General features: G+C 57.8%; 106 protein-coding genes, 1 tRNA gene and 2 pseudogenes (2 of these 109 cut by a window edge). 55 read left to right on the forward strand and 54 right to left on the reverse strand.

What is annotated here, in order from left to right:
• The 5 genes from proB to rplU all read right to left on the reverse strand — a co-directional run.
• Positions 1-172: the start of a glutamate 5-kinase gene (gene proB / locus CU103_RS00580; protein ID WP_106661990.1), read on the reverse strand. Its footprint begins 1025 nt before the window's first position; the window shows 172 of its 1197 coding nt (coding positions 1-172); it begins with the start codon at positions 170-172; its stop codon lies off the left edge, out of view.
• Between the two features lie 26 nt (positions 173-198).
• Complete coding sequence (gene obgE, locus CU103_RS00585; protein ID WP_106661991.1) at positions 199-1233, reverse strand: GTPase ObgE; 1035 nt, start codon at positions 1231-1233, stop codon at positions 199-201.
• A gap of 218 nt (positions 1234-1451) precedes the next feature.
• Complete coding sequence (locus tag CU103_RS00590; RefSeq protein ID WP_106661992.1) at positions 1452-2072, reverse strand: GNAT family N-acetyltransferase; 621 nt, start codon at positions 2070-2072, stop codon at positions 1452-1454.
• A gap of 119 nt (positions 2073-2191) precedes the next feature.
• Complete coding sequence (rpmA, locus tag CU103_RS00595) at positions 2192-2464, reverse strand: 50S ribosomal protein L27 (protein WP_106661993.1); 273 nt, start codon at positions 2462-2464, stop codon at positions 2192-2194.
• 24 nt (positions 2465-2488) lie between these two features.
• Positions 2489-2974: a 50S ribosomal protein L21 gene (gene rplU / locus CU103_RS00600; RefSeq protein ID WP_106662582.1), complete on the reverse strand. Its 486-nt coding sequence runs from the start codon at positions 2972-2974 to the stop codon at positions 2489-2491.
• 349 nt (positions 2975-3323) lie between these two features.
• Here rplU and CU103_RS00605 point away from each other — a divergent pair.
• From CU103_RS00605 to CU103_RS00640, 8 genes are all read left to right on the forward strand, one after another.
• Positions 3324-3413 (forward strand) — tRNA-Ser (locus CU103_RS00605).
• A gap of 328 nt (positions 3414-3741) precedes the next feature.
• Complete coding sequence (locus tag CU103_RS00610) at positions 3742-4221, forward strand: GNAT family N-acetyltransferase (protein WP_106661994.1); 480 nt, start codon at positions 3742-3744, stop codon at positions 4219-4221.
• A gap of 41 nt (positions 4222-4262) precedes the next feature.
• Positions 4263-5288: a glycoside hydrolase family 3 N-terminal domain-containing protein gene (locus CU103_RS00615; protein ID WP_106661995.1), complete on the forward strand. Its 1026-nt coding sequence runs from the start codon at positions 4263-4265 to the stop codon at positions 5286-5288.
• Positions 5289-5311: 23 nt separating this feature from the next.
• On the forward strand, positions 5312-6964 hold the full coding sequence (locus CU103_RS00620) for an ABC transporter substrate-binding protein (RefSeq protein WP_106661996.1): 1653 nt from the start codon (positions 5312-5314) through the stop codon (positions 6962-6964).
• A gap of 53 nt (positions 6965-7017) precedes the next feature.
• Positions 7018-7995: an ABC transporter permease gene (locus CU103_RS00625; RefSeq protein WP_106661997.1), complete on the forward strand. Its 978-nt coding sequence runs from the start codon at positions 7018-7020 to the stop codon at positions 7993-7995.
• Between the two features lie 2 nt (positions 7996-7997).
• A complete protein-coding gene (locus tag CU103_RS00630) occupies positions 7998-8888 on the forward strand; it encodes an ABC transporter permease (protein WP_106661998.1) in 891 nt (296 codons plus the stop codon).
• Positions 8885-9700 (forward strand): ABC transporter ATP-binding protein, encoded by an 816-nt coding sequence (locus CU103_RS00635; RefSeq protein ID WP_106661999.1) that lies wholly within the window; start codon positions 8885-8887, stop codon positions 9698-9700. Before CU103_RS00630 ends, CU103_RS00635 begins: the two co-directional genes overlap by 4 nt.
• Complete coding sequence (locus CU103_RS00640; RefSeq protein ID WP_106662000.1) at positions 9697-10611, forward strand: ABC transporter ATP-binding protein; 915 nt, start codon at positions 9697-9699, stop codon at positions 10609-10611. Before CU103_RS00635 ends, CU103_RS00640 begins: the two co-directional genes overlap by 4 nt.
• Before the next feature lie 68 nt (positions 10612-10679).
• Here CU103_RS00640 and CU103_RS00645 read toward each other — a convergent pair whose 3' ends face one another.
• The 3 genes from CU103_RS00645 to CU103_RS31280 all read right to left on the reverse strand — a co-directional run bounded on the left by CU103_RS00645 (position 10680) and on the right by CU103_RS31280 (position 13061).
• The gene (locus CU103_RS00645; protein ID WP_106662583.1) at positions 10680-11720 is read right to left on the reverse strand and encodes a glutamine synthetase beta-grasp domain-containing protein; all 1041 of its coding nucleotides are present in this window, start codon (positions 11718-11720) and stop codon (positions 10680-10682) included.
• Between the two features lie 436 nt (positions 11721-12156).
• On the reverse strand, positions 12157-12714 hold the full coding sequence (locus CU103_RS00650) for a hypothetical protein (RefSeq protein ID WP_146147737.1): 558 nt from the start codon (positions 12712-12714) through the stop codon (positions 12157-12159).
• 200 nt (positions 12715-12914) lie between these two features.
• Positions 12915-13061 carry a hypothetical protein gene (locus tag CU103_RS31280; protein WP_162707257.1) on the reverse strand — a complete coding sequence of 49 codons (147 nt, stop codon included), beginning with the start codon at positions 13059-13061 and terminating at the stop codon, positions 12915-12917.
• 186 nt (positions 13062-13247) lie between these two features.
• Between CU103_RS31280 and CU103_RS00655 the strand changes: the two genes are divergently transcribed.
• Positions 13248-13565, forward strand: coding sequence for a PepSY domain-containing protein (locus CU103_RS00655; RefSeq protein ID WP_106662002.1), 318 nt, complete (start codon positions 13248-13250; stop codon positions 13563-13565).
• A gap of 53 nt (positions 13566-13618) precedes the next feature.
• On the opposite strand, the gene CU103_RS00660 is transcribed toward CU103_RS00655, so the two are convergent.
• Complete coding sequence (locus tag CU103_RS00660; RefSeq protein ID WP_106662003.1) at positions 13619-13909, reverse strand: DUF6074 family protein; 291 nt, start codon at positions 13907-13909, stop codon at positions 13619-13621.
• Between the two features lie 260 nt (positions 13910-14169).
• On the opposite strand from CU103_RS00660, the gene CU103_RS00665 reads away from it, so the two are divergent.
• The 4 genes and pseudogenes from CU103_RS00665 to CU103_RS00680 all read left to right on the forward strand — a co-directional run bounded on the left by CU103_RS00665 (position 14170) and on the right by CU103_RS00680 (position 18343).
• Positions 14170-14601 (forward strand): hypothetical protein, encoded by a 432-nt coding sequence (locus tag CU103_RS00665; protein WP_106662004.1) that lies wholly within the window; start codon positions 14170-14172, stop codon positions 14599-14601.
• A gap of 74 nt (positions 14602-14675) precedes the next feature.
• Positions 14676-15530: an SDR family NAD(P)-dependent oxidoreductase gene (locus CU103_RS00670; RefSeq protein ID WP_106662005.1), complete on the forward strand. Its 855-nt coding sequence runs from the start codon at positions 14676-14678 to the stop codon at positions 15528-15530.
• Between the two features lie 157 nt (positions 15531-15687).
• Positions 15688-17002: pseudogene (locus tag CU103_RS00675) on the forward strand (MFS transporter).
• A 90-nt stretch (positions 17003-17092) separates the two neighbouring features.
• On the forward strand, positions 17093-18343 hold the full coding sequence (locus CU103_RS00680) for an aminopeptidase (protein WP_162707258.1): 1251 nt from the start codon (positions 17093-17095) through the stop codon (positions 18341-18343).
• 67 nt (positions 18344-18410) lie between these two features.
• Here CU103_RS00680 and CU103_RS00685 read toward each other — a convergent pair whose 3' ends face one another.
• Positions 18411-19514, reverse strand: coding sequence for a saccharopine dehydrogenase family protein (locus tag CU103_RS00685; protein ID WP_106662006.1), 1104 nt, complete (start codon positions 19512-19514; stop codon positions 18411-18413).
• A gap of 119 nt (positions 19515-19633) precedes the next feature.
• On the opposite strand from CU103_RS00685, the gene CU103_RS00690 reads away from it, so the two are divergent.
• From CU103_RS00690 to CU103_RS00705, 4 genes are all read left to right on the forward strand, one after another.
• Entirely contained in the window at positions 19634-20062 is a 429-nt protein-coding gene (locus tag CU103_RS00690; RefSeq protein WP_106662585.1) for an Lrp/AsnC family transcriptional regulator, read from the forward strand.
• Between the two features lie 84 nt (positions 20063-20146).
• Positions 20147-20932 carry an ImuA family protein gene (locus CU103_RS00695; RefSeq protein WP_106662007.1) on the forward strand — a complete coding sequence of 262 codons (786 nt, stop codon included), beginning with the start codon at positions 20147-20149 and terminating at the stop codon, positions 20930-20932.
• A gap of 13 nt (positions 20933-20945) precedes the next feature.
• Complete coding sequence (locus CU103_RS00700) at positions 20946-22391, forward strand: Y-family DNA polymerase (protein ID WP_106662008.1); 1446 nt, start codon at positions 20946-20948, stop codon at positions 22389-22391.
• Positions 22392-22396: 5 nt separating this feature from the next.
• Positions 22397-25645 (forward strand): error-prone DNA polymerase, encoded by a 3249-nt coding sequence (locus CU103_RS00705; protein WP_106662586.1) that lies wholly within the window; start codon positions 22397-22399, stop codon positions 25643-25645.
• Between the two features lie 4 nt (positions 25646-25649).
• Here CU103_RS00705 and CU103_RS00710 read toward each other — a convergent pair whose 3' ends face one another.
• The 4 genes from CU103_RS00710 to CU103_RS00725 form a co-directional block, all read right to left on the reverse strand.
• Complete coding sequence (locus CU103_RS00710; protein ID WP_106662009.1) at positions 25650-25892, reverse strand: DUF768 domain-containing protein; 243 nt, start codon at positions 25890-25892, stop codon at positions 25650-25652.
• Positions 25893-25967: 75 nt separating this feature from the next.
• Positions 25968-26774, reverse strand: coding sequence for a transglutaminase-like domain-containing protein (locus CU103_RS00715; protein ID WP_106662010.1), 807 nt, complete (start codon positions 26772-26774; stop codon positions 25968-25970).
• 103 nt (positions 26775-26877) lie between these two features.
• Complete coding sequence (locus tag CU103_RS00720; protein ID WP_106662011.1) at positions 26878-27069, reverse strand: CsbD family protein; 192 nt, start codon at positions 27067-27069, stop codon at positions 26878-26880.
• A 265-nt stretch (positions 27070-27334) separates the two neighbouring features.
• Positions 27335-29311: an AI-2E family transporter gene (locus CU103_RS00725; protein WP_106662012.1), complete on the reverse strand. Its 1977-nt coding sequence runs from the start codon at positions 29309-29311 to the stop codon at positions 27335-27337.
• 195 nt (positions 29312-29506) lie between these two features.
• On the opposite strand from CU103_RS00725, the gene CU103_RS00730 reads away from it, so the two are divergent.
• The 3 genes from CU103_RS00730 (at position 29507) to CU103_RS00740 (ending at position 30769) form a co-directional block, all read left to right on the forward strand.
• The gene (locus CU103_RS00730; protein WP_106662013.1) at positions 29507-29665 is read left to right on the forward strand and encodes a DUF3309 family protein; all 159 of its coding nucleotides are present in this window, start codon (positions 29507-29509) and stop codon (positions 29663-29665) included.
• A gap of 296 nt (positions 29666-29961) precedes the next feature.
• Positions 29962-30300, forward strand: a complete 339-nt coding sequence (locus tag CU103_RS00735; RefSeq protein ID WP_106662014.1) for an ElaB/YgaM/YqjD family protein — start codon at positions 29962-29964, stop codon at positions 30298-30300.
• Positions 30301-30391: 91 nt separating this feature from the next.
• Entirely contained in the window at positions 30392-30769 is a 378-nt protein-coding gene (locus tag CU103_RS00740; RefSeq protein WP_146147738.1) for a hypothetical protein, read from the forward strand.
• Here CU103_RS00740 and CU103_RS00745 read toward each other — a convergent pair.
• The gene (locus tag CU103_RS00745; RefSeq protein WP_106662016.1) at positions 30749-32269 is read right to left on the reverse strand and encodes a sensor histidine kinase; all 1521 of its coding nucleotides are present in this window, start codon (positions 32267-32269) and stop codon (positions 30749-30751) included. The genes CU103_RS00740 and CU103_RS00745 overlap by 21 nt on opposite strands.
• Positions 32270-32417: 148 nt before the next feature.
• On the opposite strand from CU103_RS00745, the gene CU103_RS00750 reads away from it, so the two are divergent.
• Complete coding sequence (locus CU103_RS00750; protein WP_106662587.1) at positions 32418-32639, forward strand: hypothetical protein; 222 nt, start codon at positions 32418-32420, stop codon at positions 32637-32639.
• A gap of 2 nt (positions 32640-32641) precedes the next feature.
• Here CU103_RS00750 and CU103_RS00755 read toward each other — a convergent pair whose 3' ends face one another.
• On the reverse strand, positions 32642-34039 hold the full coding sequence (locus tag CU103_RS00755; RefSeq protein ID WP_162707259.1) for a sensor histidine kinase: 1398 nt from the start codon (positions 34037-34039) through the stop codon (positions 32642-32644).
• A 176-nt stretch (positions 34040-34215) separates the two neighbouring features.
• Positions 34216-34971 (reverse strand): Crp/Fnr family transcriptional regulator, encoded by a 756-nt coding sequence (locus CU103_RS00760; protein ID WP_106662018.1) that lies wholly within the window; start codon positions 34969-34971, stop codon positions 34216-34218.
• Positions 34972-35112: 141 nt separating this feature from the next.
• On the opposite strand from CU103_RS00760, the gene CU103_RS00765 reads away from it, so the two are divergent.
• Positions 35113-35523, forward strand: a complete 411-nt coding sequence (locus CU103_RS00765) for a response regulator (protein WP_106662019.1) — start codon at positions 35113-35115, stop codon at positions 35521-35523.
• Here the strand turns inward: CU103_RS00765 and CU103_RS00770 are convergent.
• Positions 35506-36057 (reverse strand): RNA polymerase sigma factor, encoded by a 552-nt coding sequence (locus tag CU103_RS00770; protein ID WP_106662020.1) that lies wholly within the window; start codon positions 36055-36057, stop codon positions 35506-35508. The genes CU103_RS00765 and CU103_RS00770 overlap by 18 nt on opposite strands.
• 12 nt (positions 36058-36069) lie before the next feature.
• Positions 36070-36273, reverse strand: a complete 204-nt coding sequence (locus CU103_RS00775; protein WP_106662021.1) for a NepR family anti-sigma factor — start codon at positions 36271-36273, stop codon at positions 36070-36072.
• A gap of 191 nt (positions 36274-36464) precedes the next feature.
• On the opposite strand from CU103_RS00775, the gene CU103_RS00780 reads away from it, so the two are divergent.
• The 3 genes from CU103_RS00780 to CU103_RS00790 all read left to right on the forward strand — a co-directional run bounded on the left by CU103_RS00780 (position 36465) and on the right by CU103_RS00790 (position 39132).
• On the forward strand, positions 36465-37259 hold the full coding sequence (locus CU103_RS00780) for a response regulator (protein WP_106662022.1): 795 nt from the start codon (positions 36465-36467) through the stop codon (positions 37257-37259).
• An 89-nt stretch (positions 37260-37348) separates the two neighbouring features.
• The gene (locus CU103_RS00785) at positions 37349-37513 is read left to right on the forward strand and encodes a DUF1328 domain-containing protein (protein WP_027231091.1); all 165 of its coding nucleotides are present in this window, start codon (positions 37349-37351) and stop codon (positions 37511-37513) included.
• Positions 37514-37641: 128 nt separating this feature from the next.
• Positions 37642-39132, forward strand: coding sequence for an ArnT family glycosyltransferase (locus CU103_RS00790; protein ID WP_146147739.1), 1491 nt, complete (start codon positions 37642-37644; stop codon positions 39130-39132).
• Here the strand turns inward: CU103_RS00790 and CU103_RS00795 are convergent.
• Positions 39074-39793: a glycosyltransferase family 2 protein gene (locus CU103_RS00795; protein WP_106662024.1), complete on the reverse strand. Its 720-nt coding sequence runs from the start codon at positions 39791-39793 to the stop codon at positions 39074-39076. The genes CU103_RS00790 and CU103_RS00795 overlap by 59 nt on opposite strands.
• A gap of 247 nt (positions 39794-40040) precedes the next feature.
• On the opposite strand from CU103_RS00795, the gene CU103_RS00800 reads away from it, so the two are divergent.
• The 4 genes from CU103_RS00800 to CU103_RS00815 all read left to right on the forward strand — a co-directional run bounded on the left by CU103_RS00800 (position 40041) and on the right by CU103_RS00815 (position 44535).
• Complete coding sequence (locus tag CU103_RS00800; RefSeq protein ID WP_425350545.1) at positions 40041-41420, forward strand: murein hydrolase activator EnvC family protein; 1380 nt, start codon at positions 40041-40043, stop codon at positions 41418-41420.
• Positions 41410-42735, forward strand: coding sequence for a S41 family peptidase (locus tag CU103_RS00805; RefSeq protein WP_106662025.1), 1326 nt, complete (start codon positions 41410-41412; stop codon positions 42733-42735). Before CU103_RS00800 ends, CU103_RS00805 begins: the two co-directional genes overlap by 11 nt.
• Positions 42736-42834: 99 nt before the next feature.
• Positions 42835-43977, forward strand: a complete 1143-nt coding sequence (locus CU103_RS00810) for a divergent polysaccharide deacetylase family protein (RefSeq protein WP_245448524.1) — start codon at positions 42835-42837, stop codon at positions 43975-43977.
• A 33-nt stretch (positions 43978-44010) separates the two neighbouring features.
• A complete protein-coding gene (locus tag CU103_RS00815) occupies positions 44011-44535 on the forward strand; it encodes an RNA pyrophosphohydrolase (protein WP_106662026.1) in 525 nt (174 codons plus the stop codon).
• 58 nt (positions 44536-44593) lie between these two features.
• Here CU103_RS00815 and CU103_RS00820 read toward each other — a convergent pair whose 3' ends face one another.
• From CU103_RS00820 to CU103_RS00850, 7 genes are all read right to left on the reverse strand, one after another.
• Positions 44594-45001, reverse strand: a complete 408-nt coding sequence (locus CU103_RS00820) for a F0F1 ATP synthase subunit epsilon (protein WP_106662590.1) — start codon at positions 44999-45001, stop codon at positions 44594-44596.
• Between the two features lie 72 nt (positions 45002-45073).
• Positions 45074-46684 (reverse strand): F0F1 ATP synthase subunit beta, encoded by a 1611-nt coding sequence (atpD, locus tag CU103_RS00825; protein ID WP_106662027.1) that lies wholly within the window; start codon positions 46682-46684, stop codon positions 45074-45076.
• Between the two features lie 18 nt (positions 46685-46702).
• Complete coding sequence (locus tag CU103_RS00830) at positions 46703-47581, reverse strand: F0F1 ATP synthase subunit gamma (protein ID WP_106662028.1); 879 nt, start codon at positions 47579-47581, stop codon at positions 46703-46705.
• Between the two features lie 21 nt (positions 47582-47602).
• A complete protein-coding gene (gene atpA, locus CU103_RS00835; RefSeq protein ID WP_106662029.1) occupies positions 47603-49132 on the reverse strand; it encodes a F0F1 ATP synthase subunit alpha in 1530 nt (509 codons plus the stop codon).
• A complete protein-coding gene (locus tag CU103_RS00840) occupies positions 49132-49692 on the reverse strand; it encodes a F0F1 ATP synthase subunit delta (RefSeq protein ID WP_106662591.1) in 561 nt (186 codons plus the stop codon). Before CU103_RS00840 ends, atpA begins: the two co-directional genes overlap by 1 nt.
• Positions 49693-49939: 247 nt before the next feature.
• On the reverse strand, positions 49940-50329 hold the full coding sequence (locus tag CU103_RS00845) for an AGROH133_08824 family phage infection protein (RefSeq protein ID WP_106662030.1): 390 nt from the start codon (positions 50327-50329) through the stop codon (positions 49940-49942).
• Between the two features lie 149 nt (positions 50330-50478).
• Positions 50479-52662 carry a primosomal protein N' gene (locus CU103_RS00850; protein WP_106662031.1) on the reverse strand — a complete coding sequence of 728 codons (2184 nt, stop codon included), beginning with the start codon at positions 52660-52662 and terminating at the stop codon, positions 50479-50481.
• A 124-nt stretch (positions 52663-52786) separates the two neighbouring features.
• Here CU103_RS00850 and fsa point away from each other — a divergent pair, with 124 nt between their 5' ends.
• Positions 52787-53440 carry a fructose-6-phosphate aldolase gene (gene fsa / locus CU103_RS00855; RefSeq protein ID WP_099997570.1) on the forward strand — a complete coding sequence of 218 codons (654 nt, stop codon included), beginning with the start codon at positions 52787-52789 and terminating at the stop codon, positions 53438-53440.
• A gap of 77 nt (positions 53441-53517) precedes the next feature.
• Here the strand turns inward: fsa and CU103_RS00860 are convergent, their stop codons facing one another.
• The 8 genes from CU103_RS00860 to leuS form a co-directional block, all read right to left on the reverse strand.
• Positions 53518-54528: an isopenicillin N synthase family dioxygenase gene (locus tag CU103_RS00860; protein ID WP_106662032.1), complete on the reverse strand. Its 1011-nt coding sequence runs from the start codon at positions 54526-54528 to the stop codon at positions 53518-53520.
• A gap of 50 nt (positions 54529-54578) precedes the next feature.
• Complete coding sequence (locus tag CU103_RS00865) at positions 54579-55382, reverse strand: ATP-binding cassette domain-containing protein (RefSeq protein WP_106662033.1); 804 nt, start codon at positions 55380-55382, stop codon at positions 54579-54581.
• A gap of 9 nt (positions 55383-55391) precedes the next feature.
• Complete coding sequence (locus CU103_RS00870) at positions 55392-56171, reverse strand: ABC transporter permease subunit (RefSeq protein ID WP_106662034.1); 780 nt, start codon at positions 56169-56171, stop codon at positions 55392-55394.
• Positions 56168-57331 carry an FMNH2-dependent alkanesulfonate monooxygenase gene (gene ssuD, locus CU103_RS00875; RefSeq protein WP_106662035.1) on the reverse strand — a complete coding sequence of 388 codons (1164 nt, stop codon included), beginning with the start codon at positions 57329-57331 and terminating at the stop codon, positions 56168-56170. The genes CU103_RS00870 and ssuD overlap by 4 nt, the downstream gene beginning before the upstream one ends.
• Positions 57332-57353: 22 nt before the next feature.
• A complete protein-coding gene (locus CU103_RS00880) occupies positions 57354-58310 on the reverse strand; it encodes an aliphatic sulfonate ABC transporter substrate-binding protein (RefSeq protein ID WP_106662036.1) in 957 nt (318 codons plus the stop codon).
• Between the two features lie 231 nt (positions 58311-58541).
• Positions 58542-59696: an AAA family ATPase gene (locus tag CU103_RS00885; protein ID WP_106662037.1), complete on the reverse strand. Its 1155-nt coding sequence runs from the start codon at positions 59694-59696 to the stop codon at positions 58542-58544.
• 9 nt (positions 59697-59705) lie between these two features.
• Positions 59706-60281: an LPS assembly lipoprotein LptE gene (gene lptE / locus CU103_RS00890; RefSeq protein ID WP_106662038.1), complete on the reverse strand. Its 576-nt coding sequence runs from the start codon at positions 60279-60281 to the stop codon at positions 59706-59708.
• Positions 60268-62886, reverse strand: a complete 2619-nt coding sequence (leuS, locus tag CU103_RS00895) for a leucine--tRNA ligase (RefSeq protein WP_106662592.1) — start codon at positions 62884-62886, stop codon at positions 60268-60270. Before leuS ends, lptE begins: the two co-directional genes overlap by 14 nt.
• A gap of 137 nt (positions 62887-63023) precedes the next feature.
• Here leuS and CU103_RS00900 point away from each other — a divergent pair, with 137 nt between their 5' ends.
• On the forward strand, positions 63024-63686 hold the full coding sequence (locus tag CU103_RS00900) for a YggS family pyridoxal phosphate-dependent enzyme (RefSeq protein WP_106662039.1): 663 nt from the start codon (positions 63024-63026) through the stop codon (positions 63684-63686).
• Positions 63687-63692: 6 nt separating this feature from the next.
• On the opposite strand, the gene CU103_RS00905 is transcribed toward CU103_RS00900, so the two are convergent.
• Positions 63693-64229 carry a YcbK family protein gene (locus CU103_RS00905; RefSeq protein WP_106662040.1) on the reverse strand — a complete coding sequence of 179 codons (537 nt, stop codon included), beginning with the start codon at positions 64227-64229 and terminating at the stop codon, positions 63693-63695.
• A gap of 295 nt (positions 64230-64524) precedes the next feature.
• On the opposite strand from CU103_RS00905, the gene acs reads away from it, so the two are divergent.
• Positions 64525-66477, forward strand: coding sequence for an acetate--CoA ligase (gene acs / locus CU103_RS00910; protein WP_106662041.1), 1953 nt, complete (start codon positions 64525-64527; stop codon positions 66475-66477).
• Between the two features lie 146 nt (positions 66478-66623).
• Here acs and CU103_RS00915 read toward each other — a convergent pair whose 3' ends face one another.
• Positions 66624-67904, reverse strand: a complete 1281-nt coding sequence (locus tag CU103_RS00915) for an SAM-dependent methyltransferase (RefSeq protein WP_106662042.1) — start codon at positions 67902-67904, stop codon at positions 66624-66626.
• A gap of 464 nt (positions 67905-68368) precedes the next feature.
• On the opposite strand from CU103_RS00915, the gene CU103_RS00925 reads away from it, so the two are divergent.
• Entirely contained in the window at positions 68369-69766 is a 1398-nt protein-coding gene (locus CU103_RS00925) for an MATE family efflux transporter (RefSeq protein ID WP_245448526.1), read from the forward strand.
• Here CU103_RS00925 and CU103_RS00930 read toward each other — a convergent pair.
• Positions 69763-69996 carry a DUF1674 domain-containing protein gene (locus CU103_RS00930; RefSeq protein ID WP_106662044.1) on the reverse strand — a complete coding sequence of 78 codons (234 nt, stop codon included), beginning with the start codon at positions 69994-69996 and terminating at the stop codon, positions 69763-69765. The two genes, CU103_RS00925 and CU103_RS00930, sit on opposite strands and share 4 nt — an antisense overlap.
• Positions 69997-70113: 117 nt before the next feature.
• On the opposite strand from CU103_RS00930, the gene htpX reads away from it, so the two are divergent.
• The 3 genes from htpX to CU103_RS00945 all read left to right on the forward strand — a co-directional run bounded on the left by htpX (position 70114) and on the right by CU103_RS00945 (position 74346).
• Positions 70114-71070: a zinc metalloprotease HtpX gene (gene htpX / locus CU103_RS00935; protein WP_106662045.1), complete on the forward strand. Its 957-nt coding sequence runs from the start codon at positions 70114-70116 to the stop codon at positions 71068-71070.
• On the forward strand, positions 71067-72464 hold the full coding sequence (locus CU103_RS00940; RefSeq protein ID WP_106662594.1) for an RsmB/NOP family class I SAM-dependent RNA methyltransferase: 1398 nt from the start codon (positions 71067-71069) through the stop codon (positions 72462-72464). The genes htpX and CU103_RS00940 overlap by 4 nt, the downstream gene beginning before the upstream one ends.
• Positions 72465-72636: 172 nt before the next feature.
• Positions 72637-74346 (forward strand): heparinase II/III family protein, encoded by a 1710-nt coding sequence (locus CU103_RS00945; RefSeq protein ID WP_106662046.1) that lies wholly within the window; start codon positions 72637-72639, stop codon positions 74344-74346.
• A 306-nt stretch (positions 74347-74652) separates the two neighbouring features.
• On the opposite strand, the pseudogene CU103_RS00950 reads toward CU103_RS00945, so the two are convergent.
• The 4 genes and pseudogenes from CU103_RS00950 to CU103_RS00965 form a co-directional block, all read right to left on the reverse strand.
• Positions 74653-74820, reverse strand: a pseudogene (locus tag CU103_RS00950) (ATP-binding cassette domain-containing protein); the annotation flags it as partial.
• 32 nt (positions 74821-74852) lie between these two features.
• Positions 74853-75851, reverse strand: a complete 999-nt coding sequence (locus tag CU103_RS00955; protein WP_106662047.1) for a rhamnose ABC transporter substrate-binding protein — start codon at positions 75849-75851, stop codon at positions 74853-74855.
• A 52-nt stretch (positions 75852-75903) separates the two neighbouring features.
• Positions 75904-76911, reverse strand: coding sequence for an ABC transporter permease (locus tag CU103_RS00960; protein WP_106662048.1), 1008 nt, complete (start codon positions 76909-76911; stop codon positions 75904-75906).
• A gap of 9 nt (positions 76912-76920) precedes the next feature.
• A complete protein-coding gene (locus tag CU103_RS00965) occupies positions 76921-79458 on the reverse strand; it encodes an ATP-binding cassette domain-containing protein (protein WP_245448528.1) in 2538 nt (845 codons plus the stop codon).
• 311 nt (positions 79459-79769) lie between these two features.
• Between CU103_RS00965 and CU103_RS00970 the strand changes: the two genes are divergently transcribed.
• Together CU103_RS00970 and purH are read left to right on the forward strand one after the other, a co-directional pair.
• Positions 79770-81047, forward strand: coding sequence for an ROK family transcriptional regulator (locus CU103_RS00970; protein ID WP_106662050.1), 1278 nt, complete (start codon positions 79770-79772; stop codon positions 81045-81047).
• Positions 81048-81192: 145 nt separating this feature from the next.
• Positions 81193-82809: a bifunctional phosphoribosylaminoimidazolecarboxamide formyltransferase/IMP cyclohydrolase gene (gene purH, locus CU103_RS00975; RefSeq protein ID WP_106662051.1), complete on the forward strand. Its 1617-nt coding sequence runs from the start codon at positions 81193-81195 to the stop codon at positions 82807-82809.
• On the opposite strand, the gene CU103_RS00980 is transcribed toward purH, so the two are convergent.
• The 5 genes from CU103_RS00980 to CU103_RS01000 form a co-directional block, all read right to left on the reverse strand.
• Complete coding sequence (locus CU103_RS00980) at positions 82799-84160, reverse strand: MFS transporter (RefSeq protein WP_106662052.1); 1362 nt, start codon at positions 84158-84160, stop codon at positions 82799-82801. The genes purH and CU103_RS00980 overlap by 11 nt on opposite strands.
• Before the next feature lie 32 nt (positions 84161-84192).
• Positions 84193-88986, reverse strand: a complete 4794-nt coding sequence (locus CU103_RS00985) for an NAD-glutamate dehydrogenase (RefSeq protein ID WP_106662053.1) — start codon at positions 88984-88986, stop codon at positions 84193-84195.
• Between the two features lie 108 nt (positions 88987-89094).
• A complete protein-coding gene (locus tag CU103_RS00990; protein ID WP_106662054.1) occupies positions 89095-89727 on the reverse strand; it encodes a TPM domain-containing protein in 633 nt (210 codons plus the stop codon).
• 3 nt (positions 89728-89730) lie between these two features.
• Positions 89731-90483, reverse strand: coding sequence for a TPM domain-containing protein (locus CU103_RS00995; RefSeq protein ID WP_245448568.1), 753 nt, complete (start codon positions 90481-90483; stop codon positions 89731-89733).
• A 111-nt stretch (positions 90484-90594) separates the two neighbouring features.
• On the reverse strand, positions 90595-91209 hold the full coding sequence (locus CU103_RS01000; protein ID WP_106662055.1) for a LemA family protein: 615 nt from the start codon (positions 91207-91209) through the stop codon (positions 90595-90597).
• Positions 91210-91347: 138 nt separating this feature from the next.
• On the opposite strand from CU103_RS01000, the gene CU103_RS01005 reads away from it, so the two are divergent.
• From CU103_RS01005 to CU103_RS01020, 4 genes are read left to right on the forward strand one after another with little or no spacing between them, the layout of a single operon-like run.
• A complete protein-coding gene (locus CU103_RS01005; protein WP_106662056.1) occupies positions 91348-91596 on the forward strand; it encodes a hypothetical protein in 249 nt (82 codons plus the stop codon).
• Positions 91597-91628: 32 nt separating this feature from the next.
• The gene (gene pdxY / locus CU103_RS01010; protein WP_106662057.1) at positions 91629-92513 is read left to right on the forward strand and encodes a pyridoxal kinase PdxY; all 885 of its coding nucleotides are present in this window, start codon (positions 91629-91631) and stop codon (positions 92511-92513) included.
• A 57-nt stretch (positions 92514-92570) separates the two neighbouring features.
• Positions 92571-93239, forward strand: a complete 669-nt coding sequence (locus CU103_RS01015; protein ID WP_106662058.1) for a carbonic anhydrase — start codon at positions 92571-92573, stop codon at positions 93237-93239.
• A gap of 11 nt (positions 93240-93250) precedes the next feature.
• Positions 93251-93661: a hypothetical protein gene (locus tag CU103_RS01020; RefSeq protein WP_106662059.1), complete on the forward strand. Its 411-nt coding sequence runs from the start codon at positions 93251-93253 to the stop codon at positions 93659-93661.
• Between the two features lie 54 nt (positions 93662-93715).
• Here the strand turns inward: CU103_RS01020 and CU103_RS01025 are convergent, their stop codons facing one another.
• Positions 93716-94537 (reverse strand): lytic murein transglycosylase, encoded by an 822-nt coding sequence (locus CU103_RS01025; protein WP_106662060.1) that lies wholly within the window; start codon positions 94535-94537, stop codon positions 93716-93718.
• 546 nt (positions 94538-95083) lie between these two features.
• Here CU103_RS01025 and ffh point away from each other — a divergent pair.
• The 4 genes from ffh to CU103_RS01045 all read left to right on the forward strand — a co-directional run bounded on the left by ffh (position 95084) and on the right by CU103_RS01045 (position 99186).
• Positions 95084-96658, forward strand: coding sequence for a signal recognition particle protein (ffh, locus tag CU103_RS01030; protein WP_106662061.1), 1575 nt, complete (start codon positions 95084-95086; stop codon positions 96656-96658).
• A 2-nt stretch (positions 96659-96660) separates the two neighbouring features.
• Positions 96661-96966: a chorismate mutase gene (locus tag CU103_RS01035; RefSeq protein ID WP_106662062.1), complete on the forward strand. Its 306-nt coding sequence runs from the start codon at positions 96661-96663 to the stop codon at positions 96964-96966.
• A gap of 18 nt (positions 96967-96984) precedes the next feature.
• Positions 96985-97425, forward strand: coding sequence for a 30S ribosomal protein S16 (gene rpsP, locus CU103_RS01040; RefSeq protein WP_106662063.1), 441 nt, complete (start codon positions 96985-96987; stop codon positions 97423-97425).
• 183 nt (positions 97426-97608) lie between these two features.
• Positions 97609-99186, forward strand: a complete 1578-nt coding sequence (locus CU103_RS01045; protein WP_106662064.1) for an alkaline phosphatase D family protein — start codon at positions 97609-97611, stop codon at positions 99184-99186.
• Positions 99187-99215: 29 nt separating this feature from the next.
• On the opposite strand, the gene CU103_RS01050 is transcribed toward CU103_RS01045, so the two are convergent.
• Positions 99216-99827: a TetR/AcrR family transcriptional regulator gene (locus CU103_RS01050; protein WP_106662065.1), complete on the reverse strand. Its 612-nt coding sequence runs from the start codon at positions 99825-99827 to the stop codon at positions 99216-99218.
• A 100-nt stretch (positions 99828-99927) separates the two neighbouring features.
• Here CU103_RS01050 and CU103_RS01055 point away from each other — a divergent pair, with 100 nt between their 5' ends.
• Positions 99928-100668: an SDR family oxidoreductase gene (locus CU103_RS01055; RefSeq protein WP_106662066.1), complete on the forward strand. Its 741-nt coding sequence runs from the start codon at positions 99928-99930 to the stop codon at positions 100666-100668.
• 32 nt (positions 100669-100700) lie between these two features.
• Here the strand turns inward: CU103_RS01055 and CU103_RS01060 are convergent, their stop codons facing one another.
• A complete protein-coding gene (locus tag CU103_RS01060; protein WP_106662067.1) occupies positions 100701-101090 on the reverse strand; it encodes a DUF983 domain-containing protein in 390 nt (129 codons plus the stop codon).
• Between the two features lie 190 nt (positions 101091-101280).
• On the opposite strand from CU103_RS01060, the gene CU103_RS01065 reads away from it, so the two are divergent.
• Positions 101281-102660: an aminotransferase-like domain-containing protein gene (locus tag CU103_RS01065; RefSeq protein ID WP_106662068.1), complete on the forward strand. Its 1380-nt coding sequence runs from the start codon at positions 101281-101283 to the stop codon at positions 102658-102660.
• Here CU103_RS01065 and CU103_RS32450 read toward each other — a convergent pair.
• Together CU103_RS32450 and CU103_RS01075 are read right to left on the reverse strand one after the other, a co-directional pair.
• Entirely contained in the window at positions 102657-103226 is a 570-nt protein-coding gene (locus tag CU103_RS32450; protein ID WP_280954571.1) for a methylated-DNA--[protein]-cysteine S-methyltransferase, read from the reverse strand. The genes CU103_RS01065 and CU103_RS32450 overlap by 4 nt on opposite strands.
• A 62-nt stretch (positions 103227-103288) precedes the next feature.
• The gene (locus CU103_RS01075) at positions 103289-104056 is read right to left on the reverse strand and encodes a DeoR/GlpR family DNA-binding transcription regulator (RefSeq protein ID WP_106662070.1); all 768 of its coding nucleotides are present in this window, start codon (positions 104054-104056) and stop codon (positions 103289-103291) included.
• A 329-nt stretch (positions 104057-104385) separates the two neighbouring features.
• Here CU103_RS01075 and CU103_RS01080 point away from each other — a divergent pair, with 329 nt between their 5' ends.
• The 6 genes from CU103_RS01080 (at position 104386) to ppa (ending at position 112805) form a co-directional block, all read left to right on the forward strand.
• A complete protein-coding gene (locus CU103_RS01080; RefSeq protein WP_106662071.1) occupies positions 104386-105285 on the forward strand; it encodes a phosphotransferase in 900 nt (299 codons plus the stop codon).
• Positions 105282-107723, forward strand: coding sequence for a GcvT family protein (locus tag CU103_RS01085; RefSeq protein WP_106662072.1), 2442 nt, complete (start codon positions 105282-105284; stop codon positions 107721-107723). The genes CU103_RS01080 and CU103_RS01085 overlap by 4 nt, the downstream gene beginning before the upstream one ends.
• A 395-nt stretch (positions 107724-108118) precedes the next feature.
• The gene (mgtE, locus tag CU103_RS01090) at positions 108119-109504 is read left to right on the forward strand and encodes a magnesium transporter (protein WP_106662073.1); all 1386 of its coding nucleotides are present in this window, start codon (positions 108119-108121) and stop codon (positions 109502-109504) included.
• A 135-nt stretch (positions 109505-109639) separates the two neighbouring features.
• On the forward strand, positions 109640-111469 hold the full coding sequence (gene typA, locus CU103_RS01095; RefSeq protein WP_106662074.1) for a translational GTPase TypA: 1830 nt from the start codon (positions 109640-109642) through the stop codon (positions 111467-111469).
• Positions 111470-111571: 102 nt separating this feature from the next.
• A complete protein-coding gene (locus CU103_RS01100; protein ID WP_106662075.1) occupies positions 111572-112078 on the forward strand; it encodes a GNAT family N-acetyltransferase in 507 nt (168 codons plus the stop codon).
• A gap of 190 nt (positions 112079-112268) precedes the next feature.
• Positions 112269-112805, forward strand: a complete 537-nt coding sequence (ppa, locus tag CU103_RS01105) for an inorganic diphosphatase (RefSeq protein ID WP_106662076.1) — start codon at positions 112269-112271, stop codon at positions 112803-112805.
• Between the two features lie 4 nt (positions 112806-112809).
• On the opposite strand, the gene CU103_RS01110 is transcribed toward ppa, so the two are convergent.
• A complete protein-coding gene (locus tag CU103_RS01110; RefSeq protein WP_106662077.1) occupies positions 112810-113124 on the reverse strand; it encodes a DUF167 family protein in 315 nt (104 codons plus the stop codon).
• Between the two features lie 12 nt (positions 113125-113136).
• Positions 113137-113427 carry a YggT family protein gene (locus CU103_RS01115; RefSeq protein WP_100000936.1) on the reverse strand — a complete coding sequence of 97 codons (291 nt, stop codon included), beginning with the start codon at positions 113425-113427 and terminating at the stop codon, positions 113137-113139.
• Between the two features lie 256 nt (positions 113428-113683).
• On the opposite strand from CU103_RS01115, the gene aqpZ reads away from it, so the two are divergent.
• Positions 113684-113942: the beginning of an aquaporin Z gene (gene aqpZ / locus CU103_RS01120; RefSeq protein WP_106662078.1), read on the forward strand. It continues 464 nt past the right edge of the window; only the first 259 of its 723 coding nucleotides appear in the window; the start codon lies at positions 113684-113686; its stop codon lies off the right edge, out of view.

The following is a 113942-nucleotide window of genomic DNA, read 5'->3' on the forward strand; positions in this document are numbered from 1 at the left end:
CAATGTCAGCACCAAGGCTTTCGAGCCATTCGCGCTTCAGGCCGCTGGCACGATCGACAAGCAGCGCCGATCCGATCTTAACAACGATCCGGCGATAGTTGGAAAGCTTCGGCAACGGAAGTTGCTTTGCCTCGTCTTGCGCTTCCTGGATCTGTGCGGATATCACGGACATTGCATCACTCGATATATTACCATCGCTCAATATTTGAATCGTGTATCGACCTCGGCAGGCGCTTCGGTTTCACGCGATTCCAGAATGATCGCCGACAGGGCTCGCAGCACCTGCTCGACACCTTCCCGGCTGACGGCCGACAAGAGCATCGGCTCGCGCCCCGCAGCCTTTTTCAGGGCTGACGCCTTCTTCTTGCGCGATGCAGCGTCCAGCGTGTCAATCTGGCTCAGCGCCACTATTTCCAGCTTGTCCGCAAGCCCGTGACCATAGGCTTCGAGTTCGGTACGCACAGTCTTATAAGCTTCAGCGACGTTATCTTCCTGCGCCGATACCAAGTGCAAAAGCACGCGAGTCCGCTCAACATGGCCAAGGAAGCGGTCGCCAATACCGACGCCCTCATGCGCACCTTCGATCAGGCCCGGAATATCGGCAATGACAAATTCGCGGGCATCGATGCGCGCAACACCGAGATTGGGATGCAGCGTCGTAAATGGATAGTCGGCGATTTTAGGCTTGGCGGCTGTAACGCTGGCGAGGAAAGTCGATTTGCCCGCATTAGGCTTGCCGAGAAGCCCGGCATCGGCGATCAGCTTCAACCGCAGCCAGAGATTGCGTTCCTCACCCTCAAGTCCCGGATTGGCGCGGCGCGGCGCCTGGTTCGTCGATGTCTTGAAATGCAGATTGCCGAAACCGCCGTTACCGCCCTTGGCGAGGCGATAGCGTTGGCCGACGACGGTAAAATCGGCAATCAGTGTTTCATTGTCATCTTCGAAAATCTGCGTGCCGACGGGCACTTTCAGCACGACATCGGCACCTTTACCGCCGGTCATGTTGCGGCCCATGCCATGCATGCCGGTCTTGGCCTTGAAATGCTGCTGGTAGCGATAGTCGATCAGCGTGTTCAGACCATCGACCGCTTCCGCCCATACATCGCCGCCGCGGCCGCCATCGCCGCCATCGGGACCACCGAATTCCAGAAATTTTTCACGGCGGAACGACACCGAGCCGGCACCACCGTCACCGGAGCGGATATAGACTTTCGCCTGGTCGAGAAATTTCATGCAAGTTCAGTCCTTTTTGATATTCCGAGGCATTACAGGAAAATCCCGGAGAAGAAAACTGGCCGCCGCAATGTTGGAGACCTTTGAGAATTCACCCTGATGAGTCAGCCGGTGTGGCTTTCGAGAACCGGAGCGGAGCGGACATATTGGTCCGTGAGCACCGGAAGCGCAAAAAACCGCACCAGATGGCCATCAGGGTAGAGAAATCAAACGGTCTCCTATGACGTCCAGCTGCGAAGGCCGATCCACGTACGCCGGTCGAGCATGTAGCGTTCGACTGGCACATTGCCCGCGACCAGCGAATCCATCATGCCGGTGTTGGCATACTGGAATCCGCTCTTATAGATCACCCGGCGTGAGGCGATGTTCGATACGCGGCAGGAAGCATGCAGCTTTTCCACCTGCGTTGCCCGGAACACCAGATCAACCAGCGCATGCGCTGCTTCTGTCGCATACCCCCTGCCCCAATAGAGCTCACCGAGCCAGTAACCGATCTCGAGCTCATCCTTGCCGGAGCTGCCATATTCATCTTTGTTACGACGGTAGTTGATACCGCAACAGCCAATGAAAGTGCCCGTTTGCGCAAGCGTAATGGCGTAGACGCATTTGCCGATCTCGCCCGCATTGGCGCGACGAACAAAATCCACCGCATGTTCCTTCGTGTAGGGGTGCGGCATGCGGGAAAGCATTTCGGCCACGTGAAGGTTATCGGCGAGACGGGCAATTGCATCCACATCCTCGTTACGTGGCGCGCGCAAAACGAGGCGTTCCGTAACGAGAACCGGACAGTCTATCAGATCCAGCCGTTCTTCATCGTCTTCCAGTATTTCAGCAACCATTTGTCGTTCCTCCAGATACGAAAGGGGAGATGGGTGGTAATCCCATCTCCCCTTTGATCTTTTGGCTTGGTTGCCATACACCGGGTCCGATGGGACGCCGGTGCTTCAAGCAGGACCGGCTATTCTGCTGCTTCGGCGATCGGGTTGACGATCGACACGTAGCTACGGCCGTTGGCTTTGGTGCGGAAGGAAACAACGCCTGCTTCAAGTGCAAACAATGTGTGATCCTTGCCCAGGCCAACGTTGACGCCGGGATGCCATTTGGTGCCGCGTTGACGCACGAGGATGTTGCCGGCAAGGACGCGCTCGCCACCAAACTTCTTCACGCCAAGGCGCTTCGATTCGGAATCACGACCGTTACGTGACGAACCACCAGCTTTTTTATGTGCCATCGGATTGCTCCTTTAAACTTGTTCTTACTCGCCCTTAGCGGGCTTCTCGGCCTTGGCAGCAGCCTTTTTCGGCGCTGCCTTTGCCTTAGGGGCGGCTTTCGTCTCGGTTACCGTTGCGTCCGCAACAGCAGCTTCTGCCTTCGGAGCAGCTTCCTTCTTGGCCGGCTTTTCAGCGGCCTTCTTGGAAGGCTTCGCGCCACCGGTGAGAATCTCCGAGATACGGATCGTCGTCAATTCCTGACGATGACCACGCGTACGCTTGGAATTCTGGCGGCGACGCTTCTTGAAGGCGATAACCTTGCGTGCACGGCCCTGTTCAACGACTTCGGCTGTTACCAGAGCGCCGCTTACAACAGGAGAACCGATCGTTGCGTCCGCTCCGACGCCGACCATCAGAACTTCGGCGAATTCAACGATATCACCAGCATTGCCGGTAACTTTCTCGACCTTCAGAAGGTCATTGGCGGCAACGCGATACTGCTTACCACCGGTCTTGATGACTGCGAACATTTTTTCCCTTTCGGAGTTCGGTTCGGTTTTGTGCCGTTTTGCGGCAATAACCGTCTTTTTGTCAGTCGTGACAGATTGATCGAAAGGCGCCTTGACCCATAAGAATAAAGGCACCCGAATTCAAAAACAAACGGCGCGGAGAATCCCCCACGCCAGTCGTTGCGCGCTTATAAGATCAGCTTTGTTAGAGAGTCAAGAAATTTAACGCAAAATTGCTCTTGTATCCTGAAGCTTTGCCCGCTATCTAGCACGCCGCACGCTCAAGCCAAGCCCCTCGGGGCATCGCGGCACCGGCAGGGCACAATTGTCCTCGCCAATACACGGGGTCTTCACAATCGATCCTGCATGCGGAGAGGTGGCTGAGTGGTTGAAAGCACCGCACTCGAAATGCGGCATGGGGGCAACTCCATCGGGGGTTCAAATCCCTCCCTCTCCGCCATCGTTCCTGCCAGCTGCACGGCCTTGCCGGCATTGTAGCCAACAGCAATATCCGCACTCAACTCACGAGCTCGAATAGACCCGTCGGTGACTGTTCGACCGAACATGTAGTTTGCGTCTCCGATCGAGCCAGCGCCACACATCATCATTTCGATGAGATGCCGCACAATCGCGCCATGGCGTAATTCGCCTCCAGATGTAAGCCCACAAACTCTCCCCCACTCATCGGTGGCGAATAAAACGATTGACAAGCACAAGCAAAAATCCAAATCTATTACATTAATAGGGGATATATTCCATAATATTGGAATCCGACTGAGGAGAGTCGTTTGGCAGATTTGCTTGTAAGCCTGTATTCAGACCACCTGTCCCGTCTGGAACAACGGACCCGCGCCAGCAATGTCGTGATGCGGCCGGCCCTGCCTCCTGAAATGCAACTGGTCGTTGATTGGGTTCGCGATAACTTCAGCACCAACTGGGCCAGCGAAGTCTCCGTCGCCATAACACGCCAGCCGTCCGCATGCCTTGTTGCCATCGATGACGGTAACCTCGTCGGGTTCGCCTGCTACGACACCACGGCGCGCGGCTTTTTCGGGCCGACAGGTGTTCATCCGGACAGTCGCGGCAAGGGCGTGGGCTTAGCGCTCTTTTCCGCAGCGCTGCAGGCCATGAAATCCATGGGCTATGCCTACGCGATCATTGGGGATGCCGGTCCTGTCGATTTTTACGTCAACGCCGTTGGTGCCATGACAATCCCTGCCGAGGGCAAGGGAATTTATCAAGGCATGCTGCGGGCAAAGAAAACCTAACCTCTGCCCCACCGCAACATAGTCCCTAGGGAGTGAACATAGTGTCCAGACAATCGCCTCTTGCCCTGTTTGTCGGCATCCCCAACCCGACATTGTCCCTGGATGAGATTGCCTTGTTTCGGGAAACCAATCCGCTCGGTCTCTTCGTTGGCCGCCGCAATCTGCGCAATCCAGACCAGGCAAAGGCTTTGATCGCGAGTTTCCGCGAGGCGGTTGGCCGCGACGATGCCCCGGTCTTTACCGATCAGGAAGGCGGCCGCGTCCAGCATCTCGATGCGGGACCCTGGCCCTTGTTCCGCAGCTTCGACGAATTCGCAGAACTGGCGCGCCATGATCTTGCCCTCGCGAAACGGGCATTGCGCCTTTCTTCGCGCGCCATGGGAACGATGATGAGCGAGCTTGGCCTCACCAGCGGCTGTTCGCCGGTACTCGATCTGGTTTTTCCAACCACGAGCGCAGTCATCGGTGCACGATCATTCGGCCCCGACCCCGAACTCGTGGCGACGCTGGGGCGCGAAGTTGTCGAGGGACTGCTCGAAACCGGAAACATGCCGATCATGAAACATATTCCCGGCCATGGCAGGGCAACGCTTGATTCGCACAAGGAACGCCCGGTGGTCGATGCCAGCAGGGAGACGCTGCTCGCCACGGATTTCAAGCCGTTCGTTGATCTCAAGGGCACGCCATGGGCCATGGTCGCCCATGTGGTCTATTCGGCCTACGACAAGGAACGACCCGCCTCAGTATCGCCCGTCCTGCATGACGTGATTCGCAACGATCTTGGCTATGACGGCGTGCTTGTTTCCGATTGCATCTTCATGAACGCGCTTGAGGGCACGATGCCTGAACGGGTGAAGCAGGTGCTGGATGCCGGTTACGACATTGCCCTGCACAGCCACGGCGATCTTGCCGACAGCGAGGCGGCCGCAAAGGCTGCCCGTCCGTTGAGCGAAGCAGCGTCAAGGCGAATCGATGCTGCAAAAACCCGTCTCGGATCACAAAAGGTGAACGTGGCGCAGGTTCATGCCGAAGTCGAAAACATGTTTGCCAATGCATTTGTAAGCTAAGTCGAAAAACCAGGGGAATAACTATGTTCAAAAACCGTTTGCTTGCCGCCGCATCCGCATTTGTACTGCTTTCAAGCCCTGCCTTGGCGCAGACCGTACTGACCGCCAATATCGAGCCCGCGACGACATGGGTGAGAAACTTCAACCCGTTCAATCAGACATCGGCGCGCCAGAGCACGCTCGATTTCATTTATGAGCCGCTTGTCATCTTCAATCGTTTTGACAACAACAAGCCGAATTTTCGCCTGGCGGAAAGCTTCAAGCTGGCGGACGACCTCAAGAGCATTGAATTCAAGCTGAGGCCAGACCTCAAATGGTCCGATGGCAAGCCGCTGACAGCGGCCGATGTCAAATTCACCTACGAGTACCTCAAGAAATTCCCGGCGCTCGATTTCGTCAGCATCTGGAAGTTCATTGACGGCGTCGAGGCTGTCGATGCACAGACCGTGCGCTTCACGCTGGTCAACCCGAGTTCCCTTGCGGCTGATCAGCTGGTCCAGGTACCGATCATTCCAGAACATGTCTGGAAGGACATTGCCGATCCCGTTACCTTTGCCAACGAGATCCCGGTCGGCAGCGGCCCGCTGACGGAAATTCCGCGTTTCACCGGTCAGACATACGATCAATGCCGCAACCCGAATTACTGGGACACCGCTGAACTCAAAATCGATTGCCTGCGCTTTCCGCAGCTTGCCGACAACAATCAGATCCTGACCGCGACCGCCGACGGTACGCTCGACTGGGGTGTTTCATTCATTCCCGATGTCGAGAACACCTACGTCGCCAAGGACAAGGAGCATTTCCACTTCTGGTACACGCCAAGCAGCATGGTGGCGTTCCTCTTCAATCTGGAAACGGCCAACGAGGCCAACCGCAAGGCGTTCAATGACATCAGATTCCGCCAGGCGGTCAGTATGTCGCTTGATCGCAAAGCCATGGTTGATGTTGCAGGCTATGGCTATCCGACGCTCAACGAGGACCCATCCGGTCTTGGCGAACTTTACAAACCCTGGTCCGATCCCTCGGTCATCGAGGCATTTGGCAAGTTCGGCAAACATGACACCGAGGCGGCAAAGGAATTGCTCGATGAGGCGGGTTATGTCGACAAGGATGGCGATGGCCTGCGCGATAATCCCGACGGCAGCAAGATATCGTTCTCCGTCATCGTGCCCAGTGCTTGGACGGATTGGATCGATACCGTACAAATCGCCATCGAAGGCATGCAGGAAGCCGGTCTTGATGCCAAGATCGCCACACCGGAAGAGGCCGTCTGGACGGGCAACCTGATCAACGGCACGTTCGACATGGCCATCAACAGCCTCCCTGCTGCCGCTTCGCCCTACTATCCCTATCAGCGTGCGTTCAACGAGACCGACAAGGGAAAGACGCGTTTTACCGCGCAACGCTGGTTCAATCCGGACCTTGCGAAACTGCTGGTTGATTTTACCCGGACGGCCGATCCCGCCGCCCGGAAAGAGGTAATGAACAAGGCCCAGCGCATCGTGGCCGAAAACCTGCCCATGTTTCCCGTCTACAACAATCCCAACTGGTATCAATACAACACCAAACGCTTCAGCGGGTGGTCGACGCCCGATAACCCGTTCGTCAACCCGTCCATCACGCGCAACAATCCAGCGCGTCTGCTTCACCTCCTGGCATTGAAGCCGGCAAACTAATCCACGGGGCGCAGGGGCGATCGATCGCCCCTGCGCCATGATGGGAGAAGCATATGGTTTTCTTGCTCCGCCGCCTCGGATTCTACCTGGCAGCTTTTGTGGCGGCCGCCACAATCAATTTCTTCTTGCCGCGCCTGATGCCAGGTGATCCGATCCAGATCATGTTTTCTAGCACCGGCACCGAACTGTCGGCGGAAAATCTTGCGTCCTTGAAACTGACCTTCGGCTTTGTCGACGGTCCCCTGTGGCAGCAATACCTGACCTATCTGCAGAGCATCTTTACCGGCGATCTCGGTCGCTCGATCAAATATTTCCCCCTGCCCGTCACCTCGGTTCTTGGCCACGCGCTGATCTGGACGGTCGGCCTCATGGGCACGGCGACAATCATCAGCTTCACTCTCGGCACATTCCTCGGTGTCCTCGCCGCATGGTGGCGCGGCGGGATATTCGACGTGGTGGTTTCCGTCGGCGCCATTTTCGCGACCTCTGTCCCGGCAGTGGTCACCTCGCTTATCGTATTGTTCTTCTTCGGTTTTACGCTCGGCTGGTTTCCGACCGGCTACGCCGCCGACCCGGCACTCGATCCATCGTTTTCGTTGACCTATATCGGCAGCCTGCTCTACCATGGCATCCTGCCGATGCTGACGCTCTGCACCGTGCTCACGGGCGGCTTTGCGGTCACCATGCGCAACAACATGATCAACCTTCTCGGCGAGGATTATATCGTCATGGCGCGGGCCAAAGGGCTGTCCGACAGCCATGTCATGATCTGGTATGCTGCGCGCAATGCCCTGCTGCCAACGGTCAGCAGCCTTGCCATCGCCATTGGCACAGTCCTTGGCGGCTCGCTCGTTACGGAAGTCGTCTACAACTATCCGGGCCTTGGCAATATTCTCTATCAGGCCATCCTCGCCCGCGACTATCCGGTAATACAAGGACAGCTTTTGATCATGACCGTCGCGATGCTTGTCGCCAATTTCATCGTCGATGTCAGCTATGTGCTGCTCGATCCGCGCCTGCGGGGGGCATGACAATGCGTATTCTTCTCTCCGGTCTCGTCCGCAATCGCAAGGCCCTCATCGGCATGATCATCATTGCGGCCATCGTACTCGTTGCACTCGCAGCGCCGCTTCTGACCGAATACAATCCGGCGGCCCGCGTCGGCCGCCCACATCAGCCGCCATCGGCGGACCATTGGCTCGGGACAACTCGCATCGGCCAGGACGTCTTCTCGCGCCTCGTCCATGGCGCGCGCACGTCGCTTACCGTTGGATTCGGGGCGGGACTGCTGATAACGGCGCTTGGCACGGCGCTTGGCATTATTGCCGGTTATCGCGGCGGCAAGACCGATGAAGTGATCAGTTTTTTCACGAACATGGTGCTGGTGGTACCGAACCTGCCCCTGCTCCTGGTTCTTGCCGCTTTCATCGGACAGGCCAGCCCGCTGGTCATCGCCATCATCCTTGGCTTTACTTCATGGGCCTGGGGCGCGCGCGTCACTCGTGCCGAAACCCTCTCGGTCAAGCACAAGGACTTCGTCAAGTCAGCGGAAATGATGGGCGAGCCGCGCTGGCGCATCATGGCCTTCGAAATCTTTCCCAATCTCATTTCCATCGTCGGCATCAATTTCATCGGCAGCGTGATCTTTGCCATCATCACCGAGGCAACGCTGGAATTCCTCGGCCTCGGCGATCCAAAAACCGTGTCCTGGGGCATGATGCTCTACAATGCACAAAAAGCGTCGGCCCTGTCGGTCGGCGCATGGTGGGATATTCTCACCCCGTGCTTTGCCCTCGCCCTTCTGGGTGTCGGGCTTTCGCTGCTGAATTTCGCGGTTGACGAGATTGCCAATCCGCGCCTGCGGACGGGCAATCGTCTGAGCCGCTGGACCGCATTGATCCGTTCGGGAGAAGGCCGCCTGTGACCCAGCCATTGCTTTCCATACGAAATCTGACCATCGACTACATCGGCGAAACAACCGATTTTCGCGCGGTCGATGACGTGAGTTTCGACGTCGCCCACGGCGAGATTTTCGGTCTTGCCGGCGAATCCGGTTGCGGCAAGAGCACGATCGCCTTTGCCATCAGCCGCCTGCACAGACCTCCGGCTTTGATCCGGAGCGGCCGGATCCTGCTAGAGGGCCGCGACGTACTCGATCTCGATCCGCGGGAGCTGCGCCACTTTCGGTGGCGCGAAGTGGCCATGGTTTTCCAGAGCGCCATGAATTCGCTTAATCCGGTGCTGCGCATCGAAGCGCAGTTCTACGACGTGCTGCACACGCATCAGGGGATGAACCGCAAGCAGGCGCGGGAACGGACAGCCGAGATGCTGCGTCTCGTCGACATCCAGCCAGACCGCATGAGGGACTATCCGCATCAGTTCTCGGGCGGCATGCGCCAGCGCATAGTCATCGCGATCTGTCTCGCGCTCAATCCGAAGATTGTCGTGATGGACGAGCCCACGACGGCGCTTGACGTTGTCGTCCAGCGCGAAATTCTCCAGCGCATCAACGAGCTGCGCAAGACGTTCGGTTTCTCGGTGCTGTTCATCACGCACGACCTCGGCCTGATGGTTCAGGTTTGCGATCGCATCGGCATCATGCTGGCAGGCAAGCTCGTCGAACAGAACACCGCCCAGAAAATCTACGGCGCACCGCAACACGACTACACAAGGAACCTGTGGGCCTCGTTCCCGTCATTGCACGGGGCCAGAGTGACGGAGATCGCAGCCACATGACTGATCCGTGCAATGCCATATTGGCGCTCGACCGTATTTCAAAAACCTTTGGCCGTGCCCCTTTCGCGGTAAAGGCAGCGCAATCCGTGTCGTTTGCGCTGCATCCCGGCCGTACATTGGCGCTGGTCGGAGAATCGGGAAGCGGCAAGACGACCTGCGCGCGTCTCGTCATGCGGGAATATACGCCGAGCGAGGGGCGGCTGCTGTTCAAGGGCAAGCCGGTAGAAACCGGTGACGCCCGGGCGCTTGCGGCATACCGGCGTTCCGTGCAGATGATCTTCCAGGATCCATTCTCTTCGCTCAATCCGGCACACACGATCGCCTATCACCTGCGCCGCCCGTTGCAACTGCACCGGCGCGATCTGAAAGGACGCCAGATCGATGAGGCCGTCGCGGACCTACTGACGAAAGTCCAGCTCGACCCGGCGCTCGTGGCCCCCAAGCACCCGCACGAACTCTCTGGAGGGCAACGGCAGCGGGTGAATATTGCGCGAACGCTAGCGGTCGGCGCCGAGGTCATCGTGGCCGACGAGCCGACATCCATGCTGGACGTATCGGTTCGGCTGGGCGTGCTCAACCTTCTCAACGAGATGAAGCGGGATATGAAGCTCGCGCTGCTTTACATCACCCACGACATCGCAACGGCCCGCTATGTCGCCGAAGACATCATCGTCATGTATGCCGGCCAGATTGTCGAATGGGGCAACGTCAACAAGGTAATCGACAACCCGCAGCATCCCTATACGCGCCTGCTTCTGTCAGCAGTGCCGGATCCGGAAATTCGCTTCGACGATCCGAGGGCGCAATTGAAGAACGCAACCGTCGGGGAAGTCCGCCGCCTCTCCGCAATCCCGCAGGAACGCATTGTAGCAATCGAATCTGATCATTTTGTCCGGCAGATTGCGGCGTAGTGCTTCCTGCTTGAGCGCATCAGAGCCGGAACACGTGGTTTCCGGCTCCGTCGGCTGGCTGGGTATGGCTAAGCGGCGACCGAAACCCTGCTTTCCGTCGGGACGGACGCAATCGTTTTCAAAATCTGCGAAGCGATCTGGTAGGGGTCACCCTGCGAATTTGGACGACGGTCTTCGAGATAGCCGCGATAACCGCTATTTACGAAACTGTGCGGAACGCGGATCGATGCACCACGGTCAGCAACACCATAGCTGAAGGTGTGAATCGATTGGGTTTCGTGCTTGCCGGTCAGGCGCAAATGGTTGTCTGGTCCATAGACCGCAATATGATCGGCTCGTGCCGCTTCAAAAGCGCTCATAAGCGCCTCGAAGTATTCCTTGCCACCCGTCTCACGCATGTAGGCGGTGGAGAAATTGGCATGCATACCGGAGCCGTTCCAATCGGTATCTCCGAGCGGCTTGCAGTGATATTCAACGTCTATGCCGTATTTTTCCGTCAGGCGCTGCATCAGATAGCGCGCGATCCACATTTCGTCAGCGGCCTTCCTGGAGCCCTTGCCGAAAATCTGGAATTCCCATTGCCCCTTTGCCACTTCGGCATTGATGCCCTCGTGATTGATTCCGGCGGCGAGACAGATGTCCAGATGTTCTTCCACGATCTTGCGGGCAACGTCACCTACATTGCTATAGCCAACACCCGTGTAGTAGGGGCCCTGCGGAGCAGGATAGCCGGCGTCTGGAAAGCCCAGCGGGCGACCATTCTTGTAGAAGAAATATTCCTGTTCGAAGCCGAACCAAGCGCCATCATCGTCAAGAATAGTTGCACGCTTGTTCGATGGATGCGGAGTCTTGCCGTCCGGCATCATGACTTCGCACATCACCAGGACACCATTCTTGCGTTCACTGTCCGGGTAAACCGCGACAGGTTTCAAGACGCAGTCTGAGCTTCTACCCTCGGCCTGCATTGTGGAGCTTCCGTCAAATCCCCACAACGGAAGTTGCTCAAGCAGGGGAAAACTGTCGAATTCCTTAATTTGGGTTTTTCCGCGAAGATTTGGTACCGGAGTGTACCCATCAAGCCAAATGTACTCGAGCTTGTATTTTGTCATTTCAAACCTTCCATATTTTTGATGATCAAGGCGACGGCCAATTTGGAGAGAAGCATTTATTATGCCAATTGCCTTCGAAAACGGCGCGATTCTGCATCCGACGTCGACGCGAACCTGGTTTTTTTCGTACAAACGGTCAAAATGCTGCCTCGAAAGCCTCAAATGGGGCCCGGGATCGAATTCCGAACCTGGAGGAAGCTTGGCGCACAATAATTCTCCGATGCGAGAACGGCCAATAGAGTTATGGGCTTTCCGGCGCTCCAAAACCGGGTGATTAAATAGTCAGCACAATGACCGTTGTTTGGGCATGCGTGACTAACGGAAGAGTTTCCGCTCAAATGTAACCGGTTGAATTCGTGATCTGGCAAAGCGATGAAACGCAGCCTGCCCGCCGCTTCTCAATCAGCAAAAGCCTGCTTCAGGATTGCGCCGTGCCTCAGCGCGGTGGAGGTGCTTTTAGGCCATCGATCGTCGCGGCCACCAATTCTTCGGTCGTTTTGTACTTGTCGACATCCAGGACCGTGCAGCCGCCCTCGATAACGAGCTGCAACGTCTTTTGATCGAACAACAGCGTGCGTTCGAGGAATCTGGAGATCATTGCGCGGCTTTGTTCGCTCGCGGTGGTGAATCCACTTCCTTCGTAAATCCGGGATCGCAAGGTCTCAGGGCCGGCCGTGAGCCAGACGGCCCCCACTTCTTTCATGTGGTGACCGCTGGTAATGAAGGGCCATAGGGCCGATCCTTCGAGCACTAATTTTCGCGAACCTTCATCCTTTACGGTCGACCGTACAAATTCTGCGATAACTGGGGACATCTTACGGTGATGCAGGATGACGGATTCCAGAAGTTCATTGGCCTTCAAGCTCAGGTAATGTTCCGCGTCGTGGTCTGAAACTTTACCGGTCGTCTTCCGCCATGGCCTCCCTGGGTGCCTGGCTAGACTGTCGGTTGAAACACACCTCCAGCCAAGTTTCTCTGCGAGCGCCTGCGCCAACGCGGATTTTCCAATATTTGACGCGCCACCGATCAGAACGACCCTGAGATTGGGGGCGATACGCTTGTTCAATGATCCGCCCCCCTTACTGAGCGTCACAAAAACACATTCCTACGCTGCAGACGATCATTCACGATTTCATGACAACCGCAAGCCGTCATGGAAGAAGCGCCACTTCATATCGCCATTAGTACAACTCTTCACTGGCGCATGGGTGCGTCATTGGAAAGGCTCTTTTGCACCTCTTTCTTGACGGAACCCGCGATTTCCGGGCAGGCCGCGAGCAACGAATCGGCCGTAAGCGCGACAGTGGAAATTGCGGTTATGAACGTTGTAAAGGCTGTCATCCCTGACATCCTCTCTGTTCACTCAGGAACGGGTGACCCCCGACGGCGCAAATGTTCCTGCCTTAAAAAAGCCGGATGCAGACAGCTTTTAGAAGCGGCCGACGGGTTCCGCGGAACCCGTCGGCATATTGAACGTTGAGTAAATTGAATGGGCGGAACATTCGAATTTGGATAAGGAAAATAGTCATGTTGAAAAAACTGCTGATCATTGGAGCAACTGCTCTGGTCGCCGTAACTTCCGCGCCGCAGGCATTTGCGCAATCCATCGAGATCGGACCTGATGGTGTGCGGCTGCGGGAACCTTACCAGGAACGTGTCTATCGGCGTGCCCCTGAAATTAGCGAACGCGAAGCTGTTCGCATTGCAAGGAGCGAAGGTCTTCGTGACGTAGACGACGTTAGACGGACGAGATCGAGATTTGTCGTGGAAGGCATAGATCGCCGAGGCGATGATATACGTGTGGACATCGATCGCCGCACGGGCGACGTGATCGCCGTGCGATAGTTCCGAGATTCACGAGAAAAAGCCCGGCACTTGGGTGGCGGGCTTCTTCTGCCCTAGTAGCTTGAAGTTTCCTCGGCGGTGTCGTTCAGGTCGTATAGGCGTGAAAGCTCCAGCTCGACTGCGGTAAAGAAGGCTCCGACCTGCTCATCCTGCTCATCTTCGGGTACACCGATCTTGGCCAAATGCCTGAATAAAGATTCGGCGGCCTGGTTGCGGTAGGCCTCCGCTTGCCGGTCAGTTGTCTTGTCCATGATCTTTGCCGCGACATCGCGAATCTTGGCTGCCCTCTTTGTCAGGGGGAACACTATAATCTGGCATGGTATTGGGGATTCAGGTTCGAACATGCTCGTTTTCTTCCCAGTCCGGCGACGACTCACCTAGCGGTTGATTCGCCCGACGATACCGGGAATTGTCCTAACAATTTGTTTCAGCTTACTTTTGGCTCGCGTTGCAGTGGTCTGCGTCTTGGTTACGTAACGGCCACACCCAATTCGCCGCCGAACAGATTGTGTGTAACGTGACCATAATATTGCCGGTTACGGTACGCATCCCTATCACGATGAGGTAAAGTGATTCGCATTCGTTACGGCGCAGACAAGCAGATATGGCACTCAGCAACGCAGAGAGGCAGAGGCGGCACCGCGAACGGCAGAAGCAAAAACTCGCCGCGGCCGCACCCAATATTGCCGCCCAGTACGAGAACGTCGGTTCTGATCTTCGCGAGAAGCTTTATGCCCTCATTGAAGCGGAGAATACCCGCAGAGAACGTTATGCAACGTTGACACCAGTGCAGCACACGGATTTTCGCCGGGTAATTCTTGACATTGCCCTCAATGAAAATCGCTCTGGCATCGCCGAAACGGCGCTCATGGTCCTGTTGCAAGCACTGTGTATGGGGGAAAGCTCCGAAAAGGAAATTCTTGAAGCCCGCCGCCAGAAGGAAGCATTGGCCGTTAAGAAAACCGAAAATCGCGATATGAGGGAACAGGTGACGCCCCTCGCCGCCCATTATGTGCGTGTTCCGAATTTCGGCTGAGGCTCCCTCCCGTCGTTTGATAGCTTGACGAGACTCTCCCAAACACTACGGCAAACATGAGGACGAACCCTAAGATGCACCCCGCCTTTTCCCCATCCAATGTCGCGGTCATCACCGGAGGCGCATCCGGTATTGGCCTTGCCGCAGCCAAGCGCTTTGCAGCCATGGGGTTGAAGGTCGCGATAGCCGATCTTGGCGGCGACAAACTCGACGGGGCCAAGGCGGCGGTCGCTAAGCAGACCGATCCGGAAAACGTCATCGCCGTCGCGACGGATGTAACGAACGTCGACCATCTGCAGCACCTGCAGCAGACGATCGAGCAAGAATTTGGCGATGTTGACATTCTGATGAACAACGCTGGCATTCAGCCAGGCAGCAGCATCTTCAACCCGGACGGCTGGACGCGGATTATCGACGTAAACCTGTTTGGTATCATCCGCGGCAGTCAGGTGTTCGGCCCGAAAATGATTCTCCGGCAAAAGCCTGGGCTCATTATCAACACTGGCTCCAAACAGGGTATCACGACCCCACCCGGCGATCCTGCTTACAATGTCTCGAAGGCCGGAGTGAAAACCTTTACTGAAGCCCTGCAGCACGAGTTACGCAACACCAAAAATTGTCACGTAACGGCCCATCTTTTCATTCCGGGCTTCGTTTATACACCGCTGACCGCTGGTGACCGCACTGAGAAGCCCGCGGGCGCCTGGACCCCGGAAGAAACTGTCGATTTCATGCTGGACCATGTGTCGGCCGGAGATTTCTACATCCTCTGTCCCGACAATGATGTTGCCCGCGATCTTGACGAACGGCGTATTCTTTGGGCAGCCAAGGATATCATCCAGAATCGCCCTCCTCTGTCGCGCTGGCATCCCGATTATCAAAGCGAATTCGCTGATTTCCTCAAGCGACGTGACGAGGGTCAGGAATGAACCCGCCAAATTTGTCGCTCGCGACACGCATTGAAATCGTGTTCAGGCTGACCTAGTAGTCCCTGTCACCTTCAGGAAGGCCCCGTTCAAGGCCTGCCCCATCACGCTGCTGCAAGCCTCACATTGGCCAGCCGATAGCTTCAGACTGGAGTTTTTTATGACCGATATAGCCACCTCAGTGTCAGTCGCCGCCGCGCCCGACACGAGAACCAGATTGAAATCAATTATCGGCGGTTCCGCCGGCAATCTGGTGGAATGGTATGACTGGTATGTCTACGCCGCCTTCACGCTTTATTTCGCCCCCGTCTTTTTCCCCTCTGGCAACCAGACAGCCGAACTCTTGAGCGCTGCGGCCGTTTTCGCTGTTGGCTTTCTCATGCGCCCGATCGGCGCCTGGTTCATGGGCATCTATGCCGATCGCAAGGGTCGCAAGGCGGGCCTCACGCTTTCTGTAACGCTGATATGCCTTGGCTCGCTGCTGATCGCCGTCACTCCCGGCTACAATTCGATCGGTCTGCTTGCGCCCGCGGCCCTGGTTTTCGCCCGGCTTCTGCAGGGCATCAGCGTCGGCGGCGAATATGGCGCGAGCGCAACGTACCTCAGCGAAATGGCCGGTAAGAATCGCCGCGGTTTTTATTCGAGTTTCCAGTACGTGACACTGATTTCCGGCCAGCTAATCGCCCTTGCGGTGCTTCTCGTCCTGCAGCGCATCCTCACCCCCGAGCAATTGGGCGAAATGGGGCTGGCGTATTCCTTTCGCCATTGGCGGTTTCCTGGCGATTGCGGTTTTCTATATCCGTCGCGGGCTGGCCGAAACCCAGTCCTTTCACAATACCAAAGGTGATGACAAGCCAAAATCCAGCGGTTTTGCTCTGTTCAGGCACTATCCCAAGGAGGCCTTCACGGTACTGGCGCTGACATCGGGCGGCACATTGGCGTTTTATGCCTATACGACCTATCTCCAGAAGTTTCTGGTGAACACGTCCGGCTTCAGCAAGGAATCGGCGAGCGAAATAACCGCGCTGGCACTTCTGATCTTTATGCTGTGCCAGCCACTGGCGGGCGCCCTGTCCGACCGGATCGGCCGCAAACCGCTGATGGTAGGATTCGGCATTCTGGGCGTTCTGTTCACCTATCTCATCTTCTCAACGCTTGCGACGACGACGAGCCCCTACGTGGCCTTTGCCTTGTCGCTCGCAGGTCTCCTGATTGTCACAGGCTACACATCGATTAACGCAGTGGTAAAGGCCGAGCTCTTTCCGGCTCACATCCGTGCGCTCGGAGTTGCACTTCCTTACGCCCTAGCCAATACGATCTTCGGAGGCACCGCCGAATGGGTAGCGCTGAAATTCAAACAGGTCGGCCATGAGAGCTGGTTCTTCTGGTACGTAACGATCATGATCGGACTGTCGCTTATCGTTTATGTCCGTATGCGCGACACACGCGATCACAGCCTTATTCACGAGGACTGATCGAATGAATATCCGGACCATCGGCTTGATATGGCCGATGGTCCGGCTCTATGCTGCGCCATCGTTTCATTGACCAGCATGGATTTTCCAATGACTTCATCCCCACGAATCCCCTCCGTCGATCCCGTCAAACTCGATCGCCTTGCAGAGGTCGCGGTCAAGATTGGCCTGCAGCTGCAACCTGGACAAGACCTTCTCATCACCGCCCCGCTTGCGGCACTGCCGCTGGTGCGCCGGATCACAGAACACGCCTACAAAGCCGGCGCGGGCCTCGTGACTTCCCTGTACAGTGATGAAGAAGCAACCGTGATGCGCTATCGCAACGCGCCTGATGACAGTTTCGACCGCTCCGTCGGCTGGCTCTACGAGGGTATGGCCAAGGCTTTCTCCGCTAATACGGCCCGACTCGCCGTTGCTGGCGACAATCCGATGCTGCTTGCTTCGGAGGACCCCGAAAAGGTTTCTCGCGCCAACAAGGCGCAGTCGAAAGCCTATCAACCTGCGCTAGAGAAAATCGCCGGTTTTGACATCAACTGGAATATCGTTTCGTATCCGAATCCATCCTGGGCGAAGCAGGTGTTTCCCGATCAGGAACCGGAAGTTGCCGTCACCATGCTGGCCGACGCGATCTTTGCTGCCTCGCGTGTGGATATCGACGATCCGGTTAGCGCTTGGCAAGAGCACAATGCAGCCTTGCGCAAGCGGACAGAATGGTTGAACGCACGGACATTCTCGGCCCTGCATTTCACGGGGCCAGGTACGGATCTCACCGTCGGCCTTGCGGATGAACATGAATGGCACGGCGGCGCTTCCGTCGCCAAGAACGGTATCACCTGCAACCCGAACATCCCGACCGAAGAAGTTTTTACGACGCCGCACGCTCTGCGCGTCGATGGCCATGTGTCCAGCACCAAGCCGCTCTCGCACCAGGGCACATTGATAGAGAACATCAAGGTGCGTTTCGAGGACGGCAAGATCGTCGAGGCAAAGGCGACGCGCGGTGAGGAAGTGTTCAACAAGGTCCTCGGCACGGATGAAGGTGCTCGGCGTCTCGGGGAAGTTGCGCTTGTCCCGCATTCGTCGCCGATTTCGGCCTCGGGTCTCTTGTTCTTCAACACATTGTTCGATGAGAACGCAGCCAGTCATATCGCGCTCGGCCAGTGCTATTCGAAGTGCTTCATCAATGGTGGCGAGCTTTCGCCCGGTGAAGTCGCGGCGCGCGGCGGCAACAGGAGCCTCATTCACATCGACTGGATGATTGGCTCCGGGGAAATCGACGTCGATGGCATCAACAAGGACGGTTCGCCGGTTCCGGTAATGCGCAAGGGCGAATGGGTCTAAGTTACTATTCAAAGCATAATAAATCGCCACCGCAGAAGCGGTGGCGATTGGTCATTTCGGCCGATTGTCAGGCGACGAGACGTCCTGCTGATTCTGCCTGGGCGTAGGCTTTACCAAAGCGATTGGCGAGGAACGCGTCGAGGGCGATATCTTCCTGCTTGATGAAGCCCTGCTGCGGCAGGTCGCCCTTTGCCAGCATGTCGAGCACGGCACAGATGGCCGATGCAGTGGTGATCTGGATGCCGCTATAGAGTTGCGCGCCAATATGGCCGCTATAGACCTTGTTTGCATAGGTTTCCTGCAGCAGGCGGCCCTTCTTGCGGCCACTGACCGTAACAAAAATCACGACAACGTCCTGCAAGGTCGATGGCAAAGCGTTTTCCAGAATATCCTTGAACACATCGCGGCGGTCACGCAGGCCAAGATCGTTCAGTAGGGCTTTCATGATGGCGGCATGGCCTGGATAGCGGATAGTGCGATAGTTGAGCGTGCGCACCTTGCCGAGCAATGTTTCGCACAATGTTCCAAGGCCGCCGGACGTATTGAATGCCTCATAGGTCACGCCGTCGAGCGAGAATTCCTCGCGTTCCTCCAGCGGCGGCACTTCGGTCAATTCCCCGTCGACGATGGCTTCGCAGGGCTCGCAATATTCGTTGATGACGCCGTCCGTCGACCAGGTCAGATTGTAGTTGAGTGCATTCGATGGATATTGCGGCAGTGCGCCGACGCGCATGCGGACGCTTTCGAGCGTATCGAAGCGCTTGGCCAGATCGTTGGCGACGATCGAGATGAAACCTGGCGCCAGACCGCACTGGGGGATGAAGGCAGTCTTTGCCGTAGCCGAAAGCTGCTTGACGATGCGTGTGCTCGCCACATCTTCGGTTAGATCGAGATAGTGCACGCCGGACTTGGCGGCTGCTTCGGCGATACGGGTGGTCAGATGAAAAGGCGCAGCACTGAGCACGGCAAACTTGCCGTCGAGAACCTGTTCAAGCGCGCCAGCTTCTGCGATTTCGACCTGTCTTGTCGCAACAACAGAAGAAATTTCAAGCGCCTCGAGCTGACTTTGTGCCCGGTCCACGACGGTGACGTGATAATCTCCGGTGTTCGCAAGAAGATTGGCAATCGTCCCGCCGATTTTTCCTGCCCCTACAACAACGATCTCTTTCATGTGATTCCCCTGGAAATAAAACTTATATGAAATTCGCAGATTGTTTCGGCGAAATGAAGCATATAGACTGACGATATAACGCCCTAAATTTAACTAATATGCCGAATGGACTTGTCACAATGCTGACGGAAGCCGATCATTCCCTGCTTTCCCTGCTTCGCGAGAACGCCAGAGCGTCGACAGCAGACCTCGCGCGCAAACTTGGCCTGTCGCGTACTACCGTGCAAAGCCGCATCGAGCGGCTGGAAAAACGTGGCATGATCCGGGGATATAGCGTTCAGCTATCGCCGGAGTATGAACAGAACCTGGTCAAGGCACATGTACTGGTGACCGCCTTGCCGAAATTGGCAACCAAGGTTGAAGCGGCTTTGCGGAAAATCGCCTGGGTCCGGACCTTGCATTCGATCAGTGGCCAGTTCGACATGATCGTCATCGTCGAAGCGCCATCCATCCAGGAATTAGACAAATTGCTTGATGAGATCGGCGCACTGGAAGGGGTCGAGCGCACCATGTCGTCGATTATCCTCTCCACCCGCATCAACCGCTAAAAGTTTGAGCCTTGAGTATGCTTGACTCTTACCTCCATTGGATTCCATAATAGAACATATCATGAACATTAAAGGGATACCGTGGTGACAACCGTCGATCTTGCGGCGTTGAGGCGCGACATTGCGTCTCTCAGTGAGCAGAATGTGCTAGCGGCGCATCGCTCCGCCTTTGATTTCGGAAACGATGCCATTGACCACGTCTTCCGTGATGGCCTGCAGCGCGGCGGCGTGCATGAAATCTTTGCTGATGAAGCGGGCGATGCTGGCGCTGCAACGGGATTTGTTATTGCCCTTGCCCTGCGCGCCTCCGCTGATCAAAGCCCCATTGTATGGGTTGAAGAAGATTTTACCGCACAGGAACATGGTTTCCCCTACGCACCTGGTTTGCAGAATATCGGCCTTGATCCGCGGCGTCTCATCATCGTGCGTTGCGCATCACCGCAGGATGTTTTGAAAACCGCCTCGGACAGTCTCGGCATTCGTGGCACTGGCGCCGTCATCATTGCCCCATGGAGCAATCCGAAGTGCCTGGATCTTACTGCATCACGAAAATTGCTGCTGACAGCGCAGCAGACAGATGTTCCCGCCTTTCTTCTGCGGCTCGGCGCCAGCCCAAGTGAAAATGCAGCGATCACGCGCTGGCTGATCCGCGCCGCGCCCTCACAATCGAGTGGCGCCAATGCACCGGGATATCCGGCATTCGACGCCACACTCATTCGTAACCGGCAAGGCATGACAGGCCATTGGACCCTGCAATGGGAGAGTGATGATCATGTTTTCAGACAGATCCAACCGGTTTCTGGCACTGTGGTTTCCACATCTGCCCACCGACCGCCTCAAACGCGAAAATCCTGGGCGCGGCCATACTGACCAGCACCTGATCGTGGTGGACAAACTCGCCAACACACTGCGGCTGACCGCTGTCGATGAAAGAGCCTCCAAGGCAGGTCTCTACAAGGGCATGGCTCTGACCGATGCGCGCGCGCAATTTGAGCACCTGGATATCGCCTTTGCTTCGCCCCGCAAGGATGCAGCGCTTCTGGATAGCATTGCCGACTGGTGCGATCGCTATACTCCCCTTGTCGCGATTGATGAGCCGCATGGCATCATTCTCGACATGACCGGCTGTATCCATCTTTTTGGTGATGAAATTTCTCTTTTAAAGGATATGCACAAGCGGCTTCATCAGCGTGGCATGATTGTTCGCAGCGCGCTTGCTACCAGCGCGGCAGCAGCAAGAGCACTCGCCCGTTATTCGCCAGGCGGCATTTTCAGCGAGAATGATCAAGAGCCTGGATTATTCGCCTTGCCGCTTCACAGCCTCGAGATTGAGGAAAGTCATCTGGCAGGACTCAAACGCGCGGGCTTGCGAAGTGTGGGTGATGTGGTGATTCTACCGCGTGCTGCTCTCACTGCTCGCTTCGGCGCACGACTGGTGAATCGTCTCGATGCACTGTTCGGCAGGGCCAGCGAACCAATCTCCCCCCGTCGTATCGTACCGTTTTGTATGGTTGAGCGGCGTCTGGCAGAACCGCTTATCGTCATGGATGCCGTCGAACAGATACTTCTTTCCTTGAGCGAGGAACTCTTCCGGTGTCTGCAGCAGCGAGTCGAAGGAGCACGCGAGGTCGAAGCAAGTTTCTTCCGCGCCGACGGTAACGTGCGCCGTATCAGCATTCAGACCGGACGTCCCATAACCGGGACGAAGACCCTCCTGCGATTGCTGAAGGAGCGACTCTCCACACTCAGCGATCCGCTCGATGCCGGTTATGGTTTTGACATTCTCCGGCTTGCCGCAGTTCGGACCGAGCGAAGTCAAGCCATTCAAAAAAGTCTCGACAACCGGGCGCAGGAAACAGAAGAAATCAACACCCTTGTCGACCGGCTATCCATACGGCTTGGCAACGCCCGTGTTCTTCGCGCTGTTCCTGCCGACACGCACATTCCCGAACGCGCCGTTTCGCTTGAACCCGCTGTAAAGGCAAAACAGAACTCACCGCTCGAATGGGTGGCGGATCATCACTTGGCAAACCCACCGGAGCGTCCCATCAGGCTATTTGAGCCACCCGAGCGGATCGATGCAATCTTTGAACTCCCCGACGCGGCACCAGCGCAGTTTGTCTGGCGCCGGGTTCGGCACACCATCGTTCTTGCCGAAGGGCCGGAGCGTATAGCGCCAGAATGGTGGCGCGAACATGCGGGCGCACTGACTAGGGATTATTACCGGCTGGAGGACAGTTCCGGGAAACGCTTCTGGGTGTTCCGTGAAGGATTGCATGAGCGGGGCAACCCAAACCCGCGTTGGTATCTGCATGGGCTTTTTGCGTGATTGCGATGCCGGATTACACTGAACTTGCTGTCACCAGTAATTTTTCCTTTCTTGAAGGCGCATCCCAGCCGCAAGAACTGGTGCAAACGGCTGCCCTTCTTGGTCTCAGCGGTATCGGCATCGCTGATCGCAACACTCTTGCAGGCGTTGTGCGGGCCTATACGGCGCATAAGGAGCTCAATGAAAGAGCCGGAATAAGGTTGAATCTCTTCATTGGGTGCAGGCTTGTCTTTATTGACGATACGCCAGACCTGCTGGTCTATCCGCGCGACCGCGCTGCCTATGGCCAGCTGTGCCGTCTTTTGAGCGAAGGGAAGACGCGTGCCGCCATCAAGGGCGAATGTCATCTAATATTCGAGGATTTCCTGTTTCGTGCCAAAGATTTTCAGATTGCAGTTATGGCACCTGCCAATGCAGATAAAAATCTTGCTTCGTTCCTCAAGAAACTTTCTCTCGCAGCACCGGGAGCTGTCTGGCTTGGCCTCGCCATGCCGCATAGGGGGGCAGACAGGCGCCACGGCGAACGATTGGCCCGCCTTGCTGCAGGTGCCAATGTTCCTCTCCTTGCCCTCAATGATGTGCTCTATCATACGCCGGCCCGACGGCCGCTTCAGGATGTGCTGACCTGCATCCGCGAGCACGTCACTATCGATACGGCCGGGCGCAGGCTGGAAAAGAATGCGGAACGGCATTTGAAATCACCCGATGAAATGGGGCGTCTCTTCAGGCATTTTCCCGCCGCAGTTCTGGAAACGGCGCGTTTCGTTGAGCCGATCCATTTTTCTCTCGACCAGCTGAAATATGACTATCCAGATGAGCCGGTGCCTCCCGGAAAGACGCCCCAACAGCATCTGATTGATGAGACATGGAAAGGTGCTGCAAAACGCTACCCGGAAGGCATCCCGGATAAGGTCGGCGAACTTCTAAAAAAAGAACTCGCACTGATCGAAACGCTGCAATATGCACCATATTTCCTTACGGTCTATGACATTGTTATCTTTGCCCGCTCGCAGAATATCCTGTGCCAGGGGCGAGGTTCGTCAGCCAACTCCGCTGTCTGCTATTGCCTCGGGATTACCGCTGTTGATCCCAGCAAAAGCAACCTGCTTTTTGAGCGCTTTCTCTCCGCTGAGCGCAAGGAACCACCTGATATCGATGTCGATTTCGAGCACGAACGGCGCGAAGAGGTGATGCAATGGGTCTATAGGCGCTATGGGCGTGAGCGTGCAGCCATTGTGGCTACTGTTATCAGCTACCGTCCCCGGAGCGCTATCCGCGATGTGGGCAAGGCTTTGGGACTGACCGAGGATGTCACTGCTGCACTTGCCAATACAGTCTGGGGCAGTTGGGGAACGACTGTAGAAAAGCAGGAGGTGCGTCAGGCAGGGCTGGATCCCGAGAATGTCATGATACGACGTGCCGTCAGACTGGCGACCGAATTGATAGGCTTTCCCCGGCATTTGTCCCAGCATGTCGGCGGTTTTGTCCTGACCCAGCAGCGGCTCGACGAAACCGTTCCCATAGGTCCGGCAGCAATGGCAGATCGGTCCTTCATCGAATGGGACAAGGATGACATCGACGCACTTCGCATCATGAAGGTGGATGTTCTGGCGCTCGGCATGCTGACCTGCATCCGCAAAGCCTTTGATCTCATCCACTTCCACGGAGGTGAACGCTACGAACTGGCGACAGTCAAACAGGATGACCCGCGAGTTTACGACATGCTTTGCAAGGCAGATTCTCTTGGGGTGTTTCAAGTGGAAAGCCGGGCTCAAATGAATATGTTGCCCCGTCTGAGGCCAAGGGAATTCTACGATCTGGTGATCGAGGTCGCCATTGTGCGTCCTGGCCCGATTCAGGGCGATATGGTCCATCCCTATTTGAGGCGGCGATCCGGCAAGGAGCCGGTCCATTATCCTTCACCCTCCCCTGAACATGGCGACAAGGATGAATTGAAAAATGTCCTCGGGCGAACACTGGGCGTGCCGCTGTTTCAGGAACAGGCCATGCGCATCGCCATTGATGCCGCTCGTTTCACGCCCGATGAAGCCAATCAGTTGCGACGAGCCATGGCTACTTTCCGTCGTGTTGGCACGATCAATCAGATGGAGCAAAAAATGGTGGAGGGGATGGTTCGCCGGGGGTATGAGCGGAGCTTTGCCGAGAATTGTTTCAACCAGATCAAGGGCTTCGGCGAGTATGGGTTCCCTGAAAGCCATGCGGCAAGCTTCGCCATCCTTGTCTACATTTCTTCCTGGATCAAATGCCACCATCCGGCGGCCTTCGCGGCGGCATTGCTGAATTCGCAGCCCATGGGTTTCTACGCTCCGGCGCAGATCATTCGTGATGCACGAGAACATGGTGTCGAGGTGCGGCCCGTAGACATCAATTTCAGCGAATGGGACAACACACTGGAACGCGTCCATCCTGCAAAGCTTGCTTTACGTCTCGGTTTTCGTCAGGTCGAGGGGTTTTCAAAAGTCTGGGCAGAGGAAATTTGTGCCAGACGTGATCGCCCTTATACCGCTATTGAAGAATTGCGCCGCCTGACAAGGCTTGGAAGGCGAGCCTTTGTCCTTCTCGCGGATTCCGATGCGTTCCAATCGCTCGATATCGGCCGCCGCGAAGCACTTTGGGCGGTTCGGCGTTTTCCCGACAATGAAACCCTTCCGCTTTTCCAGGTTGCGGAAACCAATGAACTGGCAAAGGAAGCCGAGACCAGATTGCCGCAGATGAAAATGTCCGAGCACGTGGTGGCCGACTATGAATCGACACGCCTTTCACTCAAGGGCCATCCCATGCAGTTCCTTCGCAAGATGTTGATCGCGGAAAATGTATCCACCTGCAGGCAGGCAAACAGCTTGGGGAATAACCGGCGGGTAAAGCTTGCCGGCGTGATCACGGTTCGTCAGAGACCTGGTAGTGCCAAGGGCGTCGTCTTCATGACTATCGAAGACGAAACAGGCATCGCCAACATAGTGGTCTGGTCAAAGCTGCTGGAAAGATATCGAAAGGAAGTCATGGGATCACGCCTGATCCTGATCGAAGGTACGGTTCAAAGCGCCGAAAATGTCGTGCACATCGTGGCCAGAAAGCTTGTTGACCGCACAGGTGATCTTTCCCGACTGTCAGAACAGCATCCCACTTTGCCGTTAGCTCGCAGCGACGAAGTCGCTCATCCCGTTGCGGATGAGCCGAGAGGCACTCATCCTCGCAAGGTGCGTATTCTACCGAAATCACGGGATTTTCATTGAAGTCTCAAGCCTGCTTGCTCTCCTTGGCCAGCGCCGCTCTGTCAATCGCTGTGATCATGCAGATTTCGAGATCGCCCAGACCGTCTTTGATTTCGGATATCGAAATACCTGCTGCTTCCGCATCTGCTGCACACTTCGCAGCCAGTTGTTTTGGCCGCCGGTCATGATGTGCCATATCCGCCGGACGGCTGGCGTCCACATGGGTAGAGATCCAATTGTTGACGAAGTCGATCGCTCTTTGGCTCATATTTTCCTCCTTGGCCTAGCCAATCTCTCCCGGACGAAACTATCGGAAGCGAAGAAGGTTGCGAAAATCGCCTGATCAGACAGCCTCTCTGGCCCAAACCTTGAAATTCGTCAGAAGATTTGGACCAAATATATTTGTCAGAGGCACGTCCGCCGCGTCGCGCCCATGCGCAACCTTGATCCGGCCTATACGCGGCTGGTTGTTGCGTGGATCGAAGGTGTGCCATTGACCACCGAGATAAACCTCCATCCATGCGCAAAAGTCCATTTCCGCGTGCGGCAAGGGTATGCCGATATCGGTAATATATCCAGTACAATAGCGTGTTGGGATATTCAGGCATCGGCAAAAAGCCACCGCGAGATGGGTGAAATCGCGGCATACGCCACGCCCTTCGAAATATCCCGACGATGCGGTGCGCGTTGGATTGGAATGTTCGTAGCCAAAGACGATATGGTTGTGCACGAAGTCGCATACTGCCTGGACACGCTGCCAACCTTCGGGAACATTGCCGAACAATCGCCATGCTTCCTCGCTCAGCAAATCGGTTTCGCAATAGCGGCTGCCCATGAGGTAAACGAGAGTTTCGTGGGGCAAGTCCTGCACACGGTGCTGAACAGCCTCCAGCGCGACAGGATCGGGTAGACCACTGTCAACCACAACCGCATTTGTCGAACAGGTGAAGATACCAGGCGCAGCGAGAATGCGATTGCACCAATTCCCAAACTGGTCATGATATCCGTCGACGCTGGAGCCAAATGTGGCGTGGAATATTTCAACACCCTCCAAATCCGCAAACCGTGAATGATGCACGTTCAAAATGGCAACCAGAGGTGTCTCCTGCGCAAACTCGAAAGTCAGTTCACACCCCACATTGATCCTCATAGATCGTTCCTTCTTGAAACTGAAAAAGTGAGCACGACAGACTATTGGACAAAAAGCAACCGGTCCGAGACGGACCGGTTAAGTTTGGACAGTGTCAAAGGGATCAGGCCCTATCGACAACCTTTTTCACAGCATCCTTGGCCTTGCCTTTGGCCTGCTGTGCTTCACCTTTGATTTCCTGCATTTTGCCTTTGGCCTGCATGTTCTTCGAACCGGTCATTTTACCTGCGGCCTGCTTGATGGTACCGGCAGCCTTATTTGCGGCGCCGGAAACTTTGTCACTTGTACTTCCCATGGGCTAAACTCCTCGAATGCTTCGATGGTACCCGGTCTAAACGACCCTCACGACCTTTGGTTCCACCAAGCCAGTCTCTCGCATCATGTTGAAATAACATAGTTTTTAGCAAAAAAAATTCAAAGCGACCCGGTACCCACGGGGGAACAGGCACCGGGTCTTGTATGCCGATCAACGCTCGATCAGCCTCAGGGAAACGTGACAGACTCCGCTTGGTTCCGCCAAAAAAGAATGCTCATCCAACATGCAGAAATCGATGATGCTCCTATTCGCAGATCTGCCCGACCGCAGTCTCGATCGATGTGGAAAAATGGCAGTTGCGGGTTGATCCGACGATCTTTTCACCATCTACTTTTTCACCATCTTCCGACCAGAAACCAACGATGATCTTGATACGCCCGTTGCGCCGTCTGAGGCGCCGCACCAGATAGCGGGCATGGGCCACGGAGGATGTATTGAGATAGCTCACATAGATCGCACTGACGCCAGTAAGATCGAGTTTGCCGATATTGACCGCTTCAAGCTCATCATGGGTAATATCGCGGACATCAACATCCCGGCGCTCAAGAATGTCGCCGACGACAACCGCCGCAGCATCGTCGAGGTCACCGCGCCCTCCAGCTGAAATAACGGCTTTCGGTTCTTCTGCTTTGCGCTTGCTGCTCTCGGCTGCACTCTTTTTGACTTTTTCTTCAGGGTCGCCTTCTTCTTCGTCCTCAATATCGCGATGATCGGACAGGTTCTCGACCAGCAGGATCATGCTTTGCGCGACGCGGCGAAGGCGCGGTGTATCGAGCACGCCTCTTCCCCTGTCATATTCGGCCAAAGACAGCGCTGGAATGGCAACAGAGGCGTAATAGTCCAAGACTGTTGATGATTGCAGGTATTCCTCCGCTTTCTCAGTCGCTTCATCCGGATCACCTGACAAGAGCCGTTGATACAGCTGTTGGGGCGGCAGCAATACCGGTTCGTTGCCGAGCAAAACATCCAGAAACTCGAACTTTGGCACATGCCGCCCAAGGACAACGAGACAGACTGTCAGCGGCGTTGAAAGAATGAGGCCAATAGGTCCCCAAATCCAGGTCCAGACGATCGCAGCCATCAATATGGCCACGGGTGAAAGGCCAGTCTTTGAGCCGTAAAGCAGCGGTTCCATGATGTTGTTGCTGATCAGTTCTAGAACGATGAAAAGCGCCACGGTCCAGAGCAGAAGCATCCAGCCGGGATCGACCGCAAGCGATAAGACCACTGGGAAAAATGCTGCGATAATCGGTCCAATGTAGGGCACGAAGCGCAGCACGATCGCCAGCATGCCCCACAGCATGGGGTTGGGTATGCCAATGAACCAAAGTCCAATCCCGATCGGCACGCCGAAGCTGATATTGATGATCAGTTGCATCAGGAGATACTGACCGACGCGTTTTCCCGCATCGTGCAGCGCTGTCGTGGTGCGGTGTATATCGCTTGCCCCAACCAGCCTGATGAAACGGTCGCGCAAATCTTCCCGCCGCATCAACATGAAGATGACGACGACTATGACGATGCCGATCGTCGCCAGTGGCTGGATCAGTGGTCCCGCGAATGTCTGCAGGATGCTCAGCGGATCGGGTGGCGGAGACCGAATCTCGACAGGGACGGGCTTGTTCGGGTCCTGCTCGCGCAGGGGAGGCGCTGGCTTCCTTTGCGATTCAACATTCTGTGGAGGTTGTCGCTGCGGGTTCGGGTCCTTGCTAGCGCCGTCATCGATGTTGAATCGCTCGACCTCATCGGAGCGGCCGATCTCCTCGCTAAGCCGCTTGAACATGCGCGCGCCCCGGTCGAAAATGCTGTTCCCGGATTGGGCGTCCTTGATGGTGCGGATCTTCGTCTCGATGTTGTATTGATAGCTCGGCAGATTCTGCGCCAGCACGGTAAGCTGGCTGATCACGATACTGACAAAAATGAAAATAACCAGGAACGCCATCACAACCACGCTGATAACGGCCACACCTTTCGGCACGCCGGAGCGATGGAGCCGGGTGACCAACGGTGAAAGGGCGAAAGTTAGCAGCAGAGCCAGGGCCAGGGGTACGAAGACCTCCCGCGCAAAATAGAGCGCCGTGACAATCGCAATTGCCACGACGACTGGGGGGAACTGGGTACCACTGCTCGCATCCGCCGCAGGCTGCGGATAGACTGAGGACTTCTGGGTTACCCGCTCGACAGCACGCGGCAGCTTCCCTCCGACATTCTCAGAAGGCATGAAAATCCCCCGCTATGAAACCCATGGAAATCCATCTCCGTTGAAACCCGCGACAGGAACGAAGTCGGCTCAGTTTGGTTGCATGGGGTCGGCATGTCCGTGTTGTGCCTGGCAGGCGTCCCGGCGCACTGCTGGAACCAAATTTCATTTCGCGTGTTTCGCCACAGTGGATTTTCTCACGAGAGGGAGGAAATAATGCCCATTACAACAATACTGATCATTATTCTCATTCTGGCGTTGATCGGTACTTTCCCGACTTGGCCGCATGCCAGAAATTGGGGCTACGGTCCTTCTGGTCTGCTCGGCGTCGTACTGGTGATCTTTCTGATACTGCTGCTGATGGGTCGTATCTGATAAGTGTTTCTACAAACCCGACAACTTTCGGGATCGATGTGAAAAAGGAGTTTTCTAAGATGATGCGTGGTGTTTTGCTTTGGCTCATCGGTTTGCCGCTTCCGATTATTCTTATTCTGTGGCTGCTCGGCTATCTGTCTTGAGGGTCGTGCCCAAACCTGCAGCGCCGGCCTCTAGCCGGCGTCTGAATAAAATCGTCCGATCGCAAACTTGCGACTGCCTGCATTGCATGGAACAAATGGTCGGAATCCGCGTTTCGCAACCGTATATCCCTGTTTTATCAAGGAGTTCTTCCCATGGCCACTGTCTCTTCGAAAGTTCGCAAGGCAGTCGATGATGCGACTGACAATAACCCTGATTTGCAAGCGCAAGTTGCTGCATTGAAGGAAGACATTGCGAATATTGCAGCGACCCTCGCCAAAATCGGCAAGAATTCCGCGAAGGACGCAACGCGCAGTGCGGCAAGTTCCTATGAAGCGGCAAAAGTACGGGGCGAAGAAACCTTCGAAGACATCCGCTCGCAGGCGCGTGAGCTTGAAGACCAGCTAGTGGAGACCGTTCGAGAAAATCCATTGACCACGCTGGCGGTCGCTGCCGGGGTTGGTTTTCTCCTGGCCCTGATCGCCCGTCGCTGACATGCTGAAACTATTGACCCCCCTTCTTACCAGCCTGGCGGCCGGCGAAGTTGGCTTGGCTGTCAGCCGGGCCAAACGCAGCGCGATTTTCATGACCGCGATTGCCATTTTGGCAGCGATCGGCACGATTTTTTTGCTGCTCGCGGCTTACATCGTTCTTGCTGAGCGATACGGAGAAATGCACTCGGCTCTCATTCTGGCGGGCTGTGCATTTGGATTGGCAATTACCATCTATATCATCATGAAGATTTCTGACGCCGCTGCCCGGAAGCGTCAGCGTGAACGCGCAAAAATCGACACCTCGGCACTTCTGACCATAGCCGCTTTGGCGGCGGCGCCTGCGGTACTGCGTTCAAGGGGTCTGCTCATGCTGGCAGTACCGGTCATCGCGTTTAGTGGCCTTTCCCTGCTGACAAAAAAGAAAAAGCGCCGCCCGGTGGATGACTCGTCATCGGGCGACGGTATTTGAGGTGTCCCCTATCGGCATGGAGATCAACGCTTCCAGGCCGGTTTCAGGATAGCTCAATCTAACGCTGCTCGACAGCACCTTGTCCAGACTGCGCTCGATCAATCGTTCGCCGAGCCCCCGGGCATCCGGCGGCAGCACCTTGGGTCCATTGGCCTCGATCCAGTGGATAACGACGCGCGACGCGTTGAGACCAGCTTCCACCTGCCAGGACACGCGCACGCGGCCACCGGCAACGGAAAGTGCGCCATGCCGCGCCGCATTCGTAGCGAGTTCATGCAATGCAATGCCGAGCCCCAGAGCGTGATCCGGCGGCAGCACCATATCTTCTCCAGTAAGCTCGATTTGCTTCGGATCATGGATGGCATAAGGCTCTACCTGTCTGGCGATCAGGTCGATCAGACTGATCCCGCTCCATTCCCGATCAGAAAGCAGAGTGTGAGCCTCAGAGATGGCGCGTAAACGCCCCGAGAACGCCTCCATGAACTCGGCCGGATCTGACGAGCGGTTCAGCGTCTGCCTGGCCAGCGACTGCAACATTGCCAGTGTGTTTTTGACCCGGTGATTTAGCTCCCGCAAAAGGAGGCGGGTCTTTTCCGCCGCATTCTTTGTTTCGGTGATATCTATGTTCACACCGACGGCCACGATCGGCTTTCCCGCGGCATCCCGCTCGAAAATGCGCCCGCGACCAAGCAGCCATTGGCCGGACGAAGCAGCGCGGAATTCCCCCACATAGTCCTGATTTTGCACAAGAGCCCGAGTGAACGCGGATTTCATCGCCGGAAAATCGTCGGGATGCATTGCCCGGAACACATCTTCGCCGTTGACCGGATGGTCTGGACTTAAGCCGAGCATGGTATAGGCCATGCGGTTGCCTGTGAATTTGCCGGTTCGCAAATCCCAGACCCAACTGCCGACATTGCCAACCTCTAGAGCCATGGCGCCTTGGTCTTCGTCACGGTGCAGCGTCGCGATCGAATTTGCTCCGAGGCGAGCATCGCGTTTGAGCTCAATCAGAGCCGCCGCGAGACTTGCGAGCTGCAAAAGCTGGCTCTGATCTGCTTGGCCGAATTCGGTCCTCGGTTCGTTAGACATCACGCTCAAGGTGCCGACGCACATGTCTGAAACGTAAATCGGCGCCACAGCAACGAACCGCAGGTTCGGGGTGTGGGCAACAGCATCGATTTCAGCAAAGCGCACGTCTTCGCCGGCGTTTAGGACCACCAGACAATTCTTCTCAGGGCCGGCAAGTGCGCTCGCTTCGATGACCCATATGTTCAACGCGCCAGATTCCCCGGCATGAGACAGGATCTGGCTGCGTCGCTCGTCCACCAACGAGATTTGTGCAATCTGACTGCCCGACATCGAAAGTGCGAGTTTTGCCAGATTGTCCAGGTCGCGGTCCCCTTGAACGTCAAGCAATTTCAGGGTCGAAAGAACGTCATGGCGAGACGGCTCCGCTAGAAATACCAAGGCACCTTGGGGAATATCGTTCGATCTCATGACCACCTGACGTCTCTTCGTGAGCCGTCCTTACTCCGACCGTTTACATGTCTTCGGTCATCAACGCGACCACTTGTGCATTGTTCCTTGCCGGGAACATTTAATCGCCAGCCACGTTTCCCCTCTGCGATAGATGGAGAACGATGACATGCTCGAAGCAAACGACATTCTTGCCGATTCCGGGCTGAGCAGAGCGGAGAAGATTGCCAAACTGGAAGAACTGTTGAGCGAAGCGCGTGGCTTGCAGCGGGCAGCGACAGAGGGCGGCATGGATCCGGATGATGGCGTGACGAGAAACCTGCGCGATATTGAATTGGCGCTCGACCGATTGAACGCCGAGCATTCCACATCCGGCGCAGCAACACTCTGAAATCATCCTTCGGCATCTTGTTCCAATGATTGCTGCGGCTTTACCTCAGACAAGGAGGGGAAATCGACTGTCACGATTGTACCGCCTTCGCCATTGGCAGCGTACTTAACCGAACCACCAAACTGATGGCAAAGCTGATTGACGATCACCGTTCCCAGGCCTGCGCCGCTAGGTTTGCGCGGTTTCTTTTGAAGCCCAACTCCGGTGTCGGCGATCTTGAGCTTCAGTACTCCATTTTCTCCCGGCGCCAGGTTTATATGGATTTGCCCTGATCTTTTGCCGGGAAAAGCGTGTTTAATGGCATTCATCGTCAGCTCGCCAATGATGATGCCGAGTGTTGTCGCGTCACGAGAGCTGAGTTCTATCGGCGCCAGATCCGACTGGATGTCAATCTTGCGGTCATGCGCATTGGATTCCTTGATATCGGCGATGACGTCCGGCAAATATTCGTCTGTCCGGACGGTCTCGTGATCCTTTCCCAGCCGAAGCCGCCTGTGGGCGGAGGATATCATCTGGATCCGATCACGGGCAGCTCCTAGCGCCGCCCGGGTTTCTTCCGAGGAGCCGTCCCGCATCTGAATGCCGAGCAGAGAAGAAACCGTGGCCAGTGAATTTCCAATGCGGTGATCCGAATCCTGCAATAATGTTTCGACACGCTCTCTTTCCCTTGTCGCGACAAGCATCGCCTTTTCCAGTTCCGACGTGCGGTCCCGCACCATCTCCTCGAGTACCGACTTTTCCGACAGAAGGACGGATTGACCCTCCGCGAGCCTGCGCACATAGCGCCTGGTGCGGCTCGCAAGAATGTAAGCGAGAATGAGCGCACCCCCGAGAGAGGAGACCGATGCTATCGTGAGCCAGCTTCTCATACTGTTCATAGCGATGTTTCGGTCGACCAGCCGGCGATCCTCTTCGCCGAGAAAACTGTTCACGGTCTTATTGATTTCATCCAGCTGACCGATACCAAATGTGGGTCCGAGAGAGGCCAGCGCATCAGCACGCTTACCGCTGAGGGCAAGCGCAATCGCCGCTTCGACCGCTGCCTGTTTTTCCTTTGCCAGATCATGAATTCGGGTTGCCATGGCCTGTTGCCGGGCATTGCCCTTCGTCATTTCCCCTAGAGTATTGAGACTCTCGGTGAGCCTTGCCGTTGCGTTTTTATAGAGATCGAGGAAGCCCGTATCTTGGGTCAGTAGAAATCCACGTTGATTGCTATGGGCTTCGTTCAAAAGGGCAAGTGAACTATACGCCTGCTCGCGCACCCGGTAAGTCGCGATGACATCATCAATCTGGTTGTTGAAACTGCGCGCCAAAATGATCGTCGAAGCGGCCGATCCAATAATCAGGCCAAGCGAAAGGATGATCGCCAGGCCCCGCAACGGCCGTTGCGAGAGGTTCATTTGAATTCTCTGCCACCACAGCAAATCATCATTCTCCATCTTGCCAAGAAAATCTCCTTCAATTGCATCCTTTAACTGCCCGCAAGCTGGGTTCAGGACCGGAAACGGTTACGCCTCTACTCGCATCTTCTTGCCGTTTCAGGCGCCATGGTTGTTCCTGTGAACAGGTCCTGCCCTCAGATATATGGTCGGGGCGTAGCAGGCAAACCCTGCCATTTCGACATTTCCAGAAGCACATTTTCATCAAGAACTTCACACCCGCGGTCAAGCCAGCGCAGGGCGCCGCGGACGGAAAGCTTCTTCAGTGTCTTGTTGGTGTGGACGATGGACAGGCCGAGTGTATCAGCAACATGTTGTTGTTTAAGCGGTATTATCAACTTGTTGGTCTTGACCATCCCTACCGATTTGGCGCGCTGGAAAAGGAAAGCGAACAGATAGGCCGCTCGCTCCATTGCAGTGCGCCTGCCCACGCTCAACAGTATTTCATCCAGCATCTGCTCCTCGCGTGAGGCAATCCAGGTTATGTCATAGGCGAGATTGGGAAAGCTGCGGAATAGATTTGGCAGCTTGTCGCGTTGGAACACACAAAGGATCATCGGTGACAGCGCCTCAATTGAATGCGCCATCTCCTTCATAATGGATCCCTGCAGACCGATCAGGTCCCCCGGCAAAACGTAGTTCAGGATTTGCCGGCGGCCGTCTTCCAGCGTCTTGTAGCGAAAGCCCCAACCGGAGAGCACCGTAAACAGATGCGCACTGTTGGCGCCTTCCACAAGAACTGTGGTTCCGGCGTCCGCAACGAGTTCCCCCGTTTTGAACTCGGAAAGGAAAGACACTTCTTCCTTTTCATGCGGCTGCAGGTGCGGAAAGCCCTGTAGCGGACATTTAGCACAGGGATACTGCCGTGCCGCCGATGCTGTCGTGGGTTTCATTGGGCCGCTCAGTTCTGGATCACAGCGCACGCTATCATGTCGCCTGTGATTTGCCGTAAGTTTCTTTGCAATTGGTATGTCTTAGTTAAATGACACGTCCTGGTCGGTCTGCGCATAAAAACTTTTTAAGGAGCAGATGACATGGGATTGATCGGCATGCGGCTTCTGGTTCTGGAGGATGAATATCTGATAGGGTTGGAACTCGAGCGCATAGCGGAAGAATGCGGCGCACGTTCCGTTCATCTGGTATCGGCCGTTGACGAGTTGCTTGGCTGGATTGACAGCGATGCCGTGTGTGACATTGCCATCCTTGAGGTCCAGGCCCGCGGCCTGTCGTCGCTGGAGGCAGCCTTCCTGTTGCAGCAAAGCGGAATCCCGATTGTCTTTACCACGGCCTATGACCAGCAACTATCCGGAATTACCGGCTTTCCCGGCGTTCCAGTCGTCGAAAAGCCTTACGGGAAAACCCAGATCCTGCAGGCGGTCCGCTTGGCACTCGGCGCCAATCAATTTGCGCCCAAGCAAAATGGCCCCTCAGGCGAACTTGTTTGATGTTACCTGCGTGGCAATCGAATCTGGACCATAGTCCACTTCCCCCTCGACTTCGAGCAGTTCCTGCAATCGCGTCCGCGCACGGCTAACACGACTCTTGATGGTTCCGACAGCGCACGAGCAAATTTCGGCAGCCTCTTCGTAGGAAAAGCCCGAGGCTCCGACGAGAATAATCGCTTCACGCTGGTCATCAGGGAGCTTTTCAAGCGCTTTGCGAAAATCTTGCAGGTCAAGGGAGCCATATTGCGCGGGATGGACAGATAGTTGTTCGGTGAAAATGCCATCTGAATCCTGGACCTCGCGTCCGCGCTTGCGCATTTGGCTATAGAATTCATTCCTAAGGATCGTGAATAGCCATGCCTTGATATTGGTGCCAGGTTCAAATGAATCCTGCTTTGCCCATGCCTTCATGATCGTGTCCTGCACGAGATCATCGGCTCTGTCGGGGTTACCAATCAGCGAGACGGCAAATGCCCTGAGCTTGGGCAGCGACGCGATCAGGTCTCTTTTGAAATCAGTCGATTCATGTACCATTCAGCGGCCTGTTTATTTGGACATATGCGCATGGTTGCGTTCAGCCTCATCGAGCTTTTCAAGTAGATCCAGAAAACGAGCCGGGATTTCCTCCTCCTGTACCGATGCATAGAGAGCACGCAATTTCAGACCAATTTCTGTCTCAGCGTTTTTGATATCGCGGCGACGGACCCGCGCCTTTTCAGGCGCGTCAGAGGGATTGTTTTTTGCGTTCATTATAAAATCTTTGCTGGTGGTTCGTCGCGGCGTTGGTCATAAGGCACATTAATGAGCACAATACTTGATCCAACGAAAAGTTCCGTTGCGGGGAACTTTTTTTTTACGAATGTGTTTCTGGTCGTAACTCATTTATTATTGGCTCCAATACCTACCTTCAATGACCACCGGAGAACAGGGAACCCCTCATAATGTCATTATCCACCCGGATAGCCCCGCATCTACCCTACCTTCGCCGTTTTGCCCGCGCCATTACCGGTTCTCAATCTTCCGGCGATGCTTATGTGGCGGCAACACTGGAAATCCTCATAGCCGATGTCTCACTATTCCCTGAAACGCCATCGGATCGGGTCAGCCTTTACAAGCTGCTGATCAAACATTTCAACTCAGTCAATGTTCGCCCGCTGGAATTGCAGTCGGAGTATGGCTGGGAAAAACATGCGGCCGCGAACCTGACCGTCATCGCGCCGAAAGCCCGTCAGGCTTTTTTGCTGGTCAGCCTCGAAGGTTTCAGCCAAGCCGAAACGATGGAGATTCTCGAAGTCACGGAAACTGAGCTATATGCGCTGCTCGATGAGGCATCGGTCGGAATTTCCAAACAGATTGCTACCGATATTCTGATCATTGAGGACGAACCTCTGATCGCGATGGACATCGAGCATATGGTTGAGAGCCTCGGCCATCGCGTTGTCGGCATTGCGCGCACCCGCGACGAGGCATTGAGCCTCTATTCTGCGACCCGTCCGAGTATGATCCTGGCTGATATTCAGTTGGCCGACGGAAGCTCCGGTATTGATGCGGTGAACAATATTCTTAGTCTGGATGCGGTCCCCGTGATCTTCATCACGGCGTTCCCCGAGCGGTTGCTGACGGGCGAGCGGCCGGAACCAACGTTTCTCGTGACGAAGCCCTTCAATCCAGACATGGTGAAGGCTCTTATCACACAGGCTTTGTTCTTCAAGGAGAGCAGCAAGGCAAAAGTATGAAACAATAACATTCATGCATCTTCTTCGTTAGCCCGGGAACCAAACCGCGTTACATCCGTTTCGAATCCGACAAGACAGGGAGATGATAAATGCTTTATTACGCTGTAATTTTTCTGATCATTGCACTCGTCGCAGGTGCGTTGGGATTTGGCGGTATTGCCGGGGCGTCCGCAGGTATCGCTCAGATCATATTCTACGTGTTCTTGGCGCTGTTGCTGATATCTCTCATTGCCAGCATCATACGACGCGCATAACCGCACCCCACAAGATCCAAACCGCCGGCCCCACGCCGGCGGTTTTCCTTTGAGCGGTGCAGTTGGGATTGCGGCCCGTGATGCTTTCGTTGTAGGTCACACGTACAACGACAAACCTGGGGCCCAAGGTGTTCTGGCGAAACTTCAGCATTACCTCACTTGATGGCCCGATGATCAATTGGACCGGCCTTGCCCGAAGGGTACCGGCCGCAATTGTCATCTATTGCACGATCCTTATTATCCTGCGCCTGTGGCTTTCGCGATTCATGGAAATCGACGAAGCGCAATTCGTCGGCGAAGTCGGGTTGGCCTGGAACTACGGAAACTCTCATCCACCGCTCTATAACTGGCTGGTTCGGACGGCGCTGGAACTGACCCGGTGGAATTGGGTTTTGGCCGTAGCGCTTGTCCGGATTTCTTTGCTTGGTCTTTATCATTGGCTCTGTTTTGACACGGCCCGGCGGCTGGCCGGCGATCGTGCCGGTATTCTGGCCTTGGCGGCATCCGCATTCCTGCCGCAAATTGTCTGGATGTCGATTCAAACCACGGCGCACACAATCCTGGTCATTGCCGCCTCGATTGGCGTCATTCATGCTTTTTCGCTTCTGCGTTCTGGCCGGGATAAAAGCGCTTTTGTCTGGCTTGGCGTCTGGGCCGCAACCGGCGCGTTGGCGAAATACAACTTCTTCATTTTTCTCATTAGTTTCCTTGTTGCGGCGGCAATCACTCCAGCTATTCGCCGCCAGTTATTCCGGCGGCAATTGTGGATTTCGATTTTCATCTTTGCGGCCGCCTTCGCCCCAGTCCTGATTGCCTCCCTTAACGCCCCGTTGGCAGCAACCGCTGGCAGGATGGTCAAGCTCAGTCACCCGATTGGCTATCTGCAATCCTTCGATCTCCCCCATCTTGGAATTGATGGGCTTGTCAGCCTTATGATCTCGACCTTCCTGTGGGCAGGATTCGCCGTCATCACCTTTCTTATTGGCCGTACACGTGACCATCCGCGCCCCGAGCCCGATGGCGACGCCGACGTACGCAAACTTCTGCTTCGTACCGTACTTATCGGGCTTGCGGCCTTTGCAACACTTGTAGTGGCCGCAGACTACCATTCGGTTGCCGAACGTTACATGGCGCCTATCCTGGCGCCCACGGCGATCCTGCTGGCGCTATACCTGCCGCAGGTGCTCGGCGCACGCAACCTGCTCGCGATTGCCGGCAGCCTTTATGTCCTGGCGCCCATCGCGATGACAGGCATCGCGCTTTTTGGCACTGAACGGTTCAACTTTCCCTTCGATGCTGTTGCCCAGGCCATTCACGCCCAGAATCCCGCGCCTGCGCGGATTGTTTCGAATCGCGCCGACGATGCGGGCAACGTCGCCGTACTCCTTCATTGGCCGCCGGAACGGGATGGGAAAGCCGGGGACATCGTGCTTGTTTGGCAGGGTGACGATGCAACCGCTGAGAATATCCGCGCGCATCTGCCCGAAGATGCGAAGCCAATCGGATCAGTTACGCGCGTCACCGCCCCAATAAGGAATTACAGCGGCAAGCTGAGAACCTTCAATTTCCAGCGCTATTCATCTCAACTACCGATACCGGATCAGAGTGACGGCGGATAAGCCAGAAGACACCGACTGTATCCAGAAACGCAACTGCCGCCCGGTCGAAGAAACCGTATTTGGACACACCTGCCAGGCGTGGGCGATCTTCAACACTTACTTCAATGACCTGCAGCCCGGCCCGCCGTAACAGCGCGGGCAGAAAACGGTGCATGTTGTCGAAATAGGGCAAATTCTTTGCAGCCTCGGACGGCAGAACTTTGAACCCGCACGCCGTATCCCTGCAATCATCGTTCAGCATGCGCTTGCGTATGAAATTGGCAAATTTCGACGTAAGCAGTTTGACAAAGCCGTCATTGCGCCGCTTCCTTACACCTGCAAAAAGGACAGATTGTGAGCTGTGTATGCGCGGCCACAGTCGCGCAATGTCCGTGGGATCATTTTGTCCGTCGCCGTCCAGCGTGGCTATCCATTGTCCTTTTGCGGCCTGAAACCCGGTCACAAGCGCCCGTGATTTACCGGTGCGTTTCGCGTGGCGCAGCACACGGATATGATTGCCAGCCCTCAACGCCTCCTCGGCCGATCCATCAATCGAACCATCGTCGACGACGATGATTTCATAGGCTGGTCCGGATATCAGCGCTGAATTGATTTCCTCAACCAGCCTGCCAATATTTCCGGATTCATTGTGGACGGGAATTACAATTGTCAGATCGGTCATGTTGAAACCATTGTGAACCGGTGAATCATTTGCAGATGGCCGCGTTTCCGGTGAACATTCACTTATATCGGAAGAGGACAGGTGGACAGAGATATTTCATGCCACCAAGAGCATTGCGCCGTAATTCCGCCATGCCCGTTGCTACTAAAAGGGAGCGCTTTCGACACGGTTGGTTTATGGTTAATACTTCATTAGTCGAAGTCTCTCTAAAGTCGGGATCAAACCATACTTGTGCACCGGTCCGGTAATGAATTTTGAGGCATCAAAGATAGTTTTGAGTTCACGCAGGCGTGCATTGTCATATGTCGTCCTCCCTATTGTACTCGCCTGTGCGCTTCCCGCCCATGCCCAGCAACCGATGCAGGAAACTCCACAGCCGCCAGCGCAAGCAGAGCCGGAATCACTGGATGCCAAGCGAGTACAGACGGTCAGGGAACTCCAGGAACTAACTGGTCAGTTGTCCCTTTCATCTGAGCGCGTTGCTGCTCTCGACAATGAGATTGCCGCACTGAAAAAGGACCAGACGACCATTACCGCGGCCCTTATCCAGTCCGCGAAAACCGAGAAGAAGCTGAGCGAAGATATTGCGGCGTTCGGTGAAAAACTGACTGACCTGCGCGGGCAGGAAGATGGAATCAAGATTTCGCTGAAGGAGCGGCGTGGCGCGCTGGCGGAAGTTCTGGCAGCGCTGCAACGGATGGGCTTGAATCCGCCGCCGGCCTTGCTCGTACGTCCGGACGATGCCTTGGCCTCTGTCCGCAGCGCGGTCCTTCTTGGCGCCGTTGTTCCCGAAATGCGCCAGCAGACGGAAAACCTCATTTCGGATCTTAAGGATTTGAGCAGGGTCAAGACGTCGATCTCGGAAGAACAGACCCGTCTGATTGCCGCAGTTACAAGCCAGACCGAGGAGAAGAAGCGCCTTGATCTCCTTCTGAAGGAAAAGCAAAACCTGCAAACAACGTCTGAAGAGACGCGTCAAGCGGAGCAGGTGAGGGCCGAAGATCTGGCCAGACGCGCCACTTCGCTGCGCGACCTCATTGCCTCCATGGAAAGGGACATTCAGGAGGTCAAGAAAGCTGCCGACGCTGCCAGCGCGCAGGAACAGCAGAAGCTGGCAGCCAGCCAGCGGCGCGCCGACGATTTTGCCTCCAATCAGAACCGGCTTTCGGCGCAAGTCAATTTTGCCTCATTGAAAGGTCATCTATCTGCGCCAGCTGCAGGCAAGCTCGTGAAGCATTATGGCGATGCGGACGGATTAGGCGGCACCGCCCAGGGTGATACGCTGGAAACACCGGCGGGTGCGACAATAACGTCGCCGATGGACGCCGTTGTCCTTTATGCTGGCGCATTCCGGTCCTATGGACAGCTCTTGATCCTGGACGCAGGGAATGGATATCATGTTGTCTTGGCGGGAATGAAAAAAATCAATGTCTCCCAAAATCAGTTCGTTTTGGCGGGAGAGCCGGTTGGTGTGATGAACGAGCAACTTATTGCCAGTACCGCACCTGTTCCGATGGGAAATGGAGCTCCAATGCTTTACATTGAGTTCCGAAAGGATACAAAACCTGTTAATCCCGCCCCATGGTGGGCGGCTCGGCTTGCTGGAAGGACCGCAAATGATACGTAGGTTAACGCTTCTCATGGCTGGAGCGCTGATGGGTGCGACGGCAATGGTCGTTGTTCAGGGTGCTCTGCCCACGACCACCGCAGAAGCTGCGGGTACCGAAACCTATAAACAGCTATCAATTTTTGGTGATATTTTCGAGCGCGTCCGCGCGCAATATGTCACGCCGCCGGATGACAAGAAGCTGGTCGAGAGCGCCATCAATGGCATGCTGACCTCGCTTGATCCGCATTCATCCTACATGAATGCCGAACAGGCACAGGATATGCGGGTCCAGACCAAGGGCGAATTTGGCGGCCTCGGCATCGAAGTCACCATGGAAAACGAACTGGTCAAAGTTATCGCACCGATCGAAGATACTCCGGCATCCAAAGCGGGTGTTCTGGCCGGCGATTACATTTCGCAGATCGACGGCACCGAGGTTCGCGGCATGACCCTGACCGACGCCGTCGACAAGATGCGCGGCGAGGTCAATACGCCAATCGAACTGACCCTTATTCGCCAAGGCGCTGACAAGCCGATCAAGCTGACAATCGTCCGCGATGTGGTCAAGGTGAAAGCCGTCAAATACCGTGTCGAAAATGATGTTGGCTATGTCCGCGTGATTTCCTTCACCGAACAGACTTTCGACGATCTGCAGAAGGCGATCAAGGACATCCAGAGCAAGGTGCCGGCAGACAAGCTCAAGGGCTTCGTCCTTGATCTGCGTCTCAACCCGGGCGGTCTGCTTGACCAGGCAGTCGCTGTCTCGGATGCCTTCCTCGACAAGGGTGAGGTTGTTTCGACGCGCGGTCGTGACCCGCAGGACATCACTCGCTTTGACGCCCGCGCGGGCGATCTGATCAACGGCAAGCCGCTGATCGTACTGATCAATGGTGGTTCAGCAAGTGCTTCGGAAATTGTTGCAGGTGCCTTGCAGGATCATCGCCGTGGAACGGTTCTCGGCACAAGATCCTTCGGCAAGGGTTCCGTGCAGACGATCATTCCGCTCGGCGAGAACGGCGCGCTGCGCCTGACAACGGCGCTCTATTATACGCCGGCTGGCAAGTCCATTCAGGGCAAGGGTATCGTGCCCGATATCGCTGTGGACCAGCCTTTGCCTGACGCGCTCAAGGGACAGGATATCACCCGCGGCGAATCCGATCTCAAGGGTCATATCAAAGGCGCGATGGAGGATGCCGAAGGTTCGGGCTCCATAGCCTATGTACCGCCGGAGCCGAAAGACGATCTGCAGCTTATCCAGGCGTTGAAGCTTCTGCGCGGCGAACAAGCCAATGCAGCCTTCCCGGCAGACCCCAAGAAGGGCGTGCCCAACTGACATGCGCGAGGGGATCAGACTTTTTCATTTTAGTCTGATCCCCTTGGCTTATCAGCTTGCCAATCCTTTATCCGTCTTTCCCCGCATCGGCGATAACGCGTGAATTTTGATATCAACCGCCCGCTGGGACAAAACAGCAGACGGCCCGGCCATACCGGGAAACCGGCGGCTAGCCGCTGGCTCCTGCCTTCCGCGGTCATCCTCGGCGTGGTCGGTGTGGCCGCACTCATCGCTTTTACCAGCCACCAGGGTTTTCGCCGCCCTCCCCCTACGGCGCCGAAGGAGCAGGTCACCGAAGTTCCTCGGGCAAGAGCTAATGCCGAATCCGGATCCGGACCAGCAGGTGATACTGGCGCCATGCCTGGAAACATCACCGCTCCCCAAGGCGGACCCAAGATCATCATTGTCGGCGACCCAACCAAACGCACACAGGATCCCCGCACGGCACATCTTCCAGAGCAGGATATGCTCGAGCAGAGCCCACAAGGACCGCTGCCGGTCGTCGCGCCGGATGGCCGTCGCCCGCTCGACGTCTACGCGCGGCCCTGGTCCGGTGCGCGCGGTGCCCGCGTCGCCATCGTCATAGGCGGGCTCGGCCTGTCCCAGACGGGTTCGCAACAGGCTATTCGGGTTCTTCCGGCGGAGATAACACTGGCGTTCTCACCGGAGGGCAACAGTCTTGGCCGCTGGATGCAAACGGCACGGCAGGACGGCCATGAAATTCTCATGCAGGTTCCACTGGAGCCATACGACTATCCACGTGTCAATCCAGGCCGAAACACGCTGACAGTCGATGCACCGCCGGCATCAACGTTGGAAAATCTGCACAAGGCCATGGGGCGCATTACGAACTATACGGGCGTTATGAATTACATGGGAGCCCGTTTCACTGCCGATGCCAAGGCGATGACGCCGGTTATTCAGGATCTCGCCAAACGCGGCCTGCTTTATCTCGATGACGGCAGCTCCGCGCGGAGCCAGGCCGATGCGATTGCTGCCCAGCAAGGAACTCCATTTGCCGCCGCTGATGTACTGATCGATGCTACACAGGACCGCGGCTCCATACTGAAGAAGCTCGACGAATTGGAACGTATCGCACGCGCCAAGGGCACGGCGATAGCGACAGGGTCCGCCTTCGAGATCACCGTCGACGCCGTCACCTCCTGGGCCAACGAGGCCAAGGCCAGAGGCATCGAGATTGTACCCATCTCAGCCCTTGTCCGCGATCCGGAAAAGGGCTAGCACCAGCACGGCAAGCGTCCACGGAGCGCCGACATGAACAAGAAGACAAAGCCAGCCGATCCGCAGTCCCTGCCCTATCGTCCCTGCGTTGGCATCATGGTGCTCAACAAGGCGGGTCTCGTCTGGGTTGGCCATCGCATAATCATTCAGAATGATGAAATGGACGGAGCATCGCAGCTCTGGCAGATGCCGCAAGGCGGTATCGACAAAGGTGAAGATCCGGAGCCGGCCGCGCTGCGCGAACTCTATGAGGAAACGGGCATGAGGACCGTGTCCTTGCTCGCGGAGGCTCCTAACTGGATCAATTACGATTTGCCCGCGAATCTCGTTGGGATCGCACTCAAGGGCAAGTATCGCGGCCAGACACAGAAATGGTTCGCCTATCGCTTCGAAGGCGATGAAAGCGAAATCGCAATCAACCCTCCCCCCGGTGGCCACACGGCGGAGTTCGACCGCTGGGCCTGGAAGCCGATGGACTCGCTGCCCGAACTGATCGTGCCGTTCAAGCGTCAGGTCTACGAAGAGGTGGTTGCCGCGTTCCGTCAATTAGCCGACTGAATATCACCACAAAAAAGCGGACCAGAAGGCCCGCTTTTTAGCGTAAAATGCTATCGCTTCAAACGGCTTTGATAGCCTCTTCAAGCGTTGTCAGCTGGCCAAGAAGGTCTTCGGCTTTAGCCCGCTCCTCGCGGGTTGTTGCATCTTCGAAGTCTTCCTTGGCATCCTGAATGCGGCGCTGCAGTTCATCAGCTTTTATATCGGTGACGTGCACTGCCGACTCTGCGAGCAGTGTGCAGCCGTCTGGTGTCACGTCGACAAAACCGCCGAACACCACATAGCTGTCCGGCTTGCCATCGGCTGTCTTCACCGTGACGACACCCGGCTTCACAGTTGCCATCAGAGGCGCATGGTGCGCCATGACCGTCATGTAGCCTTCCGTACCCGGAACCACGACTTCAATGACCTGTTCCGAAAGGAGCAGGCGCTCTGGCGACACGAGTTCGAACTGGAAGGCTTCTGCCATGATATTCACTCAATCCTCAAGGTCTTGACCAAGGTGGGCATGGCGGGCCGTGGCCCGCTTGCCCTCTTAAGATCAGGCAGCTTCCGCTGCCAGACGCTGTGCCTTCTCAATCGCCTCGTCGATCGAGCCGACCATATAGAACGCTGCTTCCGGCAGGTGATCGTAGTCACCGTTGCAAAGACCCTTGAAGCCCTTGATGGTGTCCGCGAGATCAACCAGCTTGCCCGGCGAACCGGTGAAGATTTCCGCAACGAAGAACGGCTGCGACAGGAAGCGTTCAATCTTGCGGGCGCGGGCGACCGCAATCTTGTCTTCTTCCGAAAGCTCGTCCATGCCGAGGATGGCGATGATGTCCTGAAGCGACTTGTAGCGCTGCAGGATCGATTGAACCTGACGGGCAGTCTGGTAGTGTTCGTCACCAACGATCAGCGGATCGAGCATGCGCGATGTCGAGTCGAGCGGATCCACAGCCGGATAAATACCCTTTTCAGAGATCGCGCGATTGAGAACCGTCGTCGCGTCAAGATGCGCAAAGGAAGTCGCGGGTGCCGGATCGGTCAAATCGTCGGCGGGCACGTAAATTGCCTGAACCGAAGTGATCGAACCCTTGTGTGTCGTGGTGATGCGTTCCTGCATCTGACCCATGTCGGTAGCCAGCGTCGGCTGGTAACCCACGGCGGACGGGATACGTCCAAGCAGAGCGGACACTTCGGAACCGGCCTGCGTGAAGCGGAAGATGTTATCCACGAAGAACAGAACGTCCTGGCCCTGATCGCGGAAATGCTCGGCAACAGTCAGACCCGACAGAGCAACGCGGGCACGTGCCCCCGGCGGCTCGTTCATCTGACCATAGACGAGAGCAGCCTTGGAGCCTTCGCCGCCGCCTGCCTTGTTCACGCCCGATTCGATCATTTCGTGATAAAGGTCGTTGCCTTCACGGGTACGTTCACCCACACCGGCGAATACCGAGTAACCGCCATGCGCCTTGGCGACGTTGTTGATCAGTTCCATGATGAGAACCGTCTTGCCGACGCCTGCACCGCCGAAGAGACCGATCTTGCCGCCGCGAGCATAAGGTGCGAGCAGATCGACAACCTTGATGCCCGTAACGAGGATCTGTGCTTCAGTCGACTGTTCGACGTATTCCGGAGCTGGCTGATGGATGCCGCGAGTCAGCTTGGTGTTGATCGGACCAGCTTCGTCAACTGGCTCACCGATAACGTTCATGATGCGGCCGAGGGTTTCCTCACCGACCGGAACCATGATGGGCGAACCCGTGTCATAGACGACCTGACCGCGAACGAGACCTTCGGTCGAGTCCATGGCGATCGTGCGTACAGTGTTTTCGCCCAGATGCTGCGCCACTTCGAGAACGAGGCGGTTGCCAAGATTGTCGGTTTCCAGCGCGTTCAGGATCTGCGGAAGCACACCACCGTCGAACGAAACGTCGACAACGGCGCCAATGACCTGGCTCACACGACCGGCAACACCGGTTGCCTTGAGAGCGGTCTTCGGCGTAGCGGCTTTTGCTGCCGGAGCCTTGGTCGCTGCCTTTGGTGCGGCTGCCTTCGCTGCTGGCTTGGCAGCGGCTTCCGCCTTGACGGCTGCCGTCTTGGCGGCCGCTGCCTTCGGTGCAGCTGCCTTGGCGGCTGCGGGTGTTTTCGGGGTCGCTGCTTTTGCCATCGATCCTTACCTTCGCGATTAGAGCGCTTCCGCGCCCGAAATGATTTCAATCAGTTCTTTGGTGATCTGGGCTTGACGCTGGCGGTTGTACGACATTGTCAGCTTGTTGATCATGTCACCGGCATTGCGGGTTGCGTTGTCCATGGCAGACATGCGCGCGCCCTGTTCCGATGCCGCGTTTTCAAGGAGAGCGCGGAAAACCTGGACGGAAATATTGCGCGGGATCAGATCGCCGAGAATGGCTGCCGGATCCGGCTCATATTCATAAACTGCATCGCCTGCACTTTCAGGCTCGGCATCGCCGATGGAGCTGGCGGGAATCAGCTGCTGGGCAGTGGGGATTTGGGCGATTACCGACTTGAATTCCGAATAGAACAGCGTGGCAACGTCGAACGCTCCCTCGTTGTAAAGCCCGATGATCTTGTGCCCGATCTCGTCGGCGTTGACGAAGCCAACCTGCTTGACTTCACGAAGGTTGACGTGGTCGATTATATTCTTGCCGAGGTCGCGGCGCAGAATATCCGCGCCCTTCTTGCCGACAGTGATGATCTTGACTGTCTTGCCGTCCGCAACCAGCCTGCGCGCGTGATCACGGGCCAAACGCGCGATCTGCGCGTTGAAGCCACCGCAAAGGCCGCGTTCGGAGGTGCAGACGATGAGCAGGTGCACATCATCCTTGCCGGTTCCGCTCATCAGCACCGGCGCATCATCGCCATCGACATTGGAAGCAATGTTCGCCAGAACCGCAGCCATGCGCTGCGAATAGGGGCGAGCGGCTTCCGCAGCTTCCTGCGCACGACGCAGCTTCGCCGCGGCGACCATCTGCATCGCCTTGGTGATCTTCTGCGTCGCCTTGACCGAGGCGATCCGGTTTCTCAGATCCTTTAACGAAGGCATCCGTTCATCCCGTCAGTGGAGTTAAGCGAAAGACTTGGCAAAGGCGTCTACTGCAGCCTTAAGCTTGCCCTTGATGTCGTCGCTAAGCTGCTTTTCCTTGGCGATCGCGTCGAGAACGTCCTTGTTCTCGGTGCGAAGCCACGTGAGCAGGCCCTGCTCGAACTTGCTGACCTGATTGACGGCAAGCCTGTCGAGATAGCCATTGACGCCGGCATAAATCACCGCGACTTGCTCTTCCGTCTTCAGCGGCGAGAACTGCGGCTGCTTCAGGAGTTCCGTCAGACGCGCGCCGCGATTGAGCAGGCGCTGGGTCGACGCATCAAGGTCCGAACCGAACTGTGCGAAGGCCGCCATTTCACGGTACTGCGCCAGCTCGCCCTTGATCGAACCAGCAACCTGTTTCATCGCCTTGACCTGCGCGGCGGAACCGACGCGGGAAACCGACAGACCAACATTCACCGCCGGGCGGATACCCTGGTAGAAAAGATTGGTTTCGAGGAAGATCTGGCCATCCGTGATCGAGATCACGTTCGTCGGAATATAGGCCGACACGTCATTTGCCTGGGTTTCAATGACGGGCAGCGCGGTCAGTGAACCGGCACCATTATCGTCGTTGAGCTTGGCAGAGCGTTCGAGCAGGCGGGAATGCAGATAGAAAACGTCGCCCGGATAAGCTTCACGGCCTGGCGGGCGGCGCAGCAGCAGCGACATCTGGCGATAAGCCACGGCTTGCTTGGACAAATCGTCATAGCCGATCAGCGCATGCATGCCATTGTCGCGGAAATATTCACCCATCGTGCAACCGGCGAACGGTGCGAGATACTGCATCGGAGCAGGATCCGAAGCCGTTGCGGCAACGATGATCGAATATTCGAGAGCGCCGCGCTCTTCGAGAATTTTGACGAACTGCGCAACTGTCGAACGCTTCTGGCCGATAGCGACATAGACGCAATACAGCTTTTCGCTTTCGTTTCCAGCATCGTGAGCCGGCTTCTGATTAAGGAAAGTATCCAGAATGATCGCGGTTTTGCCGGTCTGACGGTCGCCGATAACCAGCTCGCGCTGTCCGCGGCCCACGGGGATCAGGGCGTCGATCGCCTTGAGGCCGGTTGACATCGGCTCATGCACCGATTTGCGCGGGATGATGCCGGGCGCCTTGACGTCAACGCGCGAGCGCTGCGCTGCCTTGATCGGGCCCTTGCCATCGATCGGATTGCCGAGTGCGTCAACAACGCGGCCGAGCAGCTCCTTGCCGACGGGTACGTCGACGATGGCGCCAGTCCGCTTGACGGTGTCGCCTTCCTTGATGTCACGGTCCGAACCGAAAATAACGACACCAACATTGTCGCTTTCCAGATTCAGGGCCATGCCACGGGTACCACCCGGGAATTCGACCATTTCACCGGCCTGGACATTGTCCAGACCATATACACGAGCGATACCGTCACCGACGGACAGAACCTGACCGACTTCGGAGACTTCTGCCTCCTGGCCGAAATTCTTGATTTGCTCTTTCAGGATTGCGGAAATTTCCGCGGCGCGGATGTCCATCAGCCGACCTCTTTCAGTGCAAGCTTAAGCGAAGAAAGTTTTGTGCGAAGTGAAGTGTCGATCTGGCGGGACCCCAACTTGACGATGAGACCTCCAAGGATCGACGGATCAACGGTGACATTGATTGTCACGTCCTTGCCGGCGACGCCTTTCAGCGTGGCCTTCAATTCTGTTTGCTGCGCAGCCGTCAAGGCATGCGCAGAAGTAACATCTGCCGCAACCTCACCGCGATGTTCCGCGGCGATCTGGCGGAATGACTGGATCATGGCGGGCACCGCGAACAGGCGGCGGTTTTGCGCGACAACACGCAGGAAATTGCCGACAAGACCGCCGATCTTGGCTTTGTTGAGGATGGCGGAGATTGCCTTGACCTGATCATCGGACGAGAAAACCGGACTGGCGATCAGCCGCTTCAAATCGGCGCTGCCATTGACGAGAGCCTCGAACGCGCCGAGATTCTTTTCAACCTCGGCAAGCGACTTCGCTTCCAGCGCGAGATCGAATAACGAACCCGCATAACGCTGGGCAACACCGGATATGAGCGACGAAGTTTCTGCCACGAACGACAAGCTCTCTGCGTTGGAGCCAAAAATCAGGAAACCGGAAGGAATTTTTCGGTCAAATCTTTGGCATTATTGATTTTTTTACCGCCTTGGACACAACCCGAGAGCCGTCTCCGACGAGATTTGATTGCCGTCTAGCATAGGAAGACAGGACTCGCAACACGCGAATCCGCTAAAACAGGCGGCAGAATCGCCGCAGCTCTGGATAATTATGACTAAGGGATTCCAGTAATGCCGAATTGGCCTAGGCGACAAAGCCGAATGCAAACAGCAACGGACCGGCGGCGAGCGCCAGCTCTACAATGACCCATATCCAATTGTAGAGGGTGTTGCCGCGATCCGACATCATCGAAATCAGGCGTCCGAACACCGTGAAGCCCCAGGAGACGCCAAGTGCGATCCACATGAACGGCTGCGCGAAAACGAGGGCGCTGAGACCGAGCCCGAGATAAAACCCGGCAAATGTTCCGCGGATTTCAGATAGAGCTTCAGGCCGTTCCGGCTTGGTCTGCAATCGTAAAACCCTCAAGGCAGCACGCGGTGCAAAAAACAGGATCAGTCCGAACACTACGGTAGTCGCCGCAGACAACCACGCCATCCATTCGCCGGTGGTCGCCGGCCAATAAAGTTCCATTTCTTATCCCCTCTTTTAGCCGCCGACCCAAAAATTGGTCATGGGGTGGCGAAATGGTGGTTTTCGAGCACCGGAGCGGAGCGTACTTTTGGGTACGCACCGGAGCAGAACAACGCCATTTGCAGCCGCCATGACGAATCTTGGTGGTTTTATAGGAAGCTTTGCGGATCAATATCAACCTGCACGCGCACCGACCCCCGTTCTTTTGGTCCCGCGCCCAGCATGGCGCGGATGAAACCCTGGAGATCCGCCTTGCGCGTACCATGGATCAACAACCGGAAGCGATGACGCCCGCGGACAAGCGCCAGTGGTGCCTCGGCAGGCCCCAAAACACTGATCTGCGGCGAAGCAGGCGCGGCGCGGCGCAAGGCGCGCGCATGATTCTCCGCCTCTGGGCGCGTTGCCGCCGAGATGATCAATGATCCCAACCGTCCGAATGGCGGAAGACCCGACCGCTCGCGCTCTTCGATCTCGCGTTGATAAAAGGCCTGCGCATCACCGGAAATGATCGCTCGCATCACCGGATGGTCCGGCTGGTAGGTCTGCAACAGCCCGACGCTCTTCTTGCCCGTACGCCCTGCACGCCCCGTTACCTGGCTGAGCAATTGGAACGTTCGCTCGGCGGCACGCGGATCGCCATTGGCAAGGCCGAGATCCGCATCGACAACTCCGACCAGCGTCATGTTGGGGAAATTGTGCCCCTTGGCGACAAGTTGCGTGCCGATGATGATATCCGCTTCGCCGCGTGCAATCGCATCGAGCTCGAGCCGGAGCCGCTTGACCCCCATCAGATCCGATGACAGCACAATGATCCGCGCATCGGGAAACGTCTTCTCCACCTCTTCGGCGATGCGCTCCACCCCCGGCCCGCAGGCAACCAGATGATCGAGCGTACCGCATGACGGACAGGCTTCCGGCCGCGCCTCGTGATGCCCGCATTGATGGCAGACGAGCTGGCCGCGGAAACGATGTTCTACCAGCCAGCTTGAACAGTCCGGACACTGGAACCGGTGGCCGCAAACGCGGCACAGCGTCAGTGGCGCATAGCCACGGCGATTGAGGAACAGCAGCGATTGTTCCTGGCGCTGCAGTGTCTGGTTGATCGCCTCAACCAGTGCGGGCGACAGGAAGCCGCCGGGGCGCGGCGGCGAGCGGCGCATGTCGATCGATTTCAGATCGGGCATTGCCGCTTCGGCATAGCGCCCCGTCAGCCGGATGCGTGTATAGCGCCCCTGGTTCGCATTGACCTGGCTCTCGATCGAGGGCGTCGCGGAGGCAAGCACCACTGGAAAATTGCCGATATGTCCGCGCACGACGGCCATATCGCGCGCGTTGTAAAAAACGCGGTCTTCCTGCTTGTATGCAGGATCATGCTCTTCATCGACCACGATAAGGCCAAGGTCCTGGAACGGCAGGAACAGCGCCGAACGTGCCCCTGCAACAACCCTGACCTGGCCTTCCATCACCTGCCGCCACACCCGCTCGCGTGTCCGCGGCGCAAGGTCGGAATGCCACTCCGCCGGCTTCGAACCGAACCGGTCATGAAACCTGTCGAGAAATTGCTGGGTCAGCGCAATTTCAGGCAGCAGAATCAGGACCTGTTTGCCCTTTTCGATGGCCCGAGCGACCGCTTCGAAATAGACTTCCGTCTTGCCGGACCCGGTAACGCCATCGAGCAGCGAGACGGAAAATCCGCCGGCCGCGACTGCCTCAACAAGCTGCGCCGCCGCTGCGGCCTGATCTCCGGACAAAGCCGCTTTCGCATAGTTGACATCCGGCGCGGCAACGACCGGGCGCGCCGGGATCATTACCTGCTCGAACACACCTTGTGCGGAGAGCCCGTCGATCACCGTTGCCGAAACGCCCGCCGCATGGGCAAGTCCGGTCCGCGTCCACGCCATGCCGTCTTCAGCAAGCTCCAGCACACGGGCACGCGCGCTGGTCATCCGGTCGGGCTCTCTGCCTGAAAACCGCAAGCCCGGTACCGGCGGCTCAGGGTTGAAGGCAGCAGGGACACGCAGCACCATGCGCGCGACCATCCCCGGCGGCGAAATCGTATAGTCGGCCGCCCAGCGCATGAAACGCATCATGCCATCATCGACCGGCGGGCAATCGAAAAGTTCGGAAATTGGCCGCAGCTTCTTGGCGTCGATCGAGTCCGTCGAACCCTCTGTAACGATGCCCGCTACCTCGCGTGGTCCGAGCGGTACCCGCACGATTGACCCCGCTTTCACCTCCATGCCATCCGGCACGGCATAGCTATACGGCCGCTCGGCCGGCATCGGCACAAGCACCGGAACAATTTTTTGCGGGATGAACGAATCCTGGCTCATATAGGCGTGACCTTGACGCGGCTTTGGGCTAAAGAAAAGCCACTTTCCGAGAGAAATATCCCATCTCTCATATTAGGCCGCCGGTCATACCGGGCTATCTGTCATATCAGGAAGGACTGCACCGATGAAATTCTTTGTCGATACCGCCGATGTAAAGGAAATCCGCGAGCTGAATGATCTCGGATTGCTCGACGGTGTTACCACCAATCCGTCGCTGATTCTCAAGTCCGGCGGCAGCATATTCGAAGTGACCAAGGAAATCTGCAGCATCGTCAAGGGACCGGTTTCCGCTGAGGTCACCGCGACTGAATACGAACAGATGATGAGAGAAGCGGCCGTCCTTGCGAAGATCGCTGACAATATTTGCATCAAGGTGCCGCTCACTCTTGATGGCTTGAAGGCCTGCAAGGCACTCCGTTCCGATGGCCACCTGGTCAATGTCACACTGTGCTTCTCCGCCAACCAGGCACTGCTCGCCGCCAAGGCCGGCGCAACCTTCATCTCGCCCTTCATCGGCCGTATCGACGATATCGGTATCGATGGTATGGAACTGATATCCGAGATCCGCACCATCTATGACAATTACGATTTCCAGACCGAAATTCTTGCCGCCTCGATCCGCACGGTCAATCATGTCAAGCAGGCTGCGCTGATTGGCGCCGACGTCGTAACCGCGCCGCCGGCAACCCTGAAGGCGCTGGTCAAACATCCGCTGACAGACAAAGGCCTGGAAGCTTTCCTCGCCGACTGGGCGAAGACGGGTCAGTCGATCGCCTGATCGAACAGGTCTTTAACCGCTCTGGAAACGCCCGTCAGTTTTTCAAACCGGCGGGCGTTTCCGTTTGGAACCGGCTTTTACAGCAAATCCGGATGGTGGCGCTGAGCTACATCCGGATGCGAACGCAGACGGCCCTTCAGATAATTGCGCCCAACCTCCCGGAATAGCGGGTTGTCTGGATCTGTATCGGTGCCGCCTGCCTCTTTCGCCAGATTCTCCGGCAGGTTCAACAGCGGCACGGTAGCATTGAGATCGGCACCGAAGAAGAAGGCAACAGAGAGACGATCCTTGCCCGATGGCGGTGTCACCACGCGGTGGATCGTCGCCTTCAGATAACCATTGGATGCAAGTTCCAGAATCTCGCCAATATTGATGACGAAAGTTCCCTGCACCGGCGTCGCATCGATCCAGCCACTGTCCTTTTCCACCTGCAGGCCGCCCTGCACATCCTGCAAGAGCAATGTCAGAAAACCGCTATCCTTGTGCGCGCCAACTCCCTGGTCGCTGCCCGTCGAATCGCGTCCCGGGTAGCGGATGATCTTCAGATGCTGGTTTGGCGCATCCCGGTAGATCGGGTTGAAGATATCCTTGTCCTGCCCGAGCGCCGCCGCAAAAGCCTGAAGCAGTTCGATCGCCACCCGCGTCAGTTCACTTTGCCACTCGAGGACGGCCCGTTTCAGTTCCGGCAGGGCCGCCGGCCATTGGTTCGGTCCTTGCAACCGCGACCAAGGCGAAGTCGTCGCGTTCTGCTCCACGGCGATGCGCTCTGCGCCAGCGTCGAACTGTTCGCGCCAGTCCGCCTGTCCCTTCGTCCGCTCCCAGCCAGCACGCGTATAGCCCCGAAAGTGCGGCGAGCGCACCATTTCCACGGCGAGCTTATCCGCTTCGGGCAAAGCAAAGAACGCCTTGGAAATCCCTACAATCTCCCGTTGCAGCTTCTCCGGTACACCGTGGCCCGAGAGATAGAAGAAGCCGAACGTGCGCGCCGCATGGCGCAAATCCTCAAAGAAGCCTTCGCGCTGTGCCGGGTCACGGTAGCGCGAAAAATCAAGGGTCGGCAAAGTGAGGTTTTGCGACAAGCCATCCATTACAACATTCTCCATCGCGAAGCACACTTCGTCGCGTTGCTGCGAGCGTATCAGCGATTATAGAGCTGATCGAGAATCTGACGCTCAAAAAATGCGAGCTCCGGTGATGCATGGCGTCGCGGTCTCTCCACCGGAATGGCCAGGTCGAGTGCAATCCTGCCGCTGTCGATGACAACGACGCGATCCGCGAGTGCCACCGCCTCTGTCACATCATGGGTCACTAATACGGCCGTAAACTTCTTGGCAAGCCACATCCGCTCGAGCAATTGCTGCATCTCGATCCGCGTTAGTGCGTCCAGCGCGCCGAGAGGCTCGTCCAGCGCGAGAATGGATGGATGCCCCACCAGCGCCCTCGCCAAAGCCACCCTCTGCCGCTGCCCGCCGGAAAGCACCGACGGCCACTCGCCACCGCGATCGGCCAGTCCAACTTCCGCGAGGATTTCGAGGCTTTTCTGCCGCGCAGCCTCGCCCTTCGCTATGCCCGTCAGACCCACCTCGACATTGGCAATCACGCGCGCCCAAGGCAGAAGGCGCGGCTCCTGAAACATGATGCGTGTGCGTCTGCGATCATCCGTACCGGCGAGTTCGCCGGATGTCGGCTTGTCCAACCCGGCAAGCAGACGCAGCAGCGTACTCTTGCCGCAGCCGCTCTTGCCGATAACTGCCACGAACTGCCCCTCGTAAACGTCGAGACTAATGCCTTGCAGGACCTCCGTGCCGCCAAACTGCTTGGCCACGTTGCGAAAGGAGAAAGCGAGCTTGCCGGCAGGTTCCGGCGTATGGATTCGCGCGGATGGAGCGGTGAAAGCCGAATTTGCAAAAGAGTGGCGAGCAGTGATGGTCGCTGCGGTCATCTTTGTTCCTTAAACGGTCTGGAAGGCAGGGTGCCATTGCAGGGAAAGACGCTCGAGAAACCGCGCCAGCGAGTCCGCCAGCTTTCCGAGCAGCGCATAGATCAATATGGACAGGACCACGACATCGATGAGCAGGAACTCGCGCGCCTGCATGGCCATGTAGCCGAGGCCTGACGAAGCCGAGATGGTTTCGGCGACGATCAAGGTCAGCCACATGATGCCGAGCGCATAGCGCAGTCCGACGAAAATCGACGGCAATGCGCCCGGCAGGATGACCCGCAGGAACAGCTCTTTGCGCGGCATGCCATAGATGCGGCCCATCTCCACGAGTTGCGGGTCGACACCCTGGATGCCAAGCAGCGTGTTCACATAGATCGGGAAGAACACGCCGAGCGCGACGAGAAACAGCTTGGCCTCCTCATCGATGCCGAACCACAGGATCACCAAGGGGATCAGCGCCAGATGCGGAATATTGCGGATCATCTGCAGGGTCGTATCGGTCAATTCGCGGCTGAGCGCCGACAGCCCATTGGCGAGGCCGAGCGCAAACCCTATGGCGCCGCCGATGACAAAGCCGCTGAGGGCGCGAAGCGTGGAAATACGGATATTCTCAATGAGCTCGCCCGACCATAGCAGCTTCCAGAAAGCTTCGCCGACGGCTGAAGGCGCCGGCAGCACGTTGGCCGGAATGAGCCCCGCCCGCGACGCCCCCTCCCAGCCGGCCAGCAGCAGCGCCGGCAACAGCCAGCCCAGCGAACTGCGCCCAATTGAGCGAAGCGCGCTGCTCATGAGGAAGCCTGCAGGCGTTTGGCACCATGAAAGCCCACCGAAAACTCGTTCGCGATCACTTCGCGCGGTGCGTTGCGCTGAGCGCCGAGGCCAAGCTGGGGAAAAAGCAGTTCCGCAACGCGGTAGGCTTCCTCCAGATGCGGATAGCCAGAGCCGATGATCGTATCGATACCCACCGCCTGATACTCGCGGATGCGGGCGGCGATGCTTGCCGGCGATCCTACAAGCGCTGTTCCGGCACCGCCGCGCACCAGCCCCACACCCGCCCAGAGGTTGGGACCGACGACGAGTTTGTCACGGCGTCCGCCATGCAATTCCGCCATGCGGCGCTGCCCGACAGAGTCCATCTCCTTGAGGAACCGCGCCTGCGCGATTTCGATCTGCTCATCGGTAATCTTGCTGATCAGCCGGTCTGCCGCTGCCCAGGCTTCGTCTTCCGTTTCGCGCACGATGAAGTGCAGGCGAATGCCGAAGCGCAGCTTGCGCCCATTGAGGGTGGCCTTCTTGCGCGCGCGCTCGATCTTTTCGGCAACCTGCGCCACCGGTTCGCCCCAGGTCAGGTACATGTCCACCTGCTCGGCGGCGAGATCCTGTCCCGCATCGGAGGAACCTCCGAAATAGAGTGGTGGCCGCTCCTGCGCCGGTAGAAGGTCAAGCCTGCCATTTTCGACGCGGTAATGTTCCCCGTCGAAATTCACCGTCTCGCCGGATACGAGCTGGCGCCAGATTTTCAGGAACTCGGCCGCCTGTGCGTAGCGTTCGTCATGTGGGAGAAACACTCCATCCCCGGCGAGTTCGGTCGGGTTGCCGCCCACGACAACATTGAGCAGCAGGCGTCCATTGCTCAAGCGGTCGAGCGCCGCCGTCTGCCGTGCGGCAAAGACTGGCGATGTCACGCCGGGACGCAGGGCAACGAGAAATTTCAACCGTTCCGTATGCGCGGCAAGGCCCGCTGCGGTGATCCACGAATCTTCGCAGGCTTGCCCCGTCGGAAGCAGGACGCCCGGAAAGCCAAGCCGGTCGGCCGCTTGGGCCACCTCACGGAAATAGGCGAATTCCGGCGGCCGCTGCTGGCGCTCCGAACCAAGATAGGTGCCATCGCCATGGGTGGGTATGAACCAGAAGAAATCGAGTGGAGAATTGTTTGCTGGCTGTGTCATGGGCGGCGTGCCTCCAGTCTGATCAGTTGCTCGGTGCCGTCCACACGGCATCCGAGACTTTGATGGAATTGGGGATTAGCTTCAGCTTGAAAAAGCGATCTGCCGTCTCCTGCTGGTGCGCGATGATTTCCGGCGTGACCGGTCCGACACTGAAAACGGAACGATTGGCCGCAAGGGTCTGTGCATCCAACGGTACACCCGTCACTTCATGCAGGGCCTCCGCCACCTTGTCCTTGTTGCCATTGGCCCACTCGGCGGCATCTTTCAGCGCCCCAATCGTTGTCGTCACGATTTCCGGATGCTTGGCTGCGAAGTCGCGATTGGCGATGAAATAAGTATTGACGTTGAGAACATCGCTGCTTCGAGCAAGAATGCGGGGATGGTAGCGGGTTTCAGCGATGGCGAAGAACGGATCCCAGACGGCCCAGGCGTCGATTTTGTCACTGGCAAAAGCGGCTGCCGCATCGGCGGGGCTGAGATAGACCGGCGTAATCTCATCAAAGCCGATATTGGCCTTTTCCAGCGCAGCAATCAGCAGATTGTGTGCACTGGTTCCCTTGCCGACGCCGATTTTCTTGCCCTTCAGGTCGGCAGGCGACTGGATCGACGAGTCCGGTTTGACGAAGATCGCCTCACCCTTGCCGTTCGGAGCGAGAGCCGCCGCATAAACGATGGCCGACCCGGCAGACTGGCCGAAGATCGGTGGTGCATCGCCAACCCACCCGACATCGATGCTGCCGGCATTCAGCGCCTCCACGAGTGGCGGACCGGCGGTAAATTCCACCCATCTGACCGAAATGTCCTTGGATTGAAGCGCTTTTTCAATCACCCCTTGCTGGCGGGCGATCACCGGCAGCCCGGTCTTCTGGTAGCCGATCTTGAGTTCCGCCAGGGGCTCGGCGGCAAAGGAGATGGTGGCGGCAAACGCTGCGGCAGCAAAAAGGACCGCGGCTAATGCTTTGCGTGTCAGTCTGGACATGGTCCCTCTCGACGATGCGGGCTTTGTTGACCTCGACAACCTTCCCGCCCGATCGGGAATTGAACCAATGTTATTTAACCCGACCATTCTTATAGAGAAAAGAAAATTCATAAAATCGCTGGATATGGGATCAGTTTTCCTGCTTACCCGTGCGCTCACGCAAAGCCAGTCAAGTTGTCCAGGCCGACCTCGTACGACCAACGGCGAGGAGGCCGTTTTCTTGCAGGTGTCTTATTCCTCGTCGAAAGTGCCATCCAGCTTCACACCTTCGATCAAGGTGGCGCCGTCCCGGCGGACAACGGTCAAGGCGCGCGCGCCGGTGCGTGCGGCAATCTCATCCGCCAGCACGCGTGAATGGGTGACGATCCACAATTGTGTTCGCTCCGCCGCTTGGGCGATCATATCGGCAAGCGCCGGTAGCATTGATGGATGCAAGCTCGTTTCCGGCTCGTTCAAGGCAATCAGCCGTGGCAGCCGATACGATAGCAGCGCGCCGGCAAGCGCCAGAAACCGCATCTGGCCGTCGGATAGCTCTTCCGGCCGGAACAGTCGTTGTGGAAATTCCGGCAGGCGCAACCCGAAGGTCGCGGTTTCTCCGGGGATCGGTACGTCAAGCGTGGCTCCGCCCAATGCATCGGCGATGCACCGGTCGAGATCGGCAGTATCTTCTCGGATGTGCACCAGCGTCGCGAACACAGCGGCGAGGTTTCGCCCGTCTTCATCGAGCATTGGCGCGGTGATTGCCAGCGACGGTTGACGGACAGGCGAATCCCGATCGGTCCGGAAGCCGTGATAAAACCGCCAGCCAAGCACGGTTGCGCGCAGATCGCCAATTTCCGGATAGCGTCCCGAACCGCCGAGAATTGCCAGCGCCGTCTCGGAATCGAGAAGTTTGACCGGGTGTTCGATGCGCCGTCCCGAATCATCGCGGGCGTAAACGGCGGGCCCCTTGCGGCCCATCATCTCGACAGGTCTGCGGCCGCTGTCGATCGTCAGCGTTTCTTCCTTGATCTGCGGCTCGAAGGTAAATCCGGCTGCGGCAGGCGGCCTGATACCGACTTCAACCCGGTAGCTTGGCGCGAGGCCGGTTTCGACTGAATAGCCTGCCTGGATTGCCGTTTCTTCGTCATCGAACTGAGCGTTAAAAACCATTCGCACCGGTCCGGACCTGCGTTTGCCTGTCCACAGCGCGGATTGCATTCCGCCCTCGCGCGCAATCTCGTAGGAAAGCGTTCCTTCCGCTGACGCCTTGATCAACTGCATGGCGCGATAAAGATTGGATTTTCCGACGCCATTCTCGCCCACGAACAGCGCGAGCCGGCCGATATCAAGCCGAATGGAGCGCAGCGACCTGTAACCGGTCGCCGCGAGCGAGGTCAGGCGCATGCGCTGAACTCAGATCTTTGAGAGATCTTGGGCCACATTGAGATTAACGGCCTCTGCAAGCTCCCGCGCAGCGCGGTTGTTTGCATCGCGTACAGCCCTTTCTGCTGCGAACCGCTGTCTCGGTGCATCGTAACCGGCGGTGACGATGCGATTTCCCTTGCCGACCACCTGACCATCGGCGATGCGCGTCAGGACATAGGAGCCGGTCATGCGAATGGAACCCGCCGTTGGCTGGCCGGACTTGTCATTGTCAGCATTCTGAATCAGAGCCAAGGACAAATTCTGGGAAATGACGCTTATCCGCAATGTGTAGGCCGGATGCACCGGTTCACCTGCACCACCGCCAAACAGGAATATCAGATTGTTGCGTACTTCCTGGGTGATTCGATTGCCGGGCTCGTTGATGGAGACACTTGCAAGTTTCGAGCGAACGCTGCCCGACACATTCGCACTTGTACTCGCGACCGGGCCGGGATCGGAATAAAGCGGCCGAACCTGGCATCCGCCGGCAATCAAAGCCATACCCAGAACACAGGCGGACAGCAGACGCTTGGGGACCGGCTGAAAACGATCAGGCAACGACATTGATGATCCTCTGCGGTACGATAATGACTTTCTTCGGCGGATTACCGTTCAACGCGGCTTTGACGAAATCAAGCGCGAGGGCGGCTTTTTCGACCGCCAATTGATCTGCATCGCGGGCAATTGTCAAATCCCCGCGCTTCTTTCCATTGATCTGCACAGGCATCGTCACATCGTTCTCGACGATCAGCGTTTCTTCATATGCGGGCCAGGCCTGATGCGCGACGAGACCCCTGCCGTTCAGGGCCTTCCAGCACTCCTCGGCCAAATGCGGCATCATCGGTGCAATCATGGCGAGCAGCATATTGGTTGCTTCCCGGCATGCACCGGTCAACGCCTTGTCCGTCTCCCCGGCGGCAATCTTCTGCAAGGGGCCGGAAAGCACATTCACCAGTTCGTAAAGGCGGGCGACAGCCTTGTTGAACGCCAGTTTCTCGATGTCCTCACCCACGGCCTTTACAGTCTTGTGGGCCGCCTTGGAAATCTGCAGCGCTTCCCCTTCCGAGGCATGTGCCGCCTCGACAGTCTGCAGTGTCTCCGCGGCTTCGGAGATCAACCGCCAAACGCGCTGTACAAAGCGATGCGCGCCTTCGGCCCCGGCTTCCGTCCAGATCACATCACGCTCGGGTGGCGAATCGGACAGCATGAACCAGCGTGCCGTATCGGCACCATAGGATGCAATGATGTCATCCGGATCGACGACATTCTTCTTCGATTTCGACATCTTCTCAATCGAGCCGATTTCGATTTCCTCGCCTGTACCGATCAGGACAGCCCGGCGCTTGCCATCAGCCTCCTCGAGACGGACTTCCGCCGGCGTAACCCATCCATCCTTGCTCTTGTAGGTCTCGTGCACGACCATGCCTTGGGTGAACAGGCCTTTGAAGGGCTCGCTGATATCCAGATGGCCGGCAACCTTCATCGCCCGCGTAAAGAAACGCGAGTAAAGCAGATGCAGGATCGCGTGCTCGATACCGCCAATATACTGATCGACCGGCAGCCAGTGATTGGCAATCTTCGGATTCGTCGGCTCGTTTTCCCAAGGTGCGGTAAACCGGGCGAAATACCAGGAAGAGTCAACGAACGTGTCCATTGTATCGGTTTCGCGTCGCGCCGCCTTGCCGCATTGCGGACAATTGACGTGACGCCATGTCGGGTGGCGGTCAAGCGGATTGCCCGGACGGTCAAACTCGACATCGTCCGGCAGCTTCACCGGAAGGTCAGCTTTGGGAACGGGAACGACACCGCAATCATCGCAATGGATCATCGGGATTGGGCAACCCCAGTATCGCTGACGTGAAATGCCCCAGTCGCGCAGTCGGAAATTCACCTTGCGCTCGCCCTGCGGCCGGTTGCCGATCGTTTGTTTCTCCAGCCGGTTTGCCACCTCGTCAAATGCCGCTGCAGGTGACAGACCATCGAGGAAGCGAGAATTGATCATGACGCCATCATCGACATAGGCCGCTTCGGTGATCTGGAATGTTGCGGGATCGGCATCCTCCGGCATGACGACGGCTACAACCGGCAGACCGTATTTGCTGGCAAAATCAAGGTCGCGCTGATCGCCCGAGGGGCAGCCGAAAATCGCACCTGTGCCATAGTCCATCAGCACGAAATTCGCGACATAAACCGGCAGCTTCCAGTCCGCGTCGAACGGGTGCGAAACACGCAGGCCAGTATCGAAGCCCTTCTTCTCGGCAGTTTCCAGCGCGACGACAGATGTCCCCGCGTGACGGCATTCCTCGTTGAATTTCGCCAGAGCAGCATTGGTCTCGGCAGCCTTCTTCGCCAGCGGATGATCAGCCGCGATTGCGATGAACGACGCCCCGAACAGCGTATCGGGACGCGTCGTATAGACCTCGATCTCGCTTTCGCCGCCAGCATGGGATTTTTCATCCAGCGCCCAGCGGATCAGCATGCCTTCCGACTTGCCAATCCAGTTGCGCTGCATCAAACGCACCTTGTCCGGCCACTGGTCAAGTCCGTCCAGTGCGCTCAGCAATTCTTCGTTGAAGTCGGTGATTTTGAAAAACCACTGCGTCAGCTCGCGTTGTTCGACCAGGGCACCGGAACGCCATCCGCGGCCGTCGATCACCTGCTCGTTCGCAAGGACGGTCATGTCCTCCGGGTCCCAATTGACCTTGGAGGATTTACGCGTCACCAGCCCCTTCTCGACAAAGTCGAGGAAAAGCATTTGCTGGCGGTGATAATATTCAACATCGCAAGTGGCAAATTCGCGCGACCAGTCGAGCGACAGACCCATGGATTTGAGCTGATTGCGCATGGTTTCGATGTTCTGGTACGTCCACGTCTTGGGGTGAACCTTGTTCTGCATCGCCGCGTTTTCCGCCGGCATGCCGAAAGCATCCCAGCCCATCGGATGCAGCACGTTGAACCCCTTGGCGCGCTTGTAGCGTGCTACGACATCGCCCATGGCATAGTTGCGCACGTGACCCATATGGATGCGTCCCGACGGATAGGGAAACATCTCGAGCACGTAATACGGATCGCGCGGATCATCGTTGGGTGTTTCGAAAAGCTTGGCGTCGTCCCAAACCTTTTGCCAATGCTTTTCTGCTACACGTGGATTGTATCGTTCGGTTGCCATGAACGGAATTCTCTTGCAAAGGATACTGGATTGCTTGCCGGGACCTTCAACATGGATTGGTGAAACCGTCAACCATTTCACGTTGAATGAAGCCGCGAAAACAGGCTCGTGTATCATAAATAGGACTTAACCGCGCCATGCCCAATGCCGTCGATCAACTTTTTGCCGTCAAGAGCGCCATCAACAAGGCGGAGGTTGAAGCCAGCCGCGTGAAGGGTTCGGTAACCCTCGTCACTGTCTCCAAGACCTTCGACGCGGATACAATCCGTCCCGTCATCGAAGCCGGTCAGCGCGTTTTCGGTGAAAATCGCGTGCAGGAAGCACAACTGAAGTGGCCTTGGCTGCGTGCAGATTTCCCCGACATCGAATTGCACCTCATCGGCCCGTTGCAATCCAACAAGACGCAGGAAGCCGTGGCGCTTTTCGACGTCATCGAAACCGTAGACCGCGAGAAAATCGCCGCATCTCTCAGTCTCGAAATGAAGAAGCAGAACCGGTTTCCGAAGCTTTACGTGCAGGTCAATACCGGATCGGAAGCACAAAAGGCCGGTATCGATCCCAAGGAAGCGCTGGCTTTCATCACGCGCTGCCGCGACGTGCATGGGCTGATCATCGAGGGCTTGATGTGCATCCCGCCGGCCGATGAGAATCCGGGACCGCATTTCGCGCTACTGGAAAAAATCGCACACGGCGCCGGTATCGAGAAGCTGTCGATGGGCATGTCCGGCGATTACGAAATTGCCATAGGGTTCGGAGCAACCTCCGTCAGGGTCGGTTCGGCTATTTTCGGCAGTCGCTAAGGTATGTCACCAGCTGCGGCGCGGTCCGGTATCGATGTGGTAATAGCCTGCCGGATAGCGCTTCAGTCCTCCGACTTCCTTGGTCGAAGAAAGGTAGTTGATCAGCCCGGACGCGCCGCCATGTACGCGGAAATCAACGGCCTGGCAGCTGAGGTGATACGATTGATCCCGGCCGCCGACGCTACGGTTACGTGACCGCGAACGAACTGTCGAGTTGACCGTTATCGGGCCGTATTTCGCCGAAACGCGATTGAGGACGTTCTTCAATTGCTCCGGAACGCATTTCGACGGGGCCTTGTAGTCGATATAGGCCTTGCCGCGCGGCATGGCCGCAAGCACCAAAGGGCTGATCCTGTCGAAAACCGAATCGTTCAGGAGATGCGCATGCTCTTCGTCAAAGAGATGGGCGCCGACGCGTTCCTGCGGATTGGAAGGCTCGGGCAGCGTGCCGGCATTCGCGGGAATGGCCAGCGCAAGTGCGATCAGCGTAAACGATAAGAATTTCGCGCGGGACGCAACGCTGCGCAAGGGTTGAATTGTCATTCATCGATCCTTGGTGTGGCGCAGACTTTTTATGATTGTGCGGCGCGCCTCATGTGTCCTCCCAAGTCAAGGCAGCGACCGTTGATGCTGAAATGTGTTCAAAATGGACCAGGTTCCATGACAAAATGTAACGGTATGTTACAACGCCCGGTTGCGTTCTGCGGCAGAACGCCGTCCACTTCCAGTGATTTGCTGTATTTACGCAGTGATTTGCATAGTGATAATGAGTGCTATTCGCCTCTCGTTCGGAGGCATCCGGGTGGAGGCCCGTCATCTCAGAGTCTGGAGGAAATTGATGTTCGAGAAGGTTTATCCCGTGCTGGCAAGCGCGAAAAAAGACGCGCTCATCGACGATGAGACCTATCTCAACTGGTACAAGCAGAGCGTCAGGGACCCGGAGAAATTCTGGGCAAAGCACGGGAAGCGCATCGACTGGTTCAAGCCTTACACCAAGGTCAAGAATACCTCGTTCGAAGGCAAGGTAGCGATCAAATGGTTCGAGGATGGCGTCACCAACGTCTCCTACAACTGCATCGACCGCCACCTGAAGAAGCGCGGCGATCAGGTCGCCATTATCTGGGAAGGCGACAATCCCTATCTCGACAAGAAGATCACCTATAACGAGCTGTACGATCAGGTCTGCCGCCTTGCCAATGTGCTGAAGAAGCATGGCGTCAAGAAGGGCGACCGCGTCACCATCTATATGCCGATGATTCCGGAAGCGTCCTATGCGATGCTCGCCTGCACGCGTATCGGCGCTGTCCATTCCGTCGTCTTCGGCGGCTTTTCGCCCGATGCACTCGCCGGACGGATCGTCGATTGCGAATCGACTTTCGTCATCACGGCCGACGAAGGCATGCGCGGCGGCAAGCCGATTCCGCTGAAGGACAATACGGACAAGGCGATCGATATTGCTGCCAAGCATCATGTGATGGTCAAGAATGTGCTCGTCGTGCGCCGAACCGGCGGCAAGACCGGATGGGCGCCGAACCGTGACCTCTGGTACCATGAGGAAACGCAGAGCGTTAAGCCGGAATGCAAGCCGGAAAAGATGAAGGCGGAAGATCCGCTGTTCATCCTTTACACATCAGGTTCCACCGGCAAACCGAAGGGTGTCCTGCACAGCACCGGCGGTTATCTCGTCTATGCTTCGATGACCCATCAGTATGTCTTCGATTACCACGACGGAGATATTTACTGGTGCACGGCTGACGTCGGCTGGGTTACCGGTCACTCCTATATTGTCTATGGCCCGCTGGCCAACGGCGCTACCACGCTGATGTTCGAAGGCGTTCCGAACTACCCGTCGGTTTCCCGTTTCTGGGAAGTCATCGACAAGCACAAGGTCAACATCTTCTATACGGCTCCCACGGCCATCCGCGCCCTGATGAGCGCCGGCGACGAGCCGGTCAAGAAGACTTCGCGCAAGTCGCTGCGCATCCTCGGCTCCGTTGGCGAGCCGATCAATCCGGAAGCCTGGGAATGGTATTATCAGGTGGTCGGCGACAAGCGCTCTCCCATTGTCGATACCTGGTGGCAGACGGAAACCGGCGGCATTCTCATCACGCCATTGCCCGGGGCGACTGCGCTGAAGCCCGGATCGGCCACGCGGCCATTCTTTGGCGTTCAACCGCAACTCGTGGACAATGAAGGCGATGTGCTCGAAGGCGCGGCCGACGGCAATCTCTGCATCATCGATTCCTGGCCCGGCCAGATGCGCACGGTTTACGGCGACCACAAGCGCTTCATCGAGACCTACTTTTCCACCTATAAGGGCAAGTATTTCACCGGCGATGGCTGCCGCCGTGACAAGGACGGCTACTACTGGATCACCGGCCGCGTCGATGACGTGCTCAACGTCTCGGGCCATCGCATGGGCACGGCGGAAGTGGAGTCCGCACTTGTCTCGCATGATACCGTCTCCGAAGCTGCGGTCGTCGGCTATCCGCATGACCTCAAAGGGCAGGGCATCTACTGTTATGTCACGCTGATGGCTGGTCTCGAAGGCAGCGATGAACTGCGCAAGGACCTCGTTGCCCATGTGCGCAAGGAGATCGGCCCGATCGCCTCGCCTGACAAGATCCAGTTCGCACCGGGCTTGCCCAAGACCCGTTCCGGCAAGATCATGCGCCGTATTCTGCGCAAGATCGCCGAGGATGATTTCGGTGCACTTGGCGATACGTCGACCCTTGCCGATCCGGCGGTGGTCGACGATCTGATCGCCAACAGGCAGAACAGGAAGGGCTGATCGTTCCTTCTTTCATAAAGCACTACCTGTAAATTCAGCCTGATGGATCAGCTGGTGCGGTTTTCGCAAACCGAAGCGCAGTGGACCTTTTCGTCCATGAGCACCGGAGCGCAGAAAAACTGCATCAGATGGCCATCAGGATGGATTTACCGATACAGGTCAGCCCGCGTCTGCGGAACAGCCGATATCCCCCGCTTGCGTCTTGAGGCCAGCGTCTGGTTGATCTGCACAGTACCCCGCTCAAACGCCAATGCGCAGCCTGTGAGGTAAAGCAGCCAGAGTCGCGCCTTCGGAGCCCCGACTTCCGCGATCGCCTCGTCAAATCGCGCATGCAGGCGGTCGGCCCAGATCCGGCAAGTCTTGCCGTAATGCTCGCGCAGGTTTTCGACGTCGTGCACCTCGAAACCGTAGCCTTCGAGATTCTCGACAGTCATGCCGAGGTGATCGAGTTCGCCGCCCGGGAAAATATACTTCACCAGGGCCAGGTGCTCGGCGCTCTTGCGGCCGAACGTCTTCTTGTTGCGCTTCATCCGCCGCGTGATCGCATGGTGCAAGTAAAGTCCGCCCGGCTTGAGCAGCCGGTGCACGCTCGAATAATATGTGTCGTAATGCGCAATGCCGACCGCCTCGAACATGCCGATCGATGAGATCTTGTCGAACTGTCCTTCGAGGTGCTCGTAGGACTTGACGTGGATGGTGATCTTGTCCTCCAGACCCTCGGCCTTGATCCGCTCACGCGCCAATGCAGTCTGCGCTTCCGAGAGTGAGACGCCCGTGCCGGTCACACCATAATGCTTTGCCGCGTAGATCAGCATGGCACCCCAGCCGCAACCGATATCCAGCAGCCGGTCGCCCGGCTGAAGGCGCAGCTTGCGGCAGATCAGCTCCAGCTTGTCAGCCTGCGCCTGATCGATCGTGTTGGCCCAGTCGGTGAAATAGGCGCAGGTATAGACCATCCGCTCATCGAGGAAGAGCTGGTAGAAGGCGTTCGAGACGTCGTAGTGATGGGTGATAGCTTCCTTGTTCGAACCGCTGACAAAAGGATTCTTGCCGCCGAGACCGGAATTACCGGCCTTGCCTGACCCAAGCAGCAGCGAAGGCACATCTTTGAGCAACTGCCATTTCGGCAGGCTCTTCAGTTTCTGTTTGAATTTACCCTTGGGTCCGCGCTCGACCAGATCGAACAGCGTGCCGTTCTTCACGTCGATCTGGCCGGAGACCCATAATTCGACGATCGAGCCGATATTTGGCTTCAAGGCGATTTGGCGTACCGCCATCGGATCATTGATCATGAGGATGGGGCCATCGGTCTCGCCAATGCGCGTCCCGTCCCACAATTCGACGGAAAATTGCGGCTCGAGTACGCCGATTACAGTGCGGATGATCCGCGCCGCCCCACTTTTCGCGGTCGAGTCTTTAGCTGCCATCTTTTACCCTCAAACACTGCGTGTCGCGTGCTTTACGAAAAATCATTTGCTTGGCTTATGGCTGCAATCAGCCATTTGCAAGCTGTCTGAAACCCGAGCCAAATTTTTCGCTTGAAACGCAACGAAAGACACCCCATTCTTATTTCGTGTTCAACGAATGAAAAGGAGGTGATCCGATGTCTCGTGATTTCGCTAACTGCCACAAGGCGTCTGATGCTTTCCATCGGGGATCGTCTCTCCGTTGAATAAGCAACCCTGGCCAAGTCCAGGGGAAGAAGGCCAAACGACAGCTTTGTGCCAGACGGAATTGCGGGGCCACCCTTCGGGGTGGCCCTTTCCGTTTGTGCCACCGAAAATTGCGCCCGAAAGCTTTGCGCTTTTTGAATTTGGTGATACCAAGATTCTGCCTGAAAACGGTGCATCCTGCCTCAATTGAAGGCAATTTCCTCTGAAAGACCAAAACAATGTCGGTTGCTATAGCCCAAAACGCTGCGTCAAGGCGTGCATGGCGTGATGAAATCGTCGCAATGCTCTCGCTGAGCTGGCCGATGATTCTCACCAATCTTGCGCAAACGGCGATGACGGCAACGGACGTCATGATGATGGGCTGGGTCGGTGCCGATACGCTTGCGGCCGGCGCACTCGGAACCAATCTCTATTACGTGCCGATGATATTTGGCCTTGGCCTGATGCTTGCGACCTCGCCGATGATGGCGCGCGAGCTTGGCCGCAACAAATTCACCGTCCGTGAAATCCGCCGCACCGTGCGGCAAGGCCTGTGGATCGCCGTTACCATCTCCATCCCGATCTGGCTCGCATTGTGGAACACCACGCCGATCCTCATTGCCATGGGCCAGGACGCGAACCTTGCCGCAGAAGCCGGCAACTATGTACGCGCGCTGCAATGGGCTGTCCTGCCCTTCTATTTCTATATCGTCCTGCGCTCCTTCATCGCTGCGCTGGAGCGTCCCGGCTGGGCGCTGGTCATCGCCCTCATTTCAGTTGGTTTCAATGCTCTGGCCAACTGGCTTTTGATCTTCGGGCATCTTGGTTTTCCGAAGCTCGGTATCGTTGGCTCCGGCATTGCGACAACGTTGTCGTCCATCATGATGTTTGCTGGCTTGGTAATTGTTATCAGTCTCGACAAAAAATTCCGGCGTTATCGCCTGTTCGGGCGGTTCTGGCGTGCCGACTGGCCGCGGTTCGGCGAGCTGTTTCGCCTCGGCCTGCCTATCGCAGCCATCCTGAGCTTCGAAGTGACGATTTTCAACGCCGCCGCCTTCCTGATGGGGCTGATCGGCGCCGACTCGCTGGCCGCCCACGCCATCGCTATCCAGATCGCGTCGATTGCTTTCATGGTGCCGATGGGGTTCGGCCAGGCGGCAACGGTTCGCATCGGCCGCGCCTATGGTGCGCAGGATCGAGAAGGCATCAAGCGCGCTGGCTGGGTCGCCTTTGCCGCCGGTACGGGTTTCATGGTGGTGACGGCCCTGCTGATGCTGCTGGCGCCACATCAACTGATCAGCGCCTTCATCGACATCAATGATCCCGCCAATGCCAGCGTGATTTCGCTTGCGGTATCGTTTCTCGCCTTCGCCGCGCTATTCCAGATTTTCGACGGTGGCCAGGCAGTTGCGAGCGGCATGTTGCGCGGCCTGCACGACACAACCATTCCGATGATCTATGCAGCCATCGCCTATTGGGGCGTGGGCTTGCCGCTCTCGGTTGGTTTCGGTTTCTGGCTGGGCATGGAAGGCGCTGGTATCTGGCTTGGGCTTCTGTGCGGCCTCGCCACTGCCGCCGTTCTGTTGATCAGCCGCTGGCTGCGGCGGGAAAAGCTCGGCATCGAGATCATCCACTAAAAATCGATGGTGCGGCCCTTGATCTCCCAATCGCCGAAGCGCGCCGGATCCTTGCCACCGCGACCGCCGATCTCGCGCGGCTGATCGGCTTCGTCCTTCTCCGCCTTGCGTCGCGCTTCTGCTTCCTTCAAAGCCCGCTGTGCCGCTGCAGGCAGTTGAGCGAAAGCCGGACGCGGCGGCTGATCGTCATTATCGGCATGCGGCGTCGCTGATGTCTGCTCGTCATTCATTGTCGGTCACACCCATCATTGAAGCTTGCTGTATAAAACACCATCATATAGCGGAAGATGTTCAATATAGGGAATGACCTTGCTACCACAACCGTTATCAATAGAAGGAATGAAGCCATGAATGTGATGCGCACTGGAATGCTGCTTGCCTTCATGACCGCCCTTTTCATGGGCGTCGGTTTTCTCATTGGTGGCACCGGCGGCATGATGATCGCTCTCGTGATAGCCGCAGGCATGAATCTCTTCAGCTATTGGAACTCCGACAAGATGGTGCTGAACATGCATCACGCGGTTGAAGTCGACGAGAACAATGCGCCGGAATACTACGGTATCGTCAGGGACCTTGCGGAAAGAGCCGGCTTGCCCATGCCGAAGGTCTTTCTCATCCAGAATGACCAGCCCAATGCATTCGCCACAGGGCGAAATCCGCAGAACGCCGCGGTCGCCGCCAGTACCGGCCTGCTGCAACGCCTTTCGCCGCAGGAAGTGGCGGCTGTCATGGCACACGAACTCGCTCATGTCGAGAATCGCGACACGCTCACCATGACCATTACCGCGACCCTCGCCGGCGCGATTTCCATGCTCGGGAATTTCGCCATGTTCTTTGGCGGCAATCGCGAAAACAACAATCCGCTCGGCTTCATCGGCGTTCTCGTCGCCATGATCGTCGCGCCCTTTGCCGCGATGATCGTGCAGATGGCCATCAGCCGCACGCGCGAATACGCCGCCGACCGGCGCGGCGCGGAAATTTGCGGCAATCCCCTCTGGCTGGCCTCCGCCCTGAACAAGATCGCACGCGGCGCTCAAGCGATCGTCAATGAGGATGCCGAGCGCAACCCCGCCTCCGCCCCGCTGTTCATCATCAACCCGCTGAGCGGTCGGGGCGCAGACAATTTGTTCTCGACCCACCCCAGCACGGAAAACCGCATCGCGGCACTCGAAGCCATGGTCGAGGAATTCCGCCAGATGCCGCCTGCGCGCGCGCCACAAGCACCGCTCGATGATGAACCGCGCGAAGACAGGCCCACTCCCTGGGGACGCGACGGCGCCAGCCGCAAAGGCCCATGGGCATGAGCGTGGAGCAGGGCACCAAACGGCCTTTCGGCAAGAAACGGAAACCGGCGGATTATATCGATGCGGAAGACCGTCCAGGTCTTGCCGCTCGGCAAGTTGCAACGCGCCTCCTCGGCGCGGTCATCGAGAAGCACACATCGCTTGATGGCCTGACCGACAACAGCAATGGCCATCCGCAATATATGGCGCTTGATGACCGAGACCGGTCGCTGGTTCGGGCAATCCTTGGCGCGGCCTTGCGCAATCGCGGCACGATCGAAGCGGCCATCGGCCGGCTGATCGACCGGCCATTGCCGGAGAATGCGGTTGCCCTGCGGCATCTGCTGCATGTCGCCGCAGCGCAAATTCTCTATCTTGATTTGCCTGACCGTGCTGCGGTCGATCTGGCCGTGACTGCCGCGAACAATGATCCGCGCAATCGCCGTTTCGCCTCGATGGTCAATGCGGTATTGCGCCGGCTTTCCCGAGAAAAGGACTTGGCAGGCGAGAAGGAAAACTTCGTGGCGGAAGCGAGCAATGTTCCGGCATGGTTCGAAGACAGTCTTGTTGCTGCCTATGGCAAGGACAAGACCAGGGCGATTCTCGACATCCAGAGCAAGGAGCCGCCGATCGACCTGACGGTCAAAGGCGACGCGCGGGAATGGGCGGAAGAACTCGGCGGCATCGCGCTGCCGACCGGTTCCGTGCGCCTCGCGACGGTCGACGGCGCTTTGACCGGCCTTCCCGGCTTTGCCGAAGGTGAGTGGTGGGTCCAGGACACGGCCGCAAGCCTGCCGGCAAAGCTCTTCGGTGACATCAAAGGCAAGCGCGTTGCTGATCTTTGCGCGGCTCCAGGCGGCAAGACCGCCCAGCTCGCATTCGCCGGCGCCAACGTGACCGCGCTTGACCTTTCAGCCAACCGTCTCAAGCGCCTGCGATCCAATCTCGAACGTCTGCAGCTTTCCGCCGAGACCGTCGAAGCCAATCTCTCTGCCTATCAGCCAGCCGAACCCTTCGACGCAATCCTCCTTGACGCACCCTGCTCGTCGACGGGAACGGTGCGGCGTCATCCGGACGTGCCATGGACGAAGACGCCCGAAGATATACGCAAGCTGGCGCAGCTACAGGCGAAGCTTCTCGACCATGCGGTGACGATTGTCCGTCCCGGCGGCATTGTCGTCTTTTCAAACTGCTCGCTCGATCCGCTCGAAGGCGAGAAAGTCGCTCATGATCTTCTCGCCAAGAACCCTGCCATCGAGCTCGTTCCGGTAACGAAGGACGAAGTGGGCGGCCTCGCGGAGTTGATCACGAAGGAAGGCTTTGTCCGCTCCACTCCGGCTGATCTTCGCCACGACAATCCGGCACTTTCCGGCATGGACGGTTTCTTCGCCGCCCGTTTCAAACGGAAATACTAAAATTTTAACCGTTTTGGTTGCATAGTTGTCCTTTGTCGACGACGATTCGAAGCAATAACAATGATCTCAGGGTTTCGAAGCACAGCCATGCGGCGGGGAATATCTTTCGCGCCAGCGTATGACAATGCCCTGAACCTCGCCGGGCCCCGGCGAAATGAGGAAATGCTGCCACATGGTCGCGCTTAGCGAAACACCGCAATTGTGGGGACTTGCAACAGCGCAATTGTGGCGCCGGTTCCGCAGGCGTGTGCGCATGGGGCCGCTTTATCGCTGGCGTTTTACCGGTTTCACACCGGAACGGGTACTCATCGCGCCGCAGGACCTTCGACCAGCCGATCCACAACTTGCTGAAGAGTTCTACCACGGCCGCTTTGCCCTTGCTGGCAAGGTGGTGGAGACGGGCGGGCGCTCGCCATTCCTGGTTGAACCGCCCAATGCCGCTTGGCAGGCCGCGCTGCACAATTTCGGCTGGCTGCGCAACTTGCGCGCCGCCGGCACTGAACTTGCCACAGCCAATGCCCGCGCGCTGCTCAGCGACTGGATCACCACCCATGGCCGCTCGATTGGCGGCCCCGCCTGGGCACCCGAAGTCACGGCGCAACGCATTATCGCCTGGCTGCAGCATTCGAGCCTTATCCTCGCGGGAGCTGACCTGCGCGCCTACCGCCAATTCATGCGCTCGCTTGCCATGCAGGTGCGCTATCTGCGCACGATGGCGGCGGTGATGGATGACGGGGAAGAAAAACTGCGGGCCCGCATCGCCTTGGCCCTTGCCGCCTTGGCCTTGCCCGTCGCGTCGAGCACCAGCCGTTCGGCCCGGCGCAATCTGGAATTCGAATTGATCCGGCAGATCCTCCCGGATGGCGGCCACATATCACGGAATCCGCTGACGATTCTTGAGTTGCTGGCAGACCTCTTGCCGTTACGCCAGACCTACGCAAGCGGCCAGGAAGCCCCCCCGAAAGCACTCATCGAAGCGATTGAGCGGATGCTGCCCGCGCTGCGCTTCTTCCGCCATCACGATGGAAGCCTGGCCTTGTTCAACGGAGTCGGTGCAACCATGCCGGAGCGGGTCATCGCCGTGCTGCGCCATGACGATATCGGCGGTCTGCCGCTCATACACGCGGCACATTCAGGCTACGAGCGCCTGTCGATGGATTCCACCACCATCATCGCCGATACGGGACTTGCACCGCCGGTTACAGCATCGCGCGACGCCCATGCCGGTTGCCTTTCCTTCGAAATGTCGTCCGGGCGCAACCGCTATATCGTCAACGCCGGCGTCGACCGCTATGGCCCTCCGGAGTTCCGCCCGCTGGCGCGCTCCACTGCCGCGCATTCGACAGCGACGATCAACGACACGTCGTCGTGCCGCTTCAGCGCTACACCGGGTCTGTCGACGATGATCGGCACACCGATAATTGCGGGCCCGACAAAGGTCAATATTGAGCGGATCGAACGGGAAGGCGCCGTTGGTTTTGTCGCCAACCACAATGGTTATGTCCGGCCTTTCGGCATTTATCACGAGCGTCAGATCGTCCTGTCGCACAGTGGCAGCGTCATCGAAGGTATCGACAGCTTCTTTGCCGCAGGGCGCAATCCACTGCGCGATACTGGCGCGGAGGATGTTGTCATCCGCTTCCACCTGCATCCTTCCGTCAACGTTACCGTCGATGAAAATGGTCTGATCATACTGCAGGCGGAGAACGATGATATCTGGATGTTCTCGGCAACGGTCCAGCCATTCATTGAAGATTCGCTGTTCTTTGCCGGATTTCGTGGTCCAGTAAAAACCCGGCAGATCACCCTTTCGCTCAACGCCTCCGAGCGTTCCGACGTCGAGTGGCAGTTTACGCGGACAACACTTGGGGTTTATGGGTAAGTTTACGCCCGCTTGCTTGCTGTCAGGCAGGCACACTTGTTTCCCCACCGGTCATCCCTGATCGGACGCCCATCCGACACAGCTCGTGATATTGTCCCGGGTCATAGCCCAAGGCCAGTACCTCGGCCTTGGGGTTGGCCCTCTTGGCTTCGGATTCCCGCGCCTTTGGCCAAGGCCACGAAGAAGGGGTTGCCCATCGAGCCAAGCGTGATGCCGATCTTGTTGAGGCTTTCGAAACGGCCGGTGTGGTGGCCAAGGCAATTGCAGAGGGGATCAAAAATGCTTGTCTAACCATGATAATTCTCCCTGGTGCGCAATACTTTGAACCTTCATAAGCGTGGATTTTCCCGCGCCGTTCTCGCCCATCAGGGCGTGCACTTCACCCGGATAAAGCGTGAGCAGCACATTTGTCAGCGCTTTCACCCCGACAAAGGTTTTCGAGACATTTCGCATTTCCAAAATGGGATCAGTCATGGTCTCGTCCCTGTGAACTGAGGCGGTAACCTTCAGAACTTGAACTCGGCGAGATTGGCTGGCGTTACGATTTTCGCCGGTCCGAGAATGAGTTCTCCCGCCGCGCCGATCGTGTATTCGCCGAGGCGGCCTGCCTTGAATGTCTCGCCTGACTTTCCGCTGATCTTGCACTGCGCCAGCGCCTGCGCGGTCTGGTAAGTCAGGTATCCGAGGTCGGAAACGTTCCACCAGATATCCTGTGCACTCCCTTCCTTGATGTATTTGGAGATCAGCGTGGCCGGTGCGAGACCAGTCAATTTGACCTTACCCGTCAATCCCGCTTCCTCGAGCGCGCGGGCTGCAGCGGGCAAGCCGATGCCCGCCGGGACGATGATGGCCTTGAGGTCGGGGAAAGCCTGGACCAGGGCAAGGGCCTGCTGTTGGTTGACCTGTTCGCTTTCTTCGCCATAAGCGACCTGGGCAAGCTTCAAATTGGCGAATTTCGGATCTGCCGCCAGCTTTTCCTTGATGAATTCGATCCAGGCATTCTGGTTTGTCGCTGTCGGTGTCGAGGAAAGAATGGCGAATTCACCCTCGCCCCCCGTGAGGTCGTAAGCACTTTGCAGCATCATCTCGGCCAGGCTGTCTCCCTTCGCCTGATTGACGAAGATGGAGCGGGCACTGGCAGCAACATCTGAATCATAAGAGATGACGCGCACCCCTTGCTTGGCCGCGCGTTTCAATGCAGGAGCGACAGCATTTGCATCATTGCCGGAAATGGCGATCACGCCCACCTGTTGCGACACCAGACTGTTGATGAATTCGATCTGCGCTTCGGCCGTTCCTTGCGATGGCGCTACCTGAATCAGCTTGCCGCCGATTTCTTTCTGCGCCTCTTCCGCACCCTGCTTCGCCACCTGGAAGTACGGGTCGGTGTCGAGCTTCGGCAGGAAACCCACGGTGACGGGCTCCTTGGCGCACTCCTGGGCAAGGACTTTGTGCGGAAACGCCAGTGCTGGTGCGAGCAGTGCAAGTTTCAGGTATCCGTTCATTCTTTCCTCCATGTGACGATTGCCGGAATTGCACCCGGCGGGTGTCCCGGTTTCATGCTTCCGTTTTGCGAAACGACGCGTAGGTTTGGATGAGTTCAAACAAGGATTTCGAGTAGTTTCCCAAAAGCAGGGAAGCGATGAGAATAAGCCCGATGACCATGCCTTGCGCATCGCCCCCGACCTGATTGAGTGCCAGTAAGTTGCGGATTGCCGAAAGCAGGATCAGTGCCAGGAAGACGCCGGTGAGGCGTCCTTTGCCGCCAAAGACACTGACGCCGCCAAGCAGCACGATCGTGATAACGTCGAGTTCCATGCCCAATGCATTGTTGGCGCGGGCATTGGAAAGCCTTGCCGTATAGACGATGCCGGCAATGGCGCAGACGGCGCCCGAAAGCACGAAAAGCGTTGCGGTCAGCCGCCTCGCCGCAATCCCCGAATACAGCGCAGCCATGGGATTTCCACCCAGCGCATATAGGCGCTTGCCGGTCGGGGTTCTCTGAAGAACGATGGCGAACAGCGGTGCAAGGATGAGAAACGGCACGATCGTCAGGGGTATGTCGGTCCCGGCAATGTTGTCGATGCCGAAATCCGTCACCGAATCGGGCAGGACATTGATCGATCCCGTGCCGAGAAAGATGTAGCCGATGCCGCGATACATCGCCATCGTACCCAAAGTCACCACCAGGGAAGGCAGGCCGAGAAATGCCGTAAGATATCCGTTGAAGGCACCGAGCAGGCCACCCGCTGCGATCGTCAGCGGCAGGGCAAGGATCAGCGGCACCGACGCCTGCACCAGCAAGCCGAAAACAACACTCGTGAGCGCCAGGATCGAGGCCACCGAGAGGTCGATTTCACGCACGATGATCAACAGCGTCATTGGGAGGATCAGCAGTGCTTTCTCGGAAGCGCTTGCTGCAATTTGCGAGAGGTTGAAGGCAGTGAAGAAGTTGGGCACGAACAGGATGCCGTAACCGATAGTCACCAGACATGCAGCGGCCAGCAGCACGTCCCAGAACTCGAGCCGGCGCCAAAACTCAAGCGGGCGAAGGAAATTCATCATCACATCACCTCAATTGTTGCCGGCGCGGGCTCGGCGCGTAACGAGGGCATCGATGCCGATGGCCGCCAGAATGACCAGGCCGTAGACGCCCTGCAGCCAGAGCGGATCGACGCGCACCAGCGTCAGGCCATTCTTGATGACCAGCAAGGTCAGGGCACCGAGTGCAACGCCGAACAGTGTCCCGGCGCCGCCGCGAATGGCAACGCCCCCTACCACCGATGCGGCGATGATGGTCAGTTCAAATCCGGTGGCGACCCGGGCATCCACTGTCGCGTAGCGAGACGCCCACAGAGCCCCGCAGATCCCGGCCAGCAGACCGGCGAGCGCGAATGCCAGGAGGATTCGCCGCCGCTGTGGAATGCCGACAAGTTCCGCACCGTCGGGATTGGACCCGGTCGCGAAGAGTTCGCGCCCGATGCCGGTATTGTTGAGCAGGTAAGAAGCGGTCAGCAGGATCAGCAGCGTGACCACGACAATGAGCGGTACCCCCGCCAGCTTCGTACCAGTCATGTTGAGCCAGGAGATTGGCACTTCGTCCGCACTGACCTGGTCACCCGCAGCCCAGAGACTGTTGAGCCCGCGATAGATGGACAGCGTGCCGAGCGTTACGACGATTGCCGGAATGCGCCCGAACGTCACCAGAGCACCATTGATCAGCCCCGCGGCAATACCGACCGAACAGGCAATGAAGAGGCCGCCAATCGGCCCGATCGCCGGATGCGCAGACAGTGCACTCGCCGACAGATAGGCGGCAAGTCCGATGATCGACGCGACCGACAGGTCGATATTGCGGGTGATGAGCACCAGCATCTGGCCAAGCGCCGCCACCATCAAGAGTGCCACATCCATGGAGACAGCGGTCAGGTTGGCCGCGCTGAAGATGCGGGGATTGATCAACGCGACAGGAAGGATCACGGCAGCCATTGCCGCAAACAATCCGAACTCCCGGCGCTTCAGGATGTTGGCGAGGGTGAAAGCCGGCGCCGCATCGATGCGATCGTGTTCGGCATGGCCGCTCGAGTCGCGTTCGCTCGTCGCCGCCTCCAGGATCAGCTCCTGCGTGGCTTCCTCTCTGGTGAACTCCGCAGTCTTTTCTCCTTCACGCAACACGATGATGCGGTCGCACATCCCAAGCAATTCGGGGAGTTCCGAAGAAATGAGAATGATGGCCATGCCCTGAGCCGCCAGATCGGCAATCATCGCATGGATTTCGGCCTTGGTATTGACGTCGATGCCCTGGGTCGGCTCATCGAGGATGAATATGCGTGGCTTGGTTGCCAGCCATTTCGCGATCACGACCTTCTGCTGGTTGCCGCCCGACAATTGTTTCACCGGCTGCTCATAGCCGCTGAACCGCAATTTCATGCGCTGCAGTTCGCCGCCCACCAGTTCGATCGCGCTTTGAGGGCGGTAGAAGCCCCTGGGCGCAGCTTTGGCGAGGACCGTCAGTGCGGCATTGTCGAGGATCGAAAAATCCATGACGAGGCTTTGCCCCATACGATCTTCCGACACGTAGGCAATGCCGGCGTCCATCGCTTCGCGCGGCGAGTGAATTTTTCTTGGAATGCCATCGATAAGGATTTCTCCACTGACCGGGCGATCGACGCCAAACAGGACACGGGCAATCTCCGTACGCCCGCTGCCGACCAGTCCGCCAAGACCGACAATCTCGCCTTTGCGAACGATCAAGTCGATGCTGGGGCCGCCTGCCTGCAGCACAAGGCCGCGCACTGCGAGGCCGACCGGTCCCCGGGATGCTGTTCTTTCGGGATAGAGGCTCGACAGTTCACGACCGACCATCATCTTGATAGCTGCCGGGCGGCTCAGGGCCGCCGCGGGTTCCACGCCAACGAGCGAGCCATCGCGCAGAACGGCAATACGATCTGCAATGCGGAATATCTCGTCCATTCGATGGCCGACGAACATCATCGCAACACCCTGCTTGCGAAGTTCGCCGACAACGTGGAAAAGCCGCTCTACCTCTCTCTGGGACAATGCCGCCGTCGGTTCATCCATGATGAGAACACGGGCCTTGAGGGAAAGCGCCCGCGCTATTTCGACAAGCTGCTGTTCGGATGTGCGCAGTTCACCGAGTCTCGTTTCAGGCGGAACATTCAGTCCGACCGTATCCAGCACCCGGCGCGCCTCTTCCCGCATGCGGCCAGCGTCGATGAATCCCGGCCCGGTCGTCGGCATGTGCCCGATGAAAATGTTTTCGGCGATCGACAGGTCCGGGAACAGTCCCGGATGCTGATGCATAACCGCGACCCCCGCCTTGCTGGCATCGGCAGGCGATTGAAAATCCGCTGGCATTCCATCGACGACCACACTGCCCAGCGTGGGTGTATGAACACCGGCCAGAAGCTTCACGCAGGTGCTTTTCCCCGCACCGTTTTCCCCTAGCAACGCAAGCACTTCGCCTTGGCGCAGCTCGAACGAAACCTCTTTGAGAACGACCGTCCGGCCAAAGCTCTTGACCGCATTGCGCAAGCCAATGGGCGCGATTTCCTGCAGATGCTCGACCGGACCATGTGATGGCTGAAACAATATCGACCTCCCAATCGAATTGCGGCGGTCAAATAATCGGGCGCGTTCGACTTTTCCGGAACGTCGCATTATTCGGCCTTATTAAAGCAATTTGCTAAATTAAATACCTGAATTGGTCAAGGGTGTAAATTGACATTTGCCAATCGGACTGCAAATTTGGGCGAGCAAAGAGCCTTGCCGCCTTGATCGGACGCGGATAGGGTCTTGACGTTTCAACCAGACTGATAGGCTTCTTGATAGGTTCAACCCTCAGAGGCAAGAATGCTGGACGCATAAGCAAATTTGCTCCTGATCGGGGCATCGGGGATGGAATGGCCGGCAAGGGAAGCAATTCGGTTCAGGTACGCCACTATAATGAGCGCGTCGTACTTGAATCGATCCGGAAGTTGACCGAAGCGTCGAAAGCCGACGTCGCGCGTTATGCAAACCTGACGCCCGCCGCAATCGCAATGATAATCGATGCCTTGGAATCCTCCGGATTCATAAAGCAGATTGGTAAAAGATTTGGCCAGCGGGGCCAGCCTTCCATCATGTACCGGCTGGTCCCGGAAAGAGCCTATTCGATCGGCATAAGGATTGGCCGCCGCGCTCTCGATGCGGTACTGGTCGATTTTGCCGGGGCAATTCAAGCGCAGGAGTCGCATGAATATGCATTTCCCGAGCCGGATCATGTAAGGCGCTCCGGCAACAACGCCATCAAGGCTTTCAAGGATTGGCTCGGGAAGGATCTACAGTCTCGTCTCGTCGGAATCGGAATTGCTGCGCCGTATTTTCTCGGAGGATGGGGCGAGGAGCTCGGCTTTCCTCCTGAGCTCAGCAGCAAGTGGGAAGAAGTGGACCTGCCGGCGCTCTTTGCCAATGACGACGACATTCCGGTCTACATCGAGAACGACGGCTCGGCCGCGGCACTCGCCGAACTCGTCGGCGGCAACGGCGCCCGCTTCGATGATTTCATGCATATTTCGATCGATACATTGATTGGCGGAGGTCTCGTCCAGAACGGGCAGCTTCAGACGGGCCCCAACGGCAATACGGCAGCGCTGGGGCCATTTCCGGTTTCGCGGTCGAACCTGGCTTCTGTGAAAGCGCCGCCCGGACCATTCGATATTCTTCTGCACAGGGCCTCCGTCTATGTGCTGGTCGATCATCTTCGCGCCAGTGGCGTGGAGGTGTTTCGTGTCCGGGAACTCGACCCGCCATCCCCGGGGTCGAGGGAGCCCATTGCCCAATGGCAGGCAGATTGCGCGGACGCGATTGCACAAGCCATCGTCGGGATAATTTCGATTGTCGATATCGAGGCAGTGATCATTGACAGCATCCTGCCAAGAATCATTCTCCAGGATCTGGTCGCTGGCATTCAGTCGCGATTGTGCGAGGTCGTTCCGGTCGGTTTGCTGGTTCCGGAAATCATTGTCGGATCTGTCGGCCGGCTGGGATCGGCCATAGGCGGAGCGATGCTGCCTATCTATGCGCGGTTCGCGCCCGACAGCAGCGTGCTGGTCAAGAAAAGCCAGCTGCGCAAACCGCTGTTGGTTGGATCGAGAACAATGAACGCTGCTGAAATTGGCCGTATCGCGGCAAGCAAGTGATCCAGACGCATCTTGCGAGTGTCGTCTCCAGGGAAAAACGTCGCGATCTGACAGAATCTGCGATCGGAAGTAGGATTCCTTGGCCGCCTGTGCTAACCGGCTGGCAAATCCGCTCAACCTTCCATACTGCTGAGGACGAACTCCCATGGCCGTCGCCGCAAAATCATTTCCCGCTCCGAACCTTCATCCAGTCCGGCGGGCACTTCTTTCCGTTTCAGACAAGACCGGCCTGACGGCACTCGCCCACGCTCTCCACCGCCACGGTATTGAAATACTCTCCACCGGTGGCACTTCCAAGGCGATCGCTGCCGAAGGCATTCCAGTGCGCGACGTCTCCGACATCACGGGATTTCCGGAGATCATGGATGGCCGCGTCAAGACCCTGCATCCCAAGGTGCATGGCGGTTTGCTTGCCGTTCGCGACGACCCTGAACATGTCGAAGCCATGAAGGCGCACGATATCGGCGCCATCGATCTCGTCGTCATCAATCTCTATCCCTTCGAAGAGGTTCGCCATTCCGGCGCTGACTACGCCAATATCGTTGAGAATATCGACATTGGCGGCCCGGCCATGATCCGCGCTGCGGCCAAGAACCATGCCTATGTCGGCGTCCTCACCGATACCGGCGATTATGACATGGTCATCGCCATGCTCGACAAGCACGAGGGCGCGCTGCCCTATTCCTTCCGCCAGAGCCTCGCTGCGAAAGCCTATGCCCGCACCGCCACCTATGATGCAGCGATTTCGGGCTGGTTCGCTGAAGCCCTGATGACCGAGACTCCGTCGCGCCGTGCCATTGGCGGTCACCTGCATTCGGTCATGCGCTATGGCGAAAACCCGCATCAGTCGGCGGGCTTCTATCTGACCGGCGAAAAGCGTCCGGGCGTCGCCACCGCCACCCAGCTGCAGGGCAAGCAGCTGTCCTACAACAACATCAACGATACGGATGCCGCCTTCGAACTCGTTGCCGAATTCGATCCGGCGCGCACGTCGGCTGTCGCCATCATCAAGCATGCCAATCCCTGCGGCGTTGCCGAAGGCGCGAGCCTGAAGGACGCGTATCTCAAGGCGCTCGCCTGCGATCCGGTTTCGGCCTTTGGCGGCATTGTAGCGCTGAACAAGACGGTCGATGCAGATGCGGCCGAAGAGATCGTCAAGACCTTCACCGAAGTCATCATCGCGCCCGACGCCACACCGGAAGCCCAGGCCATCGTCGCGGCGAAGAAGAACCTGCGCCTGCTCGTAACCGGGGGGCTGCCCGATCCGCGCGCCGGTGGCATCAGCGCCAAGACCGTTGCTGGCGGCATTCTCGTGCAGTCGCGCGACAGCGGCGTGGTTGACGATCTGGACCTCAAGGTCGTCACAAAACGCGCGCCGACAGCGGCGGAGATGTCCGATCTCAAGCTCGCTTTTCGCATCGCCAAGCACGTCAAATCCAATGCGATCGTCTACGTCAAGGACGGCGCCGCCGTCGGTATCGGCGCCGGCCAGATGAGCCGGGTCGACAGCGCCCGCATCGCCGCGCGCAAGGCGGAGGACGCTGCTGAAGCTGCTGGCAATTCGGCACCGTTGACCACGGGCTCCGTTGTCGCCTCGGACGCATTCTTCCCGTTTGCCGATGGCTTGCTGTCAGCCGTAGCAGCCGGCGCAACGGCAGTCATTCAGCCGGGCGGTTCGATGCGCGATGATGAAGTGGTCGCGGCCGCCGACGAACATGGAATTGCCATGGTCTTCACCGGCATGCGCCACTTCAGGCATTGATCCTGGCGGCCGGATAGGGTGTCCTCACGAGGATCGCCAGCCCGGCCAGCAGGAACAGGATGATCACCGCCATGCCAAGGCGCGGTGAGCCGCTCAGTGCTGTCACCGTCGCCACCAGAAACGGCGCGAGGAAGCTCGTTGCCCTGCCCGACAGCGCGTAGATGCCGAAATAGCGGCCTGCCTCGTCAGCAGTAACACTGCGTGCCATGTAGGACCGCGACGAAGCCTGCACCGGGCCAAAAGCCATGCCGATCAGGAGGCCGAAACCGATATAGGCTTTTTCCGCCGGAGTCCCGAACAGGCCGCCGCTGTCTGCCCCCGGCAGTTGCAACAGGCCGAATAGCGTGTAGCCAGGACCTGTCGAGACGATGCCGATTGTCGCGATAGTCAAGAGCACCAGCGAAACCGCCACCACGATCTTGGATCCGAGCATGGTGTCCAGCTTGCTGGCAGCGATGCAGCCGGCGATGGCAACCACGTTGAGGATGATGCCGAAAATGCCGATCTCCGCCGTCGCCCAGCCGAACATCGTCGCGGCAAAGGCGCCGCCCAGCGCAATCAGCGCATTCACCCCGTCCTGATAGATCATGCGCCCGAACAGAAACCGGAAAATGCCCGGCCGCTGCCGCACTTCGCCAAGGGTGGATCGAAGTTGCGCCAACCCCACACCCACGGCTTTGCCCACCCGCAGACTGCTCGAACCATCCGCAGTAAAGAAGAACATCGGCAGGATGAAGACGAAATACCAAAGCGCCGCCAGGGGCGCTGTGGCGCGATCGCCTTCGCCGGAAGCTGGATCGAGCCCGAAGATCGGGCTCAGTCCAAGCATGGTCTTGCCGGTCACCGGCGAAGCCGCCATGAACGCCACGACAAAGATCAGCACGATCATGCCGCCGAGATAGCCAAGGCCCCAGGCCATGTTCGAGATGCGGCCGATATCCTTCGGCGCGACCAGCCGCGGCATCATCGAATCGTTGAAAACGATGGAGAACTCAGCCGCGATCGACGCCAGCGAAAAGAAAACCAGCGGCATGATCAGGCCGGAACCAGGGGCCGCAAACCACAGCATGAGCAGCGAAAGGATCTTGATGACAGCGAAGAAGCCGATCCACGGTTTTCGCCGTCCTGTCTGGTCGGCAATCGATCCGAGCACCGGCGAAAGGACAGCGATGAACAAGCCGGAGATGGCAATGCCATAGCCCCAGGCCGCCTGCCCCATGGCCGGATCGCTCGCCACGCGCGAGACGAAATATGGCCCGAAGATGAACGTCGTGACAACGGTGAAAAATGGCTGCGCCGCCCAGTCGAAGAGCATCCAACCCCAGATGCCCCGTCTCGACGCTACAGCCATTCCCTATCCCTTACCAATCGTGCCCAACCCGCCTACGACAGATCGGAAAGCAATCCTGCGGCGACTGCAAGCCGGGAGACTGTCAGATCGCCCGTTTCCACAATATTCGCCATGCGCTGCCTAACTTCGTCGACGCGTGCACCCTGACCTGAGAGCCAGTCTTTTGCCGGATCGGTCTGCTTGCCATACTTGTTGAGCGCTGCCACGGCAATACCGCGCCGTGCCTGCGAGATCAGATCGGTGGCCCGCGCCAGCGCCAGCCCATCATAGTAGTCGGCAACGGAGACGCCCCGCGCCGCGTCCTCGATACGCCCGATACGGAAGGCTTCGGAAATATCGAAATAGGCCTTGCCGGCGCTGGCAATGTCGATATTGGCCTGCTGCGCCACCGCGGCGATGTCGGGGATGATCGGCGCGATTTCGAGACGGGCCAGCTGCGCGGCAAGCGCCGCAGGCGCGCCAAGAGCGGCGTTGCTGGCCGTATCCTCACGGATCAGCGCGGTCATCGATAGCGGCAACAGCTTGTCGAGACGCGGCTGCAGCGCACTGCGCGCTTGCCTGATCTCCTGGATTGCCGCCTGCAGCCCGGCAGCTTTTGTCCCGTTGCGCAGCACCCAGGCGGTTGTCCAGTTCAGCATCCGTGCCACCTTGGCGTAGAAGCCGTTCTGGGTTTCCCCCGGTATCGCATTGTCCAGCGCGTCGATCCCGGCGAACACCTTGTCCAGTTCGAAGCCATCCCGCACGATCAGATAGGCGCGGACGATTTCCGGACCGGGCTGACCGGTCAGGTCCGCAAGACGGCTGACGAATGTCGGGCCGCCACGGTTGATCACGTCATTGGCCAGTTGCGTCGCGATGATTTCCCGGCGCAGGCGGTGCGTGCGGATTTCCTCGCTGAAGCCCGCCTTCATCTGGCTGGGGAAATAGTCGATGAGTTCCTGTTCGAGATAGGGATCATCCGGCAGATCGCTCGCCAACAACTGGTCGGAAAGCACGATTTTGGCATAGGCGAGAAGCACGCCGAGCTCGGCACGGGTTAACGGAATGCCGTCAACCTGCCGCTCCGCCAGCACCTTGTCGTCGGGCAAGGTTTCCACCTTGCGGTTGAGAAGCTTCTTTGTTTCCAGGTCGCTGATGAAGCGCGCCTGATACGCGAGATCGGCAATGCCGCGCCGCTGCGCCAGAGACAGGGCAAGCGTCTGCAGATAATTGTTGCGCAGCACAAGATCGCTGACCTCGCCGGTCATCGATTCCAGCACCTTGTCGCGCTTGGCGCGCTGCAGCTTTCCGGCCCGCATGGCTTGCGCCAGCGCGATCTTGATATTGACTTCAACGTCGGACGTGTTGACGCCGGCCGAATTGTCGATCGCGTCGGAATTGCAACGTCCACCGAGCAGACCGAACTCGATACGGGCCTTTTGCGTCACACCGAGATTGGCGCCTTCGCCGATGACCTTTGCCCGCACATCGCTGCCGGTGATGCGGATGGAATCATTGGCGCGGTCACCAACGTCCGCGTCGCTTTCCAAAGTCGAGCGGACATAGGTGCCGATGCCGCCGAACCACAGCAGATCCACGGGCGCTTTCAGGATCGCCGTCATGATCTCGAACGGGGTTGCCGTGGTCTTGGCAAGGCCGATGACCTTCGCTGCTTCCTTGGACAAGGTGATCGACTTCTGCGACCGCGAGAACACGCCGCCGCCCGCTGAAATCTTCGATTTGTCATAGTCCTGCCAGCTGGATCGCGGCAAGTCGAACAGCCGCTGGCGTTCTTTCAGGCTCGCCTTCACGTCCGGTTCCGGGTCGATGAATATATCGCGGTGGTCGAATGCAGCGACCAGCTTTGTCTGTGGCGACAACAGCATGCCATTACCGAACACGTCGCCCGACATGTCGCCGACACCGGCGACAGTGAATGGCGTCTTCTGGATGTCCGTGCCGATTTCGCGGAAATGGCGCTTGACCGCTTCCCAGGCGCCACGTGCGGTGATGCCCATCTTCTTGTGGTCATAACCCGCCGAACCACCGGAAGCAAAAGCATCGTCGAGCCAGAAATCATGCGCCTGGCTGATGGCATTGGCCGTATCGGAGAATGTTGCCGTTCCCTTGTCGGCTGCGACAACAAAATAGGGGTCGTCGCCATCGAGCCGGACGAGATCGGCCGGCGGTACTACCTTCTCACCCTGCAGATTGTCGGTTACCGACAGCAAAGTCGAAATGAAGGTGATATAGGCGGCGCGGCCGGCTTCGAAAATCGCATTGCGGTCGCCGCCACTGGGCAGGCGCTTCGGATAAAACCCGCCTTTCGCGCCGACAGGAACGATGACGGCATTCTTCACCTGCTGCGCCTTGACGAGGCCCAGAACTTCGGTGCGGTAATCCTGAGCTCGGTCGGACCAGCGCAGGCCGCCACGGGCAACAGGTCCGAAGCGCAAATGGACGCCCTCGACCTCTGGCCCATAGACAAAGATTTCGCGGTAGGGCCGCGGCTCCGGCAAGGCGTCCAGCAATCGCGGGTCGAGCTTGAACGCCAGTGTCACGCGCTCAGCACCATCTTCTTCAGGCGAGAAGGCGTTGGTGCGCAGCGTCGACTCTATGAGATTGAGGAAGCGCCGCAGGATGCGGTCGTCATCGAGACTGGGGACACCCTGAAGCGCTGTCTCGATTGCCGCCCTGATCGTGGTCTGCTTGCGCTGTGATTGGGCAGAATTGGCCTTGGCCGGGTTGAGCCCCTGTTCGAACAGATCGAATATCTGTTTGGCAATTGCCGGATAGCGGTTGAGCGTTGCTGCAATGAAGTCCTGCGAATAGGGAATACCCGCTTGCTGCAGGTAGCGGCCATAGGCACGCAGGATGATGATTTGCCGCGCCGTCAATTGCCCGGTAAGCGCGAGCGCGTTGTATCCGTCATTGTCCGATGCACCGCTCCAGATGTTGCGGAATACATCCTCGAACAGATCGCCGTTGTCGGCGAGGTCGATCGATCCGCCGGAGGCGCTGACCAGCTCCATGTCATGCACATAAAGCGGGCTGCCATCGGCAGCGGGCAGTGCGAACGTCTGCTCGCTGATGACACGAAAACCCATATTCTCCAGGAGCGGTACGCGCTGCGACAGCGCAACAGCCGAGCCGTAGTGATAGATCTTGAGGGAAGCTGCGTTCGGCCCGTCGGTGCGGTGCCGGTAGAAATCGACGAACAGCGGATTGTTGCGGGACAGGCCGGCAATGCGGCTCGCATCGACCAGCGCTTCATCCGGCGAAAAATTCTCACGGTAGGAGTCGGGGAAGGCCGCGGCCAGCGGCGTGAACTCCGAGGTTCCGGTGCGGTCGCCGACTTCAGCCACAGCGTCTTCCCAAGTCCGGACGATCGAGCGAACAGCTTCTTCCAGCGTCTCCCGCTTGACCTTGGGGAATTCGTCCTCGGCATGACCGATGATGAAATGGACGCGGGCAAGATTGCCTTCTGGAAATGCCGGATAGTAAGCCGAAACATGCCCCTCATAGACGCCGGCGAGATACGAGCCGACCTTTTCGCGCACGACGGAATCGTAACGTTCGCGCGGGACAAAGACGATGATCGAAGCGAAGCGGCCGAACGGATCGATGCGCGGCAGAACGCGCACACGCGGGCGCTCGCCCAGCGCCAAAATGATCTCGGCGTTGCGAGTCAGCGCCTTGACGTCGATCTGGAACAGATCGTCGCGCGGATAGCTCTCGAGTACCTTGATCAGCTGCTTGCCCGAATGATCTTCGCGGTTGAAGCCAAGCCGGCTGATCACCGCCTCGGTCTTCGATCGCAGATACGGGATCTTGAGCACCGAGCGTGTATAGGCGCCGGAGGTGAACAGGCCGACGAACCGCAATTCGCCTGTAACCTTGCCCTCTTGATCGAACGTCTTCACGCCGATGTAATCCATATAACCACGGCGGTGCACCAGCGATTTCGTATTGGCCTTGGTGACGATAAGCGGTTCCGGGCCGGTCAGAAATGCGATGATCTGCGGTGTTGTCGTTACGCCCTGGTTACCGCGCTTGAGAACCCGCACATCGGGATCGCTCAGGATGCCGAGCCCCCGCTTGCCGGAACGCTCCAACTCGCCCTGACTGGCGTCACCCTGATAGTCGTATTCTCGAACCCCGAGGAAGGTGAAGTTGTTGTCGCGCAGCCATTCGAGAAATTCCACAGCTTCCTCAGCTGCAGCTTTCTTCATCGGCGTTTTGCCGGCCCTGTAAGCCTCTATGGCGTCAGTCAGGCGCGCCACCATGGCCGCGCGATCATTGACGGCTTCGCGCACCTGCTTGAGCACGGTGGTTAGCGCGGCAAGCATGATCTCGCGTGAAGGCGCATCGAGTGCCGGAACATGGATCTGCATCACCGAGACACGGGCCACGCCCTCGCCGGGTTTCTCGGGACCGGCGCCGCCGATAACGCTTCCGCTCTTTTTATCCACGTCCATGACCGGATGCAGCACCAGGTAAACCGAACTCACCCGCTCGCTAATTTCGCCGAGAACGGAATCCAGCAAAAATGGCATGTTGTCGTTGATCAGCGTAATGACCGTGATCGGCCTGCCGTCACGATAGACAAGATTGCTCTCGGAGAGATCGATCAACGGCTTGCCGGATTTGAAACGGGCCAAGGCATCCTGCGCAAGCTTGGCCGAAGTGCCAAGCGCGCCGGCATCATAAACGGCCAGGTCTTCTTCGGGCGCACGGGCAAACAGCAGTTCCTGGAAGAGGCCTGTTCCGGCCTTTTTCTCTTTTGCAGCTTTCGGCGGTTTTGACTTCGTGGCGGCTTTTACGTCCGATTTTGTCTTGGAAGCCATTAAATATTCCCCCTCGGTTCCCTAATTGGACCGATCATAGCTATTCGGAAGGCATTTTCGACTACAAACTGCATGTTCAGGGTGAAAATGATGTGACACGCAATAAACTTACAATTCGACCAGATGATCATCCAGTTCATTGATGTCGTCGGGCCCGGCCGGGAAATGTTCTTCCAGCAGCAAAGCCGCTTTTTCGATCGCCATGAGAAACCCCGCCGTCAAATCATCCCGGCCCGCATGTTCCGTCAGAATCGCAACAATGTTGTTCCATTCATCCTGATGGACTTTCGCGTTGATGCCGGCATCCGCTACCACCTCGGCATAACGTTCCGCCAACGACACGAAGAGCAGGATACCGGTGCGCTCGCTTGTCAGGTGCACATTGCGCGCCAGAAACTGCTGGATCGCATTCAGATGCGCGCGCCGGTATAGGATGCGCTTGGGAACGAGCCATAATGTGACGCTCGGAACCAGCCACAGCAACAGCACCGCCGTCAGGAACGCCGCAAGGATCGCCAGACCGAAGACAGGCAGCGGCACCGTATACCAATACCAGTGCGCCGCCACCGCGACGAATACGGCGGCAAGCAGGATGCCACAGGCGACAGTGAAACCGGCCACGTAGAAATAGCTGTCGCTGCGCCGCGCCAGAACTGCATAGATCTCGCCGCTGGTACGGCTTTCCGCCCGACGGATGGCCTCGGCGATGCTCTTGTGATCCGCTTCATTCATCAGTCGCATGATCTACCAGCTCCCCGATGCACCGCCGCCGCCAGACGACCCGCCGCCACCCGAAAAACCGCCGCCACCACCGCCCGAAGACCAGCCGCCACCTCCGGACCATCCGCCACCGTTCCGGCGGCGCGGACGATTGTCGACATGCATCCCGAGCCATTCATACTGCCCGGGCCCAATCTTGCGTCCGAAGACAGGCGCCAGAACAGCCATCGCGAAGCCGCCAAAAAAGATCGTTACCCATATTGCGATGAAAATGACCATGAACCAATCAATGTCGGAGGATTGCTCCTGAACATTGCGTTTCGCGCGGGCTTCAAGTTCGGCCGCGTCACCCGAAAGCACGGTCAGGATGCCATCAACACCTTTCGAAATGCCGCCGGAATAGTCACCGGAACGGAAACCCGGAATGATGGCGTTTTCGATGATGAGCTTTGACAGAAGATCCGTCAGCGTACCTTCGAGACCGTAGCCCACCTCGATGCGGACCTTGCGGTCATTCGGCGCCACGACCAGCAGAACACCATTGTTCTCCTGTTTCTGCCCAAGCGCCCAAGCGCGGTAGAGCCTGTTGGAATAGGGCTCGATTTCCTCTCCTTCGAGGCTCGGCACCGTTACCACCACCACCTGGTCGGAGGCTTTCGCCTCGAAAGCCGCCAGTTTCCGGGTAATTTGCTCCCTGGTCGCCGCATCGATGACGTTCGCACCATCGACGACCCGCCCGGTCAGCGCGGGCAGTTCGGCGGTGAAGGCGCTGGCCATCAACAGGATGAGCAGCACGGAAACAAGCAGCAGGCGCCCGGCAAGCCATTTGGACGATCGCTCGCAAACGGTCATGACCGCGATTTGACCCGGTATGGGCATCTGGAAAGCCTAGAATTTCACCTGAGGCGTCTGCTTGGCCGAATCCTCGATGTTGAAGGTCTGGTATGGTTCATTCCCGGTAAACCAGATCCACTTCCAGATCATGGTCGGCATGGTCCTGAGCGAGGTATTATACACACGCACGGCTTCGATATAGTCGCGGCGGGACACGGCGATGCGGTTTTCCGTCCCCTCCAGCTGCGACTGCAGGGCCAGGAAGTTCTGGTTGGATTTCAGATCCGGGTAGTTTTCAACGATCGCCATCAGCCGCGAGAGAGCACCCGTCAACTGTGCCTGGTTCTCCTGAAAAACCTTCATCGCATTGGGGTCTGTCAGCGTCTCCGGAGTCACCTGCACCGAGGTTGCCTTGGCGCGCGCCTCGACGACCGAGGTCAGGACATCTTTTTCCTGCGCAGCATAACCTTTGACAGTTTCAACGAGATTGGGAATGAGGTCGGCACGGCGCTGATATTGGTTCAGCACTTCGCTCCAGGCAGCCTTTGCCCGCTCTTCATTGGTCGGAATAGTATTGAACCCGCAGGCGGAAAGCAGGGGCACAAGGAGTGCGAGAGCAAGAACGGAAAGCGCGCGGCGCGGCGCCGTCAAACGAGTCACATGGTGCATCGGAATCCTCTCCCCAAGTTCAGATTCAAGCGGCCGGACGGCCTTCGAAACGAAGCAGTACGAACCTAGCGATTTTTTTCTGCAAAAGGAACTGGCAAAGCGCTATGGTGATTTGCTCTGCAACCCCATGGAATTGTCATGCCTGAACAGGACAACAAGCGCGAGTCCGGCACCGAATCCAGGCGCATTCTGGACCGCGTGAACCACGAAACCGCGTCCGGGGGCCTGTCCGTTATCGAGCGTACCAAGGGCCATTTTTCCGCCGAGGATGCCGATGCTGCCGATCCCATCGAGATTTGGGGCACGCGCATCGGCCGGTTCCTGGGATTGCTTGTGCTGATCGCCATGTTTATCTGGTTCCTGAGTTCCTTTTTCGGCATGGCTTAAGCTCCTCTCCCCCTCCTGCATGAGTATTTTCAATGCCCAGTCCCGCTGCTGTCTCCGCCAATGCCGTTATCGTCATTTCCAGCCACGTCGTCCGTGGCTCGGTCGGCAATCGCGCCGCCGTTTTCGCGCTTGAAACCCTTGGCCATCCGGTTTGGGCGGTGCCGACTGTCATTCTTCCCTGGCACCCTGGTCACGGGCCCGCGAAGCGCATCGTGCCGGAGGTGCAGCAGTTCGACGATCTCATTGCTGATCTGGAGCGCGCGCCGTGGCTTGGCGAGGTCAGCGGCGTCATCACCGGCTATCTCGGCAATGCGGCGCAGGCCGCTGCGGTCGCTCGTCTGGTCAAGACGGTAAAGGCCCGGAATAAGGATGTCCTCTACCTCTGCGATCCGGTGATCGGCGATGAGAAGGGACTCTATGTTCCCGAAGCTACAGCCATCGGCATTCGCGATCAGCTCATGCCGCTTGCCGATATTGCGACACCCAATCGCTTCGAGCTCGCCTGGCTGGCCGGCGCCGAGCTTCCCGATAACAAGGCGATCATGCAGGCGGCCCTGCATGCGGGCCCGGGCACCATGCTTGTCACCTCTGCGCATCCAATGCTTGCCGGCGGTACAGGCAATCTGCTCGTCACCCACTCGCTGGCTCTTCTCGCCGAACACCGCCTCGTTACGGGCCCGACCAATGGCCTTGGCGATTTGACCTCTGCTCTTTTCCTGGCCCGCATGCTTGCCGGCCTCGATCTTGAACAGGTGCTGCAGCGAACCACCGCATCAGTCTTTGAGATCATGGCGCGTTCCGCCAAGCGCGGCGCCGACGAACTGATGCTGGAGGCAGACGCATCCAGCCTGTCGACACCCATGGCGATGACGCAGATGCGCCGTCTCGTTCATCCAAGCAAGGGCGTGCGGGCATGAATACCCTGAGACAAAGGATCAATTGAAATTCATGAAAATCAGGATTAAGCAAAAGCCATGACCTTGCTCCCTGAGAAACTCCTCACCGGCTATCGCAACTTCATGGCGCATCGCTATGCCAACGAGACGATGCGCTACAAGCAGCTCGCCGATCAGGGCCAGACGCCCGAAACATTGGTCGTCGCCTGCTGCGACTCCCGCTCGGCGCCCGAGATCATCTTCGATACCGCGCCCGGTGAGATCTTCGTCGTCCGCAACGTCGCCAATCTCGTGCCGCCCTATGCACCCGATGGCGAGTATCATGCGACGTCCGCCGCGCTCGAATTCGCCGTGCAGAGCCTCAAGGTCAAGAATATCGTCGTCCTCGGGCATGGCCGCTGCGGCGGTATCAAGGCAGCACTCGCCCCCGAGAGCCAGCCGCTCTCCCCAGGTGATTTCATCGGCAAGTGGATGAGCCTTGTCGCACCTGCCGCGGAGGCGGTTTCCGCCAATGAGCTCATGACACCGTTCGAGCGGCAGACGGCACTCGAGCGGATTTCCATCCGCTATTCTTTGAAGAACCTGCGCAGTTTTCCTTGCATCGATGTCCTTGAAAAGAAGGGCCGCCTCAGCCTGCATGGCGCCTGGTTCGACATTTCGACGGGCGAACTCTGGATCATGAATCCCGAAACCGGTGATTTCCTGCGTCCTGACCCTGAAGCGGCCGGCGCCGCCGCCCTGGAATAGGAGAGATCAGAATGACGCGGTTGACACTCACGATCGCCGTCATTCTTTCATTGATGCTTCCTGCAGTGGCGGACGAGGCCCATCAGGCGCTCGTGGCGCGCTGGTATTCCGGCCTCGCGACCGCTGACCGCACGACGTTCAACGACATTCTGGCCGATGACGCGAAAGTCATCCTTGAAGACATCGATGCGATCCAGACCAAGGATGAATTCCTCGGGAGTCTCGATGAATGGAAGAATGCGGTGCGTGGCGCTACGGTCCGGCACCGAATCGCCAGCACGGAAAACGGTACGATCACCGTTTTCGTTTGCTACCAATTCCCCGGCAACACCACCTATATGCGTGAGATTTTCAATTTCCGCGGCGCGAAGATCATAGAGAGCGCGCAGAGCTCCGTCGGAGTGGCGTGCGAGGGCTTTTGACAAGCAAAAAGCCGGCGCGACGCACCGGCTCTTTGGCATTCAGGCGCAGCTTGATTATTCGCCGTCGATTTGCGCGCCGATGATGGCGATGGCCTGCTGATAGACACTGGCAGCATTCCAGCCCTGGATCGCACCGAAATTGGGTTGTCCGGGCTGGTAGCCTGCGCCAGCCTGCCAGCCATGGCCGCGCAGGAAGTTCGCCGTCGATGCCAATGCGTCTGCCTTGGAGCGAACCATGTCGATGCGGCCATTGCCGTCGCCATCTGCACCATATTTCAGGACATTCACCGGGAGGAATTGCGTCTGGCCGATCTCGCCATGCATCGCACCCTTGGCGTCAGGCGCAAGCGTCCCATTGTCGATCAACTGCAGGGCAGCATTGAGCTGATCGCGGAAATATTCTGGGCGGCGGCAATCATAGGCAAGTGTCGCTACTGCCGAGAGCGTGTGCTGATTGCCCATAAAGCTGCCGAAGCCGGTTTCCATGCCCCAGATTGCAATCAGCGGGCCCGCCGGAACGCCGTAGCGTCTTTCAATGCTGGCAAAAAGCGCCGCATTCTTGGCCTTCTGTGATTTGCCCCGCGAAATGATCGTCTGACCGCCGCGCACCTGCATGAACTTGTCGAGTGAGTATTTGAAGCTCTTCTGGTTGCGATCGGCGTTGATGGTTTTCGTCGCATAGTTGACGTTGCTCAACGCCCCGATAGCTCTGTTGCCAATACCTTGCGCCTGTGCCTGCTGCTCGTATTGCTGGATCCATTCCGAAAATCCTGCGGAACTTTTGCCACATCCGGCGGCGGCTTGCGCCGCGCCAGCCGTTACGAGAAGCGCGGACACTGTGGCCGCAAAAAATCTGCCTTTGGCAACAAATGCCATGGAAATCTCCTTGAAAGTTGAATCGCTCGTGGTCCTATCTGCCATTTTTCTACAACCCTGTCATCTGGCAGAATTGCCCATCTATTGGACAAAAGTCGCCTCCCCTCGCGTAAGTTTACGGCCATTTCATGAATTATGGAATGAGTACCAGCCTATACCGCTGGCTAACGTATTGAAAGAAATACAATCTGTGGTTGAAACGACGTTCTTTGGGTTGGTATTGACCTCTAGGCTTTGGCTTGATGATTAGGGTCAGGACCATATCCATGACGCGTTGCGCAAGCTGACGAGCCGGAAAAGGCGCGCCTGAACCTGCCGCACCTTGACTCTACGCGCCACTTGCTGTTTAAGCCGCGCATCAATCCGCGACGAGTTCTGAACTCCGAGCAGCCGACCGGGACCCCGAAAGGGTTCGAACGATCCCGGAGGTCAACACCCGACAGCGCGATGCGCCCTCGGGTGTCATTTTGCTTTGAGCTTCTGGCTTTGGCGCGATTGGAAACTTATCTTTCGGGGAATGTCCCCGAAGATATCAAGGAAAACTGGATGTTTGAGAGCTTACAGGAACGACTAGGTTCGATTTTGAACGGCCTGACCGGTCGCGGCGCGCTGTCGGATGCCGACGTCGCAGCCGCGCTGCGCGAGGTTCGCCGCGCCCTCCTCGAAGCCGACGTTGCGCTTGATGTCGTCCGCTCCTTCACCGACAAGGTTCGCGCCAAGGCGGTCGGCGCCGAGGTCCTCAAGAGCATCAAGCCCGGCCAGATGGTCGTCAAGATCGTCCACGACGAACTTGTCAGCATGCTCGGCGAAGAAGGTGTTTCCATTGACCTCAATGCGCCTGCCCCCGTCGTCATCATGATGGTCGGCCTGCAGGGCTCGGGCAAGACCACCACGACCGGCAAGATCGGCAAGCGCCTGACCGAGCGGTCGAAGAAGAAGGTGCTGCTTGCGTCGCTCGATACGCGCCGCCCCGCCGCCCAGGAGCAGTTGCGCCAGCTCGGCGTACAGACCGGCGTCGACACGCTGCCGATCATTGCCGGCCAGACACCGGTCGAGATCGCCGCCCGCGCCGTACAGGCCGCCAAGCTTGGCGGCCATGATGTTGTTATTCTCGACACCGCCGGCCGCACGCATATCGACGAGCCGCTGATGGTCGAAATGGCCGACATCAGGAAAAAGGCAAACCCGCATGAAATCCTGCTCGTCGCCGACGCCCTGACCGGCCAGGACGCTGTCAATCTTGCACGTTCGTTCGATGATCGCGTCGGCATCACCGGTCTGGTGCTGACCCGCATGGACGGCGATGGCCGCGGCGGTGCTGCTCTTTCGATGCGCGCCGTCACCGGCAAGCCGATCAAGCTGATCGCCACCGGCGAAAAGATGGATGCGTTGGAGGAGTTCTATCCTCGCCGTATCGCCGATCGTATTCTGGGCATGGGCGACATCGTTTCGCTGGTTGAGAAGGCTGCCGAGAACATCGACGCGGAAAAAGCCGCCGCGATGGCCAAAAAGATGCAGTCCGGCAAGTTTGATCTCAACGATCTGGCCGATCAGATCGGCCAGATGCAGAAGCTTGGCGGCATGGGCGGCATCATGGGCATGATGCCCGGCATGGGCAAGATGAAGGATCAGATGGCCGCTGCCGGCCTCGACGATTCCATCTTCAAGCGCCAGCTCGCGATTATCTCGTCGATGACTGCGGCCGAGCGCGGCAATCCCGACATTCTCAAGCATTCGCGCAAGCAGCGCATCGCCAAGGGTTCCGGCACCAATGCCGCCGACATCAACAAGCTTCTGAAAATGCACCGCCAGATGGCGGACATGATGAAAGCGATGGGCGGCAAGGGCAAAGGCGGCATGATGAAACAGATGATGGGCGGCCTCGGCGCCAAGATGGGTCTTGGCGGCATGGGTGGTCCGGGCGGTTTTGGCGGCGGCATGCCGGACCTGTCCAGGATGGACCCGAAGCAGCTCGAAGCCCTGCAGAAACAGGCGGAAGCCGCGGGCTTTGGCAAGGGCGGCGGCCTGCCCGGCGGTCTCGGTGGTCTGGGCGGCGGTGGCATGCCCCGGTTGCCCGGCCTGGGCGGCGGCCTTCCCGGCCTTCCTAAGAAGAAAGGATAATCATGTCCTCATCGTCCCTCCCGAAGGAACTCATCGAACTGCGTGCCTCGATCGACAATATCGATGCGGCGCTGATCCATATGCTCGCGGAGCGTTTCCGCTGCACCAAGGAAGTGGGTCTGCTGAAAGCGCAGAACGGCCTCGCGCCCGCCGATCCAGCGCGAGAAAAACTTCAGGTCGAACGTCTGCGCTCCCTTGCCCAGTCGTCCGGCCTCGACCCCGATTTTGCCGAGAAGTTCCTGAACTTCATCGTCAAGGAAGTGATCAGGCATCACGAAACAACAGCCGCCAAAGAAAACGGCGCGTAACTCAACCAGGAGAATACAATGTCACTGAAAATCCGTCTGGCCCGCGCAGGGTCGAAGAAGCGCCCTTACTACCACGTTGTGATTGCTGACGTCCGCGCACCGCGCGATGGCCGTTTCATCGAGAACGTCGGTTCTTGGAACCCCATGCTTCCCAAGGATGGCGACCGCGTCAAGCTCGATGCAGAGCGCATCAACTACTGGATTGGTCACGGCGCGCAGCCGACGGATCGCGTCCTGCGTTTCCTCGATCAGGCCGGAATCGCCAAGCGCGACACCCGCAGCAATCCTGAAAAGGCTGTTCCGGGCAAGAAGGCACAGGAGCGCGTTGCTCTGGCCAAGCAGGCTGAAGAAGATGCAAAGGCAAAGGTCATTGCTGAAGCCGAAGCCGCCAAAGCCGCCGCTGAAGCTGCCAAGGCCGCTGCGGAAGCGCCTGCTGAGGAACCAGCTGCCAGCGAATAAGCTGAACTTCATTATGCACGTGAATGCGAAACGGGTGGCTCTGCCGCCCGTTTTCGTTTGTGTAAACTTCACAGAACTGCAAAAAAACTGAAACGTTCCCCGCGCAAGAAAGAGGCAGCCAGCCACTCTTGATCGGCGCATGATCCTTTGGATTATGTGTCAGCCAGCCCGGAGAGAATATTCATGACCCGATCGGCACCCTTCACTCGCCGCAGCTTCCTCGTTTCAACCGGAGCCGTTGCGTTGACTGCCGCATCCGGTTTCGCGCTCCCGTCCTACTCACGCGCAAACGCACGTCCGGTCTTTACCCATGGCGTCCAGTCGGGCGATGTTGATGCGACAACCGGCATGATCTGGACGAGAACCGATCGGCCCGCTCGCGTAAGCATCGAAGTTTCCACGACGGAAAGCTTTACCGATGCGATCAAGCTCCCCCCGCTCAATGCCTTTCCCGATAGCGATCTGGCCGTAAAGCAGCTGCTGACGGATCTCGCCTCGGACCAGGATATCTTCTACCGCCTGATCGCGGTTGATCTCAGCGACCTCAATGCGGTTTCGGAACCCGTTGTCGGACGTTTCAAGACCGCGCCGATGACGAAGCGCAATATCCGCTTTGCCTGGTCAGGCGATACGGTTGGCCAGGGGTGGGGTATCGACGAGACTGGCATGAAGACCTATGCGACCATTGCCCGCCACGAGCCGGATTTCTTTCTGCATTCGGGCGATACGATCTATGCCGATGGACCTCTCGTCGATGAAGTCGACCTGAAAGACGGTACCAAGTGGAAGAACCGCATCGTCACCGATGAAAAGCGCAAGGTTGCGGAGACTCTGGACGAGTATCGCGGTCAGTGGAAATACAACCTTCTCGACGATCATGTCCGGGCATTGAACGCCATCTGCCCGACATTTTTCCAGTGGGATGACCATGAGGTGACCAACAATTGGTCATCCTCCAGGAACCTCGCCGCCGACGATCGCTACGAGGAAAAGTCCATCGCACTTTTGTCCGCCCGGGCCGGCCGTGCCTTCCACGAAATGACGCCGATCCGCTATACTCCGGCGGAACCGGGCCGGGTCTACCGCAAGATCGCCTATGGTCCGCTGCTTGATGTTTTCTTCCTCGATCTGCGTTCCTATCGCGGCCCGAATGGTCCAGGGATGGAAGAGACGATCACACCGGACGCCTCCATTCTTGGTGAGCGCCAGGTGCGCTGGCTGAAACAGGAACTCCTGAACTCCAAAGCCACATGGAAAGTGATCGCATCGGACATGCCGCTCGGCGTTATTGTCTGGGACAACGCCAAGGAAAAGAAGGGCGCGGAAGCCATCGCCAATGGCGACAATGGCCCGGCAAAGGGCCGCGAGCTCGAAATTGCCGATCTGCTGCGCTTCATCAAGTCTGCGGGCATCAGGAACACCGCCTGGTTCACCGCCGATGTGCACTATACGGCCGCGCATTACTACAATCCGGAAAAGGCGCAGTTCCAGGACTTCGAGCCATTCTGGGAATTCGTCTCCGGCCCGATCCATGCCGGAACCTTCGGCCCCAACGATCTCGACCAGACCTTCGGTCCGGAGCTCAGGTTCATCAAGGCACCCAAAGCCGAGCAGGGACAGAACCTGCCGCCGTCGGCGGGGCTGCAATTCTTCGGGCTTGTCGATATCGACGGGGTGAGCGGACAGATGACCGTCCGGCTGATGGATCGTGAAAATATCGAACTTTACAAGGTCACGCTGGATCCCGTCCGCTCGATCTGATGCGGCAATGCACGGGCGGCCGTGGTTTCTCAGGCCGCCTGTGAGGTCAGCGTATCCCAAGCGGCCATGGCCGCATCGGCGGTCTTCATCAACTGTTCAAGCGATGCCCCGTCACGCGCGGTGATCGACATGCCATGCTGGACCGTGGCGTAGAATTCCGCGACCTGCTGGCAATCGATGGTCGCGGGCAGTTCTCCCTCACCTATCCCCCGCTCCAGCCGGTTTCTGAGGTGGGTCACATTCTCCAGACGCCGGTCACGCAGCAGCGCGCAGACCGATTCCGAACCCTGCTCGCCATGCAGGGCTCCAAGCACGATCAGGCAGCCATGCGGCTCGTCGGCATGGGTATAGGCGAGGGCCGTCTCCTTCAGGAAATTGGCAAAGCCTTCGCGCGCCGTTGCGGCTTCGGGCAGCGCTTCCCAGATCTGCACGCCCACCCTGGTCCGATAGACTTCGACAGCGTCCTTGAACAGTTCCGCCTTGCTGCCGAAAGCCGCGTAAAGGCTGGGCGCATTGATCTCCATCGCTGCCGTGAGGTCGGCCATGGAGGCCACTTCATAGCCCTTTGCCCAGAACACCTCCATCGCCCGCGCAAGCGCGGCATCACGATCGAATGCACGTGGACGGCCTCTTTGCGTCATGGTTTTTCCTTTATGTAATGGTCAATACATAAAACACTTGACGCTGCCGTGCAAGCATCCTATGTCTTTTTGTATCGATCATTACATAATAGGAAATCACATGACTCGTCTTAATGGCAAAGTAGCCCTCGTCACCGGTGGAAGCCGCGGCATTGGCGCCGCGATAGCGCGCAAACTGGCGGAAGACGGTGCCGATATCGCCATAACCTATACCAGCGCCGCCGCGAAGGCCGGCGAAACCGTAAAAGCCATTGAAAAGTTCGGGCGGCGCGCCATCGCCATCAGGGCGGACAATCTCGATGCAGCAGCCGTAGAGGCCGCCGTCAGCGAGGCCCATGCCAAGCTCGGGAGACTGGATATTCTGGTCAACAGTGCCGGTGTCTTTTCGGTCGACCAGATTGAAACCGCCACGCTTGATGAGTTCGACCGCGTCATGTCCATTCATGTCCGGGCGAGTTTCGTTGCATCGAAGGCAGCGGCCGCGCTCATGGGCGCAGGCGGGCGCATTGTTTCGATCGGCAGCAATCTTGGCGAGCGCGTGCCATTTCCCGGCCTCAGCATCTACGCCACCAGCAAGGCAGCCCTCGTCGGCTTGACCAAGGCGCTGGCACGCGACCTTGGCCCGAAGGAAATCACCGTCAATATCGTCCAGCCAGGCTCGACCGATACGGACATGAACCCCGCCAATGGTGACCATGCGGACGCACAGCGTGCACTGATGGCGATCCCCCGCTTTGGTCAAGCCAGGGATATTGCCGGAATTGTCGCATATCTGGCAGGCGACGAAGGCCGGTTCATCACCGGCTCGGCATTCACAATCGATGGCGGCACCAATATCTGACGCCATTCCTGACTTCGCGCGAGGACGGCGCCTCAGACGTCGCCCTTGCGCACCAGCCTGCCTTCTTCGGCCTTGTGGAAATATTGCGAGCAGACCAGCCACCCCTTCAGTGGCCGCAACAGTGCAAGACTGCCAAGAAGCGTCAATGGCAGCGTGGTGAACAGATGCACCCAGATCGAAACTTCGTAGGTCGTCTGCAACCATAGAGCGAAGATCATGGCCGGCACGGCGACGATGGTCATGGCAAAGAAAGCCGGGCCGTCGGCGGGATCGGCAAAAGAATAATCAAGCCCGCAAACCTCGCATGACGGAGCCAGCTTGAGGTATCCGTTGAACAGGTGACCCTGCTGGCATTGCGGACAGCGCCCGAGAATACCGGTCTTCATCGGGTTGTCTGTCGCATGGTACTGAATTTCTGACATGGCAATCGCCTTTCAATGCCCACCCTATTGTATGGACTTTGTGAACATACAATCTGGATAATCTTGCGTCGATATTTACACCTTGTATGGAAGAAAATAAAGTAATTCGCGGCAATCAGCGACAATTTGCCTTGCGGACAGTCGACAAACCTAATAATTGTATGGCGAAACTCCATACAATGGATGTCACATGACACTTTGGAAGCCCCGCATCGCCGCAAATGCCAGATACAAGCATCAGGGTATCGCCGATGCGCTGAAAGCCGATATCGCAGCGGGCCTCATCAAAGCCGGCGACGCGTTACCGCCGCAACGCGAGATTGCACGTGAACTCGGCGTTGACCTTACAACTGTAACGCGCGCCTTGAACGAGATCCGCCATCTGGACCTGATCGAGGCGCGAACCGGGGCTGGCACCTTCGTAAAGATTCCGCCCGATCAACCGGCAACGGCAACACCGGCCGCTGAACTCGATCTTAGCATGAACATACCGCCGCAGCCACACGAAGCCGGTTTGCCAGGTCGCATCGCCCACGGCGTCGGCGTTCTTCTTGCCGGTGCGCCAAACCATTTTCTGTCCTACCAGGAAAGCACCGGGACCGAAGCGTCCCGCCAGGCCGCGGCACAGTGGCTTGCTCCGCGCTTCAGCGCCGCGCCGGCCGTGGACCGGCTTGTCGTTGCCGGAGGGGCACAAAGCGCGCTCTTTGCCATCTGCAGCCTTGTTGCCGCCAGGAGCAGCATCTGCGCGGGCTCGATGAGTTATCCCGGCTTGAAGTCCGTGGCGGCTGCCCTCGACCTCGCCATTCACCCGCTGGACATGGACGAGCACGGCATCATCCCGGATTCGTTTGAGGAATGCTGCCGGTGTCATTTGCCAAAAGCGCTTTACGTCATTCCGTCCATAGACAATCCGACGACTGCGACCATGCCGCTGGAGCGGCGGCAGGCTATCGCCGATATCGCCCTCCGGCATAAGGTAACAATCATCGAGGATGATCCCTATGCGGAACTGCTGGACCAGCCGCTGCCAGCCATTGCGGCGCTGGCTCCCGGCCTCACCTGGCATGTCTCCACCCTGTCCAAATGTGCGGCTCCGGCTCTTCGGGTCGCCTATGTGCTCTGCCCGTCGGCGCTGGATGTATTGAGACTGGCGTCAAGCCTGCGCGCCAGCAATCCGGGCGCCTCGCCGCTCTTGGCTGCGCTGGCGACCGACTGGATCGAAACCGGCACATTGCGGCAAATCACGCTGGCGATCAGGGCGGAGAGCCGCGCGCGCCAGTTCCTCGCCTCCGCCGTTCTCAAAAACTGGACCTATGCGGCGGATCCATCCGGACACCATCTCTGGCTCACGCTCCCCGTACAGTGGAACGCCAGTGAATTCGCCGCCATTGCCCGCCGCTCCGGTCTCGGCATCGTCCCCGCATTGGCGTTCAGCATCGGACCGTCGCCGGGCGAAGCCGTCCGCGTGTCGCTTGGCGCCGCGCCGGATAGGGCTCGCCTCGAACAGGGGCTTGTCCTGCTGGACCGGCTGCTGCATGAACCGCAGTTCACGACGGGACTGATTGTCTAGAAAAATCTCCCCTGCGTGGTGATAGGGTGAAAAACCGGCCGGTTTGCCATAGCGGCAAACACCCGGTGTTCGAGATCGAGCAGATAGCGCTTGCGCCGCTGGCCGCCGCCATAACCGGTGAGCGAGCCGTCCGCGCCGATGACCCGATGGCAGGGGACGACGATGGCGACGCGATTTTGTCCATTCGCAGCACCGGCAGCGCGACTGGAACCCGGCTTGCCGATAGCGCGCGCCATCTCGCCATAGGTGCAGGTCTGTCCATAGGATATTTCCTGCAGTTTCGACCAGATTTCCAGCTGAAATGGCATTCCCGGCAGGATCAGCGGCGTTTCGAACTGCGTAAGCCTGCCGGCGAAATATGCCGTCAGCTCGGTCCCAATCTGATCGAGAACCGCGTTGCGGCCAGCCTCGATCGTATAACCGTAGCGCCGCTCCAACTCCTCGATCTCCCGCGGCAAAGCCGGCCGGTCGTCGAATTCGAGCAGTGACAGCGCTTCGTCGCTCGCCATCGCAACCATCGGGCCGATGGGCGTTTGAATTTTCCTCTGCAGCAAAAGTCTGGTCACGACAGATCTCCCGATTCGCGCTCGATTCTACTCTTTTGGAAAACGGAGCCCACCCGTTTTCGTCAGGAGTGTTTGGACGCGACGGTCATCCTCGTGCCCGCGGAGTAAAGCGCCTGGACAATATCCTCCGGCGGCTCCTGATCCGTAACCAGCTCATCGAATCCGCCGAGGTTACACACCTGCACCAGCCCGCGACGGCCGAATTTCGTAGCGTCGGTAATGGCGGTCTTGCGCGCCCCGCGCGACAGCACGGTGCGGGCGAATTCCGCCTCCGCCAGATCGTAATCCGTTATTCCCTCCGAAGCGTCGAGTGCCCCGACGGAAATGACCGCGTGGGTGACGCTGAAGCGGCTGACAAACTCGATTGCAGAAACCCCGAAAGCCGCGCCGCTATCACTGCGCAGTTCCCCCCCGGCCATGAACACCCTGTTGCCGTTCACCGTGGCCAGTGTGCGGGCAATGTCCGACGAATTGGTCACGACGGTCAGATTGCGATGCTGCAGAAGTTCGCGCGCAAGGAAACTCGTTGTCGTGCCCGTATCCAGCATGATGGATTCGCCATTACGGATCGTGCGGGCCACCCATTGTGCGATCAAGCGCTTGGCGCCTGCATTCTCGCGCATGCGCAGCTCGAACGGTGCCTCGCCCAGATGTTGCGGTAGCCCGATGGCCCCGTGGACCCGCGTCACCGCACCCGTGTCTGTCATTGGCTTGACATCGCGGCGGATCGTCTCCAGCGAAACGCCGAGCTTCTGCGCCAGATCGGCGATCGAGATTGTTCCCTCGTCCTGCAGCAGTCGCGTGATCTCACCGCGCCGTTTGGAGCTCATGTTAAAAACCTCAAACAAAAGTGTAATATCAACATTAATACCACATTTATTGCCTGTATCAGGCAATAAAACCACAAAATACCACAAAAAACTGTTGACAGGTGCGACATAATGGGCGAACCTCTGCCTATGGGAATAAAGGGAATGCGTGGTTCGACAGGCTCACTATGAGGGGGCATATCCTTGCAGGTACCCAAGATGCCGGCGCAAGGGTATTGAATGAAAGTCTTTGCCATAGATGAAATTCCTGTTCATGGAGAGTCCACAACCCCCATTGGACAGGTAGTCTCCCTCATGGTGAGTCTGTCGAACCACGCAGCGGCCCGCCCATGACACTTCCCGAGTCCACCAGAAGCCGCATTGCCGCCCTGCCGCTCTGGCAAGGCGATATTCAGATCGCGCTGCTCAAAGGCGGCATCAGCAATGAAAGCTATGTCGTCGAGGATGCAGAACGCAAATATGTCGTGCGTTTCGGCACTGACTACCCGTTTCATCACGTATTTCGCGACCGCGAGGCGATGACAGCCGAAGCCGCGCATCGTGCCGGCTTTGCGCCTGAGTTGTTCCATGCTGGCGACGGCGTCATGGTCACCGCCTTTCTTGGTGCCCACACCTATGATGCCAGTGATGTTCGCGCCAACATACCGCGCGTGGCAGACATGATCCGCCGGTTCCACACGACGATGCCTGAACACATTCTTGGCCCGGGCTTTATGTTCTGGGTCTTCCATGTCATCCGCGATTATGCCCGCACGCTGCAAACCGGGAAGAGCCGCATGGCCGGGCAACTTGGCACCTATCTCGCGATCGCCACGGAAATGGAGGCTGCACAAAGACCGCTGCCGATTATCTTCAGCCATAACGATCTGCTTCCAGCCAATATACTCGATGACGGCAAACGCCTCTGGCTGATTGACTTCGAATATGCGGGTTTCTCCACCGCGATGTTCGACCTTGCCGGCCTCGCCTCCAATGCCGGCCTCGATGAGGGCGAATCCGAAGCGCTGCTCACGGCCTATTTCAAGAGCGCGCCCGACCACGAACTCAAGCGCGCTCATGCCGCCATGCAATGCGCTTCGCTTTTGCGCGAAGCCATGTGGAGCATGGTTTCCGAGCTCTATCTCAACGCGCCGGGCGTCGACTACGTTACCTATACGGCCGAGAATTTGCAGCGGCTCGACCAGGCGCTTGACCATTACAGAATGACTTACGGAAAGACCGCATCATGACCATTCCTTCGCAGGCCCAGATCGTCGTCATCGGCGGCGGGATTATCGGCTGTTCGACAGCGTACCACCTTGCCAAGGATCACAAGGCCGATGTCGTTCTGCTGGAAATGGGCCAGCTGACCTCCGGCTCTACCTGGCATGCGGCCGGTCTCGTCGGGCAGTTGCGCTCTTCCGCCTCGATCACGCGCGTCCTCAAATATTCAGTCGATCTCTACAAGCGTCTCGACGAGGAAACCGGTCTCGCCACGGGCTGGAAGATGACCGGCTGCCTGCGCCTTGCGACCAATCAGGACCGCTGGACAGAATTCCGCCGGCTCGCCACCACGGCGGGAAGCTTCGGCATGGAAATGCATCTGCTTTCGCCACAAGAGGCCAGGGCCATGTTTCCCCTGATGCAGGTGGACGATCTCGTCGGCGCCAGCTGGTTGCCGACCGACGGACAGGCCAGCCCCTCCGACATTACCCAGTCTTTGGCACGCGGCGCCCGTATGCATGGCGCCAAGCTGATCGAGAACATCCGCGTCACCGGCTTCGAAATGAACGGCGACCGTATCGTCAAGGTCAAGACCGATCAGGGCGATATTGCCTGCGATAAAGTCGTCAACTGCGCTGGCCAGTGGGCGCGGCAGGTTGGCGAGATGGCGGGCATCAACGTGCCGCTGCAACCGGTCAAGCACCAATACATCATCACCGAGAAGATCGACGGCCTGTCGTCCAATGCGCCGACTATCCGCGATCCGGACCGGCGCACCTATTTCAAGGAGGAGGTCGGCGGTCTGGTCATGGGCGGCTATGAACCCAACCCGCAAAGCTGGGTCACCGGAGACGTGCCGAACGACTGGCAGTTCCGCCTTTTCGACGACGATTTCGACCATTTCGAACAGCATATGCTGCAGGCCATGTTCCGCATTCCCGCGCTCGAAACCGCTGGCGTAAAGCAGATGATCAACGGCCCGGAGAGCTTCACGCCCGACGGCAATTTCATCCTCGGCGTTGCACCGGAATGTTCCAACATGTTTGTCGGCGCAGGATTCAACGCGTTTGGCATTGCCTCCGGCGGTGGTGCCGGCTGGGTACTCGCGCAATGGGTTGTCGATGGCGAAGCGCCGCTCGATCTTTGGACCGTCGATATCAGGCGCTTTTCCAATCTTCATCGCAATCGTGACTGGGTGCGTGATCGTACGCTGGAAGCCTACGGCAAGCACTACACGGTTGGCTTTCCGCATGAGGAATATGCATCCGGACGCCCGGCCATCGTCTCGCCGCTCTATGACCGGCTGAAAAGGCATCGCGCCGTCTTCGGCTCGAAACTTGGCTGGGAACGGCCGAACTGGTTTGCCCCGGACGGTATGCCGGCAGAGGACGTCTATTCCATGGGGCGGCAGAACTGGTTCGATGCGGTCGGCGAGGAACATGAATTGGTCCGCGACAAGGTCGGCATTTTCGATCAGTCCTCCTTCGCCAAATTCGAGTTAAACGGCAAGGACGCCGCCAAGGCTCTCGACTATATCTGCGCCAATGACGTCGCAAAACCTGCGGGCCGCCTCACCTATACGCAGCTTCTCAACACGCGGGGAGGCATCGAATGCGATCTGACTGTTGCGCGGCTTGGCCATGACAAGTTCTATATTGTCACCGGCACCGGCTTTCGCACCCATGACTACGGCTGGATCAAGGAGCACATCGCCAAAGGCCTCGATGCAACCTTGACTGATGTCACCGAGGATTTCGGCACTCTGTCTTTGATGGGTCCGAAGGCGCGCGACGTACTGGCGCGCGTTACCGGCGCCGACGTCGGCAATAGCACCTTTCCTTTTGGCCATGTCCGCGAGATTGGTATCGCTGGCACCACCGTTCGGGCGCTGCGTATCACCTATGTCGGCGAACTCGGCTGGGAGTTGCATGTGCCAATCGCTGCAACTGGAGCGGTCTTCGATGCTCTCATGCGAGCCGGCGAGGAATTCGGCATCAGGCCGGTCGGCTATCGTGCCATTGAATCGCTGCGGCTGGAGAAAGGGTACCGCGCCTGGGGTTCCGACATCACGCCAAATGACTCGCCCTTCGAAGCCGGACTCGGCTGGGCCGTCAAGCTTCGCAAGAACACCGATTTCCTGGGTCGCAAGGCAAGCGAGGCCATTCATGCCGCCCCGTTAAAGAAGCGCCTCGCCGGTTTCACGGTGGCGGATGGGGGTGTCGTTCTCCTTGGTCGCGAGACCATCCTGCGCAACGGTGAACCCGTCGGATATCTTACCAGCGGCGGCTATGGCTATACGCTCCAAAGCCCTATTGGATTTGGCTATGTACGCAATGCCGGCGGCGTGACCGATGCATTCCTGTCAGATGGACAATACGAGCTCATTGTGGGGAATGAACGTTTCGCCGCGACAATCCACCTCGACCAGCTGTATGACCCCGGCAACGTGCGGGTAAGGGGCTGAACGTACAGAATTGAAGGTCCTTCAAACGCGAAAACTCAGATTCCGGATCGCTCTTGTACGGGACGCGACGAAATTCCCTCAAAAAGTGCCTAAACTCGCCCAATTTTCATCGATTCTGGCTAAACTTTATCAATCGTAACGCGAAATTCAGGTGCACAAAGTTGTGTCATGTCAAACTGATGCAGGGGTTGACTTTGGCCGCGCGCAGGACCAAATGACGCCACGCAGTCCTGTAATTTGCGGCCTGCGTACCTTCAACCGGAGTTTATCTCTTATGCCCAACGACGACAGTCATAGTCGATTGTTTGCGCCGTCCCTCGGCGATCGTGGCCTGATGTAGAGATCAGCTCGCCTCGATCCCCTGTGACGGCGGATCGACAGAAAGGCGAGCTAAAATGAACGACCTTCGCTTCACTACGGATGCGGTCCAAGCCGGACGTGCACCCGCAGCTACCCTTGCAGAACGGCTTGCTGCCATGCAGGCTGCCGATGCAGTCGAGCTTCTGAACGAGCTCGAACTAGCTGATTCCATTGGCATTATTTCCGAAATGCCCCGTGATCATGCCGTGCTGATTCTGGATCAGCCGGAGTTGCATTCGGCTGCCGCGATCATCGGGGCCCTGCCCGTTCCGGTGGCACAGGAACTCCTCGACGCCATGTCGGCAGACCGCGTGACCGATCTTTTCCACGAATTCGATGCCGGGACCCGCAGTCGGCTCGTACCGGGTCTTGGCCGCGATACCAAGCTGGCTCTGCGTAAGCTGCTGCGCTATCCGCCCCATACGGCCGGCAGCCTCATGACTACGGAGTTCGTCAGCGTTCCGGCAGACTGGAGCGTTGCACAGACGCTGCAGCATATCCGCGAAGTGGAGCGCTCCCGCGAGACTGTTTATGCAATCTATGTTATTGATCCGGCAACAAAAATCTTGTTACGGGCCGTAGCATTGCGCCGGTTGATCACCAGCGGACCAGACGTCTCGATCATGAGCGTCGGCCGCGATGTCGCCCCGGTCACCGTCGCGCCGCTGACCGATCAGGAAGACGTGGCCCGGCTTTTCCGCAAGCATGACCTCCTCGCTGTTCCCGTCGTCAATGACGGCAACCAGATCATCGGCATTGTCACCGTCGATGATGTGATCGACGCCATGACCCAGGAAATGACCGAGGATACGCTGAAGTTCGGGGGCATGGAGGCGCTGCACAAGCCTTACATGCAAATCGGTTTCCTGCACATGATCCGCAAGCGCGCTGGCTGGCTCGGCGTGCTGTTCCTCAGCGAAATGCTGACCGCAAGCGCCATGCAGCATTTCGAGGGCGAGCTCGAGAAAGCCGTTGTTCTAACCCTGTTCATCCCGCTTATCATGAGTTCCGGCGGCAATTCCGGTTCGCAGGCGACTTCACTGCTGATCCGCGCCCTGGCCCTGCAGGAACTGCGGCTGAAGGACTGGTGGCGTGTTGCCCTGCGCGAAATACCGACTGGCCTCGTTCTCGGCTCCTTCCTTGGGTTCATCGGCGTTGTCCGCATCATCGCATGGCAGATGACCGGCCTCTACGATTACGGTCAGCACTGGCCGCTGATTGCCGCGACGGTCGGTACGGCATTGATCGGTATCGTTACCTTCGGGTCACTTGCGGGTTCGATGCTGCCGTTCATTCTGCAGAAGACTGGCTTTGATCCCGCCAGCGCCTCGGCACCCTTTGTAGCGACACTGGTGGATGTCACCGGGCTGGTGATTTACTTCAGTATTGCGCTGGTGATCCTGTCCGGGACCCTGCTCTAACCATTGGCCTGCATGGCTGCCATGCAGGCCAAAACGCTTTGCCCCCTTTCGCATTTGCGAAAAAACATGTATGGAGCGCGCAAATGTAAAGCGGCGCATCATACGTGGCGTCCACAATCCTCCAAAGAGAACCTTATGAAACTGCGCAACATCGCGATCATCGCACACGTTGACCATGGCAAGACCACGCTCGTTGACGAACTTCTGAAACAGTCCGGCAACTTCCGCGACAACCAGCGCGTTGCCGAACGCATGATGGATTCCAACGACATCGAAAAGGAACGCGGGATCACGATTCTCGCCAAAGCCACGTCGGTCGTCTGGAAGGACACGCGCATAAATATCGTTGACACACCCGGCCACGCCGATTTTGGCGGTGAAGTCGAGCGCATCCTGAGCATGGTTGACGGCGCCATCGTTCTCGTCGACGCCGCCGAAGGACCCATGCCACAGACGAAGTTCGTTGTGGGCAAGGCACTGAAGGTTGGCCTGCGCCCGATCGTTGCGATTAACAAGATCGATCGTCCCGATGCGCGTCACGAAGAAGTTGTGAACGAGGTCTTTGATCTCTTCGCCGCGCTCGACGCAACTGACGAACAGCTTGATTTCCCGATCCTCTACGGTTCGGGCCGCAATGGCTGGATGGCACGCAACCCGGAAGGTCCGCAGGATCAGGGTCTTGCAGCATTGTTTGACATGGTTCTCGAACACGTTCCTGCGCCGACCGTTGGCGAAGGTGCGTTCAAGATGATCGGCACGATCCTTGAAGCCGATCCATTCCTCGGCCGTATCATCACCGGCCGCATTCATTCAGGCACCGTCAAATCGAACCAGCAGGTCAAAGTCCTGCATGGCGACGGCACACAGCTTGAAACCGGCCGTATCTCCAAGATCCTTACGTTCCGTGGCCTTGAGCGTCAGGCAATCGACGAAGCCCATGCGGGCGACATTGTTGCCATCGCCGGTTTGCAGAAAGGCACCGTTGCCGACACGTTCTGCGCCCTCGAAGTGACCGAACCTCTTCATGCCCAGCCGATCGACCCGCCAACGGTCACCATGTCCTTCATCGTCAACGACTCCCCGCTTGCGGGCACCGAAGGCGACAAGGTTACCAGCCGCGTCATCCGCGACCGCTTGATGAAGGAAGCCGAAGGCAACGTCGCGCTGAAAGTTGAAGAATCCGGTGACAAGGATTCGTTTTTCGTTTCCGGCCGCGGTGAATTGCAGCTCGCTGTTCTCATTGAAAATATGCGCCGTGAAGGGTTTGAGCTCGGCGTATCGCGCCCGCGCGTCGTGATGCAGAAGGACGAGGCCGGCCATTTGCTCGAACCGGTCGAGGAAGTGCTAATCGACGTCGACGAGGAATATTCGGGCACGGTCGTGCAGAAAATGTCCGAGCGCAAGGCCGAAATGGTCGAGCTCCGCCCATCTGGTGGCAATCGCGTGCGCATGGTGTTCTACGCGCCGACCCGTGGCCTCATCGGCTACCAGTCAGAGCTATTGACCGACACGCGCGGCACAGCAATCATGAACCGCCTCTTCCGCGCCTATGAACCCTTCAAAGGCGAAATCGCCGGTCGTAACAATGGCGTTCTGATTTCCAACGATCAGGGCGAGTCCGTAGCTTTCGCAATGTGGAATCTCGAAGATCGCGGCTCGATGATCATCGAAGCCGGTGTCAAGGTCTATGCCGGAATGATCATTGGCATCCATTCTCGCGACAACGATCTTGAAGTGAACATTCTCAAGGGTAAAAAGCTGACCAACATCCGCGCCGCCGGCAAGGATGAGGCGGTCAAGCTCACGCCTCCAATCCGCATGACATTGGAACGCGCTTTGTCATGGATCCAGGACGATGAGCTCATGGAGGTCACGCCGAAATCGATCCGTCTGCGCAAGCTCTATCTCGATCCGAACGAGCGCAAGCGCTTTGAAAAGAGCAGCAAGACGGCGGGCGCGGCGTAGGCGACCAGCAGCGTTACAAATGGAAGAGCGGCGGTTTTCGCCGCTTTTCTTTTTCGAGCATAGTTGCGGAACCTTGGGCCGCGGGTCTATGGTTAAGCAACCATGAATACCCATGCGATCGAGATAAGACGGGCCGAACTGACCGATGCTGAGGCGATTTCCGCCATACATCTGGCCGCGTGGAAAGGTGCCTATACCGGGATTATCCCGTATCGCGCCCTTAACACCATGCTGGAGCGCCGTGGACCTGCCTGGTGGACGCGTGCTATTCAACGCTCTACACAAGTGCTGGTTGCCGACGTCGGCGGCGTTGTTGCAGGCTACGCAACGCTTGGCCCCAATCGCGCGCGCCAGCTTCCGCAGAAGGGCGAAGTCTACGAACTTTACATCCGGCCCGAATATCAGGGCTTCGGACTTGGTTCCCGGCTCTTGTGTGCCGCCCGCCGCAACCTCGTCGATCAGGGATTGAAGGGCCTTGTCGTGTGGGCGCTTGAAGATAACGACCTCGCGGTTTCCTTTTACCAGAACGCAGGCGGCCGGGATGCTGCCGAGGGCGTTGAATGCTTCGAGGGCAAGACGCTCAAGAAGATTGCCTTCGTCTGGAACTGACGACCAGCGGCGATGATGTTCATTGTGTTTGAATACACCCGTCGTGGCGTCGGTATGCCAAAGTCACTTTTTACAGTTTCGGCCAACTGGTCCGTCAATTACCCTCCTGGACTTTAATAACGGCGCCCATTGTTGCGCTGCGGCGCAAAAATCATTACAGCACTCCCAAACCAACAAGGACTCTGAAAACATGCGCATCGATGCCATTTCTGTCGGCAACAATCCCCCTGAAGATGTCAACGTGATCATCGAGGTTCCGGTCGGCGGTCAACCGATCAAGTATGAGCTCGACAAAGACTCCGGCGCCCTGTTCGTCGATCGCTTTCTTCACACACCCATGACCTATCCAGGCAATTATGGATTCGTACCGCACACATTGTCGGACGATGGTGATCCGATTGACGTTCTGATCTGCAACACCCGGGCACTGATGCCAACCAGCGTGATCAATGTGCGCCCGATCGGTGTTCTCGTGATGGAGGACAATAAGGGCCAGGACGAAAAGATCATCGCCGTGCCCTCCCCGCACCTGACCCTACGCTATGAAAAGGTGCATAATTACACTGACCTGCCGGAGATTACGCTCAAGCAGATCCAGCATTTCTTTGAACACTACAAGGATCTGGAGCCGGGCAAATGGGTGAAGATCGGCGACTGGGGCGATGAAGACGCTGCGCGCCAGCTGATCACCGAAGCAATCGAGCGCCACAAGGCGAAGAACGGCTGATCAATTAACGATCGGGCGAGACGAGAGCGGAAAGCTTGATGGCCAAAGCTTCCGGATCGCCCGAAACTCTGACCTGCTTCACTCGCGATGTCGCGCCAGAGGCTATTGTTACATCCCGCGGTGCAAGCCCAAGCCATTTCGCCAGCAGCTTCTCCAGCGCAGCGTTGGCCCTTCCGTCTTCCGGAACTGCACGCGCGCGCGCCTTCAGGTGGGCACGCCCGCCATCCGTCGCCTCCACCCCTTCAATCATATCCCTTGCAGATTTTGGCGTCAGGCGCACAAAGAGCGTGACGCCATCACGTTCTTTGCGAAAATACATGATTAAGGCCGATCAAACCAGGATTGGTGCAATCGTCGTCCAGAGCAACTGGCGAACAAAAAAGATAATCAGCAAGAGCACGATCGGCGAAATATCGATACCACCGAGATCAGGCAGGAAGCGACGGATAGGTCGCAAGGCCGGCTCCGTAACGCGATACAGGAAATCTCCGACTGAAGCCACGAACCGGTTGCTCGAATTGATCACGTTGAAGGCAAAAAGCCACGAAAAGATCGCGCTGGCAATGATGATCCAGGTATAAATATCGAGAGCCAGATCGATGGTGCGGATAAGGGCGAGCATATGTTTCTCCTAATAGTCACGCGACATGTAGCGATTGGCTGGTCTACGGGCAAGGGGTCCTCGCGAATGCAACGCGGCATCGCACATCCCGAGATCGTATATGCAGTATTCGTCGCAAGTTCATTAGCGCAATTTCATCCGTCTAAGGTATTAACCTCCATTGATATTGAACGATATTGTTGAATTCAAAAAACAGGAATAACTTTGCGCTTGTGATTCGGGCTATCCCGGCCTGTTTTCCATCCTAGGGGTTTCCATGCTAAATAAACTGTCGGCCGAATTCTTCGGCACATTCTGGCTCGTCTTGGGCGGTTGCGGCAGCGCCGTTATTGCCGCTGCATTTCCGGACGTCGGTATTGGTTTGCTTGGTGTTTCCTTCGCATTTGGTCTTACGGTTCTTACAATGGCCTACGCGGTCGGCGGTATATCCGGTGGCCATTTCAATCCGGCTGTTTCGCTTGGACTTGCAGTAGCGGGGCGCTTTGACTTCAAAGATCTTATCCCATACTGGATTG

Source organism: Phyllobacterium sophorae (assembly GCF_003010965.1).
Classification (GTDB): Bacteria; Pseudomonadota; Alphaproteobacteria; order Rhizobiales; family Rhizobiaceae; genus Phyllobacterium; species Phyllobacterium sophorae.

Excerpts from the sequence above, each read along its gene's own strand:
- acs (WP_106662041.1), top strand. The coding sequence starts at position 64,525 with ATGTTCGAGAAGGTTTATCCCGTGCTGGCAAGCGCGAAAAAAGACGCG.
- CU103_RS00845 (WP_106662030.1), bottom strand. The coding sequence starts at position 50,329 with ATGGAACTTTATTGGCCGGCGACCACCGGCGAATGGATGGCGTGGTTG.
- CU103_RS00750 (WP_106662587.1), top strand. The coding sequence starts at position 32,418 with ATGCTCGAAGCAAACGACATTCTTGCCGATTCCGGGCTGAGCAGAGCG.
- CU103_RS00945 (WP_106662046.1), top strand. The coding sequence starts at position 72,637 with ATGGTCGCGCTTAGCGAAACACCGCAATTGTGGGGACTTGCAACAGCG.
- CU103_RS00680 (WP_162707258.1), top strand. The coding sequence starts at position 17,093 with ATGACTTCATCCCCACGAATCCCCTCCGTCGATCCCGTCAAACTCGAT.
- leuS (WP_106662592.1), bottom strand. The coding sequence starts at position 62,886 with ATGGCAACCGAACGATACAATCCACGTGTAGCAGAAAAGCATTGGCAA.
- CU103_RS00955 (WP_106662047.1), bottom strand. The coding sequence starts at position 75,851 with ATGAACGGATACCTGAAACTTGCACTGCTCGCACCAGCACTGGCGTTT.
- CU103_RS00760 (WP_106662018.1), bottom strand. The coding sequence starts at position 34,971 with ATGAAACCCACGACAGCATCGGCGGCACGGCAGTATCCCTGTGCTAAA.
- CU103_RS00885 (WP_106662037.1), bottom strand. The coding sequence starts at position 59,696 with ATGCGCCTGACCTCGCTCGCGGCGACCGGTTACAGGTCGCTGCGCTCC.
- CU103_RS00940 (WP_106662594.1), top strand. The coding sequence starts at position 71,067 with ATGAGCGTGGAGCAGGGCACCAAACGGCCTTTCGGCAAGAAACGGAAA.
- rpmA (WP_106661993.1), bottom strand. The coding sequence starts at position 2,464 with ATGGCACATAAAAAAGCTGGTGGTTCGTCACGTAACGGTCGTGATTCC.
- htpX (WP_106662045.1), top strand. The coding sequence starts at position 70,114 with ATGAATGTGATGCGCACTGGAATGCTGCTTGCCTTCATGACCGCCCTT.
- CU103_RS00670 (WP_106662005.1), top strand. The coding sequence starts at position 14,676 with ATGCACCCCGCCTTTTCCCCATCCAATGTCGCGGTCATCACCGGAGGC.
- CU103_RS00865 (WP_106662033.1), bottom strand. The coding sequence starts at position 55,382 with ATGACCGCAGCGACCATCACTGCTCGCCACTCTTTTGCAAATTCGGCT.
- CU103_RS00645 (WP_106662583.1), bottom strand. The coding sequence starts at position 11,720 with ATGACAAAATACAAGCTCGAGTACATTTGGCTTGATGGGTACACTCCG.
- CU103_RS00710 (WP_106662009.1), bottom strand. The coding sequence starts at position 25,892 with ATGAGCCAAAGAGCGATCGACTTCGTCAACAATTGGATCTCTACCCAT.
- CU103_RS01005 (WP_106662056.1), top strand. The coding sequence starts at position 91,348 with ATGCCTGAACAGGACAACAAGCGCGAGTCCGGCACCGAATCCAGGCGC.
- mgtE (WP_106662073.1), top strand. The coding sequence starts at position 108,119 with ATGAACGACCTTCGCTTCACTACGGATGCGGTCCAAGCCGGACGTGCA.
- CU103_RS00820 (WP_106662590.1), bottom strand. The coding sequence starts at position 45,001 with ATGGCAGAAGCCTTCCAGTTCGAACTCGTGTCGCCAGAGCGCCTGCTC.
- CU103_RS00905 (WP_106662040.1), bottom strand. The coding sequence starts at position 64,229 with ATGACAATTCAACCCTTGCGCAGCGTTGCGTCCCGCGCGAAATTCTTA.
- rpsP (WP_106662063.1), top strand. The coding sequence starts at position 96,985 with ATGTCACTGAAAATCCGTCTGGCCCGCGCAGGGTCGAAGAAGCGCCCT.
- CU103_RS00860 (WP_106662032.1), bottom strand. The coding sequence starts at position 54,528 with ATGGATGGCTTGTCGCAAAACCTCACTTTGCCGACCCTTGATTTTTCG.
- pdxY (WP_106662057.1), top strand. The coding sequence starts at position 91,629 with ATGCCCAGTCCCGCTGCTGTCTCCGCCAATGCCGTTATCGTCATTTCC.
- CU103_RS00775 (WP_106662021.1), bottom strand. The coding sequence starts at position 36,273 with ATGAACGCAAAAAACAATCCCTCTGACGCGCCTGAAAAGGCGCGGGTC.
- CU103_RS00970 (WP_106662050.1), top strand. The coding sequence starts at position 79,770 with ATGGCCGGCAAGGGAAGCAATTCGGTTCAGGTACGCCACTATAATGAG.
- CU103_RS00630 (WP_106661998.1), top strand. The coding sequence starts at position 7,998 with ATGCGTATTCTTCTCTCCGGTCTCGTCCGCAATCGCAAGGCCCTCATC.
- CU103_RS00795 (WP_106662024.1), bottom strand. The coding sequence starts at position 39,793 with ATGACCGATCTGACAATTGTAATTCCCGTCCACAATGAATCCGGAAAT.
- CU103_RS00620 (WP_106661996.1), top strand. The coding sequence starts at position 5,312 with ATGTTCAAAAACCGTTTGCTTGCCGCCGCATCCGCATTTGTACTGCTT.
- CU103_RS00785 (WP_027231091.1), top strand. The coding sequence starts at position 37,349 with ATGCTTTATTACGCTGTAATTTTTCTGATCATTGCACTCGTCGCAGGT.
- CU103_RS01075 (WP_106662070.1), bottom strand. The coding sequence starts at position 104,056 with ATGAGCTCCAAACGGCGCGGTGAGATCACGCGACTGCTGCAGGACGAG.
- CU103_RS00765 (WP_106662019.1), top strand. The coding sequence starts at position 35,113 with ATGGGATTGATCGGCATGCGGCTTCTGGTTCTGGAGGATGAATATCTG.
- CU103_RS00780 (WP_106662022.1), top strand. The coding sequence starts at position 36,465 with ATGTCATTATCCACCCGGATAGCCCCGCATCTACCCTACCTTCGCCGT.
- CU103_RS00690 (WP_106662585.1), top strand. The coding sequence starts at position 19,634 with ATGCTGACGGAAGCCGATCATTCCCTGCTTTCCCTGCTTCGCGAGAAC.
- CU103_RS01085 (WP_106662072.1), top strand. The coding sequence starts at position 105,282 with ATGACCATTCCTTCGCAGGCCCAGATCGTCGTCATCGGCGGCGGGATT.
- CU103_RS01015 (WP_106662058.1), top strand. The coding sequence starts at position 92,571 with ATGACCTTGCTCCCTGAGAAACTCCTCACCGGCTATCGCAACTTCATG.
- CU103_RS01025 (WP_106662060.1), bottom strand. The coding sequence starts at position 94,537 with ATGGCATTTGTTGCCAAAGGCAGATTTTTTGCGGCCACAGTGTCCGCG.
- lptE (WP_106662038.1), bottom strand. The coding sequence starts at position 60,281 with ATGTCGTTGCCTGATCGTTTTCAGCCGGTCCCCAAGCGTCTGCTGTCC.
- CU103_RS00880 (WP_106662036.1), bottom strand. The coding sequence starts at position 58,310 with ATGTCCAGACTGACACGCAAAGCATTAGCCGCGGTCCTTTTTGCTGCC.
- ssuD (WP_106662035.1), bottom strand. The coding sequence starts at position 57,331 with ATGACACAGCCAGCAAACAATTCTCCACTCGATTTCTTCTGGTTCATA.
- CU103_RS00745 (WP_106662016.1), bottom strand. The coding sequence starts at position 32,269 with ATGAGATCGAACGATATTCCCCAAGGTGCCTTGGTATTTCTAGCGGAG.
- ffh (WP_106662061.1), top strand. The coding sequence starts at position 95,084 with ATGTTTGAGAGCTTACAGGAACGACTAGGTTCGATTTTGAACGGCCTG.
- CU103_RS00830 (WP_106662028.1), bottom strand. The coding sequence starts at position 47,581 with ATGCCTTCGTTAAAGGATCTGAGAAACCGGATCGCCTCGGTCAAGGCG.
- obgE (WP_106661991.1), bottom strand. The coding sequence starts at position 1,233 with ATGAAATTTCTCGACCAGGCGAAAGTCTATATCCGCTCCGGTGACGGT.
- CU103_RS00655 (WP_106662002.1), top strand. The coding sequence starts at position 13,248 with ATGTTGAAAAAACTGCTGATCATTGGAGCAACTGCTCTGGTCGCCGTA.
- CU103_RS00590 (WP_106661992.1), bottom strand. The coding sequence starts at position 2,072 with ATGGTTGCTGAAATACTGGAAGACGATGAAGAACGGCTGGATCTGATA.
- CU103_RS00625 (WP_106661997.1), top strand. The coding sequence starts at position 7,018 with ATGGTTTTCTTGCTCCGCCGCCTCGGATTCTACCTGGCAGCTTTTGTG.
- CU103_RS01055 (WP_106662066.1), top strand. The coding sequence starts at position 99,928 with ATGACTCGTCTTAATGGCAAAGTAGCCCTCGTCACCGGTGGAAGCCGC.
- CU103_RS01045 (WP_106662064.1), top strand. The coding sequence starts at position 97,609 with ATGACCCGATCGGCACCCTTCACTCGCCGCAGCTTCCTCGTTTCAACC.
- CU103_RS00660 (WP_106662003.1), bottom strand. The coding sequence starts at position 13,909 with ATGTTCGAACCTGAATCCCCAATACCATGCCAGATTATAGTGTTCCCC.
- CU103_RS01115 (WP_100000936.1), bottom strand. The coding sequence starts at position 113,427 with ATGCTCGCCCTTATCCGCACCATCGATCTGGCTCTCGATATTTATACC.
- CU103_RS00930 (WP_106662044.1), bottom strand. The coding sequence starts at position 69,996 with ATGAATGACGAGCAGACATCAGCGACGCCGCATGCCGATAATGACGAT.
- CU103_RS01110 (WP_106662077.1), bottom strand. The coding sequence starts at position 113,124 with ATGTATTTTCGCAAAGAACGTGATGGCGTCACGCTCTTTGTGCGCCTG.
- CU103_RS00770 (WP_106662020.1), bottom strand. The coding sequence starts at position 36,057 with ATGGTACATGAATCGACTGATTTCAAAAGAGACCTGATCGCGTCGCTG.
- CU103_RS01020 (WP_106662059.1), top strand. The coding sequence starts at position 93,251 with ATGACGCGGTTGACACTCACGATCGCCGTCATTCTTTCATTGATGCTT.
- CU103_RS00755 (WP_162707259.1), bottom strand. The coding sequence starts at position 34,039 with ATGAACCTCTCGCAACGGCCGTTGCGGGGCCTGGCGATCATCCTTTCG.
- fsa (WP_099997570.1), top strand. The coding sequence starts at position 52,787 with ATGAAATTCTTTGTCGATACCGCCGATGTAAAGGAAATCCGCGAGCTG.
- CU103_RS01100 (WP_106662075.1), top strand. The coding sequence starts at position 111,572 with ATGAATACCCATGCGATCGAGATAAGACGGGCCGAACTGACCGATGCT.
- typA (WP_106662074.1), top strand. The coding sequence starts at position 109,640 with ATGAAACTGCGCAACATCGCGATCATCGCACACGTTGACCATGGCAAG.
- CU103_RS00960 (WP_106662048.1), bottom strand. The coding sequence starts at position 76,911 with ATGATGAATTTCCTTCGCCCGCTTGAGTTTTGGCGCCGGCTCGAGTTC.
- CU103_RS00735 (WP_106662014.1), top strand. The coding sequence starts at position 29,962 with ATGGCCACTGTCTCTTCGAAAGTTCGCAAGGCAGTCGATGATGCGACT.
- CU103_RS01000 (WP_106662055.1), bottom strand. The coding sequence starts at position 91,209 with ATGCACCATGTGACTCGTTTGACGGCGCCGCGCCGCGCGCTTTCCGTT.
- CU103_RS00815 (WP_106662026.1), top strand. The coding sequence starts at position 44,011 with ATGAACAAGAAGACAAAGCCAGCCGATCCGCAGTCCCTGCCCTATCGT.
- CU103_RS31280 (WP_162707257.1), bottom strand. The coding sequence starts at position 13,061 with ATGACAGCCTTTACAACGTTCATAACCGCAATTTCCACTGTCGCGCTT.
- CU103_RS00720 (WP_106662011.1), bottom strand. The coding sequence starts at position 27,069 with ATGGGAAGTACAAGTGACAAAGTTTCCGGCGCCGCAAATAAGGCTGCC.
- CU103_RS00980 (WP_106662052.1), bottom strand. The coding sequence starts at position 84,160 with ATGGCTGTAGCGTCGAGACGGGGCATCTGGGGTTGGATGCTCTTCGAC.
- CU103_RS01060 (WP_106662067.1), bottom strand. The coding sequence starts at position 101,090 with ATGTCAGAAATTCAGTACCATGCGACAGACAACCCGATGAAGACCGGT.
- atpD (WP_106662027.1), bottom strand. The coding sequence starts at position 46,684 with ATGGCAAAAGCAGCGACCCCGAAAACACCCGCAGCCGCCAAGGCAGCT.
- ppa (WP_106662076.1), top strand. The coding sequence starts at position 112,269 with ATGCGCATCGATGCCATTTCTGTCGGCAACAATCCCCCTGAAGATGTC.
- CU103_RS00805 (WP_106662025.1), top strand. The coding sequence starts at position 41,410 with ATGATACGTAGGTTAACGCTTCTCATGGCTGGAGCGCTGATGGGTGCG.
- CU103_RS00730 (WP_106662013.1), top strand. The coding sequence starts at position 29,507 with ATGCCCATTACAACAATACTGATCATTATTCTCATTCTGGCGTTGATC.
- CU103_RS00640 (WP_106662000.1), top strand. The coding sequence starts at position 9,697 with ATGACTGATCCGTGCAATGCCATATTGGCGCTCGACCGTATTTCAAAA.
- CU103_RS00800 (WP_425350545.1), top strand. The coding sequence starts at position 40,041 with ATGAATTTTGAGGCATCAAAGATAGTTTTGAGTTCACGCAGGCGTGCA.
- CU103_RS00915 (WP_106662042.1), bottom strand. The coding sequence starts at position 67,904 with ATGGCAGCTAAAGACTCGACCGCGAAAAGTGGGGCGGCGCGGATCATC.
- rplU (WP_106662582.1), bottom strand. The coding sequence starts at position 2,974 with ATGTTCGCAGTCATCAAGACCGGTGGTAAGCAGTATCGCGTTGCCGCC.
- CU103_RS01065 (WP_106662068.1), top strand. The coding sequence starts at position 101,281 with ATGACACTTTGGAAGCCCCGCATCGCCGCAAATGCCAGATACAAGCAT.
- CU103_RS00985 (WP_106662053.1), bottom strand. The coding sequence starts at position 88,986 with ATGGCTTCCAAGACAAAATCGGACGTAAAAGCCGCCACGAAGTCAAAA.
- CU103_RS00665 (WP_106662004.1), top strand. The coding sequence starts at position 14,170 with ATGGCACTCAGCAACGCAGAGAGGCAGAGGCGGCACCGCGAACGGCAG.
- CU103_RS00685 (WP_106662006.1), bottom strand. The coding sequence starts at position 19,514 with ATGAAAGAGATCGTTGTTGTAGGGGCAGGAAAAATCGGCGGGACGATT.
- CU103_RS00990 (WP_106662054.1), bottom strand. The coding sequence starts at position 89,727 with ATGCGACTGATGAATGAAGCGGATCACAAGAGCATCGCCGAGGCCATC.
- CU103_RS00925 (WP_245448526.1), top strand. The coding sequence starts at position 68,369 with ATGTCGGTTGCTATAGCCCAAAACGCTGCGTCAAGGCGTGCATGGCGT.
- CU103_RS00705 (WP_106662586.1), top strand. The coding sequence starts at position 22,397 with ATGCCGGATTACACTGAACTTGCTGTCACCAGTAATTTTTCCTTTCTT.
- CU103_RS00850 (WP_106662031.1), bottom strand. The coding sequence starts at position 52,662 with ATGAGCCAGGATTCGTTCATCCCGCAAAAAATTGTTCCGGTGCTTGTG.
- purH (WP_106662051.1), top strand. The coding sequence starts at position 81,193 with ATGGCCGTCGCCGCAAAATCATTTCCCGCTCCGAACCTTCATCCAGTC.
- CU103_RS00995 (WP_245448568.1), bottom strand. The coding sequence starts at position 90,483 with ATGGCCAGCGCCTTCACCGCCGAACTGCCCGCGCTGACCGGGCGGGTC.
- CU103_RS00740 (WP_146147738.1), top strand. The coding sequence starts at position 30,392 with ATGACCGCGATTGCCATTTTGGCAGCGATCGGCACGATTTTTTTGCTG.
- CU103_RS01050 (WP_106662065.1), bottom strand. The coding sequence starts at position 99,827 with ATGACGCAAAGAGGCCGTCCACGTGCATTCGATCGTGATGCCGCGCTT.
- CU103_RS01035 (WP_106662062.1), top strand. The coding sequence starts at position 96,661 with ATGTCCTCATCGTCCCTCCCGAAGGAACTCATCGAACTGCGTGCCTCG.
- CU103_RS00870 (WP_106662034.1), bottom strand. The coding sequence starts at position 56,171 with ATGAGCAGCGCGCTTCGCTCAATTGGGCGCAGTTCGCTGGGCTGGCTG.
- atpA (WP_106662029.1), bottom strand. The coding sequence starts at position 49,132 with ATGGACATCCGCGCCGCGGAAATTTCCGCAATCCTGAAAGAGCAAATC.
- CU103_RS01080 (WP_106662071.1), top strand. The coding sequence starts at position 104,386 with ATGACACTTCCCGAGTCCACCAGAAGCCGCATTGCCGCCCTGCCGCTC.
- CU103_RS00715 (WP_106662010.1), bottom strand. The coding sequence starts at position 26,774 with ATGAGGATCAATGTGGGGTGTGAACTGACTTTCGAGTTTGCGCAGGAG.
- CU103_RS00900 (WP_106662039.1), top strand. The coding sequence starts at position 63,024 with ATGCCCAATGCCGTCGATCAACTTTTTGCCGTCAAGAGCGCCATCAAC.
- CU103_RS00725 (WP_106662012.1), bottom strand. The coding sequence starts at position 29,311 with ATGCCTTCTGAGAATGTCGGAGGGAAGCTGCCGCGTGCTGTCGAGCGG.